The organism is Polaribacter butkevichii, assembly GCF_038024105.1.
GTDB lineage: Bacteria > Bacteroidota > Bacteroidia > Flavobacteriales > Flavobacteriaceae > Polaribacter > Polaribacter butkevichii.
In genome coordinates this window covers 1,596,374-1,711,716 of sequence record NZ_CP150661.1, presented here as the reverse complement: position 1 = coordinate 1,711,716, position 115,343 = coordinate 1,596,374, and the positions used below count along the sequence as shown (strand labels likewise).

Here is a 115,343-nt window from a genome sequence, read left to right as displayed (position 1 = left end):
ACAACTTCTACATATTCATTTTTTAAAATATCAGATGTATTGCCTTGTTTTTTTATAACAATTGCTTTAAAAAATACCGTTTGTCCGGGTCTGTAAATACTTCTATCCGTAAAAATAAAAGGTTTAATTATTGCGTGTTGATTGCCGTTATCTCTATAGTTTTTTCTGTCATCATCAGAAATATAATAATCACCAAAAGAAGCTTTATCATTTTTTGTTTTTACTGTAATTTTCACATTATTGTAAAATTCACTACTTTTAAAAGAGGCAAACCCATTTTTATCTGTTATTAGGTTTTTGTTGATAAAAGCACCTCTATTTCTCTTTTCATTTTTTATATGAATCTTGGCATTTTTAATAGGTTTCCCCGTTTCTCTATCTACTATTTGATAGTTATGAGTATCGTTAAAATTATTTTCTACTAAACTTAAATTTGTTGCTTGTAAAGCTGCAGAGCCAAAAACTTCATCTTCTTTTAAAACTTCATTTTCAGAAGTAATAATAATGTAAGTTCCGTTTTTAAACTTCGGTACAATTACCTCTGTTTGATGCTGTAAAAAATCTTTTTCATTTCTTAGTTTGGCATTCCAATTAATTACTTTTTCTAAAGAGTTTATCAATTTTATTTTTTCTTCTAATTGATATACTTTATTAAATTGAAGTAATTGAGCGTCTGTAATTTTATAAGCAGTAAAAAATAGTTTATTAATATTTTTATAGTTCACTAATAACCTTGAGTTTGTCTCTATAGAGATGTATTTCTCTGCAGTAATAGAAAGTGACTTCTGTAAAATTTGATTTTTAAGCACTGTACAGTTTTTAGCGCCTAAACTGTTAGGGAATTGTTTAATTACGGTATTGCAAATATCGATAGCCTCTTTATTTTTAAATCTATCTTTTTCATTTTTAGTAGTAGTGTAAGCGTTGGCTTGATCTCTATATATTTTTGCAGTTTCAAAAGCATATAAACCACTAACTTCTTTTTTATTAAAAATATTTTTAGATGATTTTAAAGTTGATAAAAAAATAGGCTCTTTATTCTGAAAAGTAGCATGCTCATTTACAAAGTTTAAACGATGAATATCCGCATCAACCAAAGCATCTAAATTATTTTCTTTAGCATGAAATTGAATTAATTTCTGATAAATTTTTAGAGCATTAAATTGTAATGAGAAGGTATCTTTAGATGTTAGTTTTAATTTTGAAAATGTTTTGTAATCACTTAAAAAACTGGAGTCATCTAAAATAAATTTATATGCAGGCGATGCAATTGATGTTTCGTTAGATTTATAAAATTCTAATGCATTGTTTGCAAGAAAATCATAGACTGTTGGTCTGTATTTTTTAGAGTCTTTTTCAATTTGTAAGATATCTACATATTTATAAATAGCTGTTGTTTGTAATGCTTCTGCATTTTCTAAAGAAGCTTCAAAATGACAGTTAATTTCCTTAAACAATGTATTTAAATCCCAAGTTCTAAAATCATTAACATTTACTTTGTCCTCAGTTTTTGTTCTGTTGTAAAATTTATACCTGTTTTGTGTAAAATATTGCCAATACAGATTTGCTAAGATGTTTTCTAACACATTTTTTGTTGGAAATTTACTGGTAGTAATATGTTTTTTAAAACTTTCTATCACTTTTAATTGTGCGTCTTCTTCTAAGGTTAAAGAAAATTTACTTTTATAAAATAGCGTTTTTATTAATTGAGCAGAATTGTTTTCTGTGGTTGCCTTGGTATAGATTTTATCTACAGTTTCTAAGGCAGATTTAGGTAAATTGTCTATCTCTAACTTTTCTACTTGTAACCAAAGGTTCTCAAAGGTAGTTTGTGCGTTAGAAATGGAAGAGAATGCTATAATCATTAATAATGTTGATGTAATTTTTTTCATAATCATAAGATTTAATGCTGTCAAAGCACGTGTAAATCGGTCTATAAAACAATTTAAAATTAGTTAACGGGTTGTTTCACTGCGTAAAACCATTTTTTAATTGAGTTTCGTTATAAAGATACTTTATATTGTGTAAAGCTTTTGTATTTTTACTTTTCTAAATTTTGTTCGATGAAAATTCATTTTATTGCTATTGGCGGAAGTGCCATGCACAACTTAGCAATTGCTTTACACCAAAAAGGATACCAAATTTCTGGTTCTGATGATACAATTCACAATCCTTCTAAATCTCGTTTAGAGAAATATGGATTATTGCCAGAAGAATTTGGATGGTTTCCAGAAAAAATAGCATCAGAATTAGATGCAATCATTTTAGGAATGCATGCCAAAAAAGACAATCCAGAATTATTAAAAGCCCAAGAATTAGGTTTAAAAATATATTCTTATCCGGAGTTTCTGTACGAACAATCTAAAGATAAAACGCGTGTTGTAATTGGTGGTTCTCACGGAAAAACTACTATAACTTCTATGGTTTTACATGTGTTAAATTATCATGAAAAAGAAGTAGATTACATGGTTGGTGCGCAATTAGATGGGTTTGAAACCATGGTACATTTAACAGAAGAAAACGATTTTATTGTTTTAGAAGGAGATGAATATTTGAGTTCACCTATAGACATGCGCCCTAAATTTCATTTGTACAAACCTAATATTGCGTTGTTAAGTGGTATTGCTTGGGATCACATTAATGTGTTTCCTACATTTGAAGGCTATGTAGAGCAGTTTAAAATATTTACAGACTCTATGGTAAACGGAGGAAGTATGGTGTATAATGAAGAGGACCCTATTGTAAAAGAAGTCGTAGAATCTTCAGAAAATCATATTAAGAAATATCCGTACACAACGCCTAAACATTTTATTGAAAACGGAATTACATATTTAGAAACAGAAGAGGGGAATTTACCTTTAGAAATTTTTGGAAAACACAATCTTCAGAATTTAGCAGGAGCAAAGTGGATTTGTCAACACATGGGTGTTGATGAAGATTATTTCTATGAAGCAATTGCTAGTTTTAGAGGAGCAAGCAAACGTTTAGAAAAGATAGTTGAAAATAACTCCACTGTTATTTTTAAAGATTTTGCACATTCACCAAGTAAAGTGGAAGCAACAACTAAAGCCGTTAAAGAACAATATGCCGAAAGAACTGTTTTGGCTTGTTTAGAATTGCACACGTATTCTAGTTTAAATGCAGAATTTTTAGCAGAATATAAAGGAGCATTAGATGCTGCTGATAAGGCGGTGGTTTTCTATTCACCACATGCCGTAAAAATTAAACAACTAGAAGAAGTTACAGCGCAACAAATAGCAAATGCTTTTGAAAGAGAGGACTTAGTTATTTATACAAATCCCTCTGAATTTAAAGACTTTTTATTCAATCAGAATTTAGAGAAAACAGCGGTTGTTTTAATGAGTTCTGGTAATTATGGAGGTTTAGATTTTGATGAAGTTAAGAGTTTGGTTTAGGCTTTTTTAGACCAAGTTGAATAAGTTTTTGGGTTTGCCATTTTTTATCAGTAACTCTATTTATTAACCAAGTTCTATATTCTTTGTCGAAAATAGATTTATAAATAATTGAAATTCTTTTTTTTATAAAAAGCTCTTTAGTTTTTATTTCGTTTTTAAAATTCCTTTTAGATTTATTGATCAAAAGCTTATTGAAAATTTTTAAATACTTATCAGTTTCTTGGTCTTTTATGTATTCTAATGAGTCTAAATAGCCAAACGTGGTATGGCAAATAGCTAAAAAACAGTTTAAAGGGGTTTTTAATGTATAAAATTTAAAAAAAGCATTTTTAGCAATTGTTTTTTTTGATAAAAGGAAAACGTCATAAGCATTTCTTAAAGCTATGTTTTTAAAATGAACTCCATCGTCATTAATTTGTTTTGCGATTATAGATAATGACAATTGATTCTCATAACTCATAACTTTAATAGTGTTAATTATTTGGCAGTCACTTTTTATAAAGTCATAGTTAAATTCATGAGCAAATTTTTCAATTAATAATTCTTTATGAATTTCAATAGCGGCAATTCTATTCTCTTTTTGTAACCTTGAATAATGTTTGAATTGAGGGAAATCATAATTATCTTCTATGACTTTAGAATATCCGTTTGTAGTCAAAAATTCAATAGCTTTCGAGTAATCTTCTTTAGAAAATATAAAATCAATATCACCTACCATCCTCTCTCCAATATCTTCATATAAACCTTCAAGTAGGTTTCCTGTACCTTTTAAAAAGATAGGTGTAATGTTATTCTTTAAAAGGAGCTCGTTAATTTCTTTAGCTTGATCAATAATTTGCTGATTTCTTTCTCTATTTAAGTCGGTAATATGAATCATATAATTCACCAACTCTTCAGGTATATAGTGAAGGAAGTTAGCTCTTTTTAGATTGCAATATAACGCAGGAAAAACAAAATGCCCTGTACTAACCTTTACAACAGAGTCCCAATCTGTGTTGCCTGATTTTAATTCTTTTTCAATTAAAACCTTATTTTTTTCTTCATGATTTATAGTTAAACACTTCGCTACAAAAAACAGCGTTTCTTTATAATTCATCATTAAATATTTTTGAAACTGTTTTAATCATTTCATCGTTTTTAGAATACGTTAAACGATAACAATTTAGAGAACTGAACCAATCTAAGAATATTTGGGCATTTTCTATTTTTGGTGAAATCCAAGAATCAGGAATTAATTGCTGAAACGCATCAATTTTAGAAATTTTTTCACAAACTAATTCAGCATCTTTTTTATACTTAATAAACACCAAATCATTACAGGGTAAATGATTAAAGTAATTGGTGTTATTGGGCTTTAAATAACGTACAATTTTATTTAATCTCTTAAAATTATATTCAGCTGTCGTTGCTAATTCTGGATAAATAGGAAGCAAGGTTTCTAGGCTGCTTTTTTTGATTGATATGGATGCAGGAAAACTATAAACCTCTTGTTTATCAACATCTATAGGTACAAAGTCATCAGCCAAACAAGTATAACCATTTGCTTGTAAAAGTGCCAAAGAAGTACTTTTTCCGTTACCGGAATCACCTAAAAAAAGAATTGATTTTTTTTCATTACTAACGGCAGATGCATGAAAAACTCCCATCCATTCATTTTCTTCCTTTTGATGAATTTTCTGAATAAATTGCATAGAAAATTTTCCTTGAAAATAGTGAATCTCATTTCGATTCCATGATCCTATTAATTCTTTATCAACAAGAAGAAAGATAAATCTATTATTTATAAACACGTCAAATTCATAGTCAAATTTGATGTTGTCATCAATAACTAAATGTGCAAATTTTGGATGTACAAAAGAAAGTTCAGTTTCACTTAAATATGATACTTTAAAAATAACGTTATTAACTTTGTAATACTTTATATAACCAAATGATTCTGGAGTTTTAAGGTCTCTATAATCGTGTATTATTTCAGATCTGTTATCTTTTTTTTGTTTGTAAAATTTTTCTTCTAAATCGAGTATAAAATCGATGGTTTTATCTGCAGGTACGGATAATTTTTTAGATAAAGCTTGAGCAATTTCGTCTACGGATTTGCCTTCACTTAATCGTTTTAAAATATCTGCTGTAGTGTTTTCTAAAATTAGATATTCATTATTGTTTTCAAACCAAACAATAGTTTTATCTTCGGCTGTTTTATATAAGAAATTTGATTGTTTTTTCATAAAGAATAAATGTAGCTATTTTATTATTTATATAAAATAAAAACGCCTCAAAATTGAGGCGAATAAATAAAAAATATTTTAGTAAATTTTTGTTAAGTAGCTGACTTAATTTTTTCTCCAAAAGAACGGAGTAAATAAAATAAGGACAGTAAAAAGTTCTAAACGCCCAATTAGCATTAAAAAAGAACAAAACCATTTTCCTGCATCAGATAAATGAGCATAACTATCAACAGGACTTACAGATCCTATTGCCGGACCAATATTCCCTAAAGAAGATGCTGCGGCACCTAAAGCAGACATAAAATCTAATCCCAAAAGGGTTAGTATTACAGAGGCTAAAATAAATATAAGCATGTAAATAATAAAAAAAGATAGGATGTTAAATACAATAGTATGTGGTACAGCTTTGCCGTCTAATCTTACGGGGATTATGGCATTTGGGTGTAAGGCTTTTTTAAACTCTAGAAAACTATTTTTAAGCATTACAATATGTCTTACTATTTTAATTCCTCCACTAGTTGAACCGGCAGAGCCACCTGTAAAAAATAACGCAAAGAAAATACCTGTGGCAAAGAAATTCCACATGGTAAAATCGGCACTTACAAAGCCCGTTGTAGTTACTACAGATATAACCATAAAAAGAGAATGTCTAATAGCGCTTTCTGCTTTACCAAAAACCATGGGATGAGTAATGGTTGTTTGTAAATTAGGGTCTTGAAAAAATATAATTATAAGTGCTATTATTGTAGAAACTCCTATAGTTCCCCAAAAATAATATTTAAACTCTTCGCTTTCAAAAACTTTCTTAATCTTCCCTTTTAATGCAAAGTAGGTTAGTACAAAATTTGTTCCTGCTACAAACATAAAAAAGATAATAATGTATTGTACCAGCGGTAAATTATTATAAAAGGCAACACTATTATTTTTTGTTGAAAAACCACCTGTACTCATCGTTGCCATTGCGTGGTTTATAGCATCAAACCAAGTCATACCTGCTACTTTTAATAAAAAGAATTGAGCAAATGTTAAAGTTATATATATTAAATACAAGCGCTTTGCTGTATCTGTAATTCTTGGATGCAATTTATCTGCAGAGGGTCCTGGAGCTTCTGCCATAAAAAGTTGCATTCCGCCAATACCTAAAAGAGGAAGAATGGCAATGGTAAGAACAATGATTCCCATACCACCAATCCAATGCGTTGCACTGCGCCAAAATAAAATTCCTTTTGGCATGGCTTCTATATCTGTTAAGATAGATGATCCGGTGGTAGAATAGCCAGAAATTGTTTCAAAAAATGCATCTGCAATACTGGGTATTGCACCAGAGAATAAGTAAGGTAACATACCTGTAAAAGAAAGAATCAACCATCCAAGGGTTACAATTAAGTAGCCTTCTTTTTTATGAATATTTGTAGTTTTAGGCTTGTTTAAAAAGTAAAGTAGAAGTCCAATTGTTACTGTAGCAATTCCTGCATTTAAAATTCCCCATTTTGCATGTTCATGATGATAAACGCTAAAAGGATATGCAATAAACATAAAGCAACCATTTAGAATTGCAGTGATACCTAAAAAGCGAAATATTATTTTGGTATTTAAAGATCCCATACTGTTATTTAAATAATCTTTCTACACCACTTATTGCTTCGGGTAAACAAAATACAATTACTTTATCACCAATTTGAAACTGTACATTTCCTGTTGGCATAATTGCTTTTTCGTTTCTAATTAATCCACCAAAAACAGCTTCTCTAGGAAAACGTAAATCTTTAATAGGGTGTTCTGCTACTTTAGCGCCTTTTTGAACCTCAAATTCAAAAACTTCTGCATCTACATTATGTAAATTGGCTAAATCTAAAATTTCACCTTTTCTAATATGTCTAAAAATATTACTCGCAGCAAGTAGTTTTTTATTAATTAAGGACTGAATACCAATGGTTTGAGAAATATCAATATAATCCATATTTTCAACCAAAGCCACTGTTTTTTTTACTCCTTTAGATTTTGCCACTAAACAAGACATAATATTGGTTTCAGAATTTCCTGTAACAGCAATAAAAGCATCTGTTTCTCTAATATTTTCTTCTTCTAATAATTCTAAATCTCTACCATCACCATTAATAACTAGTGTATCACTTAGTTGCTCTGCTAATAATTCTGCTTTATCTTTTTTCTTTTCAATTAATTTTACTCTAAAGTTATCTTTACAAAGTTTTCTAGCAGTTTTTTCTCCAATACTACCACCTCCAAGAATCATTACATTTTTAATATTGAGTCGTTTCTTACCGGTTATAGGGTAAAGGTCTTTCATGCTATAGTTAGGAACACAGAAATATACTTGATCTCCTATTTCATATACCGTATTCCCTCTTGGAATAATGGTTTGAGATTCACCTTGTCTTTTAATGGCAATTGTAATAAAATCTACATCAGCAAACTTTTGTTTTGCTTCTTTTACTGTTAGATCTACAATGGGTGATTTGTAAGTTAATGGCGTTCCTAGAACATTAAAAATTCCGCTTTCAAATGCAACTGTATCATTAAAAGAAGATTGGTTTAGCAGCATTTTTATTTCATTAGCCGCTAATTCTTGCGGAGAAATCATAAAATCTAGACCAAATTTGGTAAAATCTACTTCGCAATTATTTAAAAACTCTGGATTATCTATTCGTGCAATTGTCTTTTTGACTCCTAAAGATTTTCCTATTACAGATATTGTGAAATTGGTATTCTGACTATCTGTTACAGCAATTAATAAATCTGCAGAATCGATACCTATTTCTTTTAATAACTTAATGGAAGTAGCATCTCCTTTTTTAGTAATTACATCTAAATGACTATTTAGATAATCTAATTTTGCACCATCAAAATCTATGATATAGGTGTCTTGAGATTCGTAGGAAAGAAGTTTAGCTAAGTGGAAACCTACGTCTCCTGCACCAGCTATGATAATTTTCATATGTTAAATATAGCGATAATTGGCAAAGATAGAAAGAGTTTTGCTGTAAATGAGAAAATTAATAAAGTTTTCAATTTTATTAAGGATTAAAAAAAATATTTATTTCTATAAAAAAATGATAATTATCTTTTTTTTTGGCAAATAGAAACTTTAGTTTTACTGTTATAATATCTAAAATATCTTTCGTGAAATTAAGGCACATTTACCCACCTGTTTTTTTAAAAATAAGTTTATTTTTTATGTATTCAATTTTTATACTTGCTATTATTTCTTGTGATAAAAAGGTAGAATATAAAGAAGTTGAAAAGGATAAAGGCGTTTTTCTTTCCGGTGAAATGATTCCAGATAGCCATTTTTTAGGAGATCAAAAATGTAAAGAATGCCATCAGGATCAATTTGATAAATGGAAAGGTTCTGACCATGACAAGGCTATGGATCTGGCCGATAGTGTTTCTGTTTTAGGTGATTTTAACAATAAAAAATTTACAAGTCAGGGCGTAACATCTCATTTTTATAAAAAAGGAAAAGATTTTTATGTAAATACAGAAGGTAGAGATGGAAAATATCACGATTATAAAATTATTTACACTTTTGGGGTAACACCTTTACAGCAATATATTGTTCAATTTCCTAACGGTCATTATCAATGTTTAAGAACCGCTTGGGATTCTGTTAAAAATAAATGGTTCGATTTATATCCAGATTTTAAAGTAGTGCATTCAGAATGGTTGCATTGGTCTAGAGGTGGTTTAAATTGGAATAATATGTGTTCTGATTGCCATTCTACCAATGTTCGTAAAAATTATGATCAAAAAACAGATAGTTACAATACTAAATTTGCAATTATCAATGTAAATTGTGAAGCCTGTCATGGCCCAGGGAAACAACATGTTTCTGATGTAGAGAAGCTTGGCGAAAAATATGTTGCAAGTGGAACTTTTCAAATGACAACAGATACTGCACCTAGAGAATTGGTAGATGAATGTGCTCGATGCCACATGAGAAGAGAGCAGTTTTCTGAGTTTTTTAATTTTGAAGGTACTGTTTTGGATCATTATTATCCACAACTTTTAGAAGAAAGGCTGTACCAAGCAGACGGACAAATTTTAGATGAAGATTATGTGTATGGTTCTTTTTTACAAAGTAAAATGTATCAAAATGATGTTACTTGTACCAATTGCCATGATGCACATACATTAAAATTAAAGTTTGATGGAAATAAATTGTGTGCCCAATGCCATGTTCCAGAAAAGTTTGATACACCAGAACATCACTTTCATCAACCAAATACAGAGGGGGCAAAATGTATAAATTGTCATATGCCAGGTAGATTTTATATGGGGAATGATTTTAGAAGAGATCATAGTTTTAGAATTCCAAGACCAGATTTAAGTGTAAAATACGGTACTCCAAATGCTTGTGCAGGTTGTCATAAAGATAAAGATGATGTTTGGGCAGCAAAAAGCTTTAAAAAACTATTTGGAGAAGTAGATTCTATTCATTTTTCAGAAAAGTTAGCGCCAGGAATTACCATGCAACCTAATGGACATGTAGGATTAATTGAATTGATGCATGATAAACATCAACCTGAAATTGTAAGAGCATCAGCAACAAAAGTGCTTTCAAATTATAATGCACAAAATTTTGTACAAGATTATATTTCTCTTCTAAATGATGATTCTGCTTTAGTAAGAGGAGCAAGTGTAGATGTTTTAAGTAGTATGAATACAACAGACTATACGTCTTATTTTTTACCGTTATTAGAAGATCCTAAAAGAAGTATTCGAATAAAAACTTTTTATGGATTAGGAGGTGTTGCTGAAACTGATATTCCTGAAGTTTACAAAGAAAGTTATGCAAAAGTAAAGAAAGAGTTTTATCTACATTTAAAAACAAATGCAGATTTTGTAGGCGCAAGGATGAAAAAAGGAGATTATTATTTAAAACAAGGAAACATAACAAAAGCAATAGAAAGTTTTGAAAGTGCCTTGGCTATTGATAATATTAACAATCAAATTCGTTTAAATTTAGCAACCTTATATTATAATAATAAAGAATATAAAAAAGCAGAAGAAGCATTTACAACTGTTATTGAACAAGAACCTACTTATGGACCTGTTTATTATTCATTAGCTCTAATGTATGCAGAGTTAAATAGAGTAGACGAAGCCATTGTTCAACTAAAAAAAGCAATGAAAATAATGCCAGAAAATATTCGTGTTTATTATAATTTGGGGTTATTGTATGATAAAAAACAAGATTATAAAAACGGTGAAAAAACATTGATTTCTGGTCTTAAAGTAGAAGCTACAAATGAAGGTTTATTGTATGCGTTAGCTTATTTATATTCTAAATCTAATCAAAAAGAAAAAGCAAAAAATATTGTTAAGAGATTAATTGAATTGTACCCAAACAACCAACAGTATCCAAATTTCTTAAATCAATTATAATTACACTAAGATGGTTTAGGGTATTAAACGTTAAAGCACTCTAAGATGCCTAAAAGTTAAGTTAATTTCATTTTTGTATTTTTATAAAAAAAGAAAATGGAAAAGTTAACTATTAAATATTGGGCTTTAGATGATCGGCCAAGAGAAAAACTGTTAGCAAAAGGAAAGTCTGTACTTTCTGATGCAGAATTAATAGCTATTCTTATTGGTTCTGGCAATAGACAAGAAAGTGCCGTTGCATTATCAAAAAGAATTTTACAATCTGTTGATGGAAACATTAATGAGTTAGCAAAACTAACTGTAGAAAAACTGACTACGTTTAAAGGTATTGGAGAAGCCAAGGCAATTGCTATTATTACTGCTTTAGAGTTAGGAAAAAGAAGACAGTTAGAAATAGCTTTAGAGAAACCAAAGATTACTTGTAGTAAAGATGGTTTTAGTTTAATGCAACCCGTTATTGGAGATTTAGAACACGAAGAATTTTGGGTGCTGTTTTTAAATAATTCTAACAAAGTTTTGACAAAAAGCCAGATAAGTAAAGGTGGTTTAACCGCTACAGTGGTAGATGTAAGGTTATTGTTTAAGAGAGCGTTAGAATTGGCGTCTGTGGCAATGATTGTATGTCATAATCATCCGTCAGGAAAATTACAACCTAGTAATGCTGATAAGCAACTTACTCAAAAAATAAAAGAAGCCGGAAACACTTTAGATATAAAATTGTTAGATCATTTAATAATTACCGAAAAAGCGTATTTTAGCTTTGCAGATGAAGGGCAATTGTAGTCCTTAGTCTTGAGTTGGTAGAATTTAGTTAATAGTTTACTGAATATTGCCAACTTAGTACTGCTAACTAAACAAAAAATGATATTAATTTATACACATAAAATAACACCAAGAGTTCGTTATATTTTTAAGCATATTCTTACAAGAACTTTATTAATTCCCGTAGATTTTACTTCTAAAATAGAAGAATTTGTAGCTTTTAATGGTCCAAAAATGAGCTATACAAAAACACCTTTAGGAAATGAGTTTTTTGTTAAAAGCAACAGCTTGTTATTTGAACAAGGAGTAAATGATATGGAAATTTCTATTCAAAAATGGGATGAAGTTCCTTGTTTCTTTAAAACTGGGCCAAAATCTTCTATTCCGTTTGATGTTTTTGCAGCTAGTTTTTATTTAGTTTCTAGATACGAAGAATATTTGCCACACGTTAAAGATGTTCATGGGCGTTATACAGCAGATCAAAGTTTGGCGTATAAATATCGATTTTTAGAAAAGCCAGTAGTAGATATTTGGGCGTATAAACTGTTAGACGCCTTAAAAGAAAAATTTCCAGACTATGCTTATAAAGAAAGAAAATATGAGTTTATCTCTACAGTAGATATAGACAATGCTTATGCATATAAGTATAAAAGTTTAGTAAGAAGTGTAGGAGGTTTTTTTAATGATTTAGTACAATTTAAGCTATTTAATGTTTGGAATCGTTTTGCGGTTACCTTTAATCTTAAAAGAGATCCTTTTGATACTTTTCAGCGAATTTTAAAAATTAGAAAAGAACAAAATATTAAAACTATTTTTTTCTTTTTAATTGGAGATTATACAACTTTTGATACCAACGTTTCTGCTTCAAAAAGGAAATATAGATTACTCATAAAAGAAATGGTAGATTATGCTAAAGTAGGTTTGCATCCGTCTTATTTTACGTTGAATAATGCTTCTTTATTAAAAAAAGAGAAGCTTAGATTAGAAGAAATAATCAATTCTCCAATTCAAAGATCTAGACAACATTATTTGCGTATAAGTTTACCCGAAACCTATCAGAATTTAATAGACTTAGAAGTAGAAGAAGATTATTCTATGGGCTATGCAAGCAATGTAGGTTTTAGAGCAAGTACTTGTACACCATTCTATTTCTATGATTTAGATTTTGAAATTCAGACACCTTTAAAGGTTTTTCCTTTTGCTTTAATGGATACTACTTTAAATGATTATATGAAACTAACACCCAAACAATCTTTGGGTAGAATTAGAGACATTAAAAATGAAGTAAAAGCCGTTAACGGAACTTTTATCACTTTATTTCATAATGAGAGTTTAAGTGATTATTTACGATGGAAAGGTTGGAAAAGATTGTATGAATCTATGATTAAAATAGCCGTTTCATAATGATCCGGTATATTAAAAGAAAGAATTTAGATGTTCTTAAGTATGACAACTGTATTGAGAGTTCTTTACAATCTAGAGTGTATGCTTTTTCATGGTATTTAGATATTGTTGCCGAAAATTGGGATGTTATAGTTGTAGATGATTATGATGCTGTAATGCCAATTCCTTGGAAAAAGAAATATTTCCTTAAATACGTAGCACAACCTTTTTTTTGTCAACAATTGGGTATCTTTTCTAAAGGAAATATTTCTAGAGAGCTACAAGAAAAAATGTTGAAAAACATTCCTAAGAAGTTTGTGAAAGTTTCTATAAACTTTAATTCATGTAATGTATTGAATGATAAAGTGAAATTAAATAACAATTACCTTTTAAAAATTGAAAACTTATACGAAGACAATTATAAGAAGTTTAATAAAAATAGAAAAAGAGATTTAAAGAAAGCTAGATTATCAAACTTAACTTTTGAAGAAAATTTAGCAGCAAAAGAATTTTATGATTTTTATTTATTAAATGATAAAAATTACAGTAATTATATTTCAATGAAAGAAGTTCTTCAAAATATTTTAACGTTAAAAACGGATGGAGTAAGATGTTTTGGTATTAGAAGTGAACAAAAATTAATTGCATGTGTTTTACTACTAGATGATGGTAAAAGAATTACTTATTTAGTACCTGTTAGTAATCATTTAGGGAAAAAAAATGGAGCGGCTACTTTGCTTATTTCAGAAATAATAAAAAAATATAAAGACAAAGATTATTTTTTAGATTTTGAAGGGTCTATGATTAGTGGTGTAGCTAAATTTTATGAAAGTTTTGGGTCAGAAAAAGAGAATTATAGTGTTTTCTCTAAAAGTGTTTTTTTTAGCTTATTTGGTATCTTTTTATTGTAATTTATTTTTATTAACGATTCGTTATAAGGTAGGTTTTCTTTTATAACTTTACATGGGTTTCCTACGGCTATTGAATTTGATGGAATATTTTTAGAAACAATAGAACCTGCTCCAATGATTACATTATTTCCAATATTTACATTAGATAGTATAACACTATTTGCACCAATAAAAACATTGTTTCCAATAACTATTGGTGGTGTTTTTGTGTGTTTAGAGTGATTTGTATGTGAATGATTAGCAGAAATAACTTTAGAACCAGTTCCAAAACCTACATTATTACCAATAATTATTCCATTGTTAGCTTGTATGTATACATTTGGGTTGTCTCCAGGATCACATAAAATGCCTTTTTTAATATTTTCTGCGGCTAAAATTTTTGATGTAAAATGAACAGGCCAATTTGCTTTTGGGTTTAATCTAAATAATTTTTGTGGAATCCAAAAATGAAAAAAAAGAAGGTAATATTTTTGATAACCATATTTAGGTCTATAGTATCCTGGATATAAAAAGTTTATTAAATGTCCAAAGATTAAAAAATCTAACTTTTCAAAGAATGATATTTTTTTCATATAATTGATTGTTTTTTTATGGTTTTTAAAAAGTAAAAAGCAAGAGTTAAATAACCTATTCCACCTAAAAAGGAAAGTATATAAATAGTATATGTTAAATCATTTTTAACAAAACCAATATAAAAAGCTATGATATTTACTATTAAAAGGTATATATTAAAAAGTAAACTTATATTGTTTTTATCTAAAACAACCATAATATTACTAATAGGACTAAAAGAAGATCTGCATAAAACTAAAAAAGATAAAATCAAAAAATATAATCTTAAATTTATCCAACTTTCGGTTAAAAGGATTTCTAATATATAGATTCCAACCGTGTTTATTAGTACTAAAAAGACAAACATTATTAACACATTAAAAGTTATAATCTTTTTTGTAGCTAAAAAAAGTTCCTTTTTAGAAGTTTGCATTAGACTTGTTGCTTTTTCAAAATATACCGTAGATATTGAAGATGATATAATAAAAAGTGGCATTGTTAATATTTTTTGACTAAAAAAATAAACACCAGCATCTTGTAAACTAAAAAAAGCATAAATAAATAAAGGAATTGATTGTGATGCTAGATTATTTATAAATCGGGAGGGCAGCAAATAGGTTAAAATAGATTTGTTTTTTGTAATATTCTCTTTAACAATATTAAAATCGATTATTTTAAAATAAACTCTGTTCTTAAAACTATAATATAGAGTAACAATAAATATAGAAATAAACGAGCTGTAAACTAATCCATAAATTTTAAATTTCACATAAAAAGTAAATTGAAAAAAAACATTTATTAAAACTAAAAGTATTTTAGAAAAAGAAATTGGTGAGAATTTTTTATAACTGGTTAAGAAAAATTCATGCGTTTTATTATAACTAAGAAAAATAGAACTTAAAATAGCTAGTATTAAAATACTATTTTCTATTTTTTTATCAAAAAAAAACACATAAAAAGGTAGTAGAATTACTGTTCCAATTATGGCTATTATAGGTATCAGTAGAAAAAGAAAATTAAACCAATGATTACGAGTTAATCGGTCTCTACAAATAACAATATAATTATCTAACTGTAAAGAATTAAAAATAGAGGCTATCGAAGAAAGACTTATAAAAACACTTAAAACACCATAGGCTTCACTACCATATATTTTAGCAATAAAAATAGAGCTGATTGCTGCAATAATTTGTGCAATTAAGGTTCCTTTAAACATTACAAAAATGTTTTTCACAAAAATAGATAAAGGTTTTTTGTTTATTTTTGGTGTCAATTAAAAAGTTTTTTCAAATATAATGTAAATGAAAAATATACAACATGTCTTTTTTGATTTAGATCATACTTTATGGGATTTTGAGAAAAATTCGGACCTAGCGTTTCAGAAAGTTTTTATCAAACACAGTATCTCTTTAAGTTTAGAAGACTTTTTAACTGTTTATAAGCCTTTAAATTTTAATTATTGGAAATTATATAGAGAAGAAAAGGTAACTAAAGAGCAACTAAGATATGGTAGATTAAAAGACAGCTTTGAAGCCTTAGATTATAGAATTTCAGATGATTTAATAAATGAAATTGCTGTTAATTATTTAGAATTTTTACCTGACTTTAATTATCTTTTTGATGGTACTTTCGAAATTTTAGAATATTTAAAAAGTAAATATCAATTACATATTATTACAAACGGTTTTGAAGAGGTACAAACTCAAAAAATGTTGAGCTCTAATATTCATCACTATTTTGATAAAATAATTACCTCAGAATCTGTAGGAGTTAAAAAACCAAATCCAAAAGTTTTTAATTATGCTTTAGACCTTGCAAAGGCAGATAAAGGTAACTCTATTATGATTGGCGATAATTTAGAAGCAGATATAGAAGGGGCTATAAATGTGGGGATGCGAGCAATCTATTGTAATTTTGAAAATAATACATCAAGTAATAGTTCTGTTACATCTGTTACTTCTCTTATAGAAATAAAAGAATACCTTTAAATTTAAATAATTTGTGGATTCAATTATAAAAAAGTTAATTGTTGTATAATAATTGATAATATTACTCAATTTAACGATATTGCGTTTACAAATAATATTTCTTTATAATTAGAAATTAATTTAATATTCAATTAAAATGATTAAAAAAATAGCATTCAGTTTTTTGTTCTTTATAGCCTTGTCTGCTTTTGGTCAGCAGGTTAATATCAATAATTATAAATATGTAATTGTACCAGATCGTTTCGATTTTTTAAAGACTGTAGATCAGTATCAAACAAGTTCTCTAACTAAATTTCTTCTAGAAAAAAAAGGATTTGTAGTATATCTTAGTAATGAGAAATTACCAGAAGATCTAGTGCAAAACAGATGCAATGGATTAACTGCAACTGTTATTGATGACTCTAGCATGTTTACAGTAAAAAGTAAAATAGAATTAAAAGATTGTTATGGAACTGTAGTGTATGTTTCAGAAACAGGTAAGAGTAAAGAAAAAGAGTATAAAAAATCGTATCATGAGGCTATTAGAAATGCTTTTGAAACCATGGAAGATTTAACGTACAAATATGTGCCGTTAAAAAAAGTTTCAGAAGTAAAAAAAGCAACAACACCAGAGGTGGTTGTGGTTAAAGAAGTGATTTCTGTACCTGTTAAAGAAATTGTTTCTCAAGAAAAAGTTGTAGTTAGTAATCATCTAGAAACATTATATAGCCAAGAAATAAATAATGGTTTTCAGTTAGTAAATACTACTCCAGCAGTGGTTTACCAGCTTTTAAAAACAAAAGTTAAAGATGTTTTTATTTTAAAAGATAAAAATGGAATTCTTTATAAAAATGGTGATAACTGGATTGCAGAATATTATGAAAATGACGTTTTGGTTGTAAAACAATATGCAATTAAATTTTAAAAGCTTTTAACTAATATTATTAAGAAGCCCTAAATTATATTTAGGGCTTCTTTGTGTTAAATAGTTTAATATTGTTTAAATATCTTAATAATCATAGTTATTTTTCCATCTATTTTTTAAGAGTTCTCTAAACTGATTTTCTCTAGCATTATTACCTGGATCATATAATTTTGTTCCAGAAATTTCATCAGGTAAAAATTCTTGCTCTATAAAATTATTAGGATAATTATGAGAATATTTATAGTCCTTACCATAATCTAGGTCTTTCATCAATTTCGTTGGCGCATTTCTTAAATGAAAAGGAACCGATAAATCTCCTGTTTTTTGTACTAAACTTTGTGCTTCATTAATAGCCATGTAAGAGGCATTACTTTTAGCGGAATTTGCTAAATAAATAGCACATTGACTTAAAATGATTCTAGATTCTGGGTAACCAACAACAGAAACGGCTTGAAACGTGTTATTTGCTAAAATTAACGCAGTAGGATTTGCATTCCCAATATCTTCAGAAGCCGAAATTAGTAATCTTCTAGCTATAAATTTTACATCTTCACCACCTTCAATCATTCTTGCTAACCAGTATACAGCTCCGTTTGGATCACTTCCTCTTATCGACTTTATAAAAGCAGATATGATGTCATAATGTTGTTCTCCTGTTTTATCATATCTAACCGTATTTTTTTGAATTTTTGATAAAACTAAATCGTTTGTAATTTCAATTTCATCATCAGCAGAAACCAGTAGTTCAAAAATATTTAACAATTTTCTAGCATCACCACCAGAAACTTGTAGCAAAGCATCGGTTTCTTTTAGTGTAATTTTTTTGGTTGATAAAAGAGTATCTTCTTTCATTGCTCTATGTAAAAGTGCAACTAAATCGGTTTTGTCAAAAGAGTTTAATATATAGACTTGACAACGAGAGAGTAGGGCAGGTATCACTTCAAAACTTGGGTTTTCTGTAGTTGCGCCAATTAAAGTTACCCATCCTTTTTCTACAGCTCCTAAAAGAGAATCTTGTTGAGATTTACTAAATCGATGAATTTCATCAATAAATAAAATGGGGTTTTTAACGGTAAATAAACCGCCACTTTTTTTAGCTTTTTCTATAACATCTCTAACATCTTTTACACCAGAACTAATGGCGCTTAATGTATAAAAAGGGCGTTTAGATTCGGTAGCAATAATGTTGGCAAGGGTTGTTTTTCCGATACCAGGAGGTCCCCACAAAATTAATGAAGGTATGATGCCTTTTTTTATTAAATTAGTTAATACACCCGTTTTACCTACCAAATGTTGCTGACTAATATAATCTTCAAGCGTTTTAGGTCTAATTCTTTCTGCCAAAGGTTCATTCATTCTGTAAAAATAATAAAGATTTCTGACAGAAAATGTAAAAATTGATATTGGTTAGATTTTTGTTATTTTTATGACTGATGAAAGAAGATACTCAATTAAAAATATCGAAATCAATTTTCTTAATTCCGGTTGCTTATGTTTTTGCAATTTGGTTTATTTATTGGATTGAAATTAAGTTTGATTTCAATTTTAATAAGTATGGAGTTTTACCTAGAAATTTAGTGGGGTTTAGAGGTGTTTTTTTAACCCATTTTATACATAGTAATACAAGTCATCTTTTTAATAATTCTGTGCCCTTATTTGTGCTTTTAAGCAGTGTTTTTTATTTTTATAATGATGTAGCGTATAAAGTATTGCTCTTTGGAGGCTTTTTTACCGGTTTTTTAACTTGGTGCTTTGCAAGAGAATCTTATCATATAGGAGCTAGTGGAATTGTTTACTTGCTTTTTAGTTTTGTGTTTTTTAGTGGAATCATAAAAAGACACTATAGATTAGTGGCTTTATCTTTAATGATTATTTTTCTTTATGGAAGTATGATTTGGTATGTGTTTCCTATAAAAGAAAGTATCTCTTGGGAAGGGCATTTATCTGGCTTTGTAATAGGTCTTATTTTTGCAATTGCTTATAGAAATAAAGGAATTGTAAAAGAAGAACATCAATTTATAGAAACAGAATTCGATACTTTATTTGATGAACATGGTAATTTTGCTCCACCAAAAATAGAGGAGGAGCAAGATTAATATAAGTAAGTTCTACTAATTTATCTGTTAAGAGGTATTCTTTGTCTTACTACTTCATAAAGTAACACACCACAGGCTACAGAAACATTTAAAGAAGCAATGTCACCCAATAAAGGTAATTTGGCTTTGTAATCTACCATTTTTAATATAGACGGATTTACACCTCTATGTTCAGACCCCATAATAATGGCAATGGGTTGATTAAAATTGATATCATAAACAGAGTCTTCTGTTTTTTCTGTTGCAGCCACAGTTTTAATGTCTGATGCTTGTAATAAGAATAAAGCATCTTTTATGTGATCTACTTTACAAATAGGAATTTTAAAAGCTGCACCAGCTGATGTTTTTATTGTTTCGGCATTTACCGGGGCACTACCATTTTTTTGAATGATAATTCCATTTACACCTGTACATTCTGCGGTTCTAATAATTGCTCCAAAATTACGAACATCAGATACTTGATCTAATAGTAAAAACAACGGAGTTTTACCACTTTCTATTGTTTTTTCAATGAGTTCTTCTAGGTCGTAAAATGCTACGGGAGAAATTTGAGCAACAGCACCTTGATGATTGTTGTTTTTAGATAATCTGTCTAATTTCTCTACAGGAACCATACTTGTAGTAAGATTATTTGTTTTAATTAACTTATTAAGTTCATAAAACAATTCTCCTCTTAATCCTTTTTGTAAGTATATTTTATTTATAGATGAACCACTTTCTATGGCTTCTATAATTGCTCTAATACCAAAAATATTGGTAGTTGGTGTTGTTTCTGTTGTCATAGTGCAAAGGTATGTTAAAAAAAAAATCTATTCCTAATAATATTTAAGTTAGGTGTTTTTTGTCAAAAAAAAACCATCAAAAGTATATTCTTTTGATGGTTTAATTATTTTAGATTTTATTTAAAATAGGTTCTTTTTTAGTTACCTACTCCTTTTATATCCCAAAATACTCTAGAAGATTTTAAATCACCACCCATTGCAGCACTTGCGGCAGCATAATTATCTGGGTTAACGTCTTTATCATCGTTTCCGTATAAGTAACGTCTTGGTACGGCTTCTTTAGAAATTGAAGGACGAGTAAAAGTGTTAGGGTAATCTAATAGTCTCCAAGAACTCCAAGCTTCAAAACCTCTTCCGTAAAGAGCAATGTATTTTTGATTACCTATAGTTTCTTTCCAAGTAGAACCAGCGGTAGTGTAAGCTACCGTAGGTTGAGCTAAATAAGTATCAGCATCAGCTTGTGATCCTCCCCAATATTTAATAGAAGCAGAAACAGCTTCATTGTAATATGTTTCAGCATTACCTGCTATTAAACCTCTTTCTACAGCTTCAGCTAATAAAAACTGAACTTCATCATAACTTAAAAGCATACCTTCTAAATCTGGTTGGTACCAAGCATCACCGATGTGTGTAAAGTCAGTAAAAGCACTTCCTACTCCGTAAGGAGCTCCGATATAAGGCGTTTTATTGTCAGCTAAATATGTAGAAGCTCTAGGGTCATTTAAAGGACTTATTAAATTAACAAAAGTATCTGCTACTAAAAAGTCATCACGACCAGACTCTACTAAATCAATCCAAATTGAGTTAGTATTTGGTTGTGTAGTTTCAAAAGGAAATGCAAAGTTATCGTCACTAGATGTAAAAACACCACCTGCAACTGCAGAGGCTGCAGCTGTAGTTGCTTTTGCAGAGTCATAATCTGCAATACGAACTGCCATTCTTAACTTTAATGAATTACCAAATTTTTTCCAATTAGCAGTTGAACCACCATAAACAATATCAGCATCTCCAAAAGATTCTGCACTAGCATTTAAATTAACTAAAGCAGCATCTATACGGCTAAATAAATCTGTATAAATGTCTTCATCATTATCATAGGCAGGTGTAATATTCTCTACACCTTTAAGTGCTTCTGCATAAGGTACATCTCCGTAAACATCGACTAATACACTCCATGTATACACTTCCATAAGCTCAATAACTCCTAATTGAGCTGATTTTGTGCTTGCATTTAAAAATTCATCTGCAATAATTGTGTTTTTTGCTGCTTGTAAATCAATTAGTACATCTCTATATAAATATAGAAATAATCCTCCTCCAATATCTCTACCTCTAATATCGTAGTTTACTTCATCTGTATATTGAGTTTCTGTCCAATATTGAGCAAAAAATTTAAAGATGTTATAGTTTACATTTGGACTAGACATTCTATAAAACAAATCTTTTTGTGTACTTGTCAATAGATATGAGCTCGGTACTTCACTTGGTTTTTTATCATCGACATTCCAACCTTCAAAGTCTTTACACGAAGAAAATGTGATTCCTATTAATAGGGCTATTAAAAATATTTTTTTCATTTTGTTCTTTTTTTAAAATTGTAGTTTAACACTAAATCCATAATCTTTTGTCGTTGGGTATACACCTGATTGATATCCTTGTACGTTCCCTGAACTTAAACCAGCTTCTGGATCTGAATATGGCGTGCTTTTGTCAATTATCCATAAGTTTCTTCCAATTGCTGAAAGAGTTACTGATTGAAAAAATGAACCTTGTAACATGTCTTTAGGTAGTGTGTATGATAATGATAATTCTCTTAATTTTACATATCCGGCATCATATACATGTAGAGCATTAGGTGCGTTAATGTAACCTAAAGCATTGGTAAAGTTACTCATGTCAGTTCTTACTGTATTAACGGTTCCGTCAGAAGTAGCTTTTCCGTCAGCATCAGTTCCTGTTTGCACAACTCCTGGTAAAATAATACCTCCGCTATCGTTACCACTTGTAAGAGCATCTCTTTTTGGGTTTCCTAGTTCGTTAAGTCCAGCAGTCTCAGGATATAATCCAGTTGCCATACCGTACCAAGTGTCTAAAGAGAATACATTACCTCCTTTTTTGATATCAATTAAAAAGCTTAAACTTAAGTTTTTATAAGTAAAACTATTTGTAATACCACCTTTCCAATCAGCTTGGAAAGACCCAAGGTTTTCATCAGATCCTTCGCTTACTACATATCTACCGTTAGTAGCATCTATAATTCTACTTCCATTGTCATCATATACAAAATCGGTACCTCTAATCATACCATAAGTTTCTCCTACGGTTGCGTTAATTGAAACACCTCCTTGTAAACTAGCTAGCTGAAGATTTTTTAAACCTGCAGGAAGAGACAATACTTTACTAGTGTTTTTACCCCAGTTTACATTAACATTCCATTCAAAATTATCCGTTTTAATAGGAGAACCATATAAAGACAACTCAATACCTTTATTTTCTAATTCACCAGCATTTAACCATTGACCAGAATATCCTATAGCAGATGTTACAGATATGTTTGTAAGTAAATCAGTTGATGTTTTTTTGTATAAAGATAAGTCAAAACCTAAACGTCTTTTAGCAAACATCATTTCTAAACCTATTTCTTGTTCAGTAGATTCCTCATTTTTTAAGTTAGAATTATTGTTCGTAGAAGGTAAAGAAGCAGATGCTTGTCCTTGTACAGGCGTGTTTAATGTGTAAGTATTAAACAATGTTAATGGTGATGCAGCATTACCTGTTTTTGCATGTCCTAATCTTAATTTTCCTAAATTCATAAAATCAGATTCTATAAGTTCAGAAAATAAGAAACTTCCCGATATACCGTAATAATCATATTGATTATCGTTTGTTGGTAGTGTTGAAGCTACATCTACTCTGTAATTACCTTCAAGGAATAAGAATTTTTGATAACCTAAAGATACACTTGCAAAGTAACCATCTACAGCAGAAGTATATTCATACTGTGTTGGTGCATTAAGTGCGTTAGCTGAATTTGATAATGCCCAAAGACCATCAATATTAATACCACCATTGGTACTAGCGTCTATGTATGAATAGTGATTTCTTTGAATATTTGTACCTAAAATTGCTTTTAAGTTTAAGTCATCAGAAAGATCCTTGTCTACATGAAGTTGTAAGTCGTAAGTGTTTTGAGTGTATGACTCATTAAAAATACTATATTTAGATGGTAAAGAAGTACTACCATTGTTTATGCGTTCTTCTTGATTACCAGAATAAGTATCTATAGAAGCTCTACCGAAAATACTTAACCAATCATTAATTTGGTAGTTTAAATTAACATTACCTAAAACACGATTTCTTACATCTGTTTCGTAATTGTTATCTCTCATCCAATATACATTATCATGGTAGATTGCATGTAAGTCTTCATCGATATAACTTGTGTTCCAAGTTACATTTTCTCCTGTTGCTAGATAAGCAGCTTTTTGATCTTTTAAATCTACGTTTGTTTGCCACCATTGTCTAGCTGTTTGCATAAAGTTTTGAGAATCATAACCTGTTCCATAACGTCCTCTACCAGTTGTTTTGTTATATGATACAGTAGCTGCAGCAGTTAATTTTTCTGTCAATTTATAAGAAGCAGAAAAATCTACATTATCTCTTACAATTTCACTATTTGGCATGATACCTTTTATACTTGCTTTAGAATAACCTACTTTAAAGCTTCCTTGTTCATTACCACCGTCTAAAGAAACGCTATTAAATACTGTTGATCCTGTTTCAAATACAGAAGAAGGGTCATTAGCTCCAGCTACCCATGGTGTTGCTTTACCATAATTTTCTAAACCAGGATAAAATGAATCCCATTGGCGTACCAATGTGTTCTTGTTGAATGCAGTACCGTAAGAACCATCCCAATCTGCTAATGTAAAGTTTTCACCATTTTTTGTGTAAAATTCATTATGATAAACACCAACCCAATATCCAGCACCATATTCGTCTTGATATGAAGCGAAAGTATCGGCGTTAAATTTATTGAAGGTTACAGATGAGTTTACAGTAACTCCAATTGCTCCATCGGTATTTTTACCTTTTTTAGTGGTAATAACAATAACACCGTTAGCTGCTTGAGAACCGTATAGAGCTGTTGCAGCTCCACCTTTAAGTACATTAATAGACTCAATGTTGTCTGGGTTTATATCTGCTGCAGCATTACCGTAATCATAACCTGCTTGACCAGATCTTTGTGCAGATCCGTTAGTGTTTTTATTACTAATTGGCACTCCGTCTACTACAAATAATGCTTGGTTTGAACCATATAATGAAGAGTATCCACGTATAACAACGTTTGTAGACCCACCCATTGTTCCACTACTAGAAACATCAATACCAGCAATTTTACCAGATAAAGAGTTAGCAAAGTTAACATCCTTAATAGCACTAACCTCATCTCCGGAAACTTCTTGAGAAGCGTATCCTAAAGATTTTTTACTTCTTTTAATACCTAATGCTGTAACAACAATTTCATCTAAAACATTGTTGTCTTCAATCATAGCAACATTAATAGTGCTCGATTTCCCGACTGTTTTTTCAATAGTTTTGTAACCTACGTAGCTAAAACTTAAGACATCTCCTTGTTTTGCATTAATAGAAAACTTTCCATCAAAATCAGTTTGAGTTCCATTTTTTGTGCCTTTAATAGCTACACTTACTCCAGGTAGTGTGCCAGATGTATCTGACACAGTCCCAGAAACTTTTTTTTCTTGTGCAAAAGATATTTGCATCAGAAACGCTAATAGTAGCGTTAAAAATCCTTTAAACTTTGTTTTCATTATTGAATAAATTTGAATTAATTGGTTCAAATATCATGCTTTAATATTAAATAAGCAATTTTATTTGTTAAAAAAGGTTAATTAAGTGTTAACTAGTCTTAATTGTTTATGGATATCTAAAAGTAGTTTTTCCAGTTTATAGTGAGTTTAATGCTTTTAAAATCAATTCTTTGTGCATCTGTTTTTCCTGCAGAAAGACTTAAGTTAATTTGAGAATTATTTGTGTTAAATAAATATCCTAAACCTAAACCCAAAAGAGTCTCTTTTTGTGAATTTAAGTCAATTCGTCCAATATCGGTTATCGTATATAAATAAGATTTTTCTGAAGTAATGTATCTATATTCTATATTAAAGTAATTATAATTTTTGGTGTATATGCTTTGTTCATTAAATCCTCTAATACTATTTGCTCCTCCAATTCTTAAAAGCTCATTATCAAAATAGGTATCTGAATTTAAGTATCCAATTTTATTTCTGATGTAAATGCTATTCCGTAAATTTAAATCCCACAGATATGAAATTGTAGATTCAAATTTAAATTGATTGCTAGAATTTCCGCTCACCTTTCTTCGTCCAAAACTAGGATTAATTTCTAGAAAAAATTTATTAGTAAAAAAAACATCGTTTTTAGGAATCCTGTGTTTCAATTCCATTCCTAAAAAATAATTATCAAAGGTTTCAATATTGTTGTTTAAGTTTTCGATTAGGTTTTCTGAGGTTTCAGAATTATATGTTAAAGCAATTTTTGTTTTTGAGTTGATATTGTAAGAAAGTCTAGAGTCAAATTTTGAATTTATAAAACTAGAATCTTGTTTGTAAATTAAAAAAGATACCTCCGGACTAAATTTGGAATTAAAAATATAAGGTATCTCGGTAGATAATTCTAATTCTTGTCTTTCTTCACCTATGCTATTCCAAAATAACTCAAAATTTTCACCACTATTAAGAATATTGTTTAGTTTGATGTCCAAATTTCCATTAAATAATACATCTCCGTTTTCTTTAGACGTAAAACTAACGATTCCGTCAAAACTATTATTTTGACGTTTTTTTAAATACATATATAATAGGGTAGAATCTTTTGTGAATAAAACTTCTGGAGGTTTTATTTCCGTTACAAATGAGATCCCTTGACTTGCAGTTGATATTTCTTTAATTTGTTGTTGGTTAAAAAGGGTGTTTGGTTTAATTTTAAAATAATTTTTTAAATACGATTTCGGGAAGTTTTCATACCCTTTTATTTTTACTTTATTGATAACTCTTTTTTTCGATTGATTAATTTTTAATTCAGCAAATAAATTATCTTCTTTAATTTTGATGTTCTGGAGTTGAATTTTAGAAAATGATTTTCCCTCATTGTCTAATTTTTTAGAAATTTCTGATAAGGTTTTCGATAATTTTTCAATAGGTATTTTAATTGTTTTATCTTTTATCAGTTTTTTTTCAAAATAAATTTTAGAATTTGAGTCTAATTTAATTATAACGTTGTTTGTTTTCTTATTCAAATTAAAATAAGCAGTATGTTTTTTTTCAATACTATTTATACTGTCAATTGTATTTATAAAGTATCCTTTTGTTTTTAAATATTCAGATATTCTATTGATTTCTAAATCTAAGGCTTTGGTTGTTTTGTGTTCTTTTTTATAATCAATCTTTTCTAAAACAGTTTTCTCAAGAGTATTTATAGAGGTAATTTTTAAAGTAAAATCTTGTGCAAATATTCCATGAAAAGAAAATAAGGCAATTAGTGTTAATATATAAGGAGTGTTTTTTTTATTCAAAATAGAGAAAATAGTTGATTCAAATGTAATGGAAAATCATAAAAGCGGGTATAAAAAATAATAATATAAAAAAATAACTTACTGATATTTGCAGTATTAGAATTTAATCGTACATTTGCGGACTCTTAAAAAAGAGATAAGGTTTAATTATAAACGAAAAACAGTAATAATTTAGTATGCCAACTATTCAACAATTAGTTCGTAAAGGAAGAACCAAAATAACTAAGAAGAGTAAATCGGCTGCTTTGTCGTCTTGTCCTCAAAGACGTGGAGTTTGTACACGTGTTTATACTACAACACCAAAGAAACCTAATTCAGCAATGCGTAAAGTTGCCAGAGTTAGATTGACAAATGGTAATGAGATAAACGCATACATTCCAGGTGAAGGACATAACTTACAAGAGCACTCGATAGTATTAGTTAGAGGTGGAAGGGTAAAAGATTTACCAGGTGTTAAATATCACGTGGTACGTGGTGCATTAGATACAGCAGGTGTTGAGGGTAGAACCCAACGTAGGTCTAAGTATGGTGCAAAACGCCCAAAGAAGTAAGAGTTATCAGTAAAAAGTTATAAGTTTTTGATGTTGCTTTTTCTGTGTTTGAGTTTTTTCTTGAATATGGATTTAAAAACAAGGAGGTTTATTTCTAACGACTAATAACAAATTAATTAACTTTTTTAATGTAAAGACATGAGAAAAAGAGCAGCAAAAAAAAGAGTCTTATTACCGGATCCAAAGTTTAACGATCAGTTAGTAACACGTTTTGTGAATAACTTAATGTGGAGCGGTAAGAAGTCTGTAGCGTTTAAAGTGTTTTATGACGCTTTAGAGCTAGTAGAAGAAAGAAAAGGAGAAGACGAAGAGAAATCGGCTTTAGAAATTTGGAAAGATGGTTTGTCAAATGTGATGCCTCACGTAGAAGTAAGATCTCGTCGTGTTGGTGGAGCAACATTCCAAATCCCAATGCAAATTAGACCAGATCGTAAAGTGTCTATGGCTATTAAATGGATGATTTTATATACTCGTAAGAGAAATGAAAAAACCATGGCGCAACGTTTAGCAGCAGAAATTTTAGCAGCAGCTAAAGAAGAAGGTGCAGCGGTAAAAAAACGTACAGATACTCATAAAATGGCAGAGGCTAATAAAGCTTTCTCTCACTTCAGATTTTAATAGAGATGGCTAGAGATTTAAGATATACAAGAAATATTGGTATTGCCGCACATATTGATGCTGGTAAAACAACAACAACAGAACGTGTATTGTATTATACAGGTGTTTCTCATAAGATAGGAGAAGTACATGATGGTGCAGCTACTATGGACTGGATGGAGCAAGAACAAGAAAGAGGTATTACAATTACTTCTGCAGCAACTACTTGTGAGTGGCAATTTCCTTTGGAAAACGCAAAACCAACTCCAGATACTAAAGGATATCACTTTAATATTATTGATACTCCTGGTCACGTAGATTTTACGGTAGAAGTAAATAGATCTTTACGTGTGTTAGATGGTTTAGTTTTCTTATTTTCAGCAGTTGATGGTGTTGAGCCTCAGTCTGAAACTAACTGGAGACTTGCAGACAACTATAAAGTGCCTAGAATTGGATTCGTTAACAAAATGGACCGTCAAGGATCAGACTTTTTAGCAGTTTGTCAACAAGTAAAAGATATGTTGAAATCAAATGCGGTGCCAATCGTTTTAAATATTGGTGACGAGGATGAATTCAAGGGTATTATAGATTTAGTTAAAAATCGTGCTATTGTTTGGCATGATGAAACTCAAGGAGCAACTTTTGATGTTATTGAGATTCCTGAAGATATGAAAGAAGAAGCTCGTAAATATCGTGCACTTTTAATTGAAGAAGTAGCAAGTTATGATGAGAATCTTTTAGAGAAATTTATGGAAGATGAAGATTCAATTACAGAAGACGAAGTGCATAATGCATTAAGAGCTGCTGTAATGGATATGGCTATCATTCCTATGATTTGTGGATCTGCATTTAAAAACAAAGGTGTACAGTTTCTTTTAGATGCTGTTTGTCGTTACTTGCCCTCTCCTATGGATAAGGAAGGTATTGTTGGTGTAAACCCAGATACAGAAGAACAAGAATTACGTAAGCCAAGTGTAGATGAGCCTTTTGCAGCTTTAGCATTTAAAATTGCTACTGACCCTTTTGTTGGTCGTTTAGCGTTTTTTAGAGCATACTCTGGTCGTTTAGATGCTGGTTCTTATGTTTTAAATAACCGTTCAGGAAAAAAAGAACGTATTTCACGTATTTATCAAATGCATGCTAACAAGCAAAATGCAATTGATTATATCGAAGCTGGAGATATTGGTGCTGCTGTTGGATTTAAATCTATCAAAACAGGAGATACTTTATCAGCAGAAAAATTTCCTATTGTTTTAGAATCTATGGATTTTCCAGATCCAGTAATTGGTATCGCTGTAGAACCTAAAACAAAAGCAGATGTTGATAAATTAGGAATTGGTTTAAGTAAATTAGCCGAAGAAGATCCAACTTTTACAGTTCGTTCTGATGAAGCTTCTGGTCAAACTATTATTTCTGGAATGGGAGAATTACATTTAGATGTAATTGTAGACCGTTTAAAACGTGAGTTCAAAGTTGAAGTTAATCAAGGTCAACCTCAAGTAGAATATAAAGAAGCTATTACTGCAGCAGCAGATCATAGAGAAGTTTATAAGAAACAATCTGGTGGACGTGGTAAATTTGCAGATATTGTATTTACAATAGAGCCTGCAGATGAAGGTGTTCAAGGATTACAATTTGAATCTGTAATTAAAGGTGGTAATGTTCCTAGAGAATTTGTACCTTCTGTAGAAAAAGGATTTAAAGAGGCGATGAGAAACGGACCTTTAGCGGGGTACGAAATGGATTCAATGAAAGTTACTTTAAAAGATGGATCTTTCCACCCTGTGGATTCTGATGCATTATCTTTTGAGTTAGCAGCAAAAATGGGTTATAAAGCAGCAGCAAAATCGGCTAAAGCTAAAATCATGGAGCCATTGATGAAATTAGAAGTGTTAACTCCAGAGGAGAACATGGGAGATATTGTAGGTGATTTAAATAGAAGAAGAGGGCAAGTAAACGACATGAGTGATCGTGCTGGATCTAAAGTTGTAAAAGCTTTAGTACCTTTATCTGAAATGTTTGGTTACGTTACTGCTTTAAGAACTATGTCTTCTGGTAGAGCAACATCTACTATGGAATTTTCACATTATGCTGAAACTCCTTCTAATGTATCTGAAGAAGTAATCGCAAAATCTAAAGGATAATCTACTTAATAATTACAAGATGAGTCAAAAAATTAGAATTAAATTAAAGTCTTACGATTACAATTTAGTAGATAAATCTGCTGAAAAAATCGTTAAGACGGTAAAAAGTACTGGTGCTGTAGTAAACGGACCAATACCATTACCAACACATAAAAAGATTTTTACTGTATTACGTTCTCCACACGTAAACAAAAAATCTAGAGAGCAATTTCAATTAGCTTCATACAAAAGATTATTAGACATCTATAGTTCTTCTTCAAAAACTATTGATGCTTTAATGAAACTTGAGTTGCCAAGCGGTGTAGAAGTTGAGATCAAAGTATAAGTAAATATTAACTTTCGGTTTAATTTTGTTAAACCGAAAGTTTTTTATACTTTTGCAACCCGATTAAGAGTCGGTAATGCTATTTTTTAAGTAAAATTGAATAATAGTAACATGTCCAGAGCGTTTCGCGAAGGAAAAACGGAAAAAACAAAATCAGCGTTGAATTTGTTTTGCGCTGTTTTTTTTTGTTGAAACTTAAAGGATGAGAATGAAACAATTGTTTCGAAAAAATAATTATTAATAATAGACGCGCTGGATAAATATCTATCGTCTAAAATTTTAACTAAATGTCTGGGTTAATAGGAAGAAAGATTGGAATGACCAGCTTATTTGATGAAAACGGGAAGAATATTCCTTGTACAGTAATCGAAGCAGGTCCTTGCGTAGTTACCCAAGTCAGAACCGAAGAGGTTGACGGGTACACTGCGTTGCAACTTGGTTTCGATGACAAAAAGGCGAAGAGTTCTAACAAAGCGTTAGACGGTCACTTTAAAAAAGCTGGCACCACTGCTAAAAGAAAAGTCGTTGAATTTCAAGGGTTTGAAGAAGAGTATAAATTAGGAGATTCTATCACAGTATCTCACTTTGAAGAAGGTGAGTTTGTAGATGTTTCTGGTGTTTCTAAAGGGAAAGGTTTCCAAGGGGTTGTAAAACGTCATGGATTTGCCGGTGTAGGTCAAGCTACTCACGGTCAGCACAACCGTTTAAGAGCTCCGGGTTCTATTGGTGCTGCATCTTATCCTGCAAGAGTATTCAAAGGAATGCGTATGGCAGGTAGAATGGGTGGAGATAAAGTGAAAGTTCAAAACTTAAAAGTATTAAAAGTAGTTGCTGAAAAGAACTTACTTGTTGTTAAAGGAGCGATTCCTGGACACAAAAATGCTTTTGTAACTATTCAGAAATAATGAAAGTAGCAGTTTTAGATATTACAGGAAAAGATACAGGTAGACAAGTTGAACTTTCTAGCGATGTATTTGGTATTGAGCCTAACAATCATGCTATTTATTTAGATGTTAAGCAATACTTGGCAAACCAACGTCAAGGAACGCATAAATCTAAAGAAAGAGCAGAAATTGCAGGTTCTACAAGAAAAATTAAAAAACAAAAAGGTACTGGTACTGCGAGAGCAGGTTCTATCAAATCTGGAGTTTTTAGAGGTGGTGGTCGTATGTTCGGTCCAAGACCAAGAGATTATTCTTTTAAATTGAATAAGAACTTAAAGCGTTTAGCACGTAAGTCTGCTTTAAGTATTCAAGCAAATGATAAAAATTTAGTAGTAATTGAAGATTTTAACTTTGAATCACCAAAGACTAAAAACTTTGTAGATGTTTTAAAAGCATTAGAAATTGAAACTAAAAAATCTTTGTTTGTGTTAAGTAATGAAAATGCAAATGTGTATTTATCATCACGTAACTTAAAAAAGGCTAAAGTTGTTAAAGCTTCAGAAATTAATACTTATGGTGTTTTAAATGCTAATAAAGTAGTAATTACAGAAAGTTCTTTAGAAGGAATTAATACAAATTTAAGTAAATAGGGATTCATAATGAGTATTTTAATAAAACCTATTATCACGGAAAAAGCTACAAACGATAGTGAGTTATTTAATCGTTATACGTTTGTTGTAGATAAAAAAGCTAATAAATTAGAAATTAAAGGTGCAGTTGAAAAAGCATACGGGGTTTCTATAGCTAGCGTTAAGACTTTAAATTATCCAATTCAAAGAAATACAAAGTTTACTAAAAAAGGTTTAGTAACTGGTATTAAAAGTGGATACAAAAAAGCTATCGTTCAATTAGCAGAAGGAGAAAGCATTGATTTTTATAACAATCTTTAAGAAAAGACAAAAATGTCAGTTAGAAAATTAAAACCAATAACACCAGGTCAGCGTTTTAGAGTTGTAAATGGGTTCGACACCATAACAACTGATAAGCCGGAGAAAAGTTTACTTGCTCCGAAAAAACGATCTGGAGGTCGAAACAGTCAGGGTAGAATGACAACTCGTAATATAGGAGGTGGTCATAAACAAAGATACCGTATTATCGATTTTAAAAGAGATAAAGCAGGTATTCCCGCAACAGTTAAAACTATAGAGTACGATCCAAATCGTACAGCATTTATTGCTTTACTTAGTTATGCTGATGGAGAAAAACGTTATGTAATTGCACAAAACGGTTTAACAGTAGGTCAAACAGTTGTAGCAGGTAGTGATATTGCACCAGAAATTGGAAATGCAATGCCATTAAGCCAAATTCCTTTAGGAACTACAATTTCTTGTATAGAATTACGTCCAGGACAAGGAGCTGTTATGGCTCGTTCTGCTGGTTCTTTTGCTCAATTAATGGCTAGAGATGGTAAATATGCAACAGTAAAGTTACCTTCAGGTGAAACAAGATTAATTTTGTTAACTTGTATGGCTACTATTGGTGTTGTATCTAATTCAGATCATCAATTATTAGTATCTGGTAAAGCAGGTAGAAGAAGATGGTTAGGTAGAAGACCTAGAGTTAATGCAGTAAGAATGAACCCTGTCGATCACCCAATGGGTGGTGGTGAAGGTCGTGCTTCTGGAGGTCATCCAAGATCTAGAAATGGTATTCCTGCTAAAGGATTTAAAACTAGATCTAAGACTAAAGCTAGTAATAAGTACATTATAGAACGTAGAAAGAAATAATAAGTTATGGCAAGATCATTAAAAAAAGGACCTTACGTTCACTATAAATTAGAGAAAAAAGTGTTAGCTAATGTAGAGGCTGGTAACAAAACTGTAATTAAAACTTGGTCTAGAGCAAGTATGATTACTCCAGATTTTGTTGGACAAACAATTGCAGTTCATAACGGACGTCAGTTTGTACCAGTTTATGTAACAGAAAACATGGTAGGGCATAAATTAGGCGAATTTTCACCAACTCGTTCTTTTAGAGGACACGCTGGTGCAAAAAATAAAGGAAAAAAATAGTAGGATATGGGAGTTCGTAAAAAAAACATGGCAGATCAGTTAAAAGCAGATAGAAAGCAACGTGCTTTCGCGAAGCTTACTAACTGTCCTACATCACCAAGAAAAATGCGTTTAGTCGCAGATCAGATAAGAGGAGTTGAAGTTGAAAAAGCTTTACAAATCTTAAAGTTTAGCCCAAAAGAAGCTTCAATTAATTTAGAGAAATTGTTATTGTCTGCAATTGCAAACTGGCAAGCTAAAAATGAAGAAGCATCTATTGAAGACGCTAAATTATTTGTAAAAACGATTTGTGTTGATAGCGCAGGAATGTTAAAGAGATTAAGACCAGCTCCACAAGGGCGTGCTCATAGAATACGTAAGCGTTCTAATCACGTTACTTTAGAGTTAGGTAGTAAAAATTTAAGCAATTAATTAAAGTAGAAATGGGACAAAAAACAAATCCAATAGGGAATCGTTTAGGAATCATCAGAGGTTGGGAATCTAACTGGTACGGTGGTAATGACTACGGAGATAAATTAGCTGAAGATTATAAAATAAGACAGTATGTAAATGCTAGATTATTTAAAGCAAGTGTATCAAGAGTAATTATAGAGCGTACTTTAAAACTTGTAACCGTTACTATCACTACTGCACGTCCAGGTATCATTATTGGTAAAGGAGGTCAAGAGGTAGACAAGTTAAAAGAAGAGCTTAAAAAAATTACAGGTAAAGAAGTTCAAATTAATATTTTTGAGATTAAACGTCCAGAATTAGACGCAAAATTAGTTGCAGTTAGTGTTGCTCGTCAAATCGAAAATAGAATTTCTTACAAGAGAGCTACTAAGATGGCTATTCAAGCTACAATGCGTATGAATGCTGAAGGAATTAAAATTCAAATTTCAGGTCGTTTAAACGGAGCTGAAATGGCACGTTCAGAGCATTATAAAGAAGGAAGAATTCCTCTTTCTACTTTTAGAGCTGATATTGATTATGCACTTGTTGAAGCTCATACTCAATACGGAAGACTAGGTGTTAAAGTATGGATTATGAAGGGTGAGGTATATGGTAAAAGAGAATTGTCTCCATTAGTTGGCTTGTCTAAAAAACAAGGCGGTAATAAAGGTGGTGGTGATAGATCTAAACGTCAACAACCTCGTAGAAGAAAATAATTTTTAAAATTAGAAATTAAAAATGTTACAGCCAAAAAGAGTAAAATACCGTAAGGTACAGAAGGCGAAAGGAAATATGACCGGTATTTCTGGTAGAGGAAATCAACTTTCTAATGGAATGTTTGGTATCAAATCTTTAGACCAGAACTTGTTAACTTCTCGTCAAATAGAAGCAGCTCGTATCGCGGCAACTCGTCATATGAAAAGAGAAGGTCAGTTATGGATTAAAGTATTTCCAGACAAGCCTATCACAAAGAAACCTTTAGAGGTACGTATGGGGAAAGGTAAAGGAGCTCCAGATCATTTTGTTGCAGTTATTAAACCAGGTAGAATTTTGTTTGAAATTGGTGGTGTACCAATGGATGTTGCAAAAGAAGCTTTACGTTTAGCAGCACAAAAACTTCCAGTAAAAACGAAGTTTGTAGTAGCAAGAGATTTTGATATTAACGCATAATTCTAAATAAAATGAAACAATCTGAAATAAAAGAATTATCTATAGCGGATCTTAATGAGAAGCTTGGAGCGTTGCAAAAGAATTATACTGATCTTAAAATGGCTCACGCAATAACTCCTTTGGAGAATCCGTTGCAATTGAGAGGTTTAAGAAGAACTGTAGCAAGAATTGCAACAGAATTAACAAAAAGAGAATTACAATAATTCTATAGTCAGTTTTAAAGATGGAAAAAAGAAATCTTAGAAAAGAGAGAATTGGTGTTGTTTCTAGTAACAAAATGGAAAAATCTATTGTTGTTGCAGAAACTAAAAGAGTTAAGCACCCAATGTACGGTAAATTCGTATTAAAAACGAAAAAGTATGTTGCACACGACGAACAGAATGATTGCAACGAAGGAGATACTGTTAGGATCATGGAAACAAGACCTATGAGTAAATCTAAACGTTGGAGATTAGTAGAAATCCTAGAAAGAGCTAAATAATATGTTACAGACAGAATCAAGATTAAAAGTCGCAGATAACACTGGAGCAAAAGAAGTTTTAGTGATTAGAGTTTTAGGAGGAACAAGAAAACGTTACGCAAGTATTGGAGACAAGATTGTAGTAGCTGTTAAATCTGCAACTCCTAACGGAACTGTAAAAAAAGGTCAAGTATCTAGAGCAGTTGTTGTAAGAACGAAAAAAGAAGTAAGACGTAAAGACGGATCATACATTAGATTTGATGATAACGCTTGTGTACTTTTAAATCCTACAGAGGAAATGAGAGGAACACGTGTTTTTGGACCTGTTGCCCGTGAGCTTCGTGAGAAACAATTCATGAAAATAGTATCATTAGCACCTGAAGTGCTTTAAATCATTAATAAGATGAAGAAGTTCAAATTAAAATCAGGAGATACTGTAAAAGTAATTGCAGGAGATCATAAAGGATCTGAAGGAAAAGTTTTACAAATCATTAAAGATAAGGATAGAGTATTGGTAGAAGGTGTTAACTTAGTTTCTAAGCACACAAAACCAAGCGCTCAAAACCCTCAAGGTGGTATTGTAAAGAAAGAAGCTTCACTTCATATTTCTAACTTAATGTTAGTTGAAGATGGTGTAGCTGTGAGAGTAGGTTATAAGGTTGATGGAGATGCTAAAACTAGAGTCTCTAAAAAAACTAAAAAATAAGAATAATCATGAGTTACGTACCAAGATTAAAAGCAGAATACAAAGAAAGAGTTATAAGTGCTCTTACTGAAGAATTCAGTTATAAGAATGTAATGCAAGTACCAAAATTAGAAAAAATAGTTGTTTCTAAAGGTGTTGGTGCTGCAATTGCAGATAAGAAATTAATAGATTATGCTTTAGAAGAGTTGACTAAAATTACTGGTCAAAAAGCGGTTTCTACAATGTCTAAAAAAGATATTGCTGCATTTAAATTACGTAAAGGAATGCCAATTGGTGTTAAAGTTACTTTACGTGGAGATAAAATGTACGAATTTTTAGATAGATTAGTTACAGCTTCTTTACCTCGTGTAAGAGACTTTAACGGTATAAAAGCTAATGGTTTTGATGGAAGAGGTAATTACAATTTAGGTATTACTGAACAAATCATTTACCCAGAGATTAATATTGATCAAGTGAAAAAAATTAACGGTATGGATATTACTTTTGTAACATCTGCAAATACTGATAAAGAAGCGAAGTCATTATTAGGAGAATTAGGTTTACCATTCAAAAAAAATTAAGAAATGGCTAAAGAATCAATGAAAGCTCGCGAACGTAAGAGAGCGAAAACAGTTGCAAAATATGCAGAAAAGAGAAAAGCTTTAAAAGAAGCTGGAGACTATGAAGCATTGCAAAAATTACCAAAGAACGCATCACCAATTAGAATGCATAACAGATGTAAACTAACTGGTCGTCCAAAAGGATATATGAGACAATTTGGTTTATCTCGTGTTACGTTTCGTGAAATGGCTAATCAAGGATTAATACCAGGTGTTAAAAAGGCAAGTTGGTAGAAATCAAAAATAAAGCTTATTATTAAAAATAGAATGTGTATCTTTGCACGCTCTATTTTTTTTGAGTATAAGAATTTTAACTGATTATAGGTTCATTTATCACAGAGAAATCTGTAGCATAAATAGAGGTATTTGAAAACCGTAATCGCAATTTTAAATAAATATGTATACAGATCCAATCGCGGATTTTCTTACAAGGGTAAGGAATGCAATCGCAGCAGGACACAGAGTAGTGGAAATTCCAGCTTCAAATTTGAAGAAGGAAATGACTAAAATTTTGTTTGATCAAGGGTATATTTTAAGTTATCAGTTCAATGACGATAAAGTTCAAGGAACAATTAAGATCGCTTTAAAATACGAAAGAGATACAAAAGAGTCAGTAATTAGAAAGATTCAACGAATCAGTACACCAGGTTTACGTAAATATGTTGGTTCTACAGAGATGCCAAGAGTATTAAATGGACTTGGAATTGCTATTGTTTCTACATCTAAAGGTGTAATGACAAACAAAAAAGCACGTCAGGAAAATGTTGGAGGAGAAGTTTTATGTTACGTTTATTAATCTAAAGAAATGAGTAGAATAGGAAAAAATCCCGTTAGCATTTCACAAGGTGTAGATGTAAACATAAAAGACAATGTTGTAACCGTAAAAGGAAAATTAGGAGAGTTAACTCAAACAATTTCTGAAGGAATTACAATAAAAATTGAAGATGGTATTATCACTTTAGATAGAGCGTCAGAAAGTAAAAACCATAAAGCACAACATGGTTTAATGAGAGCTTTAATCAATAACATGATTGAAGGTGTGAGTAAAGGTTGGACTAAGGAATTAGAATTGGTTGGTGTTGGTTATAGAGCATCTAATCAAGGACAAAAATTGGATTTAGCTTTAGGTTTCTCTCATAATATTGTTTTAGAATTAGCTCCAGAAGTAAAAGTTGAGACAGTATCTGAGAAAGGGAAAAACCCGATCATTAAATTATCTTCATTTGACAAACAATTAGTTGGTCAAATAGCTGCTAAGATTCGTTCTTTCAGAGCACCAGAGCCTTATAAAGGAAAAGGTGTGAAGTTTGTTGGTGAAATATTAAGAAGAAAAGCAGGTAAATCTGCATAATATATAGCATTATGGCATTATCAAAGCTACAAAGAAGAGCTAGAATTAAGCGTAGAATTAGAAAGATTATTTCTGGTACTGCTACTAAACCAAGGTTATCGGTTTATAGAAGTAACAAAGAAATTTACGCTCAATTAGTAGACGATGTAAACGGAGTAACATTAGCTTCAGTTTCATCTAGAAATAAAGAAATACAAGCAGGTACAAAGACAGAGCAGGCTGCAGCAGTTGGTAAGACAATAGCTGATAAAGCTGCCAAAGCAGGAGTTGAAACGGTTGCTTTCGATAGAAACGGATATTTATATCACGGTAGAGTTAAAGTATTAGCAGACGCTGCAAGAGAAGCGGGTTTAAAATTTTAAGAAATTATGCAAGGTTATAAAAACGTAGAAAGAGTAAAGCCAAGTGGGTTAGAGCTTGTAGATAGATTAGTAGGCGTACAACGTGTTACCAAAGTAACAAAGGGTGGTAGAGCATTTGGTTTCTCTGCAATTGTTGTTGTTGGAGATGGTAACGGTGTCGTTGGTCATGGATTAGGGAAATCTAAAGATGTTGCATCTGCTATTGCTAAAGCAATTGAAGACGCAAAGAAAAATTTAGTTAGAATTCCTATTTTAGAGGCAACTTTACCTCATGAGCAAAAAGGTAAGTTTGGTGGAGCAAAAGTGTTCCTTAAACCTGCTTCTCATGGTACAGGAGTTATTGCTGGTGGTGCTGTAAGGCACGTATTAGAATCAGTAGGTATACATGATGTATTATCAAAATCTCAAGGATCTTCAAATCCTCATAACGTAGTAAAAGCAACTTTTGATGCTTTGTTACAATTACGTAGTGCAGCATCTATTGCTAAACAAAGAGGAATTTCTTTAGAGAAAGTTTTTAACGGATAAATCTAAGAACGATGGCAAGAATTAAAGTTACACAAGTAAAAAGTCAAATCGGACGTCTTCAGAGTCAAAAGAGAACTTTAGAGGCATTAGGTTTACGTAAAATGCACCAAACTGTAGAGCATGAGGCAACTCCTTCTATAGTTGGTATGGTAAATACAGTTAAACACTTAGTTTCTTTCGAAGAAATTAAATAAGATATTTAGAAAAAATGAGTTTACATAATTTAACACCAGCAGAAGGTTCCATTAAAAAAGGAAAAAGAATTGCAAGGGGTGAAGGATCTGGTAAAGGTGGTACCGCTACAAGAGGTCACAATGGTCAGAAATCTCGTTCAGGTTATTCTAAAAAGATTGGTTTTGAAGGAGGGCAAATGCCACTTCAAAGACGTGTACCTAAATTTGGTTTCACGAATATTAATCGTATTGAATATCAAGGTATCAACTTAGATAAATTACAATCTTTAGTTGATAGTGGTAAGATAACAGATACAGTTGATTTAGATACTTTAATTGCTAATAGATTGGCAAGAAAAAACGACTTAATAAAAATATTAGGTGGTGGTGAGTTAAAGGCTAAATTAAATATAACTGTACATAAATTTACAGCAACAGCAAAAGCGGCTATAGAAGCTGCTGGAGGAGAAGCTGTTACTTTATAACATCCCGTAAATGATGAAATTGATAAATAGATTAAAAGACATTTTCAGTATTGAAGAATTGAAAAACAAAATTCTACTTACTATCGGTTTAATTGCTGTATATCGTTTTATGGCTTCAGTTCCATTACCTGGAATAGATCCATTACAATTATCAGCTTTAAAAGAAAGTACTTCTGGAGGTCTTTTAGGTTTATTAAATGCATTTACAGGAGGAGCATTTGCAAGAGCCTCTGTTATGGCACTTGGTATTATGCCTTATATTTCTGCATCTATTGTAGTTCAGTTAATGGGAATTGCGGTTCCATATTTACAAAAACTACAAAAAGATGGAGAAAGTGGACGTAAAAAAATTACACAAATAACTAGATGGTTAACTATCGGTATTACTTTGGTGCAAGCACCAACGTATATTACGGCTATTAAAACTCAATTTGGTTTAGGACCTGAAGCTTTTTTAGTTACTGGACCTACTTTTTGGGTATCATCTATTATCATTTTAACTGCAGGAACAATTTTTGCGATGTGGTTGGGAGAGCGTATTACAGACAAAGGAGTTGGTAATGGTATTTCATTATTAATTACTGTAGGTATTTTAGCTAAGTTTCCAGCGGCATTTTTACAAGAGTTTGTTGCTAAAACAACAAATGCAGGTGCAGGTGGTATTATGATGGTTTTAATTGAAATCATTGTTTGGTTCGTGGTAATTTTATTAACTGTGCTATTAGTTACTGCTGTAAGAAAGATAGCGGTACAGTATGCTAGAAGAACAGTTGTTGGTAATATTCAAAACGTTGCAGGTTCAAGAGATTATATTCCTTTGAAATTAAATGCAGCAGGTGTAATGCCTATTATCTTTGCACAAGCAATTATGTTTTTACCAGTTGCTTTGGCTCAAAGATTTCCAGCAATTTCTAGTTTACAAGATATGAATGGTTTAGGGTACAATGTTATTTTTGCATTGTTAATTATCATTTTTAGTTATTTCTACACTGCAATTACTATTCCTACGAATAAGATGGCAGATGATTTAAAGAGAAGTGGTGGTTTTATACCAGGTATTAGACCAGGAAAAGACACAGCAGATAGATTAGATTCTGTTTTATCTAGAATTACTTTCCCAGGATCGTTATTTTTAGCAGGATTATCAATCTTACCAGCAATTGTAGTTCAGTTTGGAGTACAACATAGTTGGGCCATGTTTTATGGTGGTACATCATTAATAATTATGGTTGGAGTTGCAATTGATACGTTGCAACAAATTAATTCGTATTTACTAAATCGTCATTATGATGGTTTAATGAAAGCGGGGAATAGCAACAGAAAATCGAATAAATAGTATGGCTAAACAATCAGCAATTCAACAAGACGGAACTATTACAGAAGCATTATCTAATGCAATGTTTCGAGTAGAATTAGAAAACGGACATATTGTTACGGCACACATTTCAGGTAAAATGCGTATGCATTATATTAAATTGTTACCAGGTGATAAGGTAAAATTAGAAATGAGCCCTTACGATTTATCAAAGGCAAGAATTACTTACAGATACTAAAAAAACAAAACAGATGAAAGTTAGAGCATCAGTTAAAAAAAGAAGTGCCGACTGCAAAATAGTTCGCAGAAAAGGTAGATTATACGTGATTAATAAACAAAATCCTAGATTTAAACAAAGACAAGGGTAATGGCAAGAATAGCAGGTATTGATATTCCAAAGAATAAAAGAGGAGTTATTGCTTTAACTTACATCTTTGGTATAGGAAGCAGCAGAGCTCAAAAAGTTCTAGCAGAAGCAAAAGTAGATGAGAGCATTAAAGTTCAAGATTGGACAGATGATCAAATCGCAGCAATTAGAGAGCAAGTAGGATCTTTCACAATTGAAGGAGAATTACGTTCTGAAGTACAGTTGAACATCAAACGTTTGATGGATATCGGTTGTCAAAGAGGAATTCGTCATAGACTTGGTCTTCCATTAAGAGGACAAAGAACTAAGAATAACTCTCGTACAAGAAAAGGTAAGAGAAAAACTGTAGCTAACAAGAAAAAATAAGTTAGATAAAGTAATAAAGATCTAATAATAGTTTTTACTATAAAATTAGAAAACTAAATTACTAAAACTGAAAAATTATGGCAAAAGCAAGTTCAAAAAAGCGTAAAGTAATAATTGATGCTATAGGAGAAGCACACGTAACTGCATCTTTTAACAACATCATTATTTCTTTAACAAATAAAAAAGGTGATGTTATTTCTTGGTCATCTGCAGGTAAAATGGGTTTTAGAGGTTCTAAAAAGAATACTCCATATGCAGCTCAATTAGCAGCAGAAGATTGTGCAAACGTTGCAAAAGAAGCAGGTTTACGTAAAGTAAAAGTTTATGTAAAAGGACCGGGTAATGGTAGAGAATCTGCTATTAGATCAATTCATAATGCAGGTATCGAAGTAACAGAAATTATTGATGTTACACCTATTCCTCATAACGGTTGTCGTCCTCCTAAGAGAAGAAGAGTATAATTAAATATTTTAACTTGATGGGAATAAGATTATCGAAGGAGTAAGCCTTAATTCATAATCCCTATCTATAACAACAAAAGAAATGGCAAGATATACAGGACCAAAAACTAAAATTGCTCGTAAGTTTGGTGAAGCAATTTTTGGAGAAGATAAAAACTTCGAAAAAAGAAATTTCCCTCCAGGACAACACGGTAACGCAAGAAGAAGAGGAAAAAAATCTGAATATGCATCTCAGTTAATGGAGAAGCAAAAAGCTAAATATACTTACGGTATTTTAGAGCGTCAATTCAGTAACTTGTTTAAGCAAGCGCAATCAGCTTCTGGTATTACAGGTGAAATCTTATTACAATTATGTGAATCTCGTTTAGATAACGTAGTTTACAGAATGGGTATTTCTAACTCTAGAAGTGGAGCTCGTCAATTAGTTTCTCATAGACACATTACTGTGAATGGTGAAATTGTTAATATTCCTTCTTATAGTTTAAATGAAGGTGATGTTGTTGCAGTAAGAGAGAAATCTAAATCATTAGTAGCTATCGAGAATGCTTTAGCTTCTAATAACAATGTTTTTGAATGGTTAACTTGGAATTCTGATACTAAAACAGGAACATTTGTTAAAGTACCAGAAAGATTACAAATTCCAGAAAACATCAAAGAACAATTAATCGTAGAATTATATTCTAAGTAATAAATTAATCATATTGAGATTCAGCCAAAGGGTATATAAGTATTTCTTCACACTTATATACCGCGCAACTGAATAACAATTAAAACGAAGAAAATGGCAATTTTAAATTTTCAAAAACCCGATAAAGTAATAATGATCGAATCTACTGATTTTACAGGTAGATTTGAGTTTAGACCTTTAGAACCAGGTTTTGGTTTAACAATAGGAAATGCTTTAAGAAGAGTACTTTTATCTTCTTTAGAAGGATTTGCAATTACATCATTAAGAATTGATGGTGTAGAACATGAATTTTCTACTGTTTCAGGAGTTGTAGAAGACGTTACAGAAATTATCTTAAACTTAAAACAAGTTCGTTTTAAGAAACAAATAGAGGAAACTGATAGAGAAACTGTTTCTATATCATTATCTGGTCAAGAGCAGTTTACTGCTGGAGATTTACAGAAGTTTATTTCTGGTTTTCAAGTATTGAATCCAGATTTAGTAATCTGTAACATGGAGAAATCTGTAAAGTTAAATGCAGAAATTACCATAGAAAAAGGTAGAGGATTTGTACCTGCAGAAGAAAATAAAAAAGCTTCAGCACCAATTGGTACAATTTTTACTGATTCTATCTACACACCAATTAAGAATGTAAAGTATGCAATCGAAAATTTTCGTGTAGAACAAAAAACGGATTATGAAAAATTAGTTTTCGATATCGATACTGATGGATCAATAAACCCAAAAGACGCATTAACAGAAGCTGCAAAAATATTAATCCACCACTTTATGTTATTCTCAGATGAGCGTATCACTTTAGAGGCAGATGAAATTGCACAGACAGAAACATATGATGAAGAGTCATTACATATGCGTCAGTTATTAAAAACTAGATTAATCGATATGGATTTATCTGTAAGAGCTTTAAATTGTTTAAAGGCTGCAGAAGTTGATACATTAGGAGATTTAGTTTCTTTTAACAAGAGTGATTTAATGAAATTTAGAAACTTTGGTAAAAAATCATTAACAGAACTAGAAGAATTAGTTATTGTTAAAGGTTTAAGTTTTGGAATGGATTTAACAAAATACAAATTAGATAGAGATTAATTTTTCATATTTTGCTCCTCAAAATGAGTAGATGCAAGATGAAAGTATAAAACAAAGGTCATGAGACACGGAAAAAAGCATAATCATTTAGGAAGAACAACTTCGCACAGAAAAGCGATGTTAGCTAATATGACTTGTTCTTTAATAGAACATAAACGTATTAACACAACAGTGGCAAAAGCAAAAGCATTAAGAGTTTTTGCAGAACCATTAATAACAAAGTCTAAAAGTGATACTACTCACAACAGACGTGTTGTTTTTTCTCACTTACGTGATAAATATGCAGTTACAGAATTATTTAAGGAAATTTCTGTAAAAATAGGAGATAGACCAGGAGGGTACCTTCGTATCATCAAATTAGGAAACCGTCAAGGGGATAATGCTCCTATGGCAATGGTAGAATTGGTTGATTACAACGAACTTTACAATCCTAATGGTAAGAAAGCTAAGAAAACTACTCGTAGAGGAAGAAGCAAGAAAGCTGATTCTCCGCAAGTAGAAGGGACTGCATCAGAAGAAAAATCTGAAGAATAAGAAATGAAAATTTTTTAAATCATATTAAAAGGGATAAGCGTTTACGTTTATCCCTTTTTTTATATTTTTGCATTAAGAAACACAACAACTATCAATGAAATATCAAACACGAAAAAAAGCACTTGTTTTATTAGCAGATGGAACAATTTTTTATGGAAAATCTGTAGGAATAGAAGGAACATCTACAGGAGAAATCTGTTTTAATACTGGTATGACTGGTTATCAAGAAATTTTTACTGATCCATCTTATTTTGGCCAGTTAATGGTAGCTACAAATGCACATATTGGTAACTACGGGGTAAATGATGAGGAAGTAGAATCTGACGGAATAAAAATTTCAGGTTTAATTTGTAGAAATTTTAGTTTTACACATTCTAGAGTAGACTCTAATGGAAACTTAAAAGATTGGTTTACAAAACATAATTTGGTTGCAATTTCTGATGTTGATACTCGTGCATTAGTTTCTTATATTAGAGATAATGGAGCCATGAATGCAATTATATCTACAGATGTTGATAATATTGATGCATTAAAAGAACAATTAGCCAAAGTACCAAGTATGGAAGGTTTAGAATTGGCTTCTAAAGTATCTACTAAAGAACCTTATTTTGTAGGGGATGAAAATGCAGAATTAAAGATATCTGCTTTAGATATTGGAATCAAAAAAAATATATTGAGAAATTTTGTTAAAAGAGGAGCTTATGTAAAAGTTTTCCCTTTTAATGCAAGTTTTGAAGATTTAGCATCTTTTAACCCTGATGGTTATTTTATATCTAATGGACCTGGTGATCCAGAACCATTAGTTGAGGCCCAAGAAGTAGCTAAAGAAATTATCAAAAGAAATTTACCTTTATTTGGTATCTGTTTAGGACATCAAGTTATTGCTTTGGCTAATGGAATTTCTACGTATAAAATGCACAATGGTCACAGAGGAATTAATCATCCTGTAAAAAATTTATTAACAGGTAAAGGAGAAATTACTTCTCAAAACCACGGTTTTGCCATTGATAGAGCAGAAACGGAAGCAAATGAAAATGTAGAGATTACACATGTTCATTTAAATGATAATACAGTAGCAGGTATCCGTATGAAAGACAAGAATGTTTTTTCTGTACAATACCATCCAGAAGCAAGTCCTGGGCCACATGATGCTGAATATTTATTTGATCAATTTATAGAGAATATTAAAGAGGCTAAAAAAGTTTTATCTTAACTTAAAAGTCATCCATCGTAACATTATTGTTTTTCATCAAAAAATAAAATATTGGTGGCTTTTTAATCTTATTTTTGAAATGTGATGTAAAAATCACAATCTTTTTCATAGCAATTTTCCCACTCATTTTATGAGTGGGTTTTTTTATTTTAATTAAAATAATTTTAGCAAACGTTTTCGTAATTAATTAGGTACAAATTATTAAATGCTTTAGACATTTCGTAATTTAGCCTCAGCAAGTTTAAGATTTTAAATTAATTAAATAATAAATAAAATGAGCATTATAATTAGCGTTCACGCACGTCAAATTTTTGATTCAAGAGGTAACCCAACAGTAGAAGTAGATGTAACTACAGAAAATGGTGTTTTAGGTAGAGCAGCAGTTCCTTCTGGAGCTTCTACAGGAGAACATGAAGCAGTAGAATTACGTGATGGAGGTAAAGATTACATGGGTAAAGGTGTTTTAAAAGCAGTTTCTAATGTAAATAACATTATTGCAGCTGAGTTATTAGGTACATCTGTTTTCGAACAAAATGCTATCGATCAATTAATGATAGACTTAGATGGTACGCCAAATAAATCTAAATTAGGAGCGAATGCTATTTTAGGAGTTTCTTTAGCTGCTGCCAAAGCTGCTGCTAACGAATTAGGTATGCCTTTATATAGATATGTAGGTGGTGTTTCTGCTAATACTTTACCATTACCAATGATGAATATCATTAACGGTGGTTCTCACTCAGATGCTCCTATTGCATTTCAAGAATTTATGATTATGCCAGTTAAGGCAAAAACTTTTTCTGAAGCTTTAAAAATGGGAACTGAAATTTTCCATAACTTAAAAAAAGTTTTACATGACAGAGGTTTATCTACTGCTGTAGGTGATGAAGGTGGTTTTGCACCTACTTTAGATGGTACAGAAGATGCTATTGAAACAATTGCTTTAGCAGTTAAAAATGCAGGGTATGTTTTTGGTGAAGAGATAAAAATTGCATTAGATTGTGCTTCTGCAGAGTTTTATGTTGATGGTAAATACGATTACACTAAATTTGAAGGAGATAAAGGTGTTATCCGTACAAGTAAAGAACAAGCTGATTATTTAGCTGAATTGGCAGGAAAATACCCTATTATTTCTATTGAAGATGGAATGGATGAAAATGATTGGGATGGTACAAAATACCTTACTGAATTAATTGGAGATAAAGTTCAATTAGTTGGAGATGATTTATTTGTTACTAATGTAGAGCGTTTGGCTAAAGGAATTGAAAATGGAATAGCAAATTCTATTTTAATTAAAGTAAACCAAATTGGTAGTTTAACAGAAACTATTGCAGCTGTAAATATGGCTAAAAATGCAGGCTATACATCAGTAATGTCACATAGATCTGGTGAAACAGAAGATAATACAATTGCAGATTTAGCGGTAGCTTTAAACTGTGGTCAAATTAAAACTGGTTCTGCTTCTCGTTCTGATAGAATGTCTAAATACAATCAATTATTACGTATCGAAGAAGAATTAGGATCAACTGCTTATTTTCCAGGAGAAAATGCTTTTAATGTTTAAGATACTGTTCTTATAATTTATAAAACCTCATAAGAAATTATGAGGTTTTTTTTTACCTACTAGCCACATAAGTTAATGTTATTTTAAAATTTCTAAAATCTATGAGTACAACCTTTTAAAATCTTCTAAAATTTGGTATCTTCGTGACACTAAACAATACAAAAAAAATCAAGGGTAAATGTCAGATACAGCTAAATTACATATTGGAGACAATTCTTATGAGTTTCCACTTGTAAAAGGAACAGAGAATGAAGTTGCTATAAATATTAAAACTCTAAGGAGTGCAACTAATGGAGTAATAACAATAGATCCTGGTTATAAGAATACAGGTTCTTGCGAAAGTGCTATTACTTTTTTAGATGGAGAAAAAGGAGTTTTACGATATAGGGGTTATTCAATTGAAGAACTAGCTGAAAAAGCAGACTTTTTAGAAGTTTCTTATGCTTTAATTTTTGGTAATTTACCAACAAAAGAACAATTAGATAAATTTCATAATGATATTAGAGACCATTCTTTAGTTGATGATGATGTTAGAAAAATTCTAGAGGCGTTTCCTAAGACAGCACACCCTATGGGAGTTTTGTCTTCATTAACAAGTGCACTAACAGCTTTTAATCCTTCTTCTGTAAATGTTGAATCTAGAGAAGATATGTACAATGCAATTGTACGTATTATGGCAAAGTTTCCGGTTTTAGTGTCTTGGACAATGCGTAAGCAAAAAGGAATGCACTTAAATTATGGAAAAAAATCTTTAGGGTATGTAGAGAATTTGATGTTTATGATGTTTAAACAACCAAATGAGGATTTTGTAATTAACCCGATAGTTAAAGATGCTTTAGATAAATTATTAATCTTACATGCAGATCATGAGCAAAACTGTTCTACTTCTACTGTTAGAATTGTAGGTTCTTCTCATGCAGGTTTATTTGCCTCTCTTTCTGCTGGTATTTCTGCACTTTGGGGACCATTACACGGTGGAGCAAACCAAGCTGTTTTAGAAATGTTAGAAGCTATTAGAGCTGATGGTGGTGATACCAAAAAATACATGGAAAAAGCAAAAGATAAAAATGATTCTTTCCGTTTAATGGGATTTGGTCATAGAGTTTATAAAAACTTTGATCCAAGAGCTAAAATTATTAAAGCAGCTGCAGATGAACTTTTAAATGATTTAGGTGTTAAAGATCCTATTTTAGAAATAGCAAGAAGTTTAGAGCAAGAAGCTTTAAAAGATCCTTATTTTGTAGAAAGAAAACTTTATCCAAACGTAGATTTCTATTCAGGTATCATTTATAGAGCTATGGGAATACCTACAGAAATGTTTACAGTAATGTTTGCTTTAGGTCGTTTACCAGGTTGGATTGCTCAATGGAAAGAAATGCGTCTTAATAAAGAACCAATAGGTAGACCTCGTCAAATTTATGTTGGTGAGAATTACAGACCATTTGTAGGCATAGAGAAAAGATAAAATTTATTACATTTACAAAAACAAAGCTTCATATTTTATGAAGCTTTTTTTATCCCTTTATATATGTTAAAACTTAATATTAAAAACGAAACGTCAAGATTAAGAGCTGTAATTTTAGGTATAGCAAATAGTAATGGTGGTGTGCCTAAAGTAGAAGATTGTTATGATCCTAAAAGTATAGAACACGTGTTAGCTGGTACCTATCCAAAAGAATCAGCAATGGTCTTAGAAATAGAAGCCGTAGCTAATATTTTAAAAAAATATGATGTTAAAGTATTTAGACCAGACGTAATAGAAAATTATAATCAGATTTTTTCTAGAGATATTGCTTTTGTTATAGAAGATACTTTTATCGAGGCAAATATTCTTCCAGATAGAGAAAAAGAGTACAAAGCCATAGATAAAGTGATTACTCAAATAGACTTAAATAAGGTGGTTGTTTTACCTAAAGAGTGTCATGTAGAAGGAGGAGATGTAATGCCCTGGAATGATTATATTTTTATTGGTACTTATTCTGGAAGTGATTATGCAGATTATATTACGGCACGCACAAATATAGACGCAGTAATTGCGTTGCAAGAATTATTTCCTCATAAAAAAGTAAAATCTTTTGAATTAAGAAAATCGAATACAAATGCAAAAGAGAATGCATTGCATTTAGATTGTTGTTTTCAACCAATAGGAAAAGACAAAGCTATTCTTCATAAAAACGGATTTTTAGTAGAAAGTGAATATGAATGGTTGGTTAACTATTTTGGAAAAGAAAATATTTTTGAAATTACAAAAGAAGAAATGTATAATATGAATAGTAATGTTTTTTCAATCTCTGAAGAAGTTATTATTTCTGAAAAAAACTTTACAAGATTAAATACTTGGTTAAGGCAGAATGGTTTTACAGTAGAAGAAGTTTCTTATTCTGAAATAGCGAAACAGGAAGGTTTATTACGTTGCTCTACAATGCCTTTGATAAGAGATTAAGTTACAAGCGTAAATTATTTTATAATTTTGGTAGGGTAAATAGGGCTATAGTTGTTTTACTAATAAGAAAACAAATTATTCACTATTAAAACCATTATTATGAAAGTAATTAAATCAATTTTTACAATAATTCTTTTTTTTTCTGCAACTTTCATTTTTGCTCAAGACTCAGAAAAAAAGTCTAAAGCTGATATAAAAAGGTATTACCAGCAAAGAGCTAAGGAAGACGCTAAGTTTGAACAAGATTTTAAAGGAACTTCTAAAGCTGATGAAAATAAGTTTTGGAAAGAACAGAAAGAGTATGAAAAAGAATTAAAAAAAAGAGACCGAGTAGCATATAAGGCTTATATGCAAGGGAAAAAAGATGCTTATTCAGAACATTATGAGCATTGTAATAATCATTGTGAACATAGTACACACTATCAATATCATGCTAATTTTTATTACTATGGATATTATAATAATGAAAGAAGACCTTATAGAAGAACGAGTCATACAAGTATTAAAATTGGTACACCAAGTGTTCGGTTAGGTCTTTTTTAATTATATCATAAAACAAAAAAACGAGCAACTTGCTCGTTTTTTTATTTTACCCCTTAATACTGTTTTTAGTTTTCAGTATAGAAATACAATATTGCAAGCAATTTAAAAGCTCACTTATAAAGACTTTTTATTTATTTATATAATTGAAAGAAACTTTGATGGAAAAATAAAATTATTTTCTTTCACTATTCCTTATTTAGTATTTTATGATAGCCATAATTATCACAATCATAAAAATCAAACTACAAATAACGATACTCGTCCTAACTTTTGGTTGCTCTTTAATTTTTAATTAAATTCAGTGTTATTAATGATTCTCTCTTAAAAACACAATGAAATGACCTTAAATAGCTTAAAAATTGAAAATAAAATAAAATTATTATCATTTGATATTGATAATACCTTAATTGATTTTCACACCTATAAAAGTAATTTTAAAAAAACTTGGGAAAAGTATCAAGATCAAAACGATGTAATTCTAACCTATAATACCGGACGTTTAATTGATGATGTTTTAGATTTAATAGATAAAAAAGTACTTCCTAAACCAGATTTTATTATTTCTGGTGTGGGTACTCATATTTATAATTATAAAAAAGGAGCTGTAGAAAAAGAATTCAATGATGTTTTAGATGATGGTTGGAATTTAGAAGCTGTAGAAAATATCATTCAAAAAATAACACATCCTATTAGTGATCAACCTAGTAAATTTCAACATTCATATAAAAGAAGTTATTTTTTTCATGATGCTAGTAATGAACTGATAGATGAAATAGCACAAGATTTTGCAGATGCAGATATGGATGTAAATGTGGTATATTCTGGTAACAAATTTTTAGATATTTTACCTAAATGGGCAAATAAAGGAAACGCATTACAATGGTTGTTAAAAAGATTAGATTTAAAATCAGATCAGGTTTTAGTAGCAGGGGATAGTGGTAATGATTCTGCTATGTTCGATTTAAAAAATGTTTCCGGAATTGTAGTTGCCAATGCACATGATGAACTATACCTGTATACAAAACATAAAAAAGTCTATCATACAGAAAAAGAAAAAGGAGATGGTATTATAGAAGGACTCATTTTCTATGAAATATTACCAAAAGAAGCCCTTGAAAATACAAATATTGATCATTCTGAAGATTTCTTTATCAAAAAGGAATTAGACAATATAGCTTTAGAAGATGATGATGAAAAAATAGCTTTAATTCAAGAAGGTTATGTAAAAGCAATAGAAGCGTTAAGAAAAAATATTACGCCACTTGGTTTTTCAGCTTGTTCTATAAAAGACAATATTCCGAATGGTACCGATGAAAATTATCATAGTGTTTGGGCTAGAGATGGCGCCATAACAGTAATTGGTTCGCTGTCTTTAATAGAGGATGAAGAAATACACCAATGTCAAAGACAGACTTTAATAACCTTGCTAGAGAATATTTCTAGAAACGGACAAATTCCTGCGAATGTAAGATTAAAAGATGGTGAACCAGATTATTCTGGAGTTGGTGGTATTTGTTCTATAGATAGTGGTATTTGGGTGGTAATTGCATTTTACGAATATGTAAATGTTACTAAAGACATTCAGTTTTTAAGAAAATATATTGGAGATATAAAAGAAACCATGCGTTGGTTAGGCGCTCATGACAGTAATAATGATGCCCTTTTAGAAATCCCTGAAGCAGGAGATTGGACTGATTTATTTGGTAGGAGTTATAATATTTTATATGATGAAATTCTTTGGTATCGTTCTAATGTTTGTTTCGGGCGAATGTTAGAAATGCTAGGGAGCCATGAAGATGCAGGCGAATATATAAGATGGTCTCAGGTGATAAAAAAGGAAATTGTACAAAATTTTTGGCCTTCTACTCAGCAAAAATTATTTCAATCGGTTTCTTTTGCAGAAAAGCAATTTACTTTAGGAGATACGTCTTATTTAATAGCACAAACTACACCCTTCGATTTTAGTTGGCGTTGCGATGTTTTAGGAAATGTTTTGGCCTTTTTACACGGAACCATAGATGCAGAAAAAGCGCATCAAACTTTTAAGTTTATGTTAGGTGTTGGGGTAAATGATCCTTTTCCTGTTGCAAATGTATATCCCGTTGTAAGTCCGGGAGATCCAGATTGGAAACCTTATTACACCGTAAACCTTCTCAATTTACCAAATCACTATCACAATGGTGGTATTTGGCCTTTTGTGGGTGGGTTTTGGGTAAAATTTGTAAATAAATTAGGTTTTAAAGATGTTGCCATTGCAGAGTTACACAAATTAGCGCTAATTAATAAAGAAGGAATTAATGAAGCGTGGGAGTTTACAGAGTGGGCACACGGAACAACCGGAAAACCTATGGGGAAAGCATATCAAGCTTGGTCTGCAGCCCAATACATCTCAGCTTGTAATGATTTAAAAATAATTAAAACTAAAAACTAGAAATATGAAATCAATATTAATGATCTCTTTACACGGATATGTGGCAGCAAATGCTGAATTAGGAAAACCAGATACAGGAGGTCAAGTAGTATATGTATTAGAATTAGCAGATAGATTTAGTCGATTAGGTAAACGTGTAGATTTGGTAACACGGCAGTTTGAAGATCAACCAGAATATGACCATGTAGATGATAATTTTAATGTGTGGAGAATTCCTTTTGGAGGTAAAAAGTTTATCAGAAAAGAGGATATGCACGATCATCTTAAAAAATTTGTAACCAATACGTTGGCAGCCATAAAAAAAGAAAATAAGAAATATGATGTGGTGTATTCTCATTATTGGGATGCAGGTTGGGCAGGACAAAAAATTGCAGAGGAATTAGGTATTTGTCATGTACATACGCCGCATTCTTTAGGTTGGTGGAAACAGCACTCTATGGGAAGTGATATGGATGAGAAAGAAATGGAGAAAACCTATCGATTTAAAGAGCGCATCAGAAAAGAATATTTTGTGTATCAGATGTGTAATTTTGTTATTGCAACAACACTTCCTCAAGTAGACTTATTAATACAGCAATATGATGTATTGTCTAGAAATTGTAGTATGATTCCTCCTGGAATTGATGAAAATAGATTTTTTCCTGTTCCTTCTAAAGAAAATGATAAAATCCGATTAAAATACGATATCAAACCAACTGATATTTTAGCGTTGGGTAGAATGGCGCATAATAAAGGCTATGATTTATTATTACATGCTTTACCTACTGTTTTTGAGTTGTGTCCGGAAGCGAGATTAGTAGCTGCTATTGGTGGAGATTCTCAGCAAGATAGAGATGGAATCGAAAAGTTAAAAGAATTGGCAGAAGAGTTAGGCTTGATGGATAAAATTAAGTGGAAAAATTATATAGCTGATGAAGATTTAGCAAATGTATATAGATCTGCAAGTGTTTTTGCAATGCCTTCTAGATACGAACCTTTTGGTATGGTTGCTATTGAAGCAATGGCTTGTGGTACACCAAGTGTAATTACTGTTCATGGTGGTTTGTGCGATTTAATTGACTTTGGTAATCAAGGTTTATTTGCAGATCCACACAGACCAAAAGAATTTGGTGCTATGATGGCAATGCCTCTTTTATATCCAAAATTAAGAAACGAAATGTCTGTAGAAGGAGCACGTTTTGCCCGTCGTAATTTTGGTTGGACAGGTATTGCAAAAAGAATGCTAGCTATTTTTTCTAGCTCTATTAGTCAAAGAACTTCTGAGTCTAATATTTATTAAAATCTATGTATGTCTAAAATTGTATGTTTTGGTGAAGTTTTATGGGATGTTTTTCCTAATCATAAAAAAATAGGAGGAGCCCCTTTAAATGTTGCCGTTCGTTTAAAATCTTTTAACAATGATGTTGCCATGATTAGCGCTATTGGTAATGATGTTTTAGGTAAAAAGATTTTAAAATACATCAATGATTTAAAAATAAATACAGAGGCTGTTGAAGTTTTAGAAGATTTTAATACAGGGGAAGTTGCCGTAACCTTAAACAAAAAAGGTGCAGCAACTTATAAAATTGTGCATCCGAAAGCTTGGGATAAAATTCTATTTACAGCAAAATCATCAGAAATGGTAAAACAAGCTGATGCTTTTGTTTTTGGAAGTTTAATAACTAGAGATGCTGTTTCTAAAAACACATTATTTCAACTTTTAGATTATGCAAAATATGCTATTTTTGATGTGAATTTAAGAGCACCTTTTTACGCAAAAGAGCTTTTATTAGAGTTGATGCATAAAGCAAACTTCATCAAATTTAACGATGACGAATTGTATGAGATAAGTGATTTTTTAGGCTCTCCGTTTCATAATTTAGAACAAAACATCCATTTTATAGCAGAAAAAACTAAAACAGCACATATATGTGTTACCAAAGGAGAACATGGTGCTGTTTTATTATATGATCATCAGTTGTATTATAACAGTGGTTATAAAATTAAAGTAAAAGATACTATTGGATCTGGAGATTCTTTTTTAGCATCATTAATAAGTAAATTAATAAATGGTGCATCACCACAAAAAGCAATTGATTTTGCTTGTGCAGTAGGAGCATTGGTTGCCGAAAAAGAAGGGGCAAATCCTATAATAACAGAAAAAGAAATTTTAGATTTTAGCAGAGTATAATTTATTCAATTATTTTAATTCATCTAAAAAAGGCTTTAATTCTAATAGCGTTATATCATCACGTTTTCTTAATTCTTTTAGAAACCAAGCTTTATGTCCGGCACCATAAGTAATTAAAATACGTTTATTTTGATACTTATATTTCTGTAAAATTTTTTCAATATTCCAATAATGTGCAATATTAATATTGTCCCAACCACCAAGACCTAATTCTTCATTAAAAAGTCTGTTATAAGTTCCTAATCCAATATTAGAAATACTATCATACGTATTGGTGTGTATAAAATAAGGGTCATTTCTGTTACCTGTAATAGCCATAATAGAATCAGATTTTCTATTAGCTTCTCTGTATTGTTTCCAATCAGATTTCCGTAAAGTATCTCTGCTAATGGCTCTTAATTTTTGTTGACGTTCTATTGCCATAGAAGCAGACCAACCTGCAGTTGGTATAATTTCAAAATCCATAGTTTTTGATAGCGGAAAAATGACTTCTGTATATTCTGGAAAACGAGAAACTCTAGGTTCTGAAATAGAATCATCTCTTTTAAAACCTTCCATCGCTTCTTCAAATCTATTTGGCGGAATTTCAGTTAAAATTAGATCAGGTTTAATTTCTTGAATTAGTTTAGTTAGTTTTTCTATAGAATATTCTTCTGAAGTTAAATGACTACCATGTATCGTTCCTAAAACTAAAACTTCATTCTTTTTATCTTTAGTGCAACTAAAAAGTAAAAAGATAAAACTAAGGGCAAATAGACTTTTAATTATTGTTTTCATATTTATTATCTTAAAATTTTATTAGGGAAAACAACTACACTTTCGTGTCCATTCTCTCCAATAGCAGCAATACCAAAAAAGAAATTATCTATCACAATTCCATCTAAAGTAAACTCGTTGGTTTCTATATATCTAGAATTATCCCAAGTGGGAGAAGTTGTGTCTCTCCAGTAAATTTTATATCCTTTAGCGCCATCAACTTTGTTCCATTTTAACTTTACAGAAGCTTGTACAATTCCTCCAATAGCTACTTCTTTTGGCGCTTCTGGAGCCCATGCTAAATTGGCCATTGTAATGGCGTTTACTGCAGTCAATTTTTTTGCATACTCAAAATTTACATGCTCAAAAGTATCCCCGTATTTTATACCGTTTTCGGTTCTAATATTTTGATGTTGTTGGGTGTAGTTTTCGTGGGCTTCCATAATTCTAATTCCTGCAAAGCCTAAGTCATTAAAAGGTCTGTGATGTCCTCCACGTCCAAATCTATCCAATCTATAAATCATCATCGGATTCATTTCTGGCATATATGTTTTTACATTTTTGTGAATATATCTTGCTAATTGTCTAGAAATTCCATCTACTTCACCACCATAAAATCTACGCATGTTACGCTGTTTTTCAGTTTCATTTGCAGGCACAGGTTCCGAGAAAATTCTAAAACTACGATTGTCAATTACACCATCTACCCCTTTTATATTTCCAATCATATCATTGTTTAAAACGCCAATAATATCCCAACCTTTTTCTTTTGCATATTTTGCCAAACCTGCTCCACCAAATAAACCTTGTTCTTCGCCAGAAAGACCAACATAAACAATACTGCTTTCAAATTGATATTTACTTAACACTCTTGCAGCTTCTATAGTACCTGCCATTCCAGAAGCATTGTCATTTGCACCAGGAGCGTCTGTTGTAAAATCCATTGTATCACTTGCACGAGAATCAATATCTCCACTCATAATAATATAGTTATTTGGGTATTTTGTTCCTTTTTGAATCGCTACAACATTTACTATCCAAGCATCATGAGGAACTCTTCTATTGCCCTCTTTAGTAACAAAATCCTTTTGATAAAAAGTACTTATACAGTTGTTGCAGTTATTGGAAATTGCATCAAATTCAGATTTTATCCAACGTCTTGCTGCTCCAATTCCTCGAGTTGTAGAAATTGTATCAGAAAACGTATTTCTTGTGCCAAACTCGGTTAATGTTTTTATATCCGCTTTAATTCTATCCGCAGAAATAGTATTTATAATATCGTAAATTTTTTGATCCGTTTGGGCGGAAATTGACAGGGTAATAAATAAAAAAAAGAGCGTAGTTTTTCTTATAATTTTATTTATTACAATACTAGGAAGAAATTTGGATAACATCTATTAAAAATTTTGCTCTAATATACAGCCTTTTTAAAAAAAAGAAACCATTTCAATAAAATTGAAATGGTTTTTTATTTTGTAGTTAAAAATGTATTGGCTTTTGTATCAATTAGAAAAATACATAGATTATTCTTCTATGCTCACATGAAATAAAGCATCTCCTTTATTTACAATAGGTGTTTTATTGATACAGAAAATATGACAATCAAAAGGAGCATAAACTTTCTTTTTAAATTCACCAAAAGGGTCTTGAATAACGCCTAAAACTTCTTTCTTTTTTACAAAACTTCCGTTTGCAACTCTAATTTTAAACATTCCAGAATCTAAAGCTCTTATCCATTTTGCTTTATGTACAAATATTGGTGTTGCCCTAACGGTGATTTCTCCTTCGATTAAACCTAAACGAATTAATACGTTTTTAGTTCCGTTTACACCTTCGTTAATAATAGTAGGGTTTAGTTCTTTCGTTTTTCCTCCTTCAAAAAGTAAAACCGTTTTACCCATTTTATGTAACGTATCTCTTAACGATTTTTTAATGTTTTCAGAAAAAACAATCATTGGCGGGTTAAAAACCTTGGCCAATTCTAAAGCTTTTTCATCTTCTTCACTACATCTTATCTGTGCAATATTATCACGATCTCCTCCTCCGGTATGAAAATCAATAACATAATCTACAATCGGGGCAATTTCTTTTGTAAATTGATAGGCAAATTGGCTGGCTAGAGAACCACTTGCAGACCCAGGAAACATTCTATTTAAATCTCGTCCGTCAGGAAATTCTCGAGTCTGAATTAAATAGCCAAAAATATTAAAAACAGGAATACAAATAATGGTTCCGTTTTTGGGCTTGTTAATCTTTAAATTGATGATTTCTCTAATAATTCCAACACCATTTGTTTCATCACCATGAATACCCGCTAGTAATAAAACCACGGGTCCCGGATTTTGGGAACGCTCTATAATTATAGGAACCTTTACAGTAGTTCTTGTGTGTAATTTTGCTACTTCTAAATCTAAAACGGTGCGTTTTCCTAAAGGAATTACTTTTCCTAAAAGAACAAATGGTTTATTCGACATGAATTTCTAAATAACGAATGATTTCTTTGGCAATATTTTTACCTGTAGCGATTTCAATACCTTCTAAACCAGGAGAAGAATTTACTTCTAAAACTAAAGGACCTTTAGAAGATTGTAACATATCTACACCAGCAACCCCTAAACCTAAGGCTTTTGTTGCTTTTAAAGCTGTTTTCTCTTCTTCATCTGTTAATTCTATAACAGTTGCATTACCACCTCTATGTAAGTTAGAACGGAATTCTCCTTCTTTACCTTGGCGTTTCATGGCACCAATTACTTTTCCGTCTACCACAAAAGCTCTAATATCTGCACCACCAGCTTCTTTAATAAATTCTTGTGCAATAACTCTTGCACCCAAACCATTAAAAGCCTCTAAAACAGAAGTTGCTGCATTTTTGGTTTCTGCTAAAACAACACCTAAACCTTGTGTGCCTTCTAATAATTTTAAAATTAATGGTGCTCCTCCTACAGATTCAACCACATGTTCTACATCTTTTGTGTAGTTGGTAAATACGGTTTTTGGTAAACCAACACCAGCTCTTGCTAAAATTTGCAAGCTGCTTAATTTATCTCTAGATTTTACTAAAGCTTGAGAAGAAACGGCAGAAAATACTTTCATCATTTCAAACTGACGAATAACAGCTGTTCCATAAAAAGTAACAGAAGCTCCAATTCTAGGTATAATAGCATCAATATTTTCTAAATACTCTCCTTTATAAAATATTTTCGGTGCTTTTTTTTCAATTTCGATATTACACTTTAAATGATCAACCACCATTACGTCATGACCTCTTTTTTCAGCGGCTTCTACCAATCTTCTAGTTGAATACAATTTGGGGTTTCTAGAAAGAATTACAATTCTCATTATATTTTGTTTTTTAATTTGTATGATAAATCTTTCATAGTTGTATCTATTAAAAATTTATGATTTAAAAATTTTCTTCCCAATAATACAGGAAAAGTCATGTCTTTACGTTCACTTAATGTTAAATGAATTGGAAAATTCATATTAAACATAATGATCTCTGTCTCAATCATAAATCTCTTTTCAGAAATACCATTAGAGCTTTTAACCAATTTAGAAGCATATTTTTTAGTGGAAAACTCTTTGTTGTTATAAAAAGGGTGTTCAGGATCTAATAATGTAAATCTAATAAATTTTTCAGTATTTACAGTGATTTCTTCAATGTTTGAACAATGAATTGATGACGTATAAGCGCCTGAATCAATTTTTACATCAATATCTTCTAAAATTAATTCAGGGAAATCAGCTTTGTCAATTCTGCCAATTGTAATTTTCATTCGTAATATATTAAGAAGTAAAATTACAGATACTTATTCATTAATAAAGAAAAAGTTTTAAAATTTTGCAATTGCCGCTTCTGCACATCGTTCTCCATCCATAGCAGCAGAAACAATTCCGCCTGCATAACCACCACCTTCACCACAAGGAAACAGTCCTTCTATTTCTGTGTGTTCTAAATTTTCTTTTCTAGGGATGTTTACGGGTGATGAAGTTCTAGATTCTACCCCAATAACATTTGCTTCATTGGTATAATAACCATGCATTTTTTGTCCGAATGCAGCAAAACCTTTACGCAATCTACTACCAATAATTTTAGGCAATAAAGAATGCAAAGGAGCCGATTTTAGTCCGGGTTGATAAGAACAATCATTTAAATCTGTAGATAATTTTCCGTCTACAAAATCTACCAATCTCTGTGCAGGAGCCGTTTGTGTTCTTCCTCCAGCAAAAAACGCTATTTTTTCTAGATCTTTCTGAAACTCTAATCCTTTAAGCGCTCCAAATTCCTCGTATTTTTTAAAATCTTTATCAATATCTAATTCAACAACAATTCCCGAATTTGCAAAACGGTTATTTCTTCGAGAAGGAGACATTCCGTTTACAACAACTTCTCCATTGGCAGTAGCCGCAGGTACAATAAATCCACCAGGACACATACAAAAAGAATATACGCCTCTGTTATTTACTTGATGCACCAAACTATAAGCAGCAGCAGGTAAAAGTTCGTCTCTTTCTCCCGAACAATGATATTGAATCTGGTCTATAATTTCTTGTGGATGTTCTACACGAACACCCATAGCAAAAGATTTTGCTTTTAATGCAATTTCTTTTTTATGTAGTAATTCGTATATGTCTCTTGCAGAATGACCTGTTGCCAAAATAACCGAGTTAACAGCCATTTCAGTTCCATTCTTTAATTGAATTGCTTGTAATTTATTATTCTTTACCGTAAAATCTGTAACACGAGTCTCAAAATGAATTTCGCCTCCATATTTTAAAATGTTCTCACGAATGTTTTCGATAATTTTAGGTAATTTATTCGTTCCGATATGTGGATGCGCATCTACCAAAATTTGTTCTGTAGCTCCGTGATACACTAGGTTTTCGAAAATTCTACGAACATCGCCACGTTTTAGAGAACGCGTGTAGAGTTTACCATCAGAATAAGTACCTGCACCACCTTCTCCAAAACAATAATTAGAATCTTCATTTACAAAATGATCTTGATTAATCGCTTTTAAATCTCGTCTTCTATCTTGTACGTTTTTACCGCGTTCTAAAACTACAGGTTTGTAACCTAATTCTATACAACGCAATGCAGCGTACATTCCTGCAGGACCAAAACCAATAATATGTATTTCTTTGGCATTAGAAACATCTTTGTATTCAAAAATATAATCAGACTTTTCTGGAATATTTTCATTGATATAAACCGCAACTTTATAATTAAAAATGATGTCTTTTTTACGAGCATCTATAGATTTACGGAGTACTTTTACGGCAGAAATTTCACTTTTATCAAGGCTTAATTGTTTAGAAGCTTTGTATAAAAGAATGTTTTCTTTACGTTCTTCTATTAAATTTACTCGAAGTTGAATTTCTTTTACCATGTGGCAAAAATAACAAATTTTAAAGGTTAATAAATAAATAACTTTATGCTAAAATTATGATTTAAATATTTTATTTTTTTTAATTTTAGAAGAAGACTAGATTGTGAATATAATTATTAGAAAATGCCGTTAAAATTCAAGGTGAAATCATGATTTTATCTATCTTTAAAAAATATTTAAAAGGATGCTAGACAAAGGTAAATACAAAGTAAAAAATAACATTCAACTTGCTGATTTTAATACAAAAGAAGTAGTTGAAAAGGCAGATAAAAAGCTTAAGAAAATAAGAAAAAAGCTAAGTAAAATTCAGGATACCATGTATGCAGAGGGCAAATATAGTATGCTAATTTGCTTGCAAGGAATGGATACTTCTGGTAAAGACAGCTTAATTAGAGAGGTTTTTAAAGATGTAAATGCACGTGGAGTAGAGGTTCATAGTTTTAAAGTGCCTACGGAGTTAGAATTAAAGCACGATTTTTTGTGGAGGCATTATATTGCGCTTCCGGCAAAAGGTAAAATTGGCGTTTTTAATAGAACACATTATGAAAATGTGTTGGTAACTAGAGTGCATCCTGAATATGTTTTTGGAGAAAATCTACCCACCATAAATACTTTAGAAGATATCAATGATGATTTTTTTCATAACAGAATGGATAGAATCAATGCTTTTGAAAAGCATATTGTTGATAGCGGAACCATTGTTTTAAAATTCTTTTTAAATTTATCTAAAGAAGAGCAAAAAAGTAGGTTGTTACGAAGATTGAATTTACCAGCTAAGAATTGGAAATTTTCTGCAGGCGATTTAAAAGAACGTAAACTTTGGGACAAGTATCAGTTTTGTTATCAAGATTTATTAAATAGAACTTCTACAGAAAATGCGCCTTGGTTTGTAATTCCTGCGGATGATAAACCAACAGCAAGATTTATTTTAGCAGATATTGTATTAGAAGAATTAGAAAAATATAATTTTAAAGAGCCTTCACTTCCTGCAAAAATACAGGGTCAGGTAGCCGAATTTAAAAAACAATTAAATAACGAATAAATAATAGTTATAAAGTAGAACGTTTAAAAGTTGTACAATTTTGGAAACAGAATTTCAACTTAAAAAGCTTTATAACCTAAAAAAATAAGAACTAGAGGAATGAATTTAAATTTAACAAAACCAATCGTATTTTTCGATTTAGAAACAACAGGGGTAAATATTGCAACCGATAAAATTGTAGAAATAGCCATTTTAAAAGTGTTTCCAAACGGAAACAAAGAAAGTAAAACATGGTTGGTAAATCCAGAAATAAAAATTCCACAAGAATCTATAGATGTACACGGTATTACCAATGAAAAAGTAGCAGCAGAACCTACATTTAAAGAATTGGCTCCTAAGATTAATGAAATGATTGCAGATTCTGATTTGGCAGGTTTTAATTCTAACCGATTTGATATTCCTTTATTAGCAGAAGAATTAATGCGTGCAGGAATTGACTTTGATATGAAAAATAGAAAAGCAATTGATGTACAAGTTATTTTTCATAAAAAAGAACAAAGAACTTTAAGTGCGGGTTACCAATTTTATTGTGGTAAAGAATTAGAAGGAGCACATGGAGCAGAAGCAGATACCAATGCAACTTACGAAATTTTATTAGCACAATTAGATAAGTATGATGATATAGAAAATTCTGTGGATGCTTTAAGTGCATATTCTACACACGGAGAACGAGCAGATTTTGCTGGTTTTATTCTAATGAATGATAAAAAGCAAGAGATTTTTTCTTTCGGAAAATACAAAGGAAGAACGGTAGAAGAGGTGTTTAAAGAAAACCCAGGGTATAATAATTGGATGCAAAATGCAGATTTTCCTTTATACACTAAAAAGGTGTTAAAAGAAATTAAAGAAAGAATGACAGCACCAAAAAAGAAAATGTCTGACGCCGAAAAGTTACAAGCTTTGCAACAGAAGTTTAATTTAAGATAGGTTTTTAATGGTTGTTGTCATTTCGAAATGCGTCTTTTTAGACGATTGAGAAATTTAAGAATCTAACAATCCAAATATCTAATAATCTAAAAAAGTATGTTTACAGAATATAAAAATTTACCAAATAATTCTCGCGTTTGGATTTACCAAGCAGATAGAGAGTTTACAGAGAATGAAATAAACTTTATTTCAGAAAGAGCAGAAGACTTTATTAACCAATGGACACGTCATGGAGACGATTTAAAAGGTTCTTTTACTATAAAATACAATCAGTTTTTAGTGCTGGCGGTAGATGAAAGTTTTAATAATGTTTCTGGTTGTTCTATTGATAGTTCTGTTCGTTTTATTAAAGAATTAGAAAACGAATTAAAATTAGACTTAATGGACAAAATGAACATTACGTTTAAAGATAATGACAATATTAACTTAGTAAAATTATCAGATTTTCAGAGGTTTGCCAAAGAACAAAAAGTAACTGCAGAAACAATTGTGTTTAACAATATGGTAAATACCAAGGCCGATTTTGAAAATAATTGGGAGATTCCTGCAAAAGAAAGCTGGCACAAATGCTTTTTGGTATAACTATTGATTTTTAAGTTATAACTGAGGTTAATAAATAAGTTGCGTTAAGGATTGAAATGACATCCTTTTTATAATCTAATTAAATAAGCGTCATTGCGAGGAACGAAGCAATCTGTTTATGGATTATGAGATTGCCATAGTTTACAAAAAAGTAAACTTCGCAATGACATTATAAAAAGATATAATGGAAAGCCTGTTTAAACGCCCAAAATATATGTTCGAAAATAATATGAAGAAAGAGTTACTAATTATCCTTTTTATAGGTTTTGTTTTTAATATATCTGCACAGAGTGTAGATCCTTTAATAACAAAAGATGCCGAAGCACAAGATGTTTGGATAGATAGTATTATAAAAAATATGACTTTAGATGAAAAAATTGGTCAGTTATTTATGATACAAGCCTATTCTAATAAGGATAAAAAACACGAAGATTACATTACAAATATGATTAAAAAATATCATGTTGGTAATTTAATTTTTATGCAAGGCACACCAGATAAACAAGCGACACTTACAAATAAATATCAAGATTCTGCAAAGGTGCCTTTATTAATTGGTTTTGATGGTGAGTGGGGCTTAGATATGCGTTTAAAAAATACGTATCGTTTTCCTTGGAACATGACTTTAGGGGCCATTAAAAATGATTCTTTGATTAAAGAATTTGGATTGCATTTAGGGAAACATTGTAACAGATTAGGAATTCATTTAAACTTTGCACCGGTTGTAGATATTAATACAAACCCAGAAAACCCTATAATTGGAAATCGTTCTTTTGGTGAAAACAAAGAAAACGTAACAGAAAAAGCAATAGCGTTTACACAAGGTATGCAAAGTATGGGGGTTTTAGCAAGTGCCAAACACTTTCCGGGTCATGGAGATACGGCAACAGATTCTCATCAAACATTGCCTGTTTTAAATTTTGATTTAGAACGTTTAAATAATATAGAACTATACCCGTATAAAAAAATATTCGATGCGGGTGTAACTAGTGTTATGACTGCGCATTTAAGTATACCAAGTTTAGAGTCGGATAGCAGATTGCCTACTTCTTTGTCTAAGAATGTGGTTACAGATTTATTACAACAAAAACTAGGTTTTTTAGGTTTGGTAATTACCGATGGTTTAAATATGAAAGGTGCAGCAAATTATGCTACATCAGCAGAAATTAATTTGGCAGCAATTCAGGCAGGGAATGATTTGTTATTAATTCCGCAAGAAATTCCTGCAACTGTAAATATCATAAAAAAAGCAATTGAGCTAAAGACGCTTACAGAAGAGCGTATAGATTTTTCTGTTCGTAAAATATTAAAAGCAAAATATTGGGCAGGTTTAAACAATTACAAACCTGTGCAATTAGAAAACCTTAATGCCGATTTAAACTCTATAGATGACGAATTGTTACACAGAGAATTGGTTAAAAATTCATTAACGGTTCTTAAAAATATAAACGGAAACATACCTGTTAGAAATTTAGAAAACAGAAAAATTGCTTATGTAAAATTAGGCGATGATTCGGGTGCAGATTTTGTAAATATGCTACAAAATTACGGTAAGGTAGATGTGGTTTCTGATAAAAATTTAGATGGACTTATAAAAAAATTAAAACCTTATAACTTGGTAATTATCGGTTATCATAAATCGAATGCAAACCCTTGGAAAAGTTATAAGTTTAAAGACAAAGAATTGGTTTGGTTGCAAGAAATTGCACGTGAAAAAAATGTAATTTTAGATGTTTTTGCAAGTCCGTATAGTTTGCTGCAAGTAAAATCATTTACCAATATAGAAGGGCTTATTGTTTCTTATCAGAATAGTAAATTAGGGCAAGAATTATCTGCACAACTTATTTTTGGAGCTTTTGGTGCCAAAGGAAAATTACCGGTAACTATTAAAACCGATTTTTTTGAAGGTAGAGGTTTTACCACATCTAACCTTGGTAGGTTTGAGTACACATTACCAGAAGCAGCTAATTTATCATCTGTAAAATTAAAAGAAATAGATTCTTTAGCAACCATTATTTTAAAGAAAAAAATGGCACCAGGTTTTCAGGTTTTTGTAGCCAGAAACGGTAAGGTTGTTTTAGATAAAAGTTATGGGTATCATACAGATAAAAAACTTTTAAAAGTAAAAAACTCTGATGTTTATGATTTGGCTTCTCTTACTAAAATTTTAGCATCATTGCCTTTAATAATGAAAGCAGAAGAAGAGCAAAAAATTTCTTTAAATGAAAAGGTACAAGAGCTTTTACCAAGTTTTAAAGGGTCTAATAAAGCAGCGGTTTCTGTAAGAGAAATACTATCGCATTATGGTCGTTTAAAAGCATGGATTCCTTTTTATGTAGCTACGCAAGACAGTGTAACACATAAAAATTTACCTACTTTTTATAGCAATGTAAAATCTAAAAAATTTGCCATAAAAGTTGCCAAAAATTTATATATAAATAAAAATTATAAAGACAGTATTTATAAATATATAAGAGATGCAGACCAAAGAGAAAGACCAGGTTATAAATATAGCGATTTAGGTTATTATTTATTTAAAGAGGCTATTGAAAACACCTACCAAAAACCTTTAAATACATTAGTAGATGAAGAGTTTTACCAATCTCTAGGCGCAAACAGAACTAGTTATTTACCGTTACAAAAGTTTGCTAAAAACGAAATTATACCCACCGAAAAAGACGATTATTATCGCAACCAATTGGTGCAAGGTTATGTGCATGATATGGGTGCAGCAATGTTAGGCGGAGTAGGAGGTCATGCGGGGTTATTTGCCAATGCAAACGATGTTGCTAAGATTATGCAAATGTATTTACAAAAAGGATATTATGGTGGTAAACGATATTTAAAAACCGAAACTGTAGATAAATTTAACCACCGTTATTTTTCTGATAAGAAAGTACGTAGAGGTTTAGGTTTTGATAAACCACAGTTAAACCCTAAGGTAAAAGCAACTTGTGGATGTGTTTCCGATGAGAGTTTTGGGCATTCTGGTTTTACAGGTACCTATACTTGGGCAGATCCAAAAAGCGGAATTGTGTATGTGTTTTTATCAAACAGAGTGTATCCTACAGCTGCAAATATGAGTTTGGTAAGAAGTAATATGCGTACCGAAATTCAGCAAGTTATTCAAGATGCTATTATAGATTAGTAGCTATTTCCTGCTTTCACTACTCGCTTTTTTTATCCTAAAAAGGAATAAAAAAGAGCTCAAACAAAAACCGTTCAATCAGGGCTAAACCTGTTTGAACGGTTTGTTTTTTTTAAGAACTAGCTTCTGTATTTGTTGGCGATAACTTACTATATATAAATATAATTAAAAGGCTAAAGGCTAAGTAGAGTAACCCCATTTTATTACCAAAGAAATACGATACAATAAAAGCTTGTAATACATAAAATAGCGGTAAAATAAACAAGTTAAAAGTAAACCTAAACGTATCTATAAAATCAACATCCGGATTTTTTTTAGCTTGTTTTTTATAAATGAAATACTCAATAATACTATTTAAAACAATTAAGTAATACAAAGGTTTTAAATAATTTTTAGAACCTTCTTTTTTAGGCGGAAATGTATTTGTTTTTATCATTTCTTGTACTTTTTTAACTTCTGTAAAATCTACTTGAGCATCATTTAACTTTGTTAAAACAGTATCATAGTTTTCATCCTTTTTTATATGTACAGATAAATTTTTTAATTGAGCATCTACCTCATTTTTTAGAATATTGATAGATTTACTCGGTATGTTGTTTGCGTAAATTTTACTTGCATCAATCGGTGTTCCGTAATGCAAAGCTACTTTACTAGGAAACTGAGAAGCATTTTGATAAGTAAGACCAACAGGTACAACCTGAATTTGTAAATCGGGGTATTTTTCAATAGCACCGTAAACAATTCTTGTAAACCCTTTGCTTAAAGGTCTTACAGTTCTATCTCTACAATCACTTCCTTCCGGAAAAATCATTAAAGATTTTCCTCTATTAAAAATGTTGTAGCATTTATTAAAAACTTCTTCGTTTTTTGCTAATTGATCAATTCCGTCTCGCATCCTATAAATAGGAATAAGGTTTAAAGAATTAAGAATTTTTTCTATAATAGGATTTTTAAAAGCAGCAGCTTTTACTAAAAAATAACTCGCTCTAGGATTATTAGTAGTTACAATTAACGGATCTATCAATCCGTTAGGATGGTTTACCGCAAAAAGTACAGCACCTTTTTTAGGAACATTTTTAAGACCAATTATCTTTATTTTTTTTGTGTAAAAAAAGAGTCCTAGTTGTACATAAAAACGAACCAATCTAAACCAAATCTGTGAAACTTCCATATAATTTTATAATTATTTTAAAGATGATTTTCTGCCCCAATAAGTGGCTAATGCCATGCCAGAAAAAACATCCCACACTCCCCAAAAGGCAGCTAATAAAGCCATGCCTCCTAATCCTTCAAAGAAACCAAAAATAAGCAATAAACCTAAACCTCCATTTTGTATTCCTGTTTCCATAGCTATTGTTTTGCAGTCTTTTTTATTCAATTTAAAACTTTTTGCGGTATAAAACCCCAAAAAGTAAGCAAATATGTTATGAAATATCACCAAAAATAATACGTGGTGAATATGATTTACAAAAACATCTAAATTTTGAGAAAAAGCAATAAAAATTAGCGCAATAAAAACCAACATAGACAGCGGTTTTAAAACCTTTTCTATTTTGCTAGCCATTTTAGCATGGTAATGTTTAATTAGCATACCAAGAAGTAAAGGAATTCCTAAGATTAATGAAACGAGTTTAAACAAATCAAAAGGGTTTAAAGAAACTGTTTTTAAAATTTGATTTGTAGGTTCGTATAAACTTCCCCAAAATTGAAGGTTAAACGGAGTCATTACAATACAAATTAAGGTTGCAAAAGCAGTTAAGCTCACAGATAATGCTGCATTTCCGCCAGCCATTTTACTAAAAAAATTAGATACATTTCCACCAGGACAAGCAGCAATCATCATCATTCCTAAAGCAAAACTAGGATGAGGTTTTATCAATAAGATTGCTAAAAAAGTAAATGCTGGCAATAATATAAATTGCGATAAAACTCCCACAAAAACTATTTTAGGGTTTTTAAAAAGTCGTTTAAAATCGTCTACACTAATTGCTAATGCAACACCAAACATAATAATAGCGATAGCAATATTTAAAACCCATAAACCACTCTCATCAAAATTTATTTTAATGTCGTCTATATTTATATCTATGTTGTTTTGCATGGTTTTGAATTAGTAGAGAGGCTAAAAAACTTATTTTTGCTTAACGCTTACTAGTTTTTAAAAGCAAATTCAATAATATTTGCACCCATTTTTAACGATTTTTCACGAACATTCTTTGGGTTGTTATGCACTATTTCATCTTCCCATCCATCACTTAAATCGGTTTCATAATCATAAAAAACAACCAATCTACTTTCGTAAAATAAACCAAAGCCTTGTGCTGCTTTTTTATCATGTTCATGAATTTTAGGAATTCCGTTTTTAAATTTATACGTTTGATTATAAATAGGATGATTGTTGGGTATTTCTTTAAACTCTAAATTCGGAAACACTTTTTTCAATTCTCTTCGGATGTGCTTGTCTAAACCATAATTATCCGAAACATGTAAAAATCCGCCAGAAATTAAATAATTTCTAAGGTTGTTTGCGTCGTCATCAGAAAATAAGATATTTCCATGCCCTGTCATAAATAAGATAGGGAAGTTAAAAATATCTTCGCTGTCAATAGTTACTGGTTGTGGATCTTTAGAAATATGAGTACCAATATTTGCGTTTGCAAATGCGATTAAGTTAGGAACTGCAGTTGGGTTTGCATACCAATCTCCACCACCATTGTATTTAAGAATGGCAACGTCTTGTGCATTTACCGAAAAATATAGAAATATGAATATTAGAAATAAAGGTTGCTTCATTAATTATTTTAGTGAGAATTGAAAGCAATATAGTAAAAATTACTGATTGATAAACGAAACCGTATTTACAGCCACCAAAGCTGCCGTTTCTGTGCGCAATCTACTTTCTCCTAAAGAAACAGGAATCATGTTTTTTGCCAAACATTTTTTTATTTCATCAGGAGAAAAATCGCCTTCTGGTCCAATTAAAATGGTTGTTTTTTCTGAGGGGTTTACAACAGATTGCAATAATGTTTTTTCTTGATCTTCACAATGAGCAATACAAACTTGTCCTTCAAAATCTTGTTTTATAAAATCGGCTAATTTTACAGGAGCATTTAGTTTTGGTAATGTAAATTTTAAAGACTGTTTCATTGCAGATTGAAGAATCTTTTCGAAACGTTCTAGTTTTACAACTCTGCGTTCTGAGTTAGCACAAATAATTGGTGTAATTTCATCAATACCAATTTCTGTAGCTTTCTCTAAAAACCATTCAATTCTGTCATTTAATTTTGTTGGCGCAATGGCAATATGCAAGTAATAACTCCACGGTTTTGGTTTTTTCTGAGCGTTAATAATAATTGCTGCACACCTTTTATCGTTTGCAAAACTAATTTCTACATCAAATAATTCTCCTTTACCATTGGTGATTTTTAAGATATCACCTTCTTTTTTTCTTAAAACACGAACAATATGTTTGCTCTCAATTTTATCAAAAGTAATTTGTGTGGTTTCTGTAGAAATTTCTGAATTATAAAATAATTGCATGGTTATGAGTTCAAAATTTAATATGTAAAGTTGAGATTTCTCAATCGCTAAAAAAGCTCATTTCGAAATGACATTCGTTCGGGTTTTTGCCTACTGCTTACTGAATATTCTTTCGATACGTTCTACGTCTTTTATGAGTTACGGGATCAAAGTTTTCCCATAATTTTTTAATAGCTTCATTGTCTTCTAACTCGGGAGTTCTAATACAATTATCGATTCCTAGAGGCGCAAAAGTTTTGGTGTATTGATCAAAAATAATAGCATGTACTCCTTTGTTTTGGTAATCTGGATGCACTCCAATTAAGTAAAAAGTAACGTCTTTAGCATGTTTTCTTGCATGTAATAAATGGAACAATCCAAAAGGAAATAACTTTCCTTTGGCTTTTTGTAAAGCTTCAGAAAAAGAAGGCATCACAATAGCAAAGGCAACTAATTTATTGTTTTCATCAACCACAAATTTTATATATTCTGGGTTGATAAAACTAATGTATTTCTTTTTAAAAAAAGCAATTTGAGCATCAGAAATAGGAACAAAAGAAGATAGTTTAGAGTAGGAAGCACTAAAAACTTCAAACATTTCATCTACATAAGGCATAATATCTTTTGTCTTTGTAAAATCTAATGCTTTTAATTTAAAACGTCTTTTTATAATGCTGCTAATTCTATCAAAATACACACCATCAACATTTTTAAACTTAAACTTATTCTCTAAATATTCTTTCTCTTTTACAAAGCCTAATTGTTCTAAATGCTCTTTGTAATATGGGTGATTGTACCAAGTAATCATGGTACCTATATGATCAAAACCTTCGACTAAAACACCTGTTTTGTCTAGGTTGTTAAAACCAATAGGGCCTTCTATATATTCTAATTTATTTTCAAGGCCAATTTCTTTTACCTTATTTAATAAAGCTTTACTTACTTCAATATCATCAATAACATCAAACCAGCCAAAACGCATTTTTTTAATTTGTTGCTTTTCAACCTCAAACCAATTGATAATTGCAATAACTCTACCAACAATTTTACCGTTTCTAATGGCTACAAAAAACTGTGCATCAGCATTTTCGAAAACAGGATTTTTTGTTGGGTCAAAATTATCAACTTCATCCTTAATTATAGGTGGTACCCAATATTTATTATCTTTATATAACGAAAAAGGAAATGTAACAAATTGTTTCATTTCCTTTTTCGTTGTCATTTTTTTAATTGTAATCATATTACAAAAATAGTATTTCTAATTGTTATTTTAGTCATCTTCCTTTTCAACTTCTTTCTCTAACTCTTTAATTTCTCGTTCTAGTTTTTCTATTTCTGTTTCTTCTTTTTTCTTTTTCTTACCAAAAATCCCTAAAAAGCCACCTTTCTTTTCTTTTTTTGAAGCACTTTCTCTACTTCTTTTTCTGCTTCTTTTTTTAATTGTTTTCTCTTTGTCTTTTTTCTTGAAAATATTAAAAATTCTATTAAAGAAACTATTTTGTTTTTTATTATATCTACTTATTGGAGTGCTTTTTAGTTGTTTTCCGTTTTCGTCTAAATCGGTATATGCATCGTGATGTGCATCAATTCTGTAAGAGATTCCTAAACCAGCATAAAAACCTTGAGATTTCCCTTCTTTAAGATATCTGGCAGAGGTGTTAATTTGTAAATCTTGATGAAAAAGATAGGCTAAACCAGCACCTAAATTTAAATTATTTTGATCATTTAAATAGGTTGCTTGATGCTCCAAAAAACCAGACCAATTGTAGTTAAAGTTTTGGGTAGCGGTAATGATGTATGAGAATTCAGAAAAATCGGTTCCCATTTTATCATAATACACATTATAAATAATATTAAACTCGTCGGTAAGGTTTTGTTGCAGTAGTAGACCTAGTTTTGGCGATACACTTTCTGCTTTATAATCTTTACTTACAACATCTGTATTTACACCTAAATAAAGAGCTACAGAAGGTATTAAACGTTTTTTGTCATATGCGTTTCGTCTTCTCCAACTTCTAATTTCTTTTGTCTTATCGGTGTATTCTGGTTGAAACAATAAATACTTTGCACCAATGGTAAATTTACTAAAACCAGAAGTAAAATAATGAGACGTAAATATGTTTTTAAAAGCTACTTTATCTTTTTGATAGGTTACTTGAGCATTTAATTCTAATTTTTCAAGAAAAAAACCAGTTCTAAAAAGTAAATCTGCACCATAAGCTTGTGGTCTCGAAAAAAGAGGTTCTACACTTGTATTTTTAAAGAAAAAATTACTCTCAAACTGATAAACGCCAGTACCAACACTATAAGGGCTTTCCGAAAAACCAGGTTTATTGGAGTTTATGATATCTGTGTATTGTGCTTGTAAGGAATGGTTTACAAGTATAATAAAGGTGATAGAAAGTTGTAGAAAAAGTTTTTTCATAAATTAGGATACGATTTTATAAGTTGTATCTATCTGTTACACAAACATAGGTTAAAAAAGCTATTTTTTAAAAGCAAACGATAGTTTTTTGAGTTTAAGAAAGTTTTATAGTTTCTAAACGCTTCAATTGTGTTCAAATTGTTATTTTTGATTGATTTTTTTATAAATATATATTTGAATGGGATTATTAAAAACAATTTTTTTTATTGTTCTTTTTTATTATGCTTTTAAGTTTTTAGCAAAATTATTTGCGCCTTTTTTAATTAAAAAAGCAGCGGAAACAATTCAAAAGAAGGCAGAACAGCAATATGGAGGAGCGCAACAAGAACAAAAAAGTACTGTTTCTGAAGGAGAAACCGTAATAGATAAAAAACCAAGTAGCCAACAACAAAGTAAAAACTCTGTTGGAGAATATGTGGATTTTGAAGAAATAGAATAATTTATGAAATTCACCAAATTTTTACCTTATGTAGGTGCTGTGGCCATTTTTGCTTTGGCTTCCATTATCTATTTTCATCCGCTTTTAAAAGGAGAAAAACTAAATCAGTCTGATATTACTCAATTTACCGGAATGGTAAAAGAGATTAATGATTTTAGAGCAGATAAGAATGCAGAACCTTATTGGACAGGTGCTTCTTTTAGCGGGATGCCAGCATATCAGGTAAGTGCCTATTATCCGAATGATTTTGTAAGGGTTTTAGATAGAATTTTACGTTTTTTACCAAGACCAGCAGATTATACTTTTTTGTATTTTTTAAGTTTTTTTGTGTTAATGATGGCGTTAAAAGTCAATTGGAGATTGGCTATTTTAGGATCGCTCGCCTTTGGTTTTTCTACTTATCTCATCATTATTTTTGGAGCAGGACATAATGCAAAAGCGCATGCAATTGCATATATGCCTTTGGTTTTAGCGGGATTATTATGGGTTTTTCAGAAACGATATATTTTGGGTTTTTTGGTAACTGGAGTCGCAATGGCTTTAGAAATTTATACAAATCATCCTCAGATGACCTATTATTTGGGCTTTGCCTTAATAATTTTAGGTATTGTAGAATTGATCCATGCCGTTAAAGAAAAGATAATTCCTACTTTTATAAAACAAGTTGTTGTAATTCTTGCTGCGGTTTTATTAGGCATTGGAGCTAATTCTTCTCGTTTAATGGCCATGAAAGAATATGCAGATCATAGTACTAGAGGGAAATCTGAATTAACAATTAATCCTGATGGAACAAAAAAAGCGGCCAGTAAAGGATTAGATAAAGCTTATATTACAGAATATAGTTATGCCAAATTAGAGACTTTTAATTTATTCATTCCACGTTTTATGGGTGGGGGAACGGTTGAAAAATTAGGAGAAGATTCTAACTTTTTTCAAACCATAGAGGATAAAGCAGGTAAAAGCGCAGCAAAGGAGTATTCTGCGCAGGCACTTACCTATTGGGGAGATCAAAATATTGTAGAAGCACCTGCTTATATTGGTGCCGTAATTTTCTTTCTATTTTTCTTAGGAATTTTCTTGGTAAAAGGACGTTTAAAACAATGGTTAGTTGCTGCAACAGTCTTTTCAATTTTAATGAGTTGGGGAAGGAATTTTGATGTTTTAACCAACTTTTTTATTGATTACTTTCCTTTATACAATAAATTTAGAGCAGTTTCATCCATACAAATCATAGCCGAATTATGTGTGCCTATTTTAGGGATATTGGCATTAAAACAATTCTTTTCTTCTAAAATTTCTTCGGATGAAAAACAAGACGCACTTAAAAAAGCAATATATACTTTTGGAGGACTAATTATTGTAGGATTTTTATTAGCACACGGATTTTCTACTTTTGAAGGAATAAGAGATGCTCAATACAAACAGTTACCAGGTTTAACAGATGCTATTATTTCTGATAGAAAATCGATGTTATTTATGGATACTTTGCGTTCGTTATTTTTAATGATACTTTCTGCAGGTGTTTTATGGATGCTGTTAAAAAATAAACTAAAACAAGGGATTGCAGTAATTGCATTAACGGTTTTTGTGTTGTTCGATTTAATTTCTGTGGACAAGAAATATGTAAATGAAGACGATTTTAAATCAGCAAGAAAAATAGAAAAACCATTTACAGCTTCTACAGCCGATAAAATGATATTGCAAGACAAAACACATTATAGAGTTGGTAATTTTACAGTAAACCCAATGAATGATGGAAGTACCTCTTATTTTCATCAATCGATAGGTGGGTATCATGCCGCAAAATTAGGACGTTATCAAGAATTGTTCGATTTTCAAATTGCTAAAAATAACATGCAAGTTTTAAACATGTTAAACACAAAGTATTTTATTATTGGTAATGATAAAGGAGAAAAGCAATCGCAATTAAACCCAGATGCTAATGGCAATGCTTGGTTTGTAGAACGTGTAAAAGTTGTAGGTTCTGCAAATGAAGAAATACAAGCTTTAGATTCATTAAACACCAAGAAATTTGCTGTTTATCAAAAAGAGGCTTCTAAAGAAAGTAAAATTAGTTTTCCGAAAGAAATAGATACAACAGCAACTATAAAACTTTTAAAGTATGATGTTACCACGTTAACGTATCAATCTAAAACAGCAAAAAATCAGTTTGCCGTTTTTTCTGAAATCTATTATAAAGATGGTTGGAATGCTTATGTTGATGGAAAATTAACACCACATGTAAGAGTAAATTATGTGTTACGCGGGATGACAATTCCTGCCGGAGAACATATCATCGAATTTAAGTTTGAGCCAAAAGTAATTCAGCAAGGAAAAATTATTTCATTATCATCGTATGCTTTATTATTGTTGATAACAGCTGGTGGAATTTTTTATAATCAAAAGAAAACAAAAATGAATGTATAGTAAAATTCCATCTAAAAGATACGAACACACTTTAGCTTTTTTGCAAAAAGTACTACCAAGTCCGGCAGTAATTTTAGATTTAGGTATTAGAAATCCTTTTTCTGAAATTATGGAACAAAACGGGTACACTGTAATTAATACAGAAGGAGAAGATTTAGATATTCTGCCAGAAATAGTAAAAAAACATAAGGTGGATGCTATTACGGCTTTCGAAATTTTTGAACACTTATTAGCACCTTTTAATGTGTTGAGAGAAATTGAAGCAACTAAATTAATTGCAACCATTCCTCTAAATTTATGGTTTGCAAAAGCCTATAGAAGTAAAACCGATATGTGGGACCGGCATTATCATGAGTTTGAAGATTGGCAATTTGATTGGTTGTTGGAAAAATCTGATTGGAAAATTCAAGAAAAAGAAAAATGGACAAGCCCGATTGATAAAATTGGATTTAGACCTATTTTACGCAAATTTACTCCAAGATATTACGCAGTGTATGCAACCAAATAAACCAAAAGTGCAATCTATTTTAATGATTGTAGATGGATATTATCCTGCAGATATAAGAGTTAGAAAAGAAGCTGAGTCTTTAGCCTTAAAACACACTGTATTTGTTTTATGTTGTAGAAAAGAAAATGATCAAAAAATAGAGGTAATTAATAATGTAACTGTATTAAGAGATATCTACTACAAAAGTTTTACAGAAAAAGGATTGATTGATATGCGATTAGCTATCAATTTTGTGCATCCAAAGTTTCATGAGATTTTACCAGAAATTATCAAAAAAAATAATATTAATGTACTTCATGTGCATGATTTACCTCTTGCAAAAACTGGGTTTTTAGCAGCTAAAAAGTACCATTTAAAATCTGTTTTAGATTTACATGAAAATTATGCAGCTGCTTTATTAACTTGGTTTTCTTGGAGAAAGAATCCTGTAATAAGATTAAAAAATAAACTATTTTTTAATTGTAATAGATGGCAAAATTATGAAAACCGTATTATAAAAAAGTATGATAATATTATTGCGGTTGTAGAGGAGATGAAAGACAGAATTGTTGCTGATACCTTAATAGATGAAAGTAAAATTACTGTAATTACCAATTCGGAAAAAAAAGACTTTGTTGCGAATTTTAATACAATCGAAGATTCATTTTTTAAGGCACATAAAGATCAATTTATTATTTCGTACCTTGGTGGGTTTGGACCTCATAGAGGATTACAAACAGCCATTGAAGGGATGCAAGAGGTTTCTAAACAAATCCCTAATGCATTATTGGCACTCGTAGGTCCTGCAAATAAAGATGTGAGAAATTATTTAGAAAATTTAATAGATGAATTTGATGTTCGTAAAAATGTAGTTATTTACGGTAGTCAACCATTTAAAGAAGTTGCTAGAATTATGCAAAGTTCTGCTGTAAATATTATTCCTCATATTTCTAATCTACATACAGAAAGTACCATTCCGCATAAATTATATCAGGTTTTACTATCAAAAAAACCGTTATTAGTATCTAATTGCGCTCCTTTAGAAAGAGTTGTAAAATCGAATGACATTGGATTCATTTTTAAAGCAGGAAAAGCCAATAGTTTTTCTAAGGAAGTGGTAGAAATTTATAATAATTATGAGCTAGCAACCCAAAAAGCTGCTAATGGTTTTGAGTTAGCCTACAATGGTGATTTAAACTGGGAGTTTACTGAAAAAAAACTGCTACATTTATACGATAATTTAGAGTCTTGAAAGTATTAATAATTACATATTATTGGCCACCTGCAGGCGGTTCTGGAGTGCAACGTTGGTTAAAGTTTGTAAAATATTTACAAGAATTTGGTATAGAACCTGTTGTATATACGGTTGATAATGCCAATTATCCGAAAGAAGATGCTACGCTTATTAATGAAGTACCCGATAATATAGAAATTTTAAAACAACCTATTTGGGAGCCTACAGATGTCCTTTTTTGGAAAAAGAACAAAAAGCAAAAAAGCGGAATTTCTAATGTAAGTAACGGGGGAGTTTTGTCTTTTATTCGTGGTAATTTTTTTATTCCAGATCCTAAAGTTTTTTGGGTAAAGCCTTCTGTTAAGTATCTTCAGAAGTATTTAGATGCTAATAAAATTGATACGATAATTTCTACCGGTCCGCCACATAGTATGCATTTGATTGCTCAGAAATTACATCAAAAAAACAATATTAAATGGCTTGCAGACTTTAGAGATCCTTGGTCAGATTTATATTATAACAAAGATTTTAAGCAATTGTCTTTTGCTAAAAATAGAAATAAAAGGTTAGAAGAAAGTGTTTTAAAAAATGCAAATTGTGTGTTAACTGTTAGCAATTCTCTAAAAGAAGAATTTGCTAAAAAAGCAAGTAGAATAGAAGTGATTACCAATGGTTTTGATGATGAAGTTTTAACAAGTAACACAACTGTTTTAGATGCTAAGTTTTCAATTTCTTATATAGGTTTATTGCCAAAACAAAGTAATCCTAAAAGATTATTTAAAGTTTTACAACAATTATGTATAGGTAATTCAGCTTTTAAAAATGATTTACAATTAAATTTTATTGGAGATATTTCAGATGAAGTAAAAGAACAGATTTCACATAATAATTTACTTGATAACACAAATTTTGTTGGGTATGTTTCTCATGATGTAGCTATTAATTATCAACAAAAAGCTCAGGTTTTATTATTGTTGATACCGAATGTTGAAAAATCAAAAGGAATTTTAACAGGAAAGTTGTTTGAATATTTAACAGCAAAAAGACCTATTGTAGCCATCGGTCCAGAAGATGGAGATTTATCAGAAATTTTAAAAGAAACCCATGCTGGAGTTGTATTTGATTTTGATAATGAAGAGAAATTATCATCAGAAATAGAAAAATTATATCATCAATATAAAATAGGAAATTTAGATGTAAACTCTAAAAATATAGAGAAATACCACAGAAAAGAATTAACCAAAGAGTTAGCTTTGATTATTAAAAGTTTACATTTATAAAATGGGAATTATATTAAAACAGTCTTTTAAAAACACACTTTTTATTTATCTAGGGTTTGCCTTTGGAGGGATAAATACGTTATTTTTATATACCCGTTTTTTAGAAGATGAGTATTATGGTTTGGTAACTTTTTTATTGTCTACATCTAATTTGTTAATGCCGTTAATTGCATTAGGAATTCATCATACAATTGTAAAGTTTTTTTCTAGCTATTTTACAAAATTAGAAAAAGATAAGTTTTTATCTTCCGTAATTTTTTTACCATTATTAATTGCAATTCCCATAGCTTATTTTGGTAATTTATTTTATCAAGAAATTGGAGATTATCTATCCATAGAAAACCCGATTATTAAAGATTATACATTTGTTATTTACTTAATAGCAGTTGCTTGTTCTTATTTTGAGATTTTTTATTCTTGGGCTAAAGTTCAGTTTCAGTCTGTTTTTGGTAATATATTAAAAGAACTTTGGAATCGAGTAATAGTTATGATACTGTTATTTGCTGTTTACTTTGAATTGATTACAAAACCTGAATTTATTTACTATTTAACGGGTGCTTATTTTTTAAGAATGTTTATAATGATGTTTTATGCACTTAGTTTATACATGCCAAAATTTACACTTTCTAGGCCTGATAACTTTAAAGAAGTAATTCGTTTTTCTGGATATATTATTTTAGCGGGAAGTGCAGGCGCTATTATTTTAGACATCGATAAATTTATGATTCCGGGTAAGGAATCTTTAGTAATTGCAGCTTATTATTCGGTAGCCGTTTTTATAGGTTCTTTTATAGAGGCACCTAGTAGAGCCATGTTAAACATTTTACAGCCTTTAACTTCTAAGACGTTAAATGAAGAAAATCATAAAGAAGTAGCTTCTTTATATAAAAAGAGTTCTATTAACTTATTATTAATTAGCGGCCTTTTCTTTGTGTTAATAAATGCAAATGTTGGTCAGTTATTTAACTTGTTACCAAAAGAGTATGGAGGAGGAACAATGGTAGTTCTTATGATTTCTGTACTGAAGCTTTACAATGGTTTTTTAGGGAATAATGGAGCTATTATAAATAACTCTAAGTTTTATAAAATAACATTACCCATTAGTATTTCTATGGCTTTATCTGTTTACCTTTTAAATAAACTTTTTTATTACGAATTAGATATGGGAACAGATGGTTTGGCTCTAGCAACTTTAATTGTTATCTTTTTAGCAAATACATTTAAGTTGGTTTTTGTTAAAGCTAAGTTTTCTATAACTCCTTTTACAGATAAGTCTTTACAGATGATTTTAATTATCATCGGTCTTTATTTGGCTTTTAATTTCTGGGATTTTCCTATAACAGATATTTATGTTTGGCAGTTTCCTGTACATCCTATTATAAATATTCTTTTAAAAAGTATTTTGATTATAGTGGTATATATCTTTTTAATTTTAAAACTTAATATTTCTAATGAGTTTGATAATTTGCTTAAAAAATATTACAAATAACAATCTATATAGTCTGTAAGCATATGAAATAAGAGAGCAATACAGAGTACCCTTGTTTTCTTAAAAAATAGCCCAACACTATAAATTGCGATGGCAATATAAGAATGCAAAGGATGAAAGTTAATACTACATCTATCTTTGTCAAAAATTGGAGTTGCTAATAAATGATCTAAATCTACAAGCATAGAACAGATAAAAATTAAATAAACAACTTTCCAATTACTTTTAAAGAAAAAGTAAGCTATAAAAAGAGGCGCTACAAAATGCAGTCCGTAGTGTATTATAAATGGTATTTTCATAAACTAAAAAAAGGCCTATTTAAAATAAATAAGCCTTTATATTTATTGCTAATGTAACAATAAAATTGGGGAAATAATATTCTGCAAATCTAAGGTATTAACCTATGTTAGAAATTAACATATGTTAATTGAATAGGTTATTTTGAGTATATTTCCTTTCTAATTCGACTTAATTGAACAGGTGTAATATTAAGATAAGATGCTATATGGTATTGTGGTATTAGGTTTTCTATATTTGGTATTTGTTTTTTTAATTTTAAGTATCTTTCTGTAGCGTTTAAAACGGATAAATCGTAAATTTTAGACTCTAAAGTAAGAAATACCATTTCTAAGATTATATTATACAAATTAGACAAACCAATATCATCTTTTGTTAATTCTATAAAATCATTAAAATTAATGGCATAAACGTCGCAATCAGTTAAACAATCATAAGACAATCTAGATGGTTTTTTAAGAATAAGAGCTCCTAATGCTCCTGTTGCTCTAAAGGGGGTAAAAAGATGTCTTATATATTCTTTACCTTTATCATCTGTATAATAAGATCTAATAACGCCAGTTTTAAGAATATAAATATCTTTGGGTAATTCTCCTGCTTTAGCAATTGCGGCTCCTTTTTTTAAACTTTTGCCTCTAATAAGTAACAATATTTTATCTATAGACTTTTTAGGAATATGATCTATGGTCGCAAAAAAGTCTGTTAGAAATTTCATAATAAAATAGTACATTACCTCTAGTTTTAAAATATAGAAAGAGGTAAAATGATGCTTAAAGTTAAGACTTTTTTTATTATAAATAACTAATTGTATTTGGACCTTCCATAAAAAGCAGGTCTAAAACAGATAAATTAGGGATAAAACCATGCTTGTCATCAAACATTTGAATATATTTTTCTACAGTTTTTTTAGGTTGAAACTTTACATCAGCCAATTCTCTAAAATCATTTTTATCTGTAGTTATATTATATTCCTTAGTTTTAGAATAGGTTAGTGGTATTTGTAAAGCATCTGCAATAAATAAATGTGCATCAATATTTACATCTTGTAAAAATGTATATTTTTTTGTAAAAATAGTACGTAAATCATCTTCATAAAATTCGTAGAAAGGAGATGTTCTATAAGCGGTTTGTAAAGATTTTAAATGATGTGTTTGCCAGTGAGCATCATTATCTACCAATAAATCTTTTGTTTTTTTTCTTTGAGAAGTACCTTTGTTTTTATCCTTTACAGGGATGTTTAATAGCTGTTTTCCGTTAGCATTAAAGATATAACATCTATTTCTATAGCTTTGTTTCTGAAAATTATCTTCCATTTCAAAAACAACAGAATCTGATTTTACAATTTCTGAATATTGAGAAATAGGAGAGAAGTAAGTTGGAATAAAAAGTGACATTATATTTTAGTTTTCAGTCTTTGTATTCAGTAGCAGTGGTTTCTAATCAATTGAAAATAGAAAATTACTACTGAATACGATTTACTATTTTTTAACCTTTTTCCCTTTGTAAAAACTATAGCCTATATATAAAGCTATTAAAGCTAAAACGTAATATCTGTAAGAAACCGGTTCTCCGTCTCCGCCAACGGTTGTAAACATTCTGTTCCAACGGATTGATTTTATTTTTTCTCCAAAAGTAGGTGCATTTGCATCCCAACTAAACCAAATCATAACCGGTTTACCTAAAACATGATCAAAAGGCACATAACCCCAATAACGGGCATCTAAAGAGTTGTGTCTGTTGTCTCCCATCAACCAGTAATAATCTTGTTTAAAAGTGTAGGAATCTGCTTTTTTACCATTGATAAAAATATTTTCTCCTACAATTTGTAAATCGTTATTTTCGTAGTTTTTAATAATTTGGGCATAATAAGGAATAGATTTAGTATCTATTTTTACTGTTGCACCAGCTTTAGGAATATAAATTGGTCCAAAATTATCTTGACTCCATTTATTTGCTTCTACATGCGGAAAAATAGAATTATCAGCACCATGGTTAACCTTTTTAACCGATACAGTTAATGGATATTTTTTAAGTTCGATAACTTCATCTTCAGTTAAATTGATGTTTATCTTGTTAGCTACATTCGTCATTTTTAAACGACTTGCTAAATCTTGCGAAACACCACCTGCAACTTCAGTATATAGAGAGTCAGAACCTATTTTAGATAAGTTTGCACCTTTTTTAAAGGCTTCTTGTACTTTAGGGTTGTTCCAATATTCATTTAAAATTTTGTAAACACCTGTTCTTTCTTTCTTGATTAAAAACTTAGGAAAGTTATTGATATCAATGGCAGATTTAGATTCGTATGTATAATAAAATTGTATTTTGGCTCTGTAAGGGAGTTTGTTTTTTTGCCCATTTATATATACATAACCATCTTTAATTTCTAAAGAATCTCCTGCAATACCTACACAACGTTTTACATAGTTGGTTTTTTTATCTACAGGTTTGTAGGTAAATTTACCAGAAGTATCTCCCCACATAGTTGCCAATGTATCTGCAGGCCAATTAAAACAAACAATATCGTTATTTTTAATTTCTTGTAAACCAGGTAAACGGGTATAAGGCAATTGTGGCTTTTTTAAATAAGATGCAGTTCCTACAATAGGTAAGGAATCATGAACCATTGGTGCAGCAATTACTGTAGACGGAACTCTAGCACCATAATGAAACTTGCTTACAAAAAGATAATCTCCTACTAATAAAGACTTCTCTAAAGAAGATGTTGGTATGGTAAAAGGTTGCATAAAATAAGTGTGTACCAAGGTTGCTGCAATAATTGCAAAGGTAATAGAGCTTACCCATTCTCCTAATTCAGAGCGTGGTTTTAAACTTCTTTCTGCATTGTATTTAGCATCTGTAGCATAGTTGATATAAAAAATATACAAACCTAATGTTAGAATTACTAAAAGAGAATCTATTTTTTTGTAAAAACCAAAAGTTCTAATAGTTTCTATCCAAATAACAGGAAACATTAACAGGTTTACAATCGGAATGAATAGTAAAATAATCCACCATTTTGGGCGTTTAATAATACTCATTAAAACAACACCGTTATAAATAGGTATTGCTGCCTCCCAAGCTTTTCTACCTGCTTTTACATACAATTTCCAAGTTCCAAGAAAATGAATTACTTGTATTACTAAAAAAAAGATAAACCATTCTGTAAATGTCATAATATTGTACTTTAATTTTCTCTAAAGAGAAGATTTTTATTTTTTATAGGACGATTAATTGCCTAATTGTTACTGTTTTTAACGGATGTTTAACACATCTTTCATAGAGAAAACCCCTTTTTTTCCAAGAATCCACTCTGCAGCAACAACAGCACCTAAAGCAAACCCTTTTCTGCTATGTGCCGTGTGTTTTATTTCTATAGAATCTACTTCAGAATCATACCAAACAGTGTGAGTTCCTGGTACATCAGGAATTCTTTTTGCCACAATAGGGATGTTTTCTTCGGATGTTTTTTCGTCTAGCTCCCAATTATTTTTAGAAGAATTTTCTATAATTCCTTCTGCCAATGTAATTGCAGTTCCACTTGGTGCGTCTAATTTTTTTGTATGATGAATTTCTTCCATAGAAATATTGTAGTCTTCTAAAGAACTCATCATCTTTGCCAATTGTTTGTTTAGCTCAAAGAAAATATTTACTCCTAAACTATAATTAGAAGCATAAATAAAGGCGCTGTTTTTTTCTTTACAAAGTGCAACAGCATCATTATATTTATCTAACCAACCTGTAGTTCCAGAAATAACAGGAACCTTATTGTTTATACAGTTTGTTATGTTGTTATAAGCAGAAGAAGGTACGCTAAAATCGATGGCAACATCTGCCAAAGTAATATCTATTACATCATCTACGTCTTTTCTAATAACTATTTCATGTCCACGAGATAAAGCAATTTTTTCAATTTCTTTACCCATTCTACCATACCCTAATAGTGCAATCTTCATTTTAAAAATTATATTTAATGGTTAGACCTACTTTTGGAGCTTCGACATATATTGGGTCGTTTAAAAAAGTAGGTTTAAATGATAAATTATCATCTGTGTTAAATTGTAGTAAATGTGCATTTACACTTGCTTCTACAATTTGTAAAACATATAAAATTACTGTTGTTAAAAGAGACATATCTCTATTTTCTCTTAATTGATCTTGTGCTCTTTCTAAAGTTTCTAAAGAAATAACCTCTTTTCCATCAACCGTAAATTCATCTACTAAGTTGTTTTTTCTTAGTTTGTATGCAGTTCTATATCTTTTGTATTCTTTGTTGTTGTCTAAATAATAATAAATACTAGTTCCCATGGCTCCCCAAACAATTGGAGCTTTCCAGTATTTTTTATTATAAACTTGTCCCATTCCAGGAAATATAGCAGAATAAAATGCTGCTTTAGATGGGGCTACAGCATCGTAAACTCCACCTTTTTCAATTTTAATATCTCCCTTAACTTTGACACCTTTTACATTAAGTGAATCTTTCTGCCCAAAAATAGTTGCAGAAAAAAAAGCAAGGAATATTATAAGTATATATTTTTTTGAAAGCACTTATTTTAATAAGTTTTTTATTCGGTTGAAATCTTCTTCAGAATGAAAAGGGATTGAAATTTTTCCTTTACCATTATTACTAACAGTAACGTCTATTTTATGGCCAAAGTATTCGCTAATATCTTTAACACTATTTTTAATGTAATTTGGTACTGCTTTTTTCTTTGGTTTAGCAACTGTACCAGATTTTAAGCTTTTTACTAAGTCTTCTGTTTGTCTTACAGACAATTTATCTCTTAATATTTTTTCGTAAATAGCTAATTGATCTTCTGTGTTTTCTACATTAATCATAGCACGACCATGCCCCATAGAAATAAAACCATCTCTCATACCTGTTTGCAAAATTGGATCTAATTTTAACAAACGTAAATAATTGGTTACTGTAGAGCGTTTTTTACCAACTCTTGTACTTAGCTCTTCTTGAGTTAGCTGAATTTCATCAATTAAACGTTGGTAAGACAAGGCAACTTCTATAGGATCTAAGTTTTTACGTTGTATGTTTTCTACCAAGGCCATTTCTAGCATTTCTTGGTCGTTGGCAAGTCTTATATATGCGGGTACTGTTGTGTTACCAATTAATTTTGATGCTCTAAAACGACGTTCACCAGAAACTAATTGAAATTTATTTTTGTCTAATTTTCTTACTGTAATTGGTTGTATAACCCCTAGTTCTTTAATAGAACTTGCTAATTCTCTTAATGATTCTTCATCAAAATAAGTTCTTGGTTGGTATGGGTTAACCTCAATTAAATCTAATTCTATTTCAATAATACTTCCAACAACTTTGTCTGCATTTTTATCTGTTGCAGAAATAACGTTAGATGATTCTTGTAACAAAGCAGATAATCCTCTTCCTAAAGCTTGTTTCTTGGTTGCTTTTGCCATTTTACGAATTCTTTTTTAATAATTCTTGTGCCAAATTTAAGTAATTTACGGCACCTTTACTTGTTGCATCGTATGCAATAATACTTTCTCCGTAACTAGGAGCTTCTCCTAAACGGGTATTTCGTCTAATAATGGTGTCAAAAACCATGCTAGAAAAATGTTTCCTAACTTCGTCTACTACTTGATTAGATAGTCGTAATCTAGAGTCGAACATGGTTAATAATAAACCTTCAATATCTAACTCAGAATTATGAATATTTTGTACACTTTTTATGGTGTTTAATAATTTACCTAATCCCTCTAAAGCAAAATATTCACATTGAATAGGAATAATTACAGAATCTGCAGCTACTAAAGAGTTTAAAGTAATTAAACCTAATGATGGAGCACAATCAATTAAAATATAATCATAATCGTCTTTTATTTCGATTAATGCTTTCTTTAACATGTATTCTCTGTCTTGCTTGTCTACCAGTTCTATTTCGATAGCCACCAAGTCTATGTGTGCAGGTATAATATCTACATTAGGAGAATCTGTTTTTACAATCGCGTCTTTAGCAGAAATCGAATGTTCTAAAACTTGATAGGTTCCTGACTCTATAGTTTCTATATCAATTCCCAAACCAGAAGAAGCGTTTGCTTGTGGATCGGCATCAATTAATAAAACTTTTTTCTCCAAAACACCCAAAGAAGCAGCTAAATTGATGCTTGTTGTTGTTTTACCAACTCCTCCTTTTTGATTTGCAATAGCAATTATTTTACCCATTATAAAAGTTTTCTTTAGAAAAAGTAAAATTACGTTTTTTTATGTTTTTAGAAAGTGAAAGATGTTAACAAAAAGGTAAAAATGTAAATTACAGTATTTCAAGTGTTTAAGTTTGTTTTTTTTAAGCTTTTAAACAAATTTAAATAAAAAAAACCGAAGGTCTACTTCGGTTTTAAACATGCTGTAATCTTTTATTTTTTTGGTATGTTCTTTAGAATTTCTATTAAAAATTTCCAGAATTTTTGTGTTGATGAAATACTTGCTCTTTCATCTGGAGAATGTGCTCCTCTTATTGTTGGTCCAAAAGAAACCATATCCATATCTGGATAATTTTGTCCTAATATTCCACATTCTAAACCAGCATGACAAGCAGCAACATGTGCTTTTTCTCCATGTAAAGTTTCATATAAATTAGAAACTACATCTAAAATAGCAGAATTTACATTTGGTTGCCATCCTGGATATTCACCGGATAAATCAACATCAAAACCAGATAATTCAAAAGCAGATTTTAAAGAATTTGCTAAATCAGATTTATTACTTTCTGATGATGAACGCGTTAAACAACCAATTTTAATATGCCCGTCTTTTACAATTACTCTCGCAATATTGTTAGACGTTTCAACCAAATTAGCAATATCTGGACTCATTCTATATACACCATTATGAGCTGCGTAAATAGATTTTAATAAACCTTCCTGTACACCTAATTCCATTACATTTTCTGGAGAAGTAGTTTCTTGAATGTCAATGTTTAAGTTAGGTTCTAATGTTAAGAACTCTTCTTTTATAATGTTAATAAGTAAGTTGGTTTCTAAAAGAAAAGCTTCTTTAGAAATAAGGTCTACAGTAACAATCGCACTACTTTCTCTAGGAATTGCGTTACGTAAACTACCTCCATTTATTTCAGAAATTTGTAAACCAAAATTGGTATAACCGTCAAATAATATGCGGTTCATAATTTTGTTTGCATTTCCTAATTCTTTTATAATGTCCATTCCAGAATGGCCTCCATTTAAACCTTTTACGGTAATTGAATATGCAACAGAATTTTTAGAAACTTCTTCTTTAGCATAAGTTCTAGTTGCTGTAACATCTACACCACCAGCACACCCCATTCCTATTTCATCATCTTCTTCTGTATCTAAGTTTAAAAGTATATCACCTTTTAAGATTTCTCCTTCTAACCCCATTGCACCTGTCATACCAGTTTCTTCATCAATGGTAAATAATGCTTCAATATTTGGGTGTTGTAAATCATCCGAAGATAAAATAGACATAATTGCTGCAACACCTAGACCGTTATCTGCGCCTAAAGTAGTTCCGTCTGCAGTAACCCAATCTCCATCAACCAACATTTTAATTCCTTCTTTGTCAAAATCAAAATTAGTGTCAGCGTTTTTTTGATGAACCATATCTAAATGACTCTGTAAAACTACTGTTTGTCTGTCTTCTAAACCTTTTGTTGCTGGTTTTGATATAATAACATTACCTACTTTATCTACAAAGGTTTCTAGATTTAATTTTTTACCAAAATCAACCATAAACTGAATTACGCGTTCTTCTTTTTTAGAAGGACGAGGAACTGCATTTAAATCTGCAAAGTGATTCCAAACAATTTTAGGTTCTAAATTTCTTACTGCTTCACTCATTTTATCTAATAATTTTATGGTATAAATTTAGTTTATTTCTATTACAATGTCTTGCGTTTCTTTTCTAACTTTTGTTAAATCTTTCATGTAACAATCATCAGCTCTAAAACCTACTGGTAATACCAATACGGATTTTAAATTTTGTGCTTCTAGCTTTAAAACTTCGTCATATTTTTCAGGAATAAAACCTTCCATTGGGCAAGCATCAATTTTTTCAACAGCACAAACAGTCATTAAGTTTCCTAGTGCTATGTATGCTTGGTTTTTATTCCACAAAGTTAATTCTTCTTGTGTTTTTCGTTCAATATCTGCCGTTAAAAAATCTTTAAAAGGTTTTATAATTGCATCTGGTGTATTTCTAATTTTCTTTAACAAACTAAAGTACTTTTCTACTTCGGTATTTGTGTAATTAATAGGAATACAAATTACCAAAACATGAGATGCTTCTAGTATTTGGTTTTGGTTCCAGGAATGAGTTACTAGCTCTTTCTGAATTTCTTTGTTTTTAATTACGATGAGCTTTAAAGGTTGCAAACCGTAAGAAGTAGCGGTTAAGTTAAAGGCTTCCTTTAATGTGTTTATTTGTTTTTCTGAAAGTTGTTTTTCTGAATCAAATTTTTTAACAGCATAACGCCATTTTAAACTATCTATAATATTCATTTATCTTAATTATACTGCAAAAATAAGGCATTCTTTTAGATGAGTTATCTAAAGCGATTATAAATGTTTATAAGTGTATAAATGATTTTTTGTATATTGAAAACAAAAACTATGAATGAGGATTTTCTTCATTATGTATGGCAATATCAATTATTTTCTATTGATGATTTAAAAACAGCTACTAAAGACGCGTTATCAATTCTTAAAATTGGAATACATAATCATAATTCTGGACCCGATTTTTTAAATACCCAGTTAAAAATAGACAACCAGCTTTGGATTGGTAATGTAGAAATACATTTAAAATCGTCTGATTGGTATGTGCATCACCACGAAGTTGATGAAAATTACGATGCTGTTATTTTGCATGTTGTTTGGGAAGATGATGCAACAGTTTTTATGAAAAACAACAAACCTTTACCTGTGTTGGTTTTAAAAGATTTTGTGTTTAGTAATGCTCTAAATAATTATCGTAATTTATTTTCATCGAAACCACGTTGGATTCCTTGTGAAAAAGAAATTAATACAATTGATAACTTTACGGTTGATAATTGGAAAGAACGCTTGTTTTTTGAAAGATTAGAACGGAAATCAAATGAAATGAATCAACTTTTGGTTGAAAATAAAAATGATTATGAAGTGGTTTTGTTTCAACTATTAGCAAAGAACTTTGGATTAAAAGTAAATGGAGATGCTTTTTTGTATTTAGCAAAATCTTTTGATTTTTCTGTTTTAAGAAAGGTAAGAGATGATGAAAAACAACTTACCTCTTTATTGTTTGGACAAGCAGGTTTTTTAGAAGATGTTGTTGAGGAGGAGTATCATCAAGAATTAAAAAATGAGTACAAATATTTGCAACACAAATATCAATTAAATGCTATTTCTAAGAATCAGTTTTCTTTTTTTAGAATGCGACCACCAAATTTTCCTACCATAAGGATAGCTCAATTAATTTCTTTGTATCATCTGCATGCTAATTTGTTTTCTAAAATGATGCAAACAGAAACATTAAAAGAGTTTTATGATTTGTTTGAGGTAAGTGTAAATCCGTTTTGGAAAACACATTTTACTTTTGATAAAGTTTCTAAATCATCACCTAAAAAACTAACAAAATCGTTTGTAGATTTATTGTTGATAAACACTATTGTTCCTTTAAAATTTTTATATCAAAAAAATAGAGGAGGAGTAAGTGAAAATGACTTTTTAGATATTCTTCAAAAAATAAAAACAGAAAAAAATAGTATTATTTCTAAGTTCGATGAAATAGGAGTTAGCGTAAAAAATGCCTATGAGAGTCAGGCTTTGTTAGAGCTTAAAAATAACTATTGCGCAAAGAAACAGTGTTTACAATGCGCAATAGGAATTAAATTAGTAAGAAAATAAAGACTATTTTTTAGGATTTAAAATGTCATTTATTTTGGCATAACAATCTTTATAATGATATTTAGAAATTGTATTTATTGCTCTTTTACTTGCAATATTTACTTGATATTTTAATACTTCTAATTCCCCTCTAACAATAGATGATATATCGTTGTTTTTTGTGGTTTCATCATTTATTAAATTTTCCATTCTAGCTATAAAAACTTTCTGCAGGTTTCTTCTTTGTAAGTCTACATTTTTAGTTGAATTGGTTTCAGAGAAAATACCTTTTCTTAAATCTTTAACCATGTCTGAAGCAGCGTAAAATTCTTTTTGAATTACTTCTGCATCAATCATTCTGTTTAAAGTACGGTAATTTAAGAGTGTACCTAGAGTTCTCTCTTGGTAACGACCTAATTTATCTGTATATCCTGTTTCTTCAATCTTGTTTAAAATGTTTTTATCTAACAACCATGTTTGTGTTTTAAAAACATTTTTTTGCAACCAAGCCATTGCTTCTTTTTGCTTTGCTTTTGTAACAGGTACATAAACGTCTCCAGATTGCGATGGTTTTTTATTAAACTCATAAACACCACCTATGTTTCCGGTAACATGACCAACGTATCTGCCCCAAACACTTAATAATTCTCCGTATAGTTCATCTAAATCTTCGTAATTATTTGTTTGATTAGAGGTCCAGTTCGGGAGGTTTTTAGCAACAATTTTTAAGTTTTTTACACCATAAGTACTTGCCTTAACCTGGTCGTTTCCAATTCCTTCTGTTTGAGCAGAAGGATCAAAACGTTGTCCGCCAAATCTATAAACAGGGTTGTCTGCTTTGTCTTCAATCCATTTATCTAAAGTCTTTACTTCATCTTCTGATTTTGTTGCATTGGGTATGGTACGATATCCCCAGTTAATAGCATAATGGTCGTAAGGCCCAAGTTGTCTTATAAAACGAATATTTTTATCACCAGGTTGTGCAACATAATTGTAACGCGCATAATCCATTATGGTTGCTGCAATACCATTTTTTTGAGTGAAACTCCCAGAGCGTAAAGAATCTACAGGGTATGCGTAACTTGCAGCCATGTTATGAGGCAAGCCTAAAGCATGCCCTACTTCGTGAGAAATAACCATGCGCATCATTTGTCCAATATCTTCAGCAGGAGTGTCTAATGTTCTTGCAGATGGGTTTGCGGCTCCAGTTTCTAGTAAATATCTATTTCTGTATGAGCGTAGGTGGTTGTGGTACCAAATAATATCACTTTCTAAAATTTCTCCAGATCGAGGGTCCGAAACACTTGGTCCGGTTGCGTTTCTTGTTGTGCTAGCTACGTATCTAATAGAAGAATAACGAACATCTTCCATACTAAAATCTGGGTCTTCTTCTTTTGTTGGTGGTAATTTTGCCATAATAGCATTTTTAAAACCAGCTGTTTCAAAAACTTTAGCCCAATCATCAACACCTTGTTTGATGTATTTTCTTAGCTTTTCTGGAGTTGCAGGGTCTAAATAATATACAATTGGTTTTATAGGTTCTACCAATTCTCCACGATTGTATGCTTCCGTATCTTTAGGTTCTAGCCTCCATTTTTTAATATATCTTTTTTCATCTGCTTTTAAAGCTTCTGAACTGTAGTCTACGTTTCCGATAGAGAAATAACCAACCCTTTTATCATAGATTCTTGGCATCATTGGTTTTTCTGGTAATAAAATCATAGATTGATTGATGCGCATTGTAATAGTATTTGTGCTTGCATTACTTGGTGGTTCGTCGGCATCAAAAGTAAAGTTTTGTACAACTTCTATGTTTTTAGGAAAACTTCTTATAGAGCTTATAAAACTCCTAGAATCATCTAATCTTTTTATTTTGTATGTTTTTCTGAATCTAGAAGGTAATCCAGAAATTGCTTTTACATCAGAAGAAAAGAATTTTGTTACATCTACTAAAACAGTAGTAGAATCTGTGTTTTGTGCTTTAATATCAAAAGAATAAATAATAGGTTCTAAATTGTTAGATTTTACCGATTTATAAATTGGTAGAGAATCATTTGCAACGGCATCATAAGATTTTATTTTTAATAAAACTTTGTCTTTGTAGTGTTCCCAAACGACTACTTGTGTGTTAATTTTAGAACCGGCATTTACATAGCCACCACCTAAACCTGCAGGAATGTCTTTTAACCTGGTTACTAATAGCATTTCTTTACCTAAGTAAGATTTTGGAATTTCATAAATAAATTTTTCTTTATTGATATGAATTTTAAAAAGTCCGTCATCTGTTTTTGTGTCTTTATTTACAAAGTCAGAATATTTAGGCGTTTTACTTTTTGGGGATACTTTTGAGGTTTGATCTGTTTTTTTGTCTTTTGATTTCTTCCTTTGAGCTTCTACAGTTGTAGTTATTGAAAGGAATAAAATAAAGTAAAATAGTAAGTTTTTTTTCATAAAGAGTTTGATAAAAGGATTAAGAAGCGAAATTAGTTAAATAGCTTTTTGTATTTTCTTAAGGTTATCTTATAGTTCTGTTAAAAAAAAGTGCTCAAAATTGATGAATTTTGAGCACTGGTATTTTATTTTAAGATTAGAATTTAATATAAACTCTTATATTTATTTGGATTTGATTCGTGCATAATCTCATAAATTTTTTCAAAAATATCTTCTGCAGATGGTTTAGAAAAGTAATCTCCGTCTGTACCATAAGCAGGTCTATGTGCCTTAGATGTTAATGTAGATGGTTTGCTGTCTAAGTGTATGTATGCATTTTGTTTTTCTAAAATATTTTGCAAAATGTATGCAGAAGCTCCTCCCGGAACATCTTCATCTACTACTAATAATTTATTTGTTTTTGCAACACTTTTTACACAGTCATTATTTAAATCGAAAGGTAGTAAGCTTTGTGCGTCTATAATTTCAATATCAATGTCTACTTGTTGTAGTTCTTTTGCGGCTTCCTCAACAATTCTTAAGGTAGAACCATAAGAAACCACAGTAATATCTGTCCCTTCTTTAACAGTTTCTACAACTCCAATTGGTGTTTTGTATTCTCCTAAATTTATAGGTAATTCTTCTTTTAATCGATACCCGTTTAAGCATTCTATAACTAATGCAGGTTCATCTCCTTCTAGTAAAGTGTTGTAAAAACCAGCTGCTTTGGTCATGTTTCTAGGTACTAAAACATGAATTCCTCTAACGTTATTTATAATTCCTCCCATAGGAGAACCAGCGTGCCAAATACCTTCTAGTCTATGGCCACGTGTTCTAATAATTAAAGGTGCTTTTTGTTTACCAAAAGATCTATAATGCAGTGTTGCTAAATCATCACTCATTATTTGTAACGCGTAAAGCAAATAGTCTAAATATTGTATTTCTGCAATAGGTCTTAAGCCACGCATTGCTAGTCCTATACCTTGACCAATAATAGTTGCTTCTCTAATACCTGTATCTGCAACTCTTATTTCTCCATATTTTTCTTGAAGACCTTCTAAACCTTGATTTACGTCTCCAATAAAACCAGCATCTTCACCAAAAATTACTACTTCAGGATGCTTTTTTAGGATGGCATCAAAATTATCTCTCATAATAATTCTAGCATCAACTAACGTTTTGTTTTTAGCGTAAATTGGGCTTTTTTCGGAAACAGCTACAGCGTTAAAATCAGATTCACTGTTTAAGTGTGTAGAAAATTTTTCTGTAGCAGCTTCAATTGAATTTTTTATAAAATTTTGAAGTAATATTTTTTCAGCAAAACTTTCATCTTTTATGTAACGAAGCGTTTTTCTTGCGGCAGATAAAATGTCTTTTCTACTTGGTTCTACAATAGCAATTAAATCATTTTTATACTTATTAATAAAACTGCTATTTTTACTTTTACTAGCCACTTTTTCTAATAATTGGCAAGCAGTATTTACTTCTGATTTTATTTCGTTAATAAAAGCGTTCCAAGCATTTCTTTTAGCGCTTACAACTTCTTTTTTTGCTTCTTTTTCTAAGATGATAATTTCTTCTTCCGATTCTACAAAACGTAAAATTTCTCCATCTTCCGTTTCTAGTTCAAAATCTAAAATCCAGTTTCGCATTTTAGTAATGCAATCGTGTTCTTTTTCCCAATTTAATCGGTCTTTACTTTTATATCTTTCATGAGATCCAGAAGTAGAGTGTCCTTGTGGTTGTGTTAATTCTTTTACGTGTACTAAAACCGGTACGTGTTCTTCTCTTGCAATTTTTGCAGCTTTGTTGTAAATATCTACTAGTTGAACATAGTCCCAACCGTTTACAACAAAAATTTCATATCCATTTTTTTTATGATCTCTTTCAAAACCCTTTAACACTTCAGAGATGCTTTCTTTGGTTGTTTGATGTTTGGCGTGTACAGAAATTCCGTATTCATCATCCCAAACACTCATTAACATAGGTACTTGTAAAACTCCAGCAGCATTTATCGTTTCAAAAAATAAACCTTCACTGGTACTTGCATTTCCAATAGTTCCCCAGGCAACTTCATTTCCGTTGATAGAAAAATTAGATTTATGTTGTACACTTTTTTCGGTTCTGTATATTTTAGAGGCTTGTGCTAAACCTAATAAACGTGGCATTTGACCAGCGGTAGGAGAGATGTCTGCACTAGAATTGTACTGTTTTGTTAAATCTTTCCAGCTACCATCTTCATGCAAACTATGTGTAGCAAAGTGCCCACCCATTTGTCTTCCGGCAGACATCGGGTCTGCTTTAATATCTGTATGTGCATACAAACCTGCAAAAAACTGTTGTGCAGTTAGCTCACCAATAGCCATCATAAAAGTTTGATCTCTGTAATAACCAGATCTAAAATCGCCTAGTTTAAAAGCTTTGGCCATTGCTAATTGTGGTACTTCTTTACCATCACCAAAAATACCAAACTTTGCCTTTCCTGTTAAAACCTCTCTACGGCCTAATAAACTACATTCTCTACTAATTTTAGCTATTCTGTAGTCGTTTAAAACTTCTGTTTTAAAGTCCTCAAAAGAAAGTTTTTGTTTATTCTCTATATGTGTATCTTGCAGCATTTATGTGAGATTTTTAAAGTACTACAAAGATAGTTTTTTTAGTTGATATCTAAAAATTTATATATTTGTTAAGAATATGGTAATTTTTTTGCTGATTTTTAGTTTTTTTTGAATTTTATTTAATAAAAAAGAGATATTGTTTTCACAATACCTCTTTTTTTTGCTTATAATGTTATTGGATTAGAATAATCTGTCGCATAGGTCAGAAGGAATTTCATAACTGTCATTTATATATTCCGTTTTATCAAAAGAAATATTTTGGTAAAAGTATTGTCCATTAAAATAGGTTCTAAATTCATACTCTTTATTTAAATTAATGTTTCTTATAGTAATTTTACCATCATAAACATATCCTAAATAGCTCCAATATGTACGCCCATAATAATTTGTCTTTTTCATATAAAGAGGAATGGTTGGTGCTATAATTTTACGATTACATTTACCTTGATAATTAACATTAACATTAACAGGTAGTGGAGGAAGTTTTGATACAATATTGGAAACATCTACATCTACAGAGCCTACATTACAAAGATTGACGGCTTCTGATCTAAATAATATTTCACCTTTGTCATACCTGTTAGATCCGCTATAAACAATTAATTGAACCTTTCTATTAACAGGTGCATTATTTATTTCAAATGTTTGACCATCATACCAAGAAAATGTTTTTCCTGAATAAGGAGATATAGGTTGGTTTCCGTTTTCATAGAAGAAGTCGCTAAATAACCTATATCCATTTGAGTTGTTTACTCCACTCATAGAAATATTTATTTTAGCTACTCCCGATGGGGAATAACTAGAACATCTTGTTCCTTTGTAATCTAAATTGTACCAAGATAAATGTGTTGTTGTGTATTCTATTATTAAATTATTATTATCAACCTTTACAACACCGTCTTTATGGAAATCCCACTTACCGTCATCTTTACTATAGGACCAAATAGGAATGGTGTCACCTTTTTTAATTTTAATACCTGTGTCTGGGTTAATGAAATTTGCATCTATTTTCATTTTAATGCTTATTGGTTTAGAAAAGTTTTTAACTTCTTTATTACCTATTGTCATATTAATAGAAGCAAAACCAGCCGTAATAAAATAGGCATTATTTAAAATATCTCCATTTTCGTCTGTGATTTCTGCTGGCATAAATCCTCCTGGAAAAGAATCTAAAGATTCAGAGTTGGCGCTATTGAAATGAACTAATTCACTTTCAATTTCTGTTCCCGAAATATCGTTGCCATTTTCGTCTTTAAAAATAGTTCCAGATTTTATGGTTATTTCTGTATTGGTTCCGGCTTTTAATCCAGAAGTTTCAAAAATAAAATCTTTGGTTAAGGTGTTGTTGGTTAGTGTTTCAGTTGTTTTTTTGTAATCTATTCCTTGAGCTGTATTTAGTTTGTTTACTACGTTAGCGCTAATTGAAGCAATAGAATCTGTTGGCGATAATACTATAGGAATTGTAGTTGTTAAGTATTGGTCTCCAGTAATTTTTACTAAAAATTCTACAGTTTCGTTACTTGGGTTTTTATTGGGGTTAACGGCTAGAGCAATTGTTCCTCCAACAACTTTTGCTGAATTAACATTGTTTCCGGCATCTGTAACAATTTTGTCGGCATCTTTACCGATAACTTCTACTTGTAAGATATTATCACCTTCTAAGTTTAATTGGTTTACAGGGTCAAATACTTCAATAACAATTTGTTGCTTAAATATAGAGCTTTTAACAATGATGTCAATATCTTCCGTAATTTCATCAATTCCTTTACAAGACATAAGTGTCGCAAAAGATATTGCTAGACAAGTTATTATAGTGGTTACTATTTTCTTTGTTTTCATAGTGTTTAATTTTAAAATTTATAAGCAAGTCGTATTTGTATTCGAGGTATCATTTTAAATTCATCTAGAGCTTCTTGAAGATTCTCTTTTTGGGAAGTAGTAGATTCTAGTAAATTAGTTGCTGTTAAGTCTACTTTAGGAGATGAAGAAAAGTATGAGCCAAATTCTATACCAATTCCAAGCTTTTTTTTAGGAATTGCTCTACCAAACCCAAAACCAAGGTAAGGTGCAACACCAGACCAATTGATATCTGTTATAATTTCTCCGGCATCTTTGTTAATAATTATTACATCTCCAAAAACAATGTCTTCATTATAAGTTACCACTCCATTAATGTTTACTTTGTTAAGTATACCTATGCCGGCTGTAAGTTTAAAAGAAGAGTTCTTAAACGGAAGATATTCGATTCCAAGATCAATAATAGATACCTCTAAATTTGCTAAGATGTCAACTAAATCATCTTTAACTTTTACATCTTCCTGTTCGTAATCTTCAATTTTAAGTGAGTGCCAAACTACTTTAGCATTTAGTTTAGGTGTTAATTTCCGCGCGTACTCCAAACCTAGTCCTGGAGATCCAAAAGAAACTGCAAAAGCATTTTTTTGTTGATTTTCTTGTGCTTGTCCTAAGAGGCATAGACAAAGAAAAGAGGTTAATAAAAGTTGTTTTTTTTTCTTTTTCATAAATTTAAAATTTTGGTTATTTAAGTTTCAAATTTATGTGAAAAAGGAATAGTCAATATACCTAATTATAGGTATATTGACTATTTTAAACAGTTTTGTGAATTTTATAAAAAACCTCTCTTAAAAAAATTATAAATAGATTTTATATCCGCAGATAAAGAGAATCTGATTTTTTCTGGATAAGCGGCTTTAGATACCTCCCAACCATTGTTAGAATAAAAAGGAAAGTAGATTTCGAATATTTCATGTACAAAGTTAAAACGAACTCCGTTTTCGTAAGCAAAATACAGTGGTTGTTTTTTATTTTTTAAGAAAGCAACATCGTTATAAATTTCTAACCAACGCCATATGCCAATGCTAGAGTTGTTAGAAACCATAAACTGATTTGCAAACCTTGTTGGAAGCACAGATTTAAAACCTCCTTCGGTGATAATGTATTGTTGGCTAAAAAAACCAGAGCTTTCAGATCTACCTAAATAGTTTAATTGAAATAGATAATCATTACTTCTGTCTAAACCAAAACTAAAATAATTTCCCTCGGTTTTATTGTTGAAAAAAACACCTGCAAAAAGTCTAAAATCTAATTGAGTGTCTGTTGATGTTAAGGTTCTAAATCTTAGATCTAATGCTGCTTTAGAAAAGTTTTTAGCAAATTCGGTACTAAAACTATATCTAAATTCTTTAATAATGTCTGGGTTAGAGTAATTGTAACTTAGGCTTAAAACACTATAACTATCTTGGTCTGTTTTTGTGGCATCTGGAGCAATTTCTTTTTCGATATGAATTAATTTTGCTCTAAGAGATTCTGAGGTTGCATCTCTTAGGGTTTTTCTTTTAAAAAAAATGTTTACATAAGGTATAAGAGAGTTGTAAGATAAGTTTGGTGCGTAATCCGAGGTGCCACCAGCAAACCCGTAAGAAACTTTATAGATTTTTGTTTTTTCAAAAAACTGATTATACAATAAAGAGAAACTTCCGATAACGGTATTACTTTTTGTAGCGTAATAAGGAGCAACTTTAAATTCGAAGTTTCTTTTTATGAGTGGTTTGTTGTGTAGTTTTACGCCAAGAATTAAACCGTTGTAAAAATTATAGTTTGCATCTGGTTGATAAAAAATTTGATTGTAGTCTGGACTGCTTATATCTTTTAGAAATGAAACTTTAACAGGTTTGTTAAAAATCTTTTTGTTAATTGTTTTCCAGTTGTTTAACGTATTTAATTCTGGATATAAGTTTTCGTAATTTAAAACAAAAGTGTCATAATTACCTTTTTTAAACTTTACAGTTTTAGAACTATCTATGTCAGAAATCCATTTTTTAATTTTAATGTCTTTGCCTTTTAGTGCATAAATAGCCAATGGTGTAGTTATATTTCTTTTGTTTTTTATGGTAACAGAAATACTATCTTCTTCAATGTTGATGTCTTCTATTTTATGGTCTATCTTTTTATTTGTTTTTACAAAATCATTAAAAAACCAATCTAAATTTTTAGTTGTTTTAGAAGAGAGTAATTGATTAAATGTGTCACTTGAAATAATTTTTAATTGATTTTTTTGATAGAATTCCTGAATTGTTTGGTTTAGAATACTATCACCTAAATACCCTTTTAAGAAACGAAAACCCAAACCAGCTTTGTATTTGCTAACAATTCGTCTATTAAAGTTAGAAAGAGAATCTGCAGAGGTGTTTAATGCTTGATCTAAAAATTTACGTGCTGTAAATTGATATACAAAAGGGTATTTATCATTAAAATTTAACTTAGAAACATTAAATCGTTTTAAAAACCAAGAATCAGAGGCGTTGCCTAAAAGTTTAATTTCTGGATAAAATTGTTCTACATATTCTATCATTAAATAGTTTTGTATTCCATCGATTAACCAATAATCTTTTCTCTTATTTAAAAGGAGTGTGTTTTCTATGTACCTTTTTGTTAGCGCTTTAAACATAGTCATATCCCATTTAAAAGTATCAGAAAATGGGCGTAAAAAATTTGGTAACTGATTTAAACCATAGATTCTATTTTTACTTTGGGTAGCTTTATCAATATAAATTTCTTTATGTGGGTATTTTCCTAAATATTTTTGAATAAAAAGTAACTCTCTATTTAAGATGCTTGTTGTTAAATTGTAATCTAATTCTTTTGAAAAAACATCTGTATGTATGGTAACAGATTTTGTTTTGTAGGTTTTTAGTTGTTTGGTTTTGTTAATGCCAAGAATTACATCCGTTTTATTTTTTCCAACTAAATAGTAATTATTAATGTTTTCTTTTGCAATTTTATATTGATACAAATTAGATTCTACAACAAAATCTTTTGGTACATCTATTTCAATTTTAAAATCAGTGCCTTTTTCATATAAATCATCTAAGTTTAGATTGCTCATAAGTTGCCAACCCTTATTGTAAATAGCGGGTGTTAGGTACCAGTTTCTAAGTTGATAACCTGTTTTTGTTTTGCCGTATTTAGTAAAACGATCGCTTGGTATTTTTACAATATAGGTAGCAGATATTGTAATTTTTGAATTTGGGTATAAAGGTCTGTCTAGATCTATTTCTATAATGTCTGATTGTTTATCTACCTCTTTAAAATAAACATTTTCAAAATCTACAGAAATGCTTTTTATGGTTGATGAACCAAGTTCTTTTTCTTTAGCAAAGTATAAATCTTTTCTAAAGTCTTTTATAAACCTTTTAGATAAAGGTGTTTTTCTATCTCTGTAGCTATTTGCCCAATTATGAAGATAAATACTAGTTAAAATTGAGTCTGAGGTATTGTAAAAAACAATTTCTTGTTGAATTTTTAATTCGTCTTTTTCTACATCTAGTTTAGATTTTATGTTGATTGAATTCTGTTGAGAAAACAAAAAAGGAGATGCTAGAAAGCAAAGAAGTAGTATGTAGTAACTTTTTTTCAATTAAATCTTAATGATTATTTAGTGTTTTTCTTGCTGTTGTATTTGTAATTAAGATTTTTAAAAAAACAAAAAAATGTATTTTGTCTATTCTATCTTTTTTAAATAGGCAAAATACATTAAAAATATAGGTTTTTCTAATTTCTTAGAAATTTGGTTTAAATTGGTATTTGTCGTAGAAGTTATCTAAGTGTTCTATTGCTTCTTCTGCAGTATCTACAAGTCTAAATAAGTTTAAGTCCTTTTCACTAATGTTTCCTTCTTCTAAAAGTGTGTTTTTTATCCAATCGAATAAACCACCCCAGAATTTTTTATCAACTAAAATAATTGGAAAACGACCTATTTTATGCGTTTGAATTAAAGTAATTGCTTCAAAAAGTTCATCCATAGTACCAAAACCACCTGGCATTACAACAAAACCTTGAGAGTATTTTACAAACATTACTTTACGTACAAAAAAGTAGTCAAAATCTAAACTTTTTCCTGGGTCAATCCAAGGGTTGTCATGTTGTTCAAAAGGGAGTTCTATGTTTAATCCAACAGAACTTCCTTTTCCTCTATGAGCTCCTTTGTTTCCTGCTTCCATAATTCCTGGTCCACCACCAGTTATTACACCGTAGCCATGTTGTGTAAGCTGGAATGCAATTTCTTCTGCTAAAATGTAATGTGGGTTATCTGGTTTTGTTCTTGCAGACCCAAAAATAGATACAGAAGGGCCAACTTTACTTAGTTTTTCATACCCATCTACAAATTCTGCCATTATTTTAAAAATAGCCCAAGAATCGTTTGTTTTTATTTCATTCCAAGTTTTTGGTTTTAATTTTTCTTTTATTTTTCTATCATCACTTGTCATATATCTGTAATTTTTTATTTTTATTTAATTGCTTGTAAAAAAGAAAGCTTGCTAAAATACTTCTTTTTCTACATTTCGAATGCTTGCAATGTGATAATTTTAACTTAATTCTTTTTTTAAAAACTTAGCGGTATAACTTGTTTTATGTTGTGCAACTTCTTCTGGAGTTCCTGTACATAAAATTTTACCACCTTTTTTACCGCCTTCCATACCAACATCAATAATATAATCGGCTAATTTTACAACATCTAAATTATGCTCAATAATTAATACTGTATTTCCTTTGTCTGCTAGTTTATTTAGTACATCCATTAAAACTCTAATGTCTTCAAAATGAAGTCCGGTGGTAGGTTCATCTAAAATGTAAAAGGTATTACCGGTATCTCTTTTAGATAATTCTGATGCTAATTTTATACGTTGAGCTTCACCACCCGAAAGTGTTGTAGATTGTTGCCCAAGTGTTATGTAGCCTAAACCAACATCTTTTATTGTTTTTAATTTTCTGTGAATTTTAGGAATATTCTCAAAGAAATTCGTGGCATCTTCAATAGTCATATCTAAAATATCAGAAATTGATTTCCCTTTGTAACGAATCTCTAAAGTTTCTCTATTAAAGCGTTTTCCTTGGCAGGTTTCGCATTCTACTTGTACATCAGGTAAAAAGTTCATTTCTATAACACGCACTCCACCACCTTGGCAAGTCTCGCAACGACCGCCTTTTACATTAAAAGAAAATCGACCAGGTTTGTATCCACGAATTGCAGCTTCTGGAGTTTTTGCAAATAAGCTTCTAATTTCACCAAAAGTACCTGTGTAAGTTGCTGGGTTAGAACGAGGGGTTCTTCCAATGGGTGATTGATCAATATCAATTACCTTATCTACATGCTCTAAACCTTCAATTTTTTTATAAGGCATTGGTTTTTTTACACCTCTATATATATGTGCGTTTAATATTGGGTAAAGAGTTTCGTTTATTAAGGTAGATTTTCCACTGCCCGAAACTCCGGTAACACAAATCATTTTTCCGAGAGGAAATTCTACAGAAACATTTTTTAAATTATTTCCGGTGGCTCCTTTTAGTTTGATAAATTTTCCATTTCCTTCTCTACGTACTTTAGGAACCGAAATTTCTTTTCTTCCGGTTAGGTAATCTGCAGTTAAAGTATTTTGTTTTTTTAATTCTTCAAAAGTTCCAGAACTTACTATTTCTCCTCCATGTCTACCAGCTCCAGGGCCAATATCAAAAACAAAATCGGCATGTTCCATCATGTCCTTATCGTGTTCTACAACTAAAACAGAATTTCCAATATCTCTTAATTTAACTAAAGAATCAATTAATTTTTGATTGTCTCGTTGATGTAATCCAATACTTGGTTCATCTAAAATATAAAGTACACCAACTAATTGCGATCCAATTTGAGTTGCCAAACGAATTCTTTGTGCTTCTCCACCAGAAAGTGATTTTGATGTTCTGTCTAATGTTAAATAATCTAAACCGACATCTAATAAAAACTGAATTCGAGTTCTAATCTCTTTTAAGATTTCAGCGGCAATTATGAGTTGCTTTTTTGATAACTCTTTTTCTATATTTTTAAACCATTTAGCCAATTCAGAAGCATCCATTTGGGCTAAATCACTAATGTTTTTATTTGTAATTTTAAAATGAAGAGCTTCTTTTTTTAATCTTTTGCCACCGCAAGTAGTACAAGAAACTTCATCCATAAAACCTTTTGCCCAACGTTTTATGGTTGTGCTTTCTGCATTGGCATATTGATTTTCTATAAAAGAAATAATTCCTTCAAAATCAATTTTATAATTTCTTGTAACGCCAACGGTTTTAGATTCAATTTCAAAAGATTCATTTCCGCCATTCAGAATAATATCTAAAGCTTCTTTAGGGATGTTTTTTATAGGGTCTGTTAATTTGAATTTATAGCGTTCGGCAATATTTTCTAACTGTTTAAAAATCCAGCTATTTTTTTGTTCTCCTAACGGGATAATTCCTCCGTTTTGTATGGAAATAGTGGTGTCTGGAATTACTTTTTCTAGGTTAATAACATTAGTAATTCCTAAGCCATTACATTTATCGCAAGCGCCTTTTGGCGAGTTAAAAGAAAAGGTATTTGGTTCTGGATTCGGATAGGCTATTCCGGTTGTAGGACACATTAATTCTCTACTAAAATAACGAGGTTCATTGTCATCAATATCAATAACCATCATAATGTTATTTCCAGAATACAATGCTGTTTTTATAGTTTCTTCTAAACGTTTTTCTGCAGATTCATTAATAAGAAGCCTATCTATTACAACTTCAATATCATGCGTTTTATACCTGTCTAAACGCATTCCTTTTTCAATCTCTTTTATTTCTCCATCTACACGAACACGTAAAAAACCTTGTTTAGAAATTTGTTCAAAAAGTTCGCGATAATGTCCTTTTCTAGATTTAATTAAGGGGGCTAAAATGGCTATTTTTTTATCAGCAAAATCAGATAAAATAAGCTGTTTTATTTGCTCATCAGAATAACTTACCATTTTTTCTCCTGTATTATAAGAGTAAGCATCAGCGGCTCTTGCAAATAATAATCTTAAAAAATCGTAAATTTCTGTTATGGTACCTACTGTAGATCGAGGGCTTTTATTAGTTGTTTTCTGTTCTATAGAAATTACAGGCGAAAGGCCATCTATTTTATCAACATCAGGTCGCTCTAGTCCACCTAAAAACTGACGCGCATAGGCAGAAAAAGTTTCAATATAACGTCTTTGTCCTTCTGCATAAATGGTGTCAAAAGCTAAAGAAGATTTTCCGCTTCCGCTTAAACCAGTGATTACAACTAGTTTTTCGCGAGGAATTTTTACATCAATATTTTTTAAGTTATGAGCTCTAGCTCCGTACACTTCTATATATTCTTGGTCTTTCAAATGAGATGTTTTTTTTGGAAAAAAGCAAAGTTAAAGAAACCAATTTTAATTTAAGGACGATTGTATAATGCTTTTAGTATTAAACTTTTTATAAAAATAAGGTTTCCTTAAAAGTGAGAATTAAAAAATGTTGTTATCAAACCATAAAATAGTATCTTGCATCTAATTATTACAATATAAATGATAGATAATATTAGACATTTTTTTGAGAGAAATGGGTTTCATGTTTCTTCGAGATTAGCTGATAGAATAGGAATGAGGGCTTTAAATGTGCGTTTGTTTTTTATTTATGTTACTTTTTTTACAGTAGGCCTGTCTTTTGGATTTTATTTAACATTGGCTTTTTTATTAAAATTAAAAGATATGGTGTATACCAAAAGAAGTTCTGTTTTTGACTTATAATATATGAAGATAAATGTATTAGAATCTAAAATAAATAAAACGTTATTATTAGTTGTTACTATTTTATCGATTGGTACAATAGGGTATATGGGGCTTTCTCATTATTCTTTTATAGATGCCTTGTATATGACCGTAATTACGGTAACCACCGTTGGTTTTGGTGAGTTAAGACCTTTTTCTCCAGAAGAAAAAGTTTTTACAATTTTTTTAATTTTAACCAGTATTACTGTTTTTGGGTATGCAATTTCGGCCTTCTCAGAGTATTTAGTTAGCGGTAAATTATTTGAACATTTTAAGCACAAAAAAGTGGAGAAAAAAATAGCCAATTTAAAAGGACATACCATTGTTTGCGGATATGGAAGAAATGGGAAGCAAGCAATTTTAAAATTAAAAAATTATAACAAAGACTTTGTTGTTGTTGAGAAAAATAAGGAAAGAACAGAAATTTTAGATGCCGCAGAGGTTTTAAATATTAATGGAGATGCTACTTTAGATGAAACCTTATTAAAGGCAGGTATAGAAAGTGCGGCTTTTTTAATTACTGCACTACCATCTGATGCTAATAATTTATTTGTGGTTTTAACAGCAAGTCAATTAAATAAAGACTGTAAGGTGATAAGTAGAGCTTCTAATGAATCTTCTTATAGTAAATTAAAAATAGCTGGTGCAAGTAATGTAATTATGCCAGATAAGTTAGGAGGAGATCATATGGCTTCTTTGGTAACTACACCAGATGTTATAGAGTTTGTAGATAGGTTAACAATAGAAGGAGAAACAACAGCAAATTTAGAGGAAGTAGCGGTAGATGATTTGCCAAAAAAATATATTAATAAAACACTCTTGCATTTAGATTTAAGAAGGCAAACAGGCTGTACCGTTATTGGTTTTATTGGACCTAATAAAGAATATATTATAAATCCTGAAGCAGATTGTAAATTAATTGAAGGATCACATTTAATAGTTTTAGGTAGGCCAAAGCAAATTATAAAATTAAGAGAATTATTTTAAGATTACAAAAACCAATGTGGCAAGCATTGGCTTTTTTATGCAATGATATTTTTGATAAAATATATGTTTAAGATCAACAGTATTATAAAATATAAAACAAAGAATCTATTTATTTATGAATAAAGTAGTGATTACAGGGAGTAACGGATTGTTAGGGCAGTCTTTATTAAGTTTATTACTTAAAGAAAAAGAAACGTATCAAGTTTTTGGTTTTTCTAGAGGAGAAAATAGAAGTGGTAGAACTGATTTTTCTTATGTTTCTATAGATATCACAGAAGAAGATCAACTTAAAAAAGCATTGCTAGAGATTCAGCCAGATTTTATTATTAATACGGCAGCAATGACGCAGGTTGATGATTGTGAAAACCAAAAAGAGGCTTGTGATTTATTAAATATAACTGTGGTTAAATGGTTGTCTGAAGTTTCAGAGAAATTAAATGCTCATTTAATTCATATTTCTACAGATTTTATTTTTGATGGAATAAAAGGGAATTATAAAGAAACAGATACACCAAACCCTTTAAGTTATTATGGATTATCAAAATTGAAATCAGAAGAACTTTTATTAAAAACAAAAATAGATTATACCGTTTTAAGAACCATTTTGGTATACGGAAAAGTTTTTGATATGAGTAGAAGTAATATTGTACTTTGGGTAAAAAGTATGTTAGAACAAGGTAAGGAAATTACTATTGTAGACGATCAATTTAGAACACCAACTTATGTAGGTGACTTAGCTTTAGCGTGTAAATTGTCTATGGATAAAAAGGCAACCGGTATTTTTAACATCTCATCAAACCAATTATTAAGTGTTTATGAGATAGCGCAAGAAATTGCAGATACTTTTAATCTAGATAAAAATTTAATAAAACCAATATCAACATCTACCTTAAATCAAACTGCTCCAAGACCTGCAAAAACAGGTTTCGATTTATCAAAAACAAATAAAGTATTAGAGTTTTATCCGAAATCTTTTAAAGAAGATTTACGGAAATTTAAGGATATCATAATGTAAAAATCACATTTAACGATTAAAAGTTGTCAAAAGAGCAATTTTTTAGGATATTGCAGCGTATTAATTGAAAAACTAACAATAGAAAATTATGAATAAAAAACTCCTTTCGTTGCTTTTATTAGCAATACCAATGTTAACATCTGCTCAAGAAAAAGGTCTAGATCAACAAATTGATGAAGCATTTGGTAATGCAACAGGCTGGTTTGTTAATTTCATTTTTTATCAAATTCCATTTACAGATAATGTAAGTATTTACTGGGTATTATTTCCGCTAATTTTAGGAGCCTTATATTTTACTGTTTATTTTAATTTTATAAATTTTAAAGGCTTTTTTACCTCTATAAATATTGTTAGAGGAGAGTATGATGACTTAGAAGACAGGGTAGATCATAATGTAGAAATTGCTAAATCTCAATTTACAGATGAAGAAGATAATCCAGATACGATAAGAATAGAAGGGCATTCAGGTGAGGTTTCTCATTTTCAGGCATTAACAGCAGCCTTATCTGCAACAGTAGGTTTAGGTAATATTGCAGGTGTTGCAATTGCGGTTTCTATTGGTGGTGCGGGTGCTACTTTTTGGATGATTGTTGCAGGTTTTTTAGGGATGTCGTCTAAGTTTGTAGAATGTACACTAGGTGTAAAATATAGAGATATTGAGGAGGACGGAACTGTTTATGGTGGGCCTATGTATTATTTAACTAAAGGGATGAAAAATAAAACTTTAGGAAAAATATTAGCAACCTTGTTTGCCATTTTTGTAATTGGTGGTTCTTTTGGAGGAGGAAACATGTTTCAAGTAAATCAAGCGTTTCAATTAGTACAAAACATTACAGGTGGTTCAGAATCATTTTTAGTAGGTAAAGGTTGGTTGTTTGGATTGGTAATGGCAATTCTTGTAGGAATTGTAATTATTGGAGGAATTAAAAAAATAGCAAAAGTAACCGATAAAATTGTTCCTTTTATGGTAGCAATCTATGTAGCGGCCTCTTTATTTGTGATTTTTGTTAATTATGATATGATTGGAGATGCTTTTTCTCAAATATTTTACGGAGCTTTTAGTCCAGAAGGAGTTGCTGGTGGGGCAGTTGGAGTTTTAGTACAAGGATTTAGAAGAGCTGCTTTTTCTAATGAAGCAGGTATTGGTTCTGCATCTATTGCACACTCAGCAGTAAAAACAAAATACGCAGCAAGTGAAGGTATGGTTGCTTTATTAGAGCCATTTATAGATACGGTTGTAGTTTGTACTATGACAGCTTTAGTGTTGATTATAACAGGTAACGTAGCAGCAGAAAATGCTTCTTTAAACGATGCACAAGCAATTTTATTAACATCAGGTGCTTTTGAATCTGCAATTTCTTGGTTTCCTTATGTATTAACGGTTGCAGTAGTATTATTTGCTTTTAGTTCTATGATTTCTTGGTCTTACTACGGTTTTCAAGGTTGGGTGTTTTTATTCGGAAGATCTAAAAAAATGGAGTATACCTATAAAATTATCTTTTGTATTTTTGTTGTAGTGGGTGCTGCAGCAAGTTTAGGATCTGTAATTGGGTTCTCAGATGCAATGGTATTTGCAATGATGGTGCCTAATATGATTGGTTTAATTATTCTTGCGCCTAAGGTAAAAGGAGAGTTAAATAAATATATGGATGCTATAAAATCTAGAAAAGCATAATAAACTTTTATGAAAATATTTAAATCCCATTTCTGGTACAACAAAAGCCAAAGAAATGGGGTTTTCTTTTTAGCAATATGTATTATTGTTTTACAGTTAATAATTTTTTTTGGAGATTTCTCAGTAAAAGACAAAATAGATTTAAATTCTTCTCAAGTTTTGTCGTTTCATCAACAAATAGATAGTCTTAGGGCTGTTGAAATAGAAAACAGAAAACCAAAAATTTATCCTTTTAATCCTAATTATATTACCGATTATAAAGGAGAGCAATTGGGCATGTCTATCGATGAAATAGATAGGTTGCTTAGATTTAGAAAAACAAATCAATTTGTCAATTCTAACCAAGAGTTTCAAAAAATAACCAAAGTTTCAGATTCCTTATTAAATAAAATATCTCCTTATTTTAAATTTCCAGATTGGGTTGTAAAACAAAACTCAAATTTGTCATTGCAAAGAACAAAGCAAGCTTATTACAAAAAGGAGGTAAAGGAAGTTTCAACTACAGATATCAATAAAGCCACAGCAGAAGATTTTAAAACCATTAGTGGTATTGGTGCAGCTTTTTCAGAACGTATTATAAAGTACCGCAACAAATTACAAGGTTTTTCTTTAAATGCGCAATTATATGAAGTTTGGGGGTTAGAAAAAGAAGTGGCGGAAAAAGTGTTATCAACGTTTAAAATAATTGATAAGCCAGTCATAAAAAAAATAAATGTAAACACAGTCACCTTCAAAGTGTTATTAAAGAATCCATATATAGATTATCAGCTTTGTAAAAAGATTTTTGAATACAGAGATGAAGTCGCTGAACTTCAAGATATTTCAGAATTAAAAAATATCAAAGATTTTCCTTTAGAAAAGTATGATAGAATAGTGTTATATTTGATGGCTGAATAACAACAACAAACACATTTATTGGCTTATGAACAGTATGTATTTTACTGAAGAGCACGAAGCGTTTCGTGCAAGTTTTAAAGAGTTTTTGAAAAAAGAAGTAGTTCCTCATGTCGATAAATGGGAAAAAGAAGGTAGTATAGAACGTTTTATCTGGAAAAAATTCGGAGAAATGGGCTATTTCGGTTTAAACACACCAGAAGAACATGGTGGTTTAAATTTAGATTTATTTTATACAATTATCTTTTTAGAAGAATTACAGAAAGTTAATTCAGGTGGTTTTGCAGCAGCAATGTGGGCACATGCATATTTAGCAATGACACATTTAACAAAAGAAGGTGATGATTTTATCAAAAATAAATATTTAACACCAAGTGTAGAGGGTGATATGATTGGCTGTTTGTGTATTACAGAGCCTTTTGGAGGATCAGATGTTGCAGGTTTACGTTCTACAGCAATTAAAAAAGGGGATAAGTATATTTTAAATGGTTCAAAAACATTTATAACAAACGGAGTTCTTTCAGATTATTTAATAGTTGCAGCAAAAACAGACCCTTCAGAAAAATACAAAGGAATCAGTCTTTTTGTGGTTGATAGAAATTTAAAAGGAATTTCATCAACAATGTTAAAAAAATTAGGATGGAAAGCCTCAGATACGGCAGAAATAGCCTTTGATAATGTAGAAATTCCGGCAACTAATTTATTAGGAGAAGAAGGAAAAGGATTTCCGTATATAATGCAACATTTTGCGTTAGAAAGATTGGTAATGGCAGTAAATGCACATGCTAGAGCAGAATTTGCAATGGACTATGCCTTAAATTATATGCAAGAACGTGTAGCATTTGGTAAAACGCTAGATAAGTTTCAGGTATTAAGACATAAAATAGCAGAGATTGCAAGTAGAGTAGATATGTGTAAAGAATACAACTATTCAATTACAAAACGCTTAGACGATGGGCAGTACGTGGTAAAAGAAGCAAGTATGGCCAAATTACTATCTACAAAAATGGCAGACGAAGTTATTTACGATGCACTACAAATGTTAGGCGGTTATGGTTATATGGAAGAGTACCCAATGGCACGTTTACTTAGAGATAGTAGATTAGGGCCAATAGGTGGAGGAACCTCAGAAATTTTAAAAGAAATTATCGCTAAAATGGTTATCGACGGTAAAGAGTACAAACCTGCTACTTAGTATTAAGGTTTAAAAGTACCAAGGTTATTAAGCGTTTAAACCAATATTTTTTTAGTTTTTAACACTGAACACTGAACATTTTTTTATAGCGTTACCTAAAAAGGTCGGGCTTTACACTATATTTTTTTGTAGAAAAACAAAAAGGATGCCGTTTCAATCCCTAACGCAAACAGCATATTTAAAATATAATCGAATAACTAATTGTCAATTCATAATTTGTAATTACCTTTGCAGTCCAAAAAATAAAACCAATAGTTTAAATACTATTCAAAAATATAAAGATACTATGAAGGGAGGTGCCAACTTATGTTAATTATACCAATTAAAGAAGGAGAAAATATAGATAGAGCTTTAAAACGTTACAAAAGAAAATTTGATCGTACAAAAACGATGAAAAACTTACGTGCAAGAAAGAACTTCACAAAACCTTCTGTAGCAAACAGAGCTCAAAGAATTAAAGCTTCTTACGTTCAGAAATTAAGAACACAAGAAGAAGTAGGTTAGAAATAACTTATTTTAGAAATAAAACCCGTATTGAATTTTCAATACGGGTTTTTTATGTTTAATATTTTGTAGTTTTACTAACAACTAACAACTAACAACTAACAACTAACAACTAACAACTAACAACTAACAACTAACAACTAATAATTTGATTGCGTCATTTTTAGAATACCTGTCTTTAGAAAAAAAATATTCTGTACATACAATTACGGCGTATAAAAACGATTTAACATCATTTAGAGATTTCTTAGAAACAGAATATGCTCAAGATAATCTAGTAGAAGTTCATTACCCACAAATAAGAAGTTGGATTGTTAGTTTGGTAGATTCTAAAATAGCAAACAGATCTATTAATAGAAAAGTTAGCACTTTAAAATCCTTTTATAAATTTTTACAGAAAACAAAACAAATAGAAGGAAATCCACTTTCTAAACATAAAGCTTTAAAAACAGAAAAAAAAGTACAAGTACCTTTTACGTCAAAAGAAATTAATGCTGTAATAAATCAAATAGAAATAGAAGAAGATAGCGAGTTTATATCTGTACGAAATAAATTAATTGTAGAATTATTTTATTCAACAGGTATTAGAAGAACAGAGTTAATTAATATAAAAGAAAGAGACGTTAGTTTGTCAGATAAGACAATAAAGGTATTAGGAAAAAGAAATAAAGAACGTTTTGTACCTTTATTAAGTTCTGTAGTTCAAACGGTAAAGAGCTATCAAGAATTAAAGAAGCAATATAACAAAGGTTTAGAAGTGTTTTTTATAACCGAAAAAGGAAATAAAATTTATGAAACTCTTGTTTACAGAATTATTAATACTTACTTTAGTAAAGTCTCTTCGAAAGAGAAAAAAAGCCCACACATATTAAGGCATTCTTTCGCAACACATTTGTTAAATGAAGGGGCAGATTTAAATTCGGTTAAGGAGTTGTTAGGGCATTCTTCTTTAGCTTCAACTCAAGTCTATACGCAAAATAGTCTTGATGTTATAAAAAAAGTATATAATCAGGCTCACCCTAGGAGCCATAAAAAACAGTAATGTATGAAAGTATTCACGCAATCAGTAAATTTTAATGCAGATAAGGAACTTATAGCATATGTAGATGAAAAAGTGTTAACATTAACAAAATTTCATGATAAAATAGTTGACGCAGAAGTTTTTCTAAAAGTTATAAATACTAGTGATAAAGAAAATAAAATAACCGAAGTTAAAATAAATATTCCAGGAAGCGAGTTGATTATAAAAAGAGAAGCAAAAACCTTCGAAGAAGGCATTAATGCTGCTGTAGACAACTTAAAAAGACAGTTAAAAAGATCTAAAGAAAAGCATAGAGACTCTATAACTTCATAAAATTTCAAAAAAAAGTAAAAAAAGATTTAAAAAAGTTTTGAAAAGTAAAAAAACTTTGTACATTTGCAATCCGTTAGAAATAGCGGGTTGCTTTTTTATAGCAAAAGCCGATGTAGCTCAGCTGGCTAGAGCAGCTGATTTGTAATCAGCAGGTCGTGGGTTCGAGTCCCTCCATCGGCTCAAGAAAAACAAAAATTACGCGGGTAATTTTAAAGTTCATTGAAATAGTAAATTAAAGGGGAGATACTCAAGCGGCCAACGAGGACGGACTGTAACTCCGTTGACTACGTCTTCGCAGGTTCGAATCCTGCTCTCCCCACAATTTACATATTATTGCGAAAGTAGCTCAGTTGGTAGAGCGTCAGCCTTCCAAGCTGAATGTCGCCGGTTCGAACCCGGTCTTTCGCTCAAAATTACCAGCAAGCCGGTGTAGCTCAGTTGGTAGAGCGCATCCTTGGTAGGGATGAGGTCGTGGGTTCAAGTCCCATCGCTGGCTCAATTTAAAAAGTATTACACACTAAATATATTTAAACTAAAGAATTAAAATTAAGAATCATGGCAAAAGCAAATTTTGACCGTTCGAAACCACACTTAAACATTGGTACTATCGGACACGTAGATCACGGTAAGACTACATTAACTGCGGCTATTACTAAAGTATTAGCTGATGCAGGATTCTCTGAAGCTAGATCTTTCGATCAGATCGATAACGCACCAGAAGAAAAAGAAAGAGGTATTACAATTAATACTTCACATGTAGAGTACCAAACAGCTAATCGTCACTATGCTCACGTTGACTGTCCAGGTCACGCGGATTATGTGAAGAATATGGTAACGGGTGCTGCTCAAATGGACGGTGCAATTTTAGTTGTTGCTGCTACAGATGGACCAATGCCTCAAACTAGAGAGCATATCTTATTAGGTCGTCAGGTTGGTATTCCTCGTATCGTTGTATTCATGAATAAAGTGGATATGGTTGATGATGAAGAATTAATCGAATTAGTAGATATGGAAGTAAGAGAATTACTTTCTTTCTATGAGTATGATGGTGATAATGGACCTGTAATTGCTGGTTCTGCATTAGGTGCACTTAATGGTGAGCAAAAATGGGTTGATACTGTTTTAGAATTAATGGAAGCGGTTGATGCTTGGATTGAAGAGCCTTTAAGAGAAGTTGATAAAGATTTCTTAATGCCAGTTGAGGATGTATTCTCTATTACTGGACGTGGTACTGTTGCAACTGGTCGTATTGAGACTGGTATTGCTAATACAGGAGACGTAGTAGATATTATTGGTATGGGAGCTGAGAAAATGACTTCTACTATTACTGGTATTGAAATGTTCCGTCAAATCTTAGATAGAGGTGAGGCAGGAGATAATGCAGGTATCTTATTAAGAGGTATTGCAAAAGAAGACATAAAAAGAGGAATGGTAATCTGTAAACCAGGTTCTGTAACTCCACATGCTAAGTTTAAAGCTGAGGTTTATGTTCTTAAGAAAGAAGAAGGTGGTCGTCACACTCCATTCCATAACAACTATCGTCCTCAGTTCTATGTTAGAACTACAGATGTAACAGGTACTATTAATTTACCAGAAGGTGTTGAAATGGTAATGCCAGGAGATAACTTAACAATTACAGTTGACTTAATTCAGCCAATCGCATTAAATGTTGGTTTACGTTTCGCTATCCGTGAAGGAGGTAGAACAGTTGGAGCTGGTCAGGTAACTGAATTATTAGACTAAGATTTATTAGTTTGATAAATAAATTCTAAGGGTGTTCCGTTTCTAACGGAACGCCTTTAATAATGAATAAAATACGGGCGTAGTTCAGCGGTAGAGCACTGGTCTCCAAAACCAGCTGTCGGGAGTTCGAATCTCTCCGCCCGTGCAATAAAACATAAAAGTAAAATGAACTTTATACAATATATCAAAGATTCTTTTGACGAATTAAGTAACCACATGACTTGGATCTCTAAAGAGGATGCTCAAAAAACAACGGTAACTGTCGCTGTTTTTACAATTGTATTCGCATTAGCAGTCGCTGGTATAGATTATGTTTTTCAGACAGGATTAGATAACTTTTTTGGAATGTTTAAATCTAACTAATTATGGCAGCTGATTCAGTAATGAAGTGGTATGTTGTTAGAGCCATTGGAGGACAAGAAAATAAAGTAAAAGCTTATATTGAAACTGAAATTTCTAGAGTAGGATTATCTGATTATGTTAGTCAAGTAATCGTGCCAACTGAAAAAGTTATTCAGATTAGAAATGGAAAAAAAGTAAATAGAGAAAGAGTATACTTTCCTGGTTATATTATGGTTGAGGCAAACCTTTCTGGAGAAGTACCTCACGTAATAAAAGGAATCACTGGTGTTATTGGGTTTTTAGGAGAAGTAAAAGGTGGTGAACCTGTTCCTATGCGTAAAGCAGAAGTTAACAGAATGTTAGGTAAAGTTGATGAATTATCTGTACAAGATGAAAACATTGCAATTCCTTTTAATGTAGGTGAAACCGTAAAAGTTGTAGATGGTCCTTTTAATGGATTTGATGGAACTATAGAGAAAGTAAACGAAGAAAAGCGTAAACTTGAAGTAATGGTAAAAATATTCGGAAGAAAAACACCATTAGAATTAAGTTATATGCAAGTAGAAAAGATATAATTGTTACAC

At 30.7% G+C, this 115,343-nt stretch carries 112 protein-coding genes and 5 tRNA genes (1 of these 117 cut by a window edge); 76 read left to right on the top strand and 41 right to left on the bottom strand.

Going from position 1 to position 115,343, the window contains the following annotated elements; all coding sequences use genetic code 11:
* Positions 1-1,892, bottom strand: partial view of an alpha-2-macroglobulin family protein gene (locus WG951_RS07230; protein WP_105050424.1) — the start only. 4,765 nt of this gene lie to the left of the window's left edge; 1,892 of the gene's 6,657 nt are visible here — the first part of the coding sequence; its start codon is at positions 1,890-1,892; its stop codon lies off the left edge, out of view.
* A 171-nt stretch (positions 1,893-2,063) separates the two neighbouring features.
* Here WG951_RS07230 and WG951_RS07225 point away from each other — a divergent pair, with 171 nt between their 5' ends.
* Positions 2,064-3,416: a UDP-N-acetylmuramate--L-alanine ligase gene (locus WG951_RS07225; protein ID WP_105050425.1), complete on the top strand. Its 1,353-nt coding sequence runs from the start codon at positions 2,064-2,066 to the stop codon at positions 3,414-3,416.
* Here the strand turns inward: WG951_RS07225 and WG951_RS07220 are convergent.
* From WG951_RS07220 to trkA, 4 genes are all read right to left on the bottom strand, one after another.
* Positions 3,400-4,512, bottom strand: coding sequence for a nucleotidyltransferase domain-containing protein (locus WG951_RS07220; RefSeq protein ID WP_105050426.1), 1,113 nt, complete (start codon positions 4,510-4,512; stop codon positions 3,400-3,402). The genes WG951_RS07225 and WG951_RS07220 overlap by 17 nt on opposite strands.
* Positions 4,502-5,641: a PqqD family protein gene (locus WG951_RS07215; RefSeq protein WP_105050427.1), complete on the bottom strand. Its 1,140-nt coding sequence runs from the start codon at positions 5,639-5,641 to the stop codon at positions 4,502-4,504. Before WG951_RS07215 ends, WG951_RS07220 begins: the two co-directional genes overlap by 11 nt.
* Before the next feature lie 105 nt (positions 5,642-5,746).
* The gene (locus tag WG951_RS07210) at positions 5,747-7,246 is read right to left on the bottom strand and encodes a TrkH family potassium uptake protein (protein WP_105050428.1); all 1,500 of its coding nucleotides are present in this window, start codon (positions 7,244-7,246) and stop codon (positions 5,747-5,749) included.
* A 4-nt stretch (positions 7,247-7,250) separates the two neighbouring features.
* Positions 7,251-8,597, bottom strand: coding sequence for a Trk system potassium transporter TrkA (gene trkA / locus WG951_RS07205; protein WP_105050429.1), 1,347 nt, complete (start codon positions 8,595-8,597; stop codon positions 7,251-7,253).
* Between the two features lie 239 nt (positions 8,598-8,836).
* Between trkA and WG951_RS07200 the strand changes: the two genes are divergently transcribed.
* From WG951_RS07200 to WG951_RS07185, 4 genes are all read left to right on the top strand, one after another.
* Positions 8,837-11,047, top strand: a complete 2,211-nt coding sequence (locus tag WG951_RS07200; protein WP_105050430.1) for a tetratricopeptide repeat protein — start codon at positions 8,837-8,839, stop codon at positions 11,045-11,047.
* Between the two features lie 96 nt (positions 11,048-11,143).
* Entirely contained in the window at positions 11,144-11,830 is a 687-nt protein-coding gene (radC, locus tag WG951_RS07195) for a RadC family protein (protein ID WP_105050431.1), read from the top strand.
* Positions 11,831-11,908: 78 nt separating this feature from the next.
* Positions 11,909-13,213, top strand: a complete 1,305-nt coding sequence (locus WG951_RS07190; RefSeq protein ID WP_105050432.1) for a polysaccharide deacetylase family protein — start codon at positions 11,909-11,911, stop codon at positions 13,211-13,213.
* A complete protein-coding gene (locus WG951_RS07185; RefSeq protein WP_105050433.1) occupies positions 13,213-14,103 on the top strand; it encodes a hypothetical protein in 891 nt (296 codons plus the stop codon). The genes WG951_RS07190 and WG951_RS07185 overlap by 1 nt, the downstream gene beginning before the upstream one ends.
* Here the strand turns inward: WG951_RS07185 and WG951_RS07180 are convergent.
* Together WG951_RS07180 and WG951_RS07175 are read right to left on the bottom strand one after the other, a co-directional pair.
* Positions 14,046-14,675, bottom strand: coding sequence for an acyltransferase (locus WG951_RS07180; protein ID WP_105050434.1), 630 nt, complete (start codon positions 14,673-14,675; stop codon positions 14,046-14,048). The genes WG951_RS07185 and WG951_RS07180 overlap by 58 nt on opposite strands.
* Positions 14,672-15,928, bottom strand: a complete 1,257-nt coding sequence (locus WG951_RS07175) for a lipopolysaccharide biosynthesis protein (RefSeq protein ID WP_105050435.1) — start codon at positions 15,926-15,928, stop codon at positions 14,672-14,674. The genes WG951_RS07180 and WG951_RS07175 overlap by 4 nt, the downstream gene beginning before the upstream one ends.
* Positions 15,929-15,956: 28 nt before the next feature.
* Between WG951_RS07175 and WG951_RS07170 the strand changes: the two genes are divergently transcribed.
* Entirely contained in the window at positions 15,957-16,643 is a 687-nt protein-coding gene (locus WG951_RS07170) for a YjjG family noncanonical pyrimidine nucleotidase (RefSeq protein WP_105050436.1), read from the top strand.
* 136 nt (positions 16,644-16,779) lie between these two features.
* Entirely contained in the window at positions 16,780-17,547 is a 768-nt protein-coding gene (locus WG951_RS07165; protein ID WP_105050437.1) for a hypothetical protein, read from the top strand.
* A gap of 84 nt (positions 17,548-17,631) precedes the next feature.
* Here WG951_RS07165 and WG951_RS07160 read toward each other — a convergent pair whose 3' ends face one another.
* Positions 17,632-18,903 carry a replication-associated recombination protein A gene (locus tag WG951_RS07160; RefSeq protein WP_105050438.1) on the bottom strand — a complete coding sequence of 424 codons (1,272 nt, stop codon included), beginning with the start codon at positions 18,901-18,903 and terminating at the stop codon, positions 17,632-17,634.
* A gap of 77 nt (positions 18,904-18,980) precedes the next feature.
* On the opposite strand from WG951_RS07160, the gene WG951_RS07155 reads away from it, so the two are divergent.
* A complete protein-coding gene (locus tag WG951_RS07155) occupies positions 18,981-19,643 on the top strand; it encodes a rhomboid family intramembrane serine protease (RefSeq protein ID WP_105050439.1) in 663 nt (220 codons plus the stop codon).
* A 20-nt stretch (positions 19,644-19,663) separates the two neighbouring features.
* Here WG951_RS07155 and rlmB read toward each other — a convergent pair whose 3' ends face one another.
* The 4 genes from rlmB to WG951_RS07135 all read right to left on the bottom strand — a co-directional run bounded on the left by rlmB (position 19,664) and on the right by WG951_RS07135 (position 27,038).
* Positions 19,664-20,425 (bottom strand): 23S rRNA (guanosine(2251)-2'-O)-methyltransferase RlmB, encoded by a 762-nt coding sequence (rlmB, locus tag WG951_RS07150; protein ID WP_105050440.1) that lies wholly within the window; start codon positions 20,423-20,425, stop codon positions 19,664-19,666.
* 137 nt (positions 20,426-20,562) lie between these two features.
* Positions 20,563-22,002, bottom strand: coding sequence for a SusD/RagB family nutrient-binding outer membrane lipoprotein (locus WG951_RS07145; protein WP_105050441.1), 1,440 nt, complete (start codon positions 22,000-22,002; stop codon positions 20,563-20,565).
* Positions 22,003-22,014: 12 nt separating this feature from the next.
* Positions 22,015-25,257 carry a SusC/RagA family TonB-linked outer membrane protein gene (locus tag WG951_RS07140; protein WP_105050442.1) on the bottom strand — a complete coding sequence of 1,081 codons (3,243 nt, stop codon included), beginning with the start codon at positions 25,255-25,257 and terminating at the stop codon, positions 22,015-22,017.
* Between the two features lie 116 nt (positions 25,258-25,373).
* Entirely contained in the window at positions 25,374-27,038 is a 1,665-nt protein-coding gene (locus WG951_RS07135) for a ShlB/FhaC/HecB family hemolysin secretion/activation protein (protein WP_105050443.1), read from the bottom strand.
* Between the two features lie 176 nt (positions 27,039-27,214).
* On the opposite strand from WG951_RS07135, the gene rpsL reads away from it, so the two are divergent.
* The 40 genes from rpsL (at position 27,215) to WG951_RS06935 (ending at position 55,055) form a co-directional block, all read left to right on the top strand.
* Positions 27,215-27,589: a 30S ribosomal protein S12 gene (gene rpsL, locus WG951_RS07130; protein WP_018943587.1), complete on the top strand. Its 375-nt coding sequence runs from the start codon at positions 27,215-27,217 to the stop codon at positions 27,587-27,589.
* 138 nt (positions 27,590-27,727) lie between these two features.
* Positions 27,728-28,207, top strand: a complete 480-nt coding sequence (gene rpsG, locus WG951_RS07125; RefSeq protein ID WP_087522435.1) for a 30S ribosomal protein S7 — start codon at positions 27,728-27,730, stop codon at positions 28,205-28,207.
* Between the two features lie 5 nt (positions 28,208-28,212).
* A complete protein-coding gene (gene fusA, locus WG951_RS07120) occupies positions 28,213-30,330 on the top strand; it encodes an elongation factor G (RefSeq protein WP_105050444.1) in 2,118 nt (705 codons plus the stop codon).
* A 19-nt stretch (positions 30,331-30,349) separates the two neighbouring features.
* Positions 30,350-30,655: a 30S ribosomal protein S10 gene (gene rpsJ / locus WG951_RS07115; protein ID WP_004568745.1), complete on the top strand. Its 306-nt coding sequence runs from the start codon at positions 30,350-30,352 to the stop codon at positions 30,653-30,655.
* Positions 30,656-30,942: 287 nt separating this feature from the next.
* Positions 30,943-31,560 carry a 50S ribosomal protein L3 gene (gene rplC / locus WG951_RS07110; RefSeq protein WP_105050445.1) on the top strand — a complete coding sequence of 206 codons (618 nt, stop codon included), beginning with the start codon at positions 30,943-30,945 and terminating at the stop codon, positions 31,558-31,560.
* Positions 31,560-32,189, top strand: a complete 630-nt coding sequence (gene rplD, locus WG951_RS07105; protein ID WP_105050446.1) for a 50S ribosomal protein L4 — start codon at positions 31,560-31,562, stop codon at positions 32,187-32,189. The genes rplC and rplD overlap by 1 nt, the downstream gene beginning before the upstream one ends.
* 9 nt (positions 32,190-32,198) lie before the next feature.
* Positions 32,199-32,489: a 50S ribosomal protein L23 gene (gene rplW / locus WG951_RS07100; protein ID WP_105050447.1), complete on the top strand. Its 291-nt coding sequence runs from the start codon at positions 32,199-32,201 to the stop codon at positions 32,487-32,489.
* Positions 32,490-32,501: 12 nt separating this feature from the next.
* The gene (rplB, locus tag WG951_RS07095) at positions 32,502-33,326 is read left to right on the top strand and encodes a 50S ribosomal protein L2 (protein WP_105050448.1); all 825 of its coding nucleotides are present in this window, start codon (positions 32,502-32,504) and stop codon (positions 33,324-33,326) included.
* Positions 33,327-33,332: 6 nt separating this feature from the next.
* Positions 33,333-33,611, top strand: a complete 279-nt coding sequence (gene rpsS / locus WG951_RS07090; RefSeq protein ID WP_015482224.1) for a 30S ribosomal protein S19 — start codon at positions 33,333-33,335, stop codon at positions 33,609-33,611.
* A gap of 6 nt (positions 33,612-33,617) precedes the next feature.
* Entirely contained in the window at positions 33,618-34,022 is a 405-nt protein-coding gene (gene rplV / locus WG951_RS07085) for a 50S ribosomal protein L22 (protein WP_068451511.1), read from the top strand.
* 11 nt (positions 34,023-34,033) lie between these two features.
* Positions 34,034-34,759 carry a 30S ribosomal protein S3 gene (rpsC, locus tag WG951_RS07080; protein ID WP_105050449.1) on the top strand — a complete coding sequence of 242 codons (726 nt, stop codon included), beginning with the start codon at positions 34,034-34,036 and terminating at the stop codon, positions 34,757-34,759.
* A gap of 22 nt (positions 34,760-34,781) precedes the next feature.
* Positions 34,782-35,213, top strand: coding sequence for a 50S ribosomal protein L16 (gene rplP, locus WG951_RS07075; RefSeq protein WP_105050450.1), 432 nt, complete (start codon positions 34,782-34,784; stop codon positions 35,211-35,213).
* 11 nt (positions 35,214-35,224) lie between these two features.
* Positions 35,225-35,416, top strand: coding sequence for a 50S ribosomal protein L29 (gene rpmC, locus WG951_RS07070; RefSeq protein ID WP_068451520.1), 192 nt, complete (start codon positions 35,225-35,227; stop codon positions 35,414-35,416).
* 20 nt (positions 35,417-35,436) lie between these two features.
* Positions 35,437-35,694 carry a 30S ribosomal protein S17 gene (gene rpsQ, locus WG951_RS07065; RefSeq protein WP_065320234.1) on the top strand — a complete coding sequence of 86 codons (258 nt, stop codon included), beginning with the start codon at positions 35,437-35,439 and terminating at the stop codon, positions 35,692-35,694.
* Between the two features lies 1 nt (position 35,695).
* Positions 35,696-36,064, top strand: coding sequence for a 50S ribosomal protein L14 (rplN, locus tag WG951_RS07060; RefSeq protein ID WP_068451523.1), 369 nt, complete (start codon positions 35,696-35,698; stop codon positions 36,062-36,064).
* A gap of 12 nt (positions 36,065-36,076) precedes the next feature.
* The gene (gene rplX / locus WG951_RS07055) at positions 36,077-36,379 is read left to right on the top strand and encodes a 50S ribosomal protein L24 (protein ID WP_105050451.1); all 303 of its coding nucleotides are present in this window, start codon (positions 36,077-36,079) and stop codon (positions 36,377-36,379) included.
* An 8-nt stretch (positions 36,380-36,387) separates the two neighbouring features.
* Entirely contained in the window at positions 36,388-36,939 is a 552-nt protein-coding gene (gene rplE / locus WG951_RS07050; RefSeq protein ID WP_105050452.1) for a 50S ribosomal protein L5, read from the top strand.
* A gap of 3 nt (positions 36,940-36,942) precedes the next feature.
* A complete protein-coding gene (gene rpsN, locus WG951_RS07045) occupies positions 36,943-37,212 on the top strand; it encodes a 30S ribosomal protein S14 (protein ID WP_036825705.1) in 270 nt (89 codons plus the stop codon).
* Between the two features lie 163 nt (positions 37,213-37,375).
* The gene (gene rpsH / locus WG951_RS07040; protein WP_087522449.1) at positions 37,376-37,774 is read left to right on the top strand and encodes a 30S ribosomal protein S8; all 399 of its coding nucleotides are present in this window, start codon (positions 37,376-37,378) and stop codon (positions 37,772-37,774) included.
* A 9-nt stretch (positions 37,775-37,783) separates the two neighbouring features.
* Positions 37,784-38,329: a 50S ribosomal protein L6 gene (gene rplF / locus WG951_RS07035; protein WP_105050453.1), complete on the top strand. Its 546-nt coding sequence runs from the start codon at positions 37,784-37,786 to the stop codon at positions 38,327-38,329.
* 11 nt (positions 38,330-38,340) lie between these two features.
* Entirely contained in the window at positions 38,341-38,691 is a 351-nt protein-coding gene (gene rplR, locus WG951_RS07030; RefSeq protein WP_105050454.1) for a 50S ribosomal protein L18, read from the top strand.
* A gap of 3 nt (positions 38,692-38,694) precedes the next feature.
* Positions 38,695-39,219 carry a 30S ribosomal protein S5 gene (gene rpsE / locus WG951_RS07025; RefSeq protein WP_105050455.1) on the top strand — a complete coding sequence of 175 codons (525 nt, stop codon included), beginning with the start codon at positions 38,695-38,697 and terminating at the stop codon, positions 39,217-39,219.
* A gap of 11 nt (positions 39,220-39,230) precedes the next feature.
* The gene (rpmD, locus tag WG951_RS07020; protein ID WP_068451547.1) at positions 39,231-39,413 is read left to right on the top strand and encodes a 50S ribosomal protein L30; all 183 of its coding nucleotides are present in this window, start codon (positions 39,231-39,233) and stop codon (positions 39,411-39,413) included.
* A gap of 14 nt (positions 39,414-39,427) precedes the next feature.
* Positions 39,428-39,877, top strand: coding sequence for a 50S ribosomal protein L15 (rplO, locus tag WG951_RS07015; RefSeq protein WP_105050456.1), 450 nt, complete (start codon positions 39,428-39,430; stop codon positions 39,875-39,877).
* A gap of 13 nt (positions 39,878-39,890) precedes the next feature.
* Entirely contained in the window at positions 39,891-41,213 is a 1,323-nt protein-coding gene (secY, locus tag WG951_RS07010) for a preprotein translocase subunit SecY (protein WP_105050457.1), read from the top strand.
* A 1-nt stretch (position 41,214) separates the two neighbouring features.
* Entirely contained in the window at positions 41,215-41,430 is a 216-nt protein-coding gene (infA, locus tag WG951_RS07005; protein WP_004568721.1) for a translation initiation factor IF-1, read from the top strand.
* Between the two features lie 13 nt (positions 41,431-41,443).
* A complete protein-coding gene (gene ykgO / locus WG951_RS07000; RefSeq protein ID WP_004568720.1) occupies positions 41,444-41,560 on the top strand; it encodes a type B 50S ribosomal protein L36 in 117 nt (38 codons plus the stop codon).
* Positions 41,560-41,925 (top strand): 30S ribosomal protein S13, encoded by a 366-nt coding sequence (gene rpsM, locus WG951_RS06995; protein ID WP_105050458.1) that lies wholly within the window; start codon positions 41,560-41,562, stop codon positions 41,923-41,925. The genes ykgO and rpsM overlap by 1 nt, the downstream gene beginning before the upstream one ends.
* A 77-nt stretch (positions 41,926-42,002) precedes the next feature.
* Positions 42,003-42,386 (top strand): 30S ribosomal protein S11, encoded by a 384-nt coding sequence (gene rpsK / locus WG951_RS06990; protein ID WP_036825729.1) that lies wholly within the window; start codon positions 42,003-42,005, stop codon positions 42,384-42,386.
* An 82-nt stretch (positions 42,387-42,468) separates the two neighbouring features.
* The gene (gene rpsD / locus WG951_RS06985; protein ID WP_105050459.1) at positions 42,469-43,074 is read left to right on the top strand and encodes a 30S ribosomal protein S4; all 606 of its coding nucleotides are present in this window, start codon (positions 42,469-42,471) and stop codon (positions 43,072-43,074) included.
* A gap of 93 nt (positions 43,075-43,167) precedes the next feature.
* Positions 43,168-44,160 (top strand): DNA-directed RNA polymerase subunit alpha, encoded by a 993-nt coding sequence (locus tag WG951_RS06980; RefSeq protein ID WP_105050460.1) that lies wholly within the window; start codon positions 43,168-43,170, stop codon positions 44,158-44,160.
* A 60-nt stretch (positions 44,161-44,220) separates the two neighbouring features.
* Complete coding sequence (gene rplQ, locus WG951_RS06975; RefSeq protein WP_105050461.1) at positions 44,221-44,694, top strand: 50S ribosomal protein L17; 474 nt, start codon at positions 44,221-44,223, stop codon at positions 44,692-44,694.
* Between the two features lie 94 nt (positions 44,695-44,788).
* Positions 44,789-45,907, top strand: coding sequence for a glutamine-hydrolyzing carbamoyl-phosphate synthase small subunit (gene carA / locus WG951_RS06970; RefSeq protein WP_105050462.1), 1,119 nt, complete (start codon positions 44,789-44,791; stop codon positions 45,905-45,907).
* Positions 45,908-46,181: 274 nt separating this feature from the next.
* Positions 46,182-47,468 (top strand): phosphopyruvate hydratase, encoded by a 1,287-nt coding sequence (gene eno, locus WG951_RS06965; protein WP_105050463.1) that lies wholly within the window; start codon positions 46,182-46,184, stop codon positions 47,466-47,468.
* A gap of 178 nt (positions 47,469-47,646) precedes the next feature.
* A complete protein-coding gene (locus tag WG951_RS06960) occupies positions 47,647-48,933 on the top strand; it encodes a citrate synthase (protein ID WP_105050464.1) in 1,287 nt (428 codons plus the stop codon).
* A 63-nt stretch (positions 48,934-48,996) separates the two neighbouring features.
* Positions 48,997-49,911, top strand: a complete 915-nt coding sequence (locus tag WG951_RS06955; protein WP_105050465.1) for a dimethylarginine dimethylaminohydrolase family protein — start codon at positions 48,997-48,999, stop codon at positions 49,909-49,911.
* 99 nt (positions 49,912-50,010) lie between these two features.
* Positions 50,011-50,454 (top strand): hypothetical protein, encoded by a 444-nt coding sequence (locus WG951_RS06950; RefSeq protein ID WP_105050466.1) that lies wholly within the window; start codon positions 50,011-50,013, stop codon positions 50,452-50,454.
* Positions 50,455-50,791: 337 nt separating this feature from the next.
* Positions 50,792-52,885: an HAD-IIB family hydrolase gene (locus WG951_RS06945; RefSeq protein ID WP_105050467.1), complete on the top strand. Its 2,094-nt coding sequence runs from the start codon at positions 50,792-50,794 to the stop codon at positions 52,883-52,885.
* 4 nt (positions 52,886-52,889) lie between these two features.
* Positions 52,890-54,164, top strand: a complete 1,275-nt coding sequence (locus tag WG951_RS06940; RefSeq protein WP_105050468.1) for a glycosyltransferase — start codon at positions 52,890-52,892, stop codon at positions 54,162-54,164.
* Between the two features lie 9 nt (positions 54,165-54,173).
* Complete coding sequence (locus tag WG951_RS06935) at positions 54,174-55,055, top strand: carbohydrate kinase family protein (protein WP_105050469.1); 882 nt, start codon at positions 54,174-54,176, stop codon at positions 55,053-55,055.
* 9 nt (positions 55,056-55,064) lie between these two features.
* Here the strand turns inward: WG951_RS06935 and WG951_RS06930 are convergent, their stop codons facing one another.
* The 6 genes from WG951_RS06930 to WG951_RS06905 all read right to left on the bottom strand — a co-directional run bounded on the left by WG951_RS06930 (position 55,065) and on the right by WG951_RS06905 (position 61,201).
* Complete coding sequence (locus tag WG951_RS06930; RefSeq protein ID WP_105050470.1) at positions 55,065-55,832, bottom strand: hypothetical protein; 768 nt, start codon at positions 55,830-55,832, stop codon at positions 55,065-55,067.
* 5 nt (positions 55,833-55,837) lie between these two features.
* Positions 55,838-57,205, bottom strand: a complete 1,368-nt coding sequence (locus tag WG951_RS06925; protein ID WP_211296755.1) for a M28 family peptidase — start codon at positions 57,203-57,205, stop codon at positions 55,838-55,840.
* 129 nt (positions 57,206-57,334) lie between these two features.
* Positions 57,335-58,285 (bottom strand): succinylglutamate desuccinylase/aspartoacylase family protein, encoded by a 951-nt coding sequence (locus WG951_RS06920; protein WP_105050471.1) that lies wholly within the window; start codon positions 58,283-58,285, stop codon positions 57,335-57,337.
* A complete protein-coding gene (gene rimK, locus WG951_RS06915) occupies positions 58,275-59,150 on the bottom strand; it encodes a 30S ribosomal protein S6--L-glutamate ligase (RefSeq protein WP_105050472.1) in 876 nt (291 codons plus the stop codon). Before rimK ends, WG951_RS06920 begins: the two co-directional genes overlap by 11 nt.
* Positions 59,150-59,587 carry an ATP-dependent zinc protease gene (locus WG951_RS06910; protein WP_105050473.1) on the bottom strand — a complete coding sequence of 146 codons (438 nt, stop codon included), beginning with the start codon at positions 59,585-59,587 and terminating at the stop codon, positions 59,150-59,152. Before WG951_RS06910 ends, rimK begins: the two co-directional genes overlap by 1 nt.
* 57 nt (positions 59,588-59,644) lie before the next feature.
* Positions 59,645-61,201: an NAD(P)/FAD-dependent oxidoreductase gene (locus WG951_RS06905; RefSeq protein ID WP_105050474.1), complete on the bottom strand. Its 1,557-nt coding sequence runs from the start codon at positions 61,199-61,201 to the stop codon at positions 59,645-59,647.
* A 184-nt stretch (positions 61,202-61,385) separates the two neighbouring features.
* Between WG951_RS06905 and WG951_RS06900 the strand changes: the two genes are divergently transcribed.
* The 4 genes from WG951_RS06900 to WG951_RS06885 all read left to right on the top strand — a co-directional run bounded on the left by WG951_RS06900 (position 61,386) and on the right by WG951_RS06885 (position 66,900).
* The gene (locus tag WG951_RS06900; RefSeq protein WP_105050475.1) at positions 61,386-62,243 is read left to right on the top strand and encodes a PPK2 family polyphosphate kinase; all 858 of its coding nucleotides are present in this window, start codon (positions 61,386-61,388) and stop codon (positions 62,241-62,243) included.
* 99 nt (positions 62,244-62,342) lie between these two features.
* Positions 62,343-63,170 carry a 3'-5' exonuclease gene (locus WG951_RS06895; RefSeq protein ID WP_105050476.1) on the top strand — a complete coding sequence of 276 codons (828 nt, stop codon included), beginning with the start codon at positions 62,343-62,345 and terminating at the stop codon, positions 63,168-63,170.
* A 96-nt stretch (positions 63,171-63,266) separates the two neighbouring features.
* A complete protein-coding gene (locus tag WG951_RS06890; RefSeq protein WP_105050477.1) occupies positions 63,267-63,752 on the top strand; it encodes an ABC transporter ATPase in 486 nt (161 codons plus the stop codon).
* Between the two features lie 229 nt (positions 63,753-63,981).
* Positions 63,982-66,900: a glycoside hydrolase family 3 N-terminal domain-containing protein gene (locus tag WG951_RS06885; protein ID WP_105050648.1), complete on the top strand. Its 2,919-nt coding sequence runs from the start codon at positions 63,982-63,984 to the stop codon at positions 66,898-66,900.
* Between the two features lie 112 nt (positions 66,901-67,012).
* Here the strand turns inward: WG951_RS06885 and WG951_RS06880 are convergent, their stop codons facing one another.
* The 6 genes from WG951_RS06880 to WG951_RS06855 all read right to left on the bottom strand — a co-directional run bounded on the left by WG951_RS06880 (position 67,013) and on the right by WG951_RS06855 (position 72,844).
* The gene (locus WG951_RS06880; RefSeq protein ID WP_105050478.1) at positions 67,013-68,071 is read right to left on the bottom strand and encodes a lysophospholipid acyltransferase family protein; all 1,059 of its coding nucleotides are present in this window, start codon (positions 68,069-68,071) and stop codon (positions 67,013-67,015) included.
* Between the two features lie 12 nt (positions 68,072-68,083).
* The gene (locus WG951_RS06875) at positions 68,084-69,001 is read right to left on the bottom strand and encodes a bile acid:sodium symporter family protein (protein ID WP_105050479.1); all 918 of its coding nucleotides are present in this window, start codon (positions 68,999-69,001) and stop codon (positions 68,084-68,086) included.
* A gap of 50 nt (positions 69,002-69,051) precedes the next feature.
* Positions 69,052-69,693 carry a DUF4159 domain-containing protein gene (locus WG951_RS06870; protein ID WP_105050480.1) on the bottom strand — a complete coding sequence of 214 codons (642 nt, stop codon included), beginning with the start codon at positions 69,691-69,693 and terminating at the stop codon, positions 69,052-69,054.
* A 39-nt stretch (positions 69,694-69,732) separates the two neighbouring features.
* The gene (locus WG951_RS06865) at positions 69,733-70,440 is read right to left on the bottom strand and encodes a 16S rRNA (uracil(1498)-N(3))-methyltransferase (protein WP_105050481.1); all 708 of its coding nucleotides are present in this window, start codon (positions 70,438-70,440) and stop codon (positions 69,733-69,735) included.
* A 97-nt stretch (positions 70,441-70,537) separates the two neighbouring features.
* The gene (locus WG951_RS06860; protein ID WP_105050482.1) at positions 70,538-71,659 is read right to left on the bottom strand and encodes a GTP cyclohydrolase; all 1,122 of its coding nucleotides are present in this window, start codon (positions 71,657-71,659) and stop codon (positions 70,538-70,540) included.
* Positions 71,660-71,689: 30 nt separating this feature from the next.
* Positions 71,690-72,844: a transporter gene (locus WG951_RS06855; protein ID WP_105050483.1), complete on the bottom strand. Its 1,155-nt coding sequence runs from the start codon at positions 72,842-72,844 to the stop codon at positions 71,690-71,692.
* A 178-nt stretch (positions 72,845-73,022) separates the two neighbouring features.
* On the opposite strand from WG951_RS06855, the gene WG951_RS06850 reads away from it, so the two are divergent.
* From WG951_RS06850 to WG951_RS06825, 6 genes are read left to right on the top strand one after another with little or no spacing between them, the layout of a single operon-like run.
* Positions 73,023-73,283: a DUF4834 family protein gene (locus WG951_RS06850; RefSeq protein ID WP_105050484.1), complete on the top strand. Its 261-nt coding sequence runs from the start codon at positions 73,023-73,025 to the stop codon at positions 73,281-73,283.
* Positions 73,284-73,286: 3 nt separating this feature from the next.
* Positions 73,287-75,710, top strand: a complete 2,424-nt coding sequence (locus tag WG951_RS06845; RefSeq protein ID WP_105050485.1) for a YfhO family protein — start codon at positions 73,287-73,289, stop codon at positions 75,708-75,710.
* Positions 75,703-76,218 (top strand): methyltransferase, encoded by a 516-nt coding sequence (locus WG951_RS06840; RefSeq protein ID WP_105050486.1) that lies wholly within the window; start codon positions 75,703-75,705, stop codon positions 76,216-76,218. The genes WG951_RS06845 and WG951_RS06840 overlap by 8 nt, the downstream gene beginning before the upstream one ends.
* Complete coding sequence (locus WG951_RS06835) at positions 76,205-77,449, top strand: glycosyltransferase (RefSeq protein WP_105050487.1); 1,245 nt, start codon at positions 76,205-76,207, stop codon at positions 77,447-77,449. Before WG951_RS06840 ends, WG951_RS06835 begins: the two co-directional genes overlap by 14 nt.
* On the top strand, positions 77,446-78,711 hold the full coding sequence (locus WG951_RS06830) for a glycosyltransferase family 4 protein (RefSeq protein WP_105050488.1): 1,266 nt from the start codon (positions 77,446-77,448) through the stop codon (positions 78,709-78,711). Before WG951_RS06835 ends, WG951_RS06830 begins: the two co-directional genes overlap by 4 nt.
* 1 nt (position 78,712) lies before the next feature.
* A complete protein-coding gene (locus tag WG951_RS06825; RefSeq protein ID WP_105050489.1) occupies positions 78,713-80,200 on the top strand; it encodes a lipopolysaccharide biosynthesis protein in 1,488 nt (495 codons plus the stop codon).
* On the opposite strand, the gene WG951_RS06820 is transcribed toward WG951_RS06825, so the two are convergent.
* The 10 genes from WG951_RS06820 to WG951_RS06775 form a co-directional block, all read right to left on the bottom strand.
* Positions 80,191-80,499 carry a DUF6122 family protein gene (locus WG951_RS06820; protein WP_105050490.1) on the bottom strand — a complete coding sequence of 103 codons (309 nt, stop codon included), beginning with the start codon at positions 80,497-80,499 and terminating at the stop codon, positions 80,191-80,193. The two genes, WG951_RS06825 and WG951_RS06820, sit on opposite strands and share 10 nt — an antisense overlap.
* A 137-nt stretch (positions 80,500-80,636) precedes the next feature.
* A complete protein-coding gene (locus WG951_RS06815; RefSeq protein WP_105050491.1) occupies positions 80,637-81,227 on the bottom strand; it encodes a Crp/Fnr family transcriptional regulator in 591 nt (196 codons plus the stop codon).
* Between the two features lie 61 nt (positions 81,228-81,288).
* Positions 81,289-81,891: a WbqC family protein gene (locus tag WG951_RS06810; protein ID WP_105050492.1), complete on the bottom strand. Its 603-nt coding sequence runs from the start codon at positions 81,889-81,891 to the stop codon at positions 81,289-81,291.
* Positions 81,892-81,975: 84 nt separating this feature from the next.
* Positions 81,976-83,673: a signal peptidase I gene (gene lepB, locus WG951_RS06805; RefSeq protein ID WP_105050493.1), complete on the bottom strand. Its 1,698-nt coding sequence runs from the start codon at positions 83,671-83,673 to the stop codon at positions 81,976-81,978.
* Positions 83,674-83,751: 78 nt separating this feature from the next.
* The gene (gene dapB, locus WG951_RS06800; protein ID WP_105050494.1) at positions 83,752-84,453 is read right to left on the bottom strand and encodes a 4-hydroxy-tetrahydrodipicolinate reductase; all 702 of its coding nucleotides are present in this window, start codon (positions 84,451-84,453) and stop codon (positions 83,752-83,754) included.
* Between the two features lies 1 nt (position 84,454).
* Positions 84,455-85,045 (bottom strand): DUF5683 domain-containing protein, encoded by a 591-nt coding sequence (locus WG951_RS06795; protein ID WP_105050495.1) that lies wholly within the window; start codon positions 85,043-85,045, stop codon positions 84,455-84,457.
* Positions 85,046-85,930 carry a ParB/RepB/Spo0J family partition protein gene (locus tag WG951_RS06790; RefSeq protein ID WP_105050496.1) on the bottom strand — a complete coding sequence of 295 codons (885 nt, stop codon included), beginning with the start codon at positions 85,928-85,930 and terminating at the stop codon, positions 85,046-85,048. It abuts the gene before it with no gap.
* Position 85,931: 1 nt separating this feature from the next.
* Positions 85,932-86,696 (bottom strand): ParA family protein, encoded by a 765-nt coding sequence (locus WG951_RS06785; protein WP_105050497.1) that lies wholly within the window; start codon positions 86,694-86,696, stop codon positions 85,932-85,934.
* A 191-nt stretch (positions 86,697-86,887) separates the two neighbouring features.
* Positions 86,888-88,348, bottom strand: a complete 1,461-nt coding sequence (locus WG951_RS06780; RefSeq protein ID WP_105050498.1) for an aminoacyl-histidine dipeptidase — start codon at positions 88,346-88,348, stop codon at positions 86,888-86,890.
* Between the two features lie 27 nt (positions 88,349-88,375).
* A complete protein-coding gene (locus WG951_RS06775; protein WP_105050499.1) occupies positions 88,376-89,008 on the bottom strand; it encodes an NAD(P)H-dependent oxidoreductase in 633 nt (210 codons plus the stop codon).
* 111 nt (positions 89,009-89,119) lie between these two features.
* On the opposite strand from WG951_RS06775, the gene WG951_RS06770 reads away from it, so the two are divergent.
* Positions 89,120-90,391 (top strand): DUF2851 family protein, encoded by a 1,272-nt coding sequence (locus WG951_RS06770; protein WP_105050500.1) that lies wholly within the window; start codon positions 89,120-89,122, stop codon positions 90,389-90,391.
* Between the two features lie 3 nt (positions 90,392-90,394).
* On the opposite strand, the gene WG951_RS06765 is transcribed toward WG951_RS06770, so the two are convergent.
* From WG951_RS06765 to uvrA, 7 genes are all read right to left on the bottom strand, one after another.
* Positions 90,395-92,821, bottom strand: a complete 2,427-nt coding sequence (locus WG951_RS06765; protein ID WP_105050501.1) for a zinc-dependent metalloprotease — start codon at positions 92,819-92,821, stop codon at positions 90,395-90,397.
* 143 nt (positions 92,822-92,964) lie between these two features.
* Positions 92,965-95,418: an alpha-ketoacid dehydrogenase subunit alpha/beta gene (locus WG951_RS06760; RefSeq protein WP_105050502.1), complete on the bottom strand. Its 2,454-nt coding sequence runs from the start codon at positions 95,416-95,418 to the stop codon at positions 92,965-92,967.
* Between the two features lie 180 nt (positions 95,419-95,598).
* A complete protein-coding gene (locus WG951_RS06755; RefSeq protein WP_146105313.1) occupies positions 95,599-97,257 on the bottom strand; it encodes a hypothetical protein in 1,659 nt (552 codons plus the stop codon).
* A gap of 11 nt (positions 97,258-97,268) precedes the next feature.
* On the bottom strand, positions 97,269-97,940 hold the full coding sequence (locus tag WG951_RS06750; protein ID WP_105050504.1) for a hypothetical protein: 672 nt from the start codon (positions 97,938-97,940) through the stop codon (positions 97,269-97,271).
* Between the two features lie 104 nt (positions 97,941-98,044).
* Positions 98,045-100,804: an aminopeptidase gene (locus WG951_RS06745; RefSeq protein WP_245893556.1), complete on the bottom strand. Its 2,760-nt coding sequence runs from the start codon at positions 100,802-100,804 to the stop codon at positions 98,045-98,047.
* A gap of 193 nt (positions 100,805-100,997) precedes the next feature.
* Positions 100,998-101,705, bottom strand: coding sequence for a TIGR00730 family Rossman fold protein (locus tag WG951_RS06740; RefSeq protein ID WP_105050506.1), 708 nt, complete (start codon positions 101,703-101,705; stop codon positions 100,998-101,000).
* A 99-nt stretch (positions 101,706-101,804) separates the two neighbouring features.
* On the bottom strand, positions 101,805-104,627 hold the full coding sequence (gene uvrA / locus WG951_RS06735) for an excinuclease ABC subunit UvrA (protein ID WP_105050507.1): 2,823 nt from the start codon (positions 104,625-104,627) through the stop codon (positions 101,805-101,807).
* Positions 104,628-104,807: 180 nt separating this feature from the next.
* On the opposite strand from uvrA, the gene WG951_RS06730 reads away from it, so the two are divergent.
* The 17 genes from WG951_RS06730 to nusG all read left to right on the top strand — a co-directional run bounded on the left by WG951_RS06730 (position 104,808) and on the right by nusG (position 115,334).
* The gene (locus WG951_RS06730; RefSeq protein ID WP_105050508.1) at positions 104,808-105,029 is read left to right on the top strand and encodes a PspC family transcriptional regulator; all 222 of its coding nucleotides are present in this window, start codon (positions 104,808-104,810) and stop codon (positions 105,027-105,029) included.
* 3 nt (positions 105,030-105,032) lie between these two features.
* Positions 105,033-106,037, top strand: coding sequence for a potassium channel family protein (locus WG951_RS06725; protein WP_105050509.1), 1,005 nt, complete (start codon positions 105,033-105,035; stop codon positions 106,035-106,037).
* Between the two features lie 115 nt (positions 106,038-106,152).
* Positions 106,153-107,052 carry an SDR family oxidoreductase gene (locus WG951_RS06720; protein ID WP_105050510.1) on the top strand — a complete coding sequence of 300 codons (900 nt, stop codon included), beginning with the start codon at positions 106,153-106,155 and terminating at the stop codon, positions 107,050-107,052.
* Between the two features lie 88 nt (positions 107,053-107,140).
* A complete protein-coding gene (locus WG951_RS06715; RefSeq protein WP_105050511.1) occupies positions 107,141-108,727 on the top strand; it encodes an alanine/glycine:cation symporter family protein in 1,587 nt (528 codons plus the stop codon).
* Positions 108,728-108,736: 9 nt separating this feature from the next.
* Positions 108,737-109,624 (top strand): ComEA family DNA-binding protein, encoded by an 888-nt coding sequence (locus WG951_RS06710; RefSeq protein WP_105050512.1) that lies wholly within the window; start codon positions 108,737-108,739, stop codon positions 109,622-109,624.
* Positions 109,625-109,649: 25 nt separating this feature from the next.
* Entirely contained in the window at positions 109,650-110,816 is a 1,167-nt protein-coding gene (locus tag WG951_RS06705) for an acyl-CoA dehydrogenase family protein (protein WP_105050513.1), read from the top strand.
* A gap of 306 nt (positions 110,817-111,122) precedes the next feature.
* Positions 111,123-111,320, top strand: a complete 198-nt coding sequence (rpsU, locus tag WG951_RS06700; protein ID WP_105050514.1) for a 30S ribosomal protein S21 — start codon at positions 111,123-111,125, stop codon at positions 111,318-111,320.
* A 148-nt stretch (positions 111,321-111,468) separates the two neighbouring features.
* Positions 111,469-112,362 (top strand): tyrosine-type recombinase/integrase, encoded by an 894-nt coding sequence (locus WG951_RS06695; protein ID WP_105050515.1) that lies wholly within the window; start codon positions 111,469-111,471, stop codon positions 112,360-112,362.
* A gap of 3 nt (positions 112,363-112,365) precedes the next feature.
* Positions 112,366-112,674: a ribosome hibernation-promoting factor, HPF/YfiA family gene (gene hpf, locus WG951_RS06690; RefSeq protein WP_105050516.1), complete on the top strand. Its 309-nt coding sequence runs from the start codon at positions 112,366-112,368 to the stop codon at positions 112,672-112,674.
* Positions 112,675-112,780: 106 nt separating this feature from the next.
* Positions 112,781-112,854 (top strand) — tRNA-Thr (locus WG951_RS06685).
* A 57-nt stretch (positions 112,855-112,911) separates the two neighbouring features.
* A tRNA-Tyr gene (locus WG951_RS06680) sits at positions 112,912-112,993 on the top strand.
* A 16-nt stretch (positions 112,994-113,009) separates the two neighbouring features.
* A tRNA-Gly gene (locus WG951_RS06675) sits at positions 113,010-113,082 on the top strand.
* Positions 113,083-113,097: 15 nt separating this feature from the next.
* A tRNA-Thr gene (locus WG951_RS06670) sits at positions 113,098-113,170 on the top strand.
* Between the two features lie 59 nt (positions 113,171-113,229).
* Complete coding sequence (tuf, locus tag WG951_RS06665; RefSeq protein WP_105050517.1) at positions 113,230-114,417, top strand: elongation factor Tu; 1,188 nt, start codon at positions 113,230-113,232, stop codon at positions 114,415-114,417.
* 73 nt (positions 114,418-114,490) lie between these two features.
* Positions 114,491-114,562, top strand: a tRNA-Trp gene (locus WG951_RS06660).
* A 20-nt stretch (positions 114,563-114,582) separates the two neighbouring features.
* Positions 114,583-114,780 carry a preprotein translocase subunit SecE gene (gene secE, locus WG951_RS06655; protein WP_105050518.1) on the top strand — a complete coding sequence of 66 codons (198 nt, stop codon included), beginning with the start codon at positions 114,583-114,585 and terminating at the stop codon, positions 114,778-114,780.
* Positions 114,781-114,782: 2 nt separating this feature from the next.
* Positions 114,783-115,334, top strand: a complete 552-nt coding sequence (gene nusG / locus WG951_RS06650; protein WP_105050519.1) for a transcription termination/antitermination protein NusG — start codon at positions 114,783-114,785, stop codon at positions 115,332-115,334.
* Positions 115,335-115,343: the final 9 nt, after the last annotated feature.

Excerpts from the sequence above, each read along its gene's own strand:
- WG951_RS07225 (WP_105050425.1), top strand. The coding sequence starts at position 2,064 with ATGAAAATTCATTTTATTGCTATTGGCGGAAGTGCCATGCACAACTTA.
- WG951_RS07220 (WP_105050426.1), bottom strand. The coding sequence starts at position 4,512 with ATGAATTATAAAGAAACGCTGTTTTTTGTAGCGAAGTGTTTAACTATA.
- WG951_RS07215 (WP_105050427.1), bottom strand. The coding sequence starts at position 5,641 with ATGAAAAAACAATCAAATTTCTTATATAAAACAGCCGAAGATAAAACT.
- WG951_RS07210 (WP_105050428.1), bottom strand. The coding sequence starts at position 7,246 with ATGGGATCTTTAAATACCAAAATAATATTTCGCTTTTTAGGTATCACT.
- trkA (WP_105050429.1), bottom strand. The coding sequence starts at position 8,597 with ATGAAAATTATCATAGCTGGTGCAGGAGACGTAGGTTTCCACTTAGCT.
- WG951_RS07200 (WP_105050430.1), top strand. The coding sequence starts at position 8,837 with ATGTATTCAATTTTTATACTTGCTATTATTTCTTGTGATAAAAAGGTA.
- radC (WP_105050431.1), top strand. The coding sequence starts at position 11,144 with ATGGAAAAGTTAACTATTAAATATTGGGCTTTAGATGATCGGCCAAGA.
- WG951_RS07190 (WP_105050432.1), top strand. The coding sequence starts at position 11,909 with ATGATATTAATTTATACACATAAAATAACACCAAGAGTTCGTTATATT.
- WG951_RS07185 (WP_105050433.1), top strand. The coding sequence starts at position 13,213 with ATGATCCGGTATATTAAAAGAAAGAATTTAGATGTTCTTAAGTATGAC.
- WG951_RS07180 (WP_105050434.1), bottom strand. The coding sequence starts at position 14,675 with ATGAAAAAAATATCATTCTTTGAAAAGTTAGATTTTTTAATCTTTGGA.
- WG951_RS07170 (WP_105050436.1), top strand. The coding sequence starts at position 15,957 with ATGAAAAATATACAACATGTCTTTTTTGATTTAGATCATACTTTATGG.
- WG951_RS07165 (WP_105050437.1), top strand. The coding sequence starts at position 16,780 with ATGATTAAAAAAATAGCATTCAGTTTTTTGTTCTTTATAGCCTTGTCT.
- WG951_RS07160 (WP_105050438.1), bottom strand. The coding sequence starts at position 18,903 with ATGAATGAACCTTTGGCAGAAAGAATTAGACCTAAAACGCTTGAAGAT.
- WG951_RS07155 (WP_105050439.1), top strand. The coding sequence starts at position 18,981 with ATGAAAGAAGATACTCAATTAAAAATATCGAAATCAATTTTCTTAATT.
- rlmB (WP_105050440.1), bottom strand. The coding sequence starts at position 20,425 with ATGACAACAGAAACAACACCAACTACCAATATTTTTGGTATTAGAGCA.
- WG951_RS07145 (WP_105050441.1), bottom strand. The coding sequence starts at position 22,002 with ATGAAAAAAATATTTTTAATAGCCCTATTAATAGGAATCACATTTTCT.
- WG951_RS07140 (WP_105050442.1), bottom strand. The coding sequence starts at position 25,257 with ATGAAAACAAAGTTTAAAGGATTTTTAACGCTACTATTAGCGTTTCTG.
- rpsL (WP_018943587.1), top strand. The coding sequence starts at position 27,215 with ATGCCAACTATTCAACAATTAGTTCGTAAAGGAAGAACCAAAATAACT.
- rpsG (WP_087522435.1), top strand. The coding sequence starts at position 27,728 with ATGAGAAAAAGAGCAGCAAAAAAAAGAGTCTTATTACCGGATCCAAAG.
- fusA (WP_105050444.1), top strand. The coding sequence starts at position 28,213 with ATGGCTAGAGATTTAAGATATACAAGAAATATTGGTATTGCCGCACAT.
- rpsJ (WP_004568745.1), top strand. The coding sequence starts at position 30,350 with ATGAGTCAAAAAATTAGAATTAAATTAAAGTCTTACGATTACAATTTA.
- rplC (WP_105050445.1), top strand. The coding sequence starts at position 30,943 with ATGTCTGGGTTAATAGGAAGAAAGATTGGAATGACCAGCTTATTTGAT.
- rplD (WP_105050446.1), top strand. The coding sequence starts at position 31,560 with ATGAAAGTAGCAGTTTTAGATATTACAGGAAAAGATACAGGTAGACAA.
- rplW (WP_105050447.1), top strand. The coding sequence starts at position 32,199 with ATGAGTATTTTAATAAAACCTATTATCACGGAAAAAGCTACAAACGAT.
- rplB (WP_105050448.1), top strand. The coding sequence starts at position 32,502 with ATGTCAGTTAGAAAATTAAAACCAATAACACCAGGTCAGCGTTTTAGA.
- rpsS (WP_015482224.1), top strand. The coding sequence starts at position 33,333 with ATGGCAAGATCATTAAAAAAAGGACCTTACGTTCACTATAAATTAGAG.
- rplV (WP_068451511.1), top strand. The coding sequence starts at position 33,618 with ATGGGAGTTCGTAAAAAAAACATGGCAGATCAGTTAAAAGCAGATAGA.
- rpsC (WP_105050449.1), top strand. The coding sequence starts at position 34,034 with ATGGGACAAAAAACAAATCCAATAGGGAATCGTTTAGGAATCATCAGA.
- rplP (WP_105050450.1), top strand. The coding sequence starts at position 34,782 with ATGTTACAGCCAAAAAGAGTAAAATACCGTAAGGTACAGAAGGCGAAA.
- rpmC (WP_068451520.1), top strand. The coding sequence starts at position 35,225 with ATGAAACAATCTGAAATAAAAGAATTATCTATAGCGGATCTTAATGAG.
- rpsQ (WP_065320234.1), top strand. The coding sequence starts at position 35,437 with ATGGAAAAAAGAAATCTTAGAAAAGAGAGAATTGGTGTTGTTTCTAGT.
- rplN (WP_068451523.1), top strand. The coding sequence starts at position 35,696 with ATGTTACAGACAGAATCAAGATTAAAAGTCGCAGATAACACTGGAGCA.
- rplX (WP_105050451.1), top strand. The coding sequence starts at position 36,077 with ATGAAGAAGTTCAAATTAAAATCAGGAGATACTGTAAAAGTAATTGCA.
- rplE (WP_105050452.1), top strand. The coding sequence starts at position 36,388 with ATGAGTTACGTACCAAGATTAAAAGCAGAATACAAAGAAAGAGTTATA.
- rpsN (WP_036825705.1), top strand. The coding sequence starts at position 36,943 with ATGGCTAAAGAATCAATGAAAGCTCGCGAACGTAAGAGAGCGAAAACA.
- rpsH (WP_087522449.1), top strand. The coding sequence starts at position 37,376 with ATGTATACAGATCCAATCGCGGATTTTCTTACAAGGGTAAGGAATGCA.
- rplF (WP_105050453.1), top strand. The coding sequence starts at position 37,784 with ATGAGTAGAATAGGAAAAAATCCCGTTAGCATTTCACAAGGTGTAGAT.
- rplR (WP_105050454.1), top strand. The coding sequence starts at position 38,341 with ATGGCATTATCAAAGCTACAAAGAAGAGCTAGAATTAAGCGTAGAATT.
- rpmD (WP_068451547.1), top strand. The coding sequence starts at position 39,231 with ATGGCAAGAATTAAAGTTACACAAGTAAAAAGTCAAATCGGACGTCTT.
- rplO (WP_105050456.1), top strand. The coding sequence starts at position 39,428 with ATGAGTTTACATAATTTAACACCAGCAGAAGGTTCCATTAAAAAAGGA.
- secY (WP_105050457.1), top strand. The coding sequence starts at position 39,891 with ATGAAATTGATAAATAGATTAAAAGACATTTTCAGTATTGAAGAATTG.
- infA (WP_004568721.1), top strand. The coding sequence starts at position 41,215 with ATGGCTAAACAATCAGCAATTCAACAAGACGGAACTATTACAGAAGCA.
- ykgO (WP_004568720.1), top strand. The coding sequence starts at position 41,444 with ATGAAAGTTAGAGCATCAGTTAAAAAAAGAAGTGCCGACTGCAAAATA.
- rpsM (WP_105050458.1), top strand. The coding sequence starts at position 41,560 with ATGGCAAGAATAGCAGGTATTGATATTCCAAAGAATAAAAGAGGAGTT.
- rpsK (WP_036825729.1), top strand. The coding sequence starts at position 42,003 with ATGGCAAAAGCAAGTTCAAAAAAGCGTAAAGTAATAATTGATGCTATA.
- rpsD (WP_105050459.1), top strand. The coding sequence starts at position 42,469 with ATGGCAAGATATACAGGACCAAAAACTAAAATTGCTCGTAAGTTTGGT.
- WG951_RS06980 (WP_105050460.1), top strand. The coding sequence starts at position 43,168 with ATGGCAATTTTAAATTTTCAAAAACCCGATAAAGTAATAATGATCGAA.
- rplQ (WP_105050461.1), top strand. The coding sequence starts at position 44,221 with ATGAGACACGGAAAAAAGCATAATCATTTAGGAAGAACAACTTCGCAC.
- carA (WP_105050462.1), top strand. The coding sequence starts at position 44,789 with ATGAAATATCAAACACGAAAAAAAGCACTTGTTTTATTAGCAGATGGA.
- eno (WP_105050463.1), top strand. The coding sequence starts at position 46,182 with ATGAGCATTATAATTAGCGTTCACGCACGTCAAATTTTTGATTCAAGA.
- WG951_RS06960 (WP_105050464.1), top strand. The coding sequence starts at position 47,647 with ATGTCAGATACAGCTAAATTACATATTGGAGACAATTCTTATGAGTTT.
- WG951_RS06955 (WP_105050465.1), top strand. The coding sequence starts at position 48,997 with ATGTTAAAACTTAATATTAAAAACGAAACGTCAAGATTAAGAGCTGTA.
- WG951_RS06950 (WP_105050466.1), top strand. The coding sequence starts at position 50,011 with ATGAAAGTAATTAAATCAATTTTTACAATAATTCTTTTTTTTTCTGCA.
- WG951_RS06945 (WP_105050467.1), top strand. The coding sequence starts at position 50,792 with ATGACCTTAAATAGCTTAAAAATTGAAAATAAAATAAAATTATTATCA.
- WG951_RS06940 (WP_105050468.1), top strand. The coding sequence starts at position 52,890 with ATGAAATCAATATTAATGATCTCTTTACACGGATATGTGGCAGCAAAT.
- WG951_RS06935 (WP_105050469.1), top strand. The coding sequence starts at position 54,174 with ATGTCTAAAATTGTATGTTTTGGTGAAGTTTTATGGGATGTTTTTCCT.
- WG951_RS06930 (WP_105050470.1), bottom strand. The coding sequence starts at position 55,832 with ATGAAAACAATAATTAAAAGTCTATTTGCCCTTAGTTTTATCTTTTTA.
- WG951_RS06925 (WP_211296755.1), bottom strand. The coding sequence starts at position 57,205 with ATGTTATCCAAATTTCTTCCTAGTATTGTAATAAATAAAATTATAAGA.
- WG951_RS06920 (WP_105050471.1), bottom strand. The coding sequence starts at position 58,285 with ATGTCGAATAAACCATTTGTTCTTTTAGGAAAAGTAATTCCTTTAGGA.
- rimK (WP_105050472.1), bottom strand. The coding sequence starts at position 59,150 with ATGAGAATTGTAATTCTTTCTAGAAACCCCAAATTGTATTCAACTAGA.
- WG951_RS06910 (WP_105050473.1), bottom strand. The coding sequence starts at position 59,587 with ATGAAAATTACAATTGGCAGAATTGACAAAGCTGATTTCCCTGAATTA.
- WG951_RS06905 (WP_105050474.1), bottom strand. The coding sequence starts at position 61,201 with ATGGTAAAAGAAATTCAACTTCGAGTAAATTTAATAGAAGAACGTAAA.
- WG951_RS06900 (WP_105050475.1), top strand. The coding sequence starts at position 61,386 with ATGCTAGACAAAGGTAAATACAAAGTAAAAAATAACATTCAACTTGCT.
- WG951_RS06895 (WP_105050476.1), top strand. The coding sequence starts at position 62,343 with ATGAATTTAAATTTAACAAAACCAATCGTATTTTTCGATTTAGAAACA.
- WG951_RS06890 (WP_105050477.1), top strand. The coding sequence starts at position 63,267 with ATGTTTACAGAATATAAAAATTTACCAAATAATTCTCGCGTTTGGATT.
- WG951_RS06885 (WP_105050648.1), top strand. The coding sequence starts at position 63,982 with ATGAAGAAAGAGTTACTAATTATCCTTTTTATAGGTTTTGTTTTTAAT.
- WG951_RS06880 (WP_105050478.1), bottom strand. The coding sequence starts at position 68,071 with ATGGAAGTTTCACAGATTTGGTTTAGATTGGTTCGTTTTTATGTACAA.
- WG951_RS06875 (WP_105050479.1), bottom strand. The coding sequence starts at position 69,001 with ATGCAAAACAACATAGATATAAATATAGACGACATTAAAATAAATTTT.
- WG951_RS06870 (WP_105050480.1), bottom strand. The coding sequence starts at position 69,693 with ATGAAGCAACCTTTATTTCTAATATTCATATTTCTATATTTTTCGGTA.
- WG951_RS06865 (WP_105050481.1), bottom strand. The coding sequence starts at position 70,440 with ATGCAATTATTTTATAATTCAGAAATTTCTACAGAAACCACACAAATT.
- WG951_RS06860 (WP_105050482.1), bottom strand. The coding sequence starts at position 71,659 with ATGATTACAATTAAAAAAATGACAACGAAAAAGGAAATGAAACAATTT.
- WG951_RS06855 (WP_105050483.1), bottom strand. The coding sequence starts at position 72,844 with ATGAAAAAACTTTTTCTACAACTTTCTATCACCTTTATTATACTTGTA.
- WG951_RS06850 (WP_105050484.1), top strand. The coding sequence starts at position 73,023 with ATGGGATTATTAAAAACAATTTTTTTTATTGTTCTTTTTTATTATGCT.
- WG951_RS06845 (WP_105050485.1), top strand. The coding sequence starts at position 73,287 with ATGAAATTCACCAAATTTTTACCTTATGTAGGTGCTGTGGCCATTTTT.
- WG951_RS06840 (WP_105050486.1), top strand. The coding sequence starts at position 75,703 with ATGTATAGTAAAATTCCATCTAAAAGATACGAACACACTTTAGCTTTT.
- WG951_RS06835 (WP_105050487.1), top strand. The coding sequence starts at position 76,205 with ATGCAACCAAATAAACCAAAAGTGCAATCTATTTTAATGATTGTAGAT.
- WG951_RS06825 (WP_105050489.1), top strand. The coding sequence starts at position 78,713 with ATGGGAATTATATTAAAACAGTCTTTTAAAAACACACTTTTTATTTAT.
- WG951_RS06820 (WP_105050490.1), bottom strand. The coding sequence starts at position 80,499 with ATGAAAATACCATTTATAATACACTACGGACTGCATTTTGTAGCGCCT.
- WG951_RS06815 (WP_105050491.1), bottom strand. The coding sequence starts at position 81,227 with ATGTACTATTTTATTATGAAATTTCTAACAGACTTTTTTGCGACCATA.
- WG951_RS06810 (WP_105050492.1), bottom strand. The coding sequence starts at position 81,891 with ATGTCACTTTTTATTCCAACTTACTTCTCTCCTATTTCTCAATATTCA.
- lepB (WP_105050493.1), bottom strand. The coding sequence starts at position 83,673 with ATGACATTTACAGAATGGTTTATCTTTTTTTTAGTAATACAAGTAATT.
- dapB (WP_105050494.1), bottom strand. The coding sequence starts at position 84,453 with ATGAAGATTGCACTATTAGGGTATGGTAGAATGGGTAAAGAAATTGAA.
- WG951_RS06790 (WP_105050496.1), bottom strand. The coding sequence starts at position 85,930 with ATGGCAAAAGCAACCAAGAAACAAGCTTTAGGAAGAGGATTATCTGCT.
- WG951_RS06785 (WP_105050497.1), bottom strand. The coding sequence starts at position 86,696 with ATGGGTAAAATAATTGCTATTGCAAATCAAAAAGGAGGAGTTGGTAAA.
- WG951_RS06780 (WP_105050498.1), bottom strand. The coding sequence starts at position 88,348 with ATGAGTGAAGCAGTAAGAAATTTAGAACCTAAAATTGTTTGGAATCAC.
- WG951_RS06775 (WP_105050499.1), bottom strand. The coding sequence starts at position 89,008 with ATGAATATTATAGATAGTTTAAAATGGCGTTATGCTGTTAAAAAATTT.
- WG951_RS06770 (WP_105050500.1), top strand. The coding sequence starts at position 89,120 with ATGAATGAGGATTTTCTTCATTATGTATGGCAATATCAATTATTTTCT.
- WG951_RS06765 (WP_105050501.1), bottom strand. The coding sequence starts at position 92,821 with ATGAAAAAAAACTTACTATTTTACTTTATTTTATTCCTTTCAATAACT.
- WG951_RS06760 (WP_105050502.1), bottom strand. The coding sequence starts at position 95,418 with ATGCTGCAAGATACACATATAGAGAATAAACAAAAACTTTCTTTTGAG.
- WG951_RS06755 (WP_146105313.1), bottom strand. The coding sequence starts at position 97,257 with ATGAAAACAAAGAAAATAGTAACCACTATAATAACTTGTCTAGCAATA.
- WG951_RS06750 (WP_105050504.1), bottom strand. The coding sequence starts at position 97,940 with ATGAAAAAGAAAAAAAAACAACTTTTATTAACCTCTTTTCTTTGTCTA.
- WG951_RS06740 (WP_105050506.1), bottom strand. The coding sequence starts at position 101,705 with ATGACAAGTGATGATAGAAAAATAAAAGAAAAATTAAAACCAAAAACT.
- WG951_RS06730 (WP_105050508.1), top strand. The coding sequence starts at position 104,808 with ATGATAGATAATATTAGACATTTTTTTGAGAGAAATGGGTTTCATGTT.
- WG951_RS06725 (WP_105050509.1), top strand. The coding sequence starts at position 105,033 with ATGAAGATAAATGTATTAGAATCTAAAATAAATAAAACGTTATTATTA.
- WG951_RS06720 (WP_105050510.1), top strand. The coding sequence starts at position 106,153 with ATGAATAAAGTAGTGATTACAGGGAGTAACGGATTGTTAGGGCAGTCT.
- WG951_RS06715 (WP_105050511.1), top strand. The coding sequence starts at position 107,141 with ATGAATAAAAAACTCCTTTCGTTGCTTTTATTAGCAATACCAATGTTA.
- WG951_RS06710 (WP_105050512.1), top strand. The coding sequence starts at position 108,737 with ATGAAAATATTTAAATCCCATTTCTGGTACAACAAAAGCCAAAGAAAT.
- WG951_RS06705 (WP_105050513.1), top strand. The coding sequence starts at position 109,650 with ATGAACAGTATGTATTTTACTGAAGAGCACGAAGCGTTTCGTGCAAGT.
- rpsU (WP_105050514.1), top strand. The coding sequence starts at position 111,123 with ATGTTAATTATACCAATTAAAGAAGGAGAAAATATAGATAGAGCTTTA.
- hpf (WP_105050516.1), top strand. The coding sequence starts at position 112,366 with ATGAAAGTATTCACGCAATCAGTAAATTTTAATGCAGATAAGGAACTT.
- tuf (WP_105050517.1), top strand. The coding sequence starts at position 113,230 with ATGGCAAAAGCAAATTTTGACCGTTCGAAACCACACTTAAACATTGGT.
- secE (WP_105050518.1), top strand. The coding sequence starts at position 114,583 with ATGAACTTTATACAATATATCAAAGATTCTTTTGACGAATTAAGTAAC.
- nusG (WP_105050519.1), top strand. The coding sequence starts at position 114,783 with ATGGCAGCTGATTCAGTAATGAAGTGGTATGTTGTTAGAGCCATTGGA.